General features: G+C 62.5%; 108 protein-coding genes, 5 tRNA genes and 3 pseudogenes (2 of these 116 only partly in view). 63 read left to right on the top strand and 53 right to left on the bottom strand.

Annotation, left to right across the window (positions count from 1 at the left end):
• On the bottom strand, positions 1-80 hold the 5' portion of the coding sequence (gene ubaA / locus LT971_RS10370; protein ID WP_237006853.1) for an SAMP-activating enzyme E1. 820 nt of this gene lie to the left of the window's left edge; 80 of the gene's 900 nt are visible here — the first part of the coding sequence; the start codon lies at positions 78-80; its stop codon lies beyond the left edge, outside the window.
• Positions 81-206: 126 nt separating this feature from the next.
• On the opposite strand from ubaA, the gene LT971_RS10365 reads away from it, so the two are divergent.
• On the top strand, positions 207-485 hold the full coding sequence (locus LT971_RS10365; protein WP_237006852.1) for a ubiquitin-like small modifier protein 1: 279 nt from the start codon (positions 207-209) through the stop codon (positions 483-485).
• Between the two features lie 18 nt (positions 486-503).
• On the opposite strand, the gene LT971_RS16540 is transcribed toward LT971_RS10365, so the two are convergent.
• Positions 504-812 (bottom strand): MoaD/ThiS family protein, encoded by a 309-nt coding sequence (locus tag LT971_RS16540; RefSeq protein WP_336885802.1) that lies wholly within the window; start codon positions 810-812, stop codon positions 504-506.
• Between the two features lie 346 nt (positions 813-1158).
• Here LT971_RS16540 and LT971_RS10355 point away from each other — a divergent pair, with 346 nt between their 5' ends.
• From LT971_RS10355 to LT971_RS10345, 3 genes are all read left to right on the top strand, one after another.
• Entirely contained in the window at positions 1159-1536 is a 378-nt protein-coding gene (locus tag LT971_RS10355; RefSeq protein ID WP_237006850.1) for a DUF7971 family protein, read from the top strand.
• 67 nt (positions 1537-1603) lie between these two features.
• Positions 1604-1864, top strand: coding sequence for a MoaD-like domain-containing protein (locus LT971_RS10350; protein WP_237006849.1), 261 nt, complete (start codon positions 1604-1606; stop codon positions 1862-1864).
• Positions 1865-1876: 12 nt separating this feature from the next.
• Entirely contained in the window at positions 1877-2233 is a 357-nt protein-coding gene (locus tag LT971_RS10345; RefSeq protein WP_237006848.1) for a DUF8048 family protein, read from the top strand.
• Between the two features lie 84 nt (positions 2234-2317).
• Here the strand turns inward: LT971_RS10345 and LT971_RS10340 are convergent, their stop codons facing one another.
• Positions 2318-2716, bottom strand: a complete 399-nt coding sequence (locus tag LT971_RS10340; protein ID WP_237006847.1) for a DUF8159 domain-containing protein — start codon at positions 2714-2716, stop codon at positions 2318-2320.
• A 49-nt stretch (positions 2717-2765) separates the two neighbouring features.
• Entirely contained in the window at positions 2766-4700 is a 1935-nt protein-coding gene (locus LT971_RS10335) for an aldehyde ferredoxin oxidoreductase family protein (protein ID WP_237006846.1), read from the bottom strand.
• A 178-nt stretch (positions 4701-4878) separates the two neighbouring features.
• Between LT971_RS10335 and moaA the strand changes: the two genes are divergently transcribed.
• A complete protein-coding gene (gene moaA, locus LT971_RS10330) occupies positions 4879-6036 on the top strand; it encodes a GTP 3',8-cyclase MoaA (RefSeq protein WP_237006845.1) in 1158 nt (385 codons plus the stop codon).
• A 10-nt stretch (positions 6037-6046) separates the two neighbouring features.
• Here moaA and LT971_RS10325 read toward each other — a convergent pair whose 3' ends face one another.
• The 6 genes from LT971_RS10325 to LT971_RS10300 all read right to left on the bottom strand — a co-directional run bounded on the left by LT971_RS10325 (position 6047) and on the right by LT971_RS10300 (position 12521).
• The gene (locus LT971_RS10325) at positions 6047-7948 is read right to left on the bottom strand and encodes a molybdopterin biosynthesis protein (RefSeq protein WP_425293273.1); all 1902 of its coding nucleotides are present in this window, start codon (positions 7946-7948) and stop codon (positions 6047-6049) included.
• Positions 7945-9213 (bottom strand): molybdopterin molybdotransferase MoeA, encoded by a 1269-nt coding sequence (locus LT971_RS10320; RefSeq protein WP_237006843.1) that lies wholly within the window; start codon positions 9211-9213, stop codon positions 7945-7947. The genes LT971_RS10325 and LT971_RS10320 overlap by 4 nt, the downstream gene beginning before the upstream one ends.
• Positions 9214-9287: 74 nt before the next feature.
• The gene (locus LT971_RS10315; RefSeq protein ID WP_237006842.1) at positions 9288-9983 is read right to left on the bottom strand and encodes a TOBE domain-containing protein; all 696 of its coding nucleotides are present in this window, start codon (positions 9981-9983) and stop codon (positions 9288-9290) included.
• Positions 9983-10684 carry an amino acid ABC transporter ATP-binding protein gene (locus LT971_RS10310; protein WP_272904810.1) on the bottom strand — a complete coding sequence of 234 codons (702 nt, stop codon included), beginning with the start codon at positions 10682-10684 and terminating at the stop codon, positions 9983-9985. Before LT971_RS10310 ends, LT971_RS10315 begins: the two co-directional genes overlap by 1 nt.
• Positions 10685-10824: 140 nt before the next feature.
• Complete coding sequence (locus LT971_RS10305; protein ID WP_336885801.1) at positions 10825-11526, bottom strand: ABC transporter permease; 702 nt, start codon at positions 11524-11526, stop codon at positions 10825-10827.
• Between the two features lie 68 nt (positions 11527-11594).
• Positions 11595-12521: an ABC transporter substrate-binding protein gene (locus LT971_RS10300; protein WP_237006839.1), complete on the bottom strand. Its 927-nt coding sequence runs from the start codon at positions 12519-12521 to the stop codon at positions 11595-11597.
• Between the two features lie 137 nt (positions 12522-12658).
• On the opposite strand from LT971_RS10300, the gene yqeC reads away from it, so the two are divergent.
• On the top strand, positions 12659-13393 hold the full coding sequence (gene yqeC, locus LT971_RS10295; protein ID WP_237006838.1) for a selenium cofactor biosynthesis protein YqeC: 735 nt from the start codon (positions 12659-12661) through the stop codon (positions 13391-13393).
• An 18-nt stretch (positions 13394-13411) separates the two neighbouring features.
• Here the strand turns inward: yqeC and mobA are convergent, their stop codons facing one another.
• Positions 13412-14023: a molybdenum cofactor guanylyltransferase gene (mobA, locus tag LT971_RS10290; RefSeq protein ID WP_237006837.1), complete on the bottom strand. Its 612-nt coding sequence runs from the start codon at positions 14021-14023 to the stop codon at positions 13412-13414.
• Positions 14024-14133: 110 nt separating this feature from the next.
• Between mobA and LT971_RS10285 the strand changes: the two genes are divergently transcribed.
• On the top strand, positions 14134-14709 hold the full coding sequence (locus tag LT971_RS10285; protein WP_237006836.1) for a hypothetical protein: 576 nt from the start codon (positions 14134-14136) through the stop codon (positions 14707-14709).
• 27 nt (positions 14710-14736) lie between these two features.
• Here the strand turns inward: LT971_RS10285 and fdhF are convergent, their stop codons facing one another.
• The 3 genes from fdhF to LT971_RS10270 all read right to left on the bottom strand — a co-directional run bounded on the left by fdhF (position 14737) and on the right by LT971_RS10270 (position 19856).
• Positions 14737-16881 carry a formate dehydrogenase subunit alpha gene (gene fdhF / locus LT971_RS10280; RefSeq protein ID WP_237006835.1) on the bottom strand — a complete coding sequence of 715 codons (2145 nt, stop codon included), beginning with the start codon at positions 16879-16881 and terminating at the stop codon, positions 14737-14739.
• Positions 16882-16962: 81 nt separating this feature from the next.
• On the bottom strand, positions 16963-18741 hold the full coding sequence (locus LT971_RS10275) for an aldehyde ferredoxin oxidoreductase family protein (RefSeq protein WP_237006834.1): 1779 nt from the start codon (positions 18739-18741) through the stop codon (positions 16963-16965).
• A 71-nt stretch (positions 18742-18812) separates the two neighbouring features.
• Positions 18813-19856, bottom strand: a complete 1044-nt coding sequence (locus tag LT971_RS10270) for an ATP-binding protein (RefSeq protein ID WP_237007040.1) — start codon at positions 19854-19856, stop codon at positions 18813-18815.
• Positions 19857-19932: 76 nt separating this feature from the next.
• Here LT971_RS10270 and LT971_RS10265 point away from each other — a divergent pair, with 76 nt between their 5' ends.
• The gene (locus tag LT971_RS10265; RefSeq protein ID WP_237006833.1) at positions 19933-20415 is read left to right on the top strand and encodes a DUF7382 domain-containing protein; all 483 of its coding nucleotides are present in this window, start codon (positions 19933-19935) and stop codon (positions 20413-20415) included.
• Here the strand turns inward: LT971_RS10265 and LT971_RS10260 are convergent.
• The 5 genes from LT971_RS10260 to LT971_RS10240 form a co-directional block, all read right to left on the bottom strand.
• Positions 20409-21152, bottom strand: coding sequence for a protein-L-isoaspartate O-methyltransferase family protein (locus tag LT971_RS10260; RefSeq protein WP_237006832.1), 744 nt, complete (start codon positions 21150-21152; stop codon positions 20409-20411). The genes LT971_RS10265 and LT971_RS10260 overlap by 7 nt on opposite strands.
• 21 nt (positions 21153-21173) lie before the next feature.
• Positions 21174-22091, bottom strand: a complete 918-nt coding sequence (locus tag LT971_RS10255; RefSeq protein WP_237006831.1) for a hypothetical protein — start codon at positions 22089-22091, stop codon at positions 21174-21176.
• Between the two features lie 128 nt (positions 22092-22219).
• Positions 22220-22867, bottom strand: coding sequence for a protein-L-isoaspartate(D-aspartate) O-methyltransferase (locus LT971_RS10250; RefSeq protein ID WP_237006830.1), 648 nt, complete (start codon positions 22865-22867; stop codon positions 22220-22222).
• 19 nt (positions 22868-22886) lie between these two features.
• Positions 22887-23552: an HVO_0476 family zinc finger protein gene (locus LT971_RS10245; protein ID WP_237006829.1), complete on the bottom strand. Its 666-nt coding sequence runs from the start codon at positions 23550-23552 to the stop codon at positions 22887-22889.
• Positions 23553-23960: 408 nt separating this feature from the next.
• On the bottom strand, positions 23961-24914 hold the full coding sequence (locus LT971_RS10240) for an aminopeptidase (RefSeq protein WP_237006828.1): 954 nt from the start codon (positions 24912-24914) through the stop codon (positions 23961-23963).
• A gap of 301 nt (positions 24915-25215) precedes the next feature.
• On the opposite strand from LT971_RS10240, the gene LT971_RS10235 reads away from it, so the two are divergent.
• Positions 25216-26223, top strand: coding sequence for a type II glyceraldehyde-3-phosphate dehydrogenase (locus LT971_RS10235; RefSeq protein WP_237006827.1), 1008 nt, complete (start codon positions 25216-25218; stop codon positions 26221-26223).
• Between the two features lie 75 nt (positions 26224-26298).
• The gene (locus tag LT971_RS10230) at positions 26299-26685 is read left to right on the top strand and encodes an Hsp20/alpha crystallin family protein (RefSeq protein ID WP_237006826.1); all 387 of its coding nucleotides are present in this window, start codon (positions 26299-26301) and stop codon (positions 26683-26685) included.
• A gap of 15 nt (positions 26686-26700) precedes the next feature.
• Here the strand turns inward: LT971_RS10230 and LT971_RS10225 are convergent, their stop codons facing one another.
• Positions 26701-27561: an ATP-grasp domain-containing protein gene (locus LT971_RS10225; protein ID WP_237006825.1), complete on the bottom strand. Its 861-nt coding sequence runs from the start codon at positions 27559-27561 to the stop codon at positions 26701-26703.
• A gap of 111 nt (positions 27562-27672) precedes the next feature.
• Positions 27673-28203 carry a 50S ribosomal protein L16 gene (locus LT971_RS10220; protein ID WP_237006824.1) on the bottom strand — a complete coding sequence of 177 codons (531 nt, stop codon included), beginning with the start codon at positions 28201-28203 and terminating at the stop codon, positions 27673-27675.
• Positions 28204-28360: 157 nt separating this feature from the next.
• Between LT971_RS10220 and LT971_RS16535 the strand changes: the two genes are divergently transcribed.
• From LT971_RS16535 to LT971_RS10200, 4 genes are all read left to right on the top strand, one after another.
• Positions 28361-29584, top strand: a complete 1224-nt coding sequence (locus tag LT971_RS16535; protein ID WP_237006823.1) for a carboxylate--amine ligase — start codon at positions 28361-28363, stop codon at positions 29582-29584.
• Between the two features lie 234 nt (positions 29585-29818).
• The gene (locus LT971_RS10210; protein WP_237006822.1) at positions 29819-31183 is read left to right on the top strand and encodes an LLM class flavin-dependent oxidoreductase; all 1365 of its coding nucleotides are present in this window, start codon (positions 29819-29821) and stop codon (positions 31181-31183) included.
• A 75-nt stretch (positions 31184-31258) separates the two neighbouring features.
• A complete protein-coding gene (locus tag LT971_RS10205; protein WP_237006821.1) occupies positions 31259-33058 on the top strand; it encodes a helicase HerA domain-containing protein in 1800 nt (599 codons plus the stop codon).
• Between the two features lie 49 nt (positions 33059-33107).
• Complete coding sequence (locus LT971_RS10200) at positions 33108-33959, top strand: aldo/keto reductase (protein ID WP_237006820.1); 852 nt, start codon at positions 33108-33110, stop codon at positions 33957-33959.
• A gap of 140 nt (positions 33960-34099) precedes the next feature.
• Here LT971_RS10200 and LT971_RS10195 read toward each other — a convergent pair whose 3' ends face one another.
• The 7 genes from LT971_RS10195 to LT971_RS10165 form a co-directional block, all read right to left on the bottom strand.
• Positions 34100-34294: a cold-shock protein gene (locus LT971_RS10195; protein ID WP_049981782.1), complete on the bottom strand. Its 195-nt coding sequence runs from the start codon at positions 34292-34294 to the stop codon at positions 34100-34102.
• A gap of 114 nt (positions 34295-34408) precedes the next feature.
• Positions 34409-35065, bottom strand: a complete 657-nt coding sequence (locus tag LT971_RS10190) for an HAD family hydrolase (protein ID WP_237006819.1) — start codon at positions 35063-35065, stop codon at positions 34409-34411.
• An 85-nt stretch (positions 35066-35150) separates the two neighbouring features.
• The gene (locus LT971_RS10185; protein ID WP_237006818.1) at positions 35151-35399 is read right to left on the bottom strand and encodes a DUF6199 family natural product biosynthesis protein; all 249 of its coding nucleotides are present in this window, start codon (positions 35397-35399) and stop codon (positions 35151-35153) included.
• 79 nt (positions 35400-35478) lie between these two features.
• Positions 35479-36192, bottom strand: a complete 714-nt coding sequence (locus LT971_RS10180; protein ID WP_237006817.1) for a carbonic anhydrase — start codon at positions 36190-36192, stop codon at positions 35479-35481.
• A 25-nt stretch (positions 36193-36217) separates the two neighbouring features.
• Positions 36218-37189 (bottom strand): NAD(P)-dependent oxidoreductase, encoded by a 972-nt coding sequence (locus LT971_RS10175; RefSeq protein WP_237006816.1) that lies wholly within the window; start codon positions 37187-37189, stop codon positions 36218-36220.
• Positions 37190-37435: 246 nt separating this feature from the next.
• On the bottom strand, positions 37436-37888 hold the full coding sequence (locus LT971_RS10170; RefSeq protein ID WP_237006815.1) for a hypothetical protein: 453 nt from the start codon (positions 37886-37888) through the stop codon (positions 37436-37438).
• A gap of 321 nt (positions 37889-38209) precedes the next feature.
• Positions 38210-38283 (bottom strand) — tRNA-Phe (locus LT971_RS10165).
• 381 nt (positions 38284-38664) lie between these two features.
• Here LT971_RS10165 and LT971_RS10160 point away from each other — a divergent pair.
• Both LT971_RS10160 and LT971_RS10155 read left to right on the top strand, forming a co-directional pair.
• Positions 38665-39030, top strand: a complete 366-nt coding sequence (locus LT971_RS10160; protein WP_237006814.1) for a type IV pilin domain-containing protein — start codon at positions 38665-38667, stop codon at positions 39028-39030.
• Between the two features lie 172 nt (positions 39031-39202).
• Positions 39203-40306, top strand: coding sequence for a DNA-methyltransferase (locus LT971_RS10155; protein WP_237006813.1), 1104 nt, complete (start codon positions 39203-39205; stop codon positions 40304-40306).
• 161 nt (positions 40307-40467) lie between these two features.
• On the opposite strand, the gene LT971_RS10150 is transcribed toward LT971_RS10155, so the two are convergent.
• Positions 40468-40541, bottom strand: a tRNA-Val gene (locus LT971_RS10150).
• 81 nt (positions 40542-40622) lie between these two features.
• Here LT971_RS10150 and LT971_RS10145 point away from each other — a divergent pair.
• The 3 genes from LT971_RS10145 to LT971_RS10135 all read left to right on the top strand — a co-directional run bounded on the left by LT971_RS10145 (position 40623) and on the right by LT971_RS10135 (position 43991).
• Entirely contained in the window at positions 40623-41156 is a 534-nt protein-coding gene (locus tag LT971_RS10145) for a DUF192 domain-containing protein (RefSeq protein ID WP_237006812.1), read from the top strand.
• 67 nt (positions 41157-41223) lie between these two features.
• Complete coding sequence (locus LT971_RS10140; RefSeq protein ID WP_237006811.1) at positions 41224-43152, top strand: ABC transporter ATP-binding protein; 1929 nt, start codon at positions 41224-41226, stop codon at positions 43150-43152.
• Between the two features lie 98 nt (positions 43153-43250).
• Positions 43251-43991 carry a creatininase family protein gene (locus LT971_RS10135; RefSeq protein WP_237006810.1) on the top strand — a complete coding sequence of 247 codons (741 nt, stop codon included), beginning with the start codon at positions 43251-43253 and terminating at the stop codon, positions 43989-43991.
• A gap of 41 nt (positions 43992-44032) precedes the next feature.
• Here LT971_RS10135 and LT971_RS10130 read toward each other — a convergent pair whose 3' ends face one another.
• Genes LT971_RS10130 through LT971_RS10120 form a run of 3 tightly spaced genes read right to left on the bottom strand, consistent with a single transcriptional unit; the run spans position 44033 to position 45222 of the window.
• The gene (locus LT971_RS10130; protein ID WP_237006809.1) at positions 44033-44443 is read right to left on the bottom strand and encodes a DUF5790 family protein; all 411 of its coding nucleotides are present in this window, start codon (positions 44441-44443) and stop codon (positions 44033-44035) included.
• 60 nt (positions 44444-44503) lie between these two features.
• Entirely contained in the window at positions 44504-44830 is a 327-nt protein-coding gene (locus tag LT971_RS10125) for a dihydroneopterin aldolase family protein (protein WP_237006808.1), read from the bottom strand.
• Positions 44831-44853: 23 nt separating this feature from the next.
• Complete coding sequence (locus LT971_RS10120) at positions 44854-45222, bottom strand: hypothetical protein (protein WP_237006807.1); 369 nt, start codon at positions 45220-45222, stop codon at positions 44854-44856.
• An 80-nt stretch (positions 45223-45302) separates the two neighbouring features.
• On the opposite strand from LT971_RS10120, the gene azf reads away from it, so the two are divergent.
• From azf to LT971_RS10100, 4 genes are all read left to right on the top strand, one after another.
• Positions 45303-46070: an NAD-dependent glucose-6-phosphate dehydrogenase Azf gene (azf, locus tag LT971_RS10115; RefSeq protein WP_237006806.1), complete on the top strand. Its 768-nt coding sequence runs from the start codon at positions 45303-45305 to the stop codon at positions 46068-46070.
• A 47-nt stretch (positions 46071-46117) separates the two neighbouring features.
• Positions 46118-46279 (top strand): hypothetical protein, encoded by a 162-nt coding sequence (locus LT971_RS10110; RefSeq protein ID WP_442908538.1) that lies wholly within the window; start codon positions 46118-46120, stop codon positions 46277-46279.
• Positions 46280-46399: 120 nt separating this feature from the next.
• The gene (locus LT971_RS10105; protein ID WP_425293280.1) at positions 46400-47209 is read left to right on the top strand and encodes a M48 family metallopeptidase; all 810 of its coding nucleotides are present in this window, start codon (positions 46400-46402) and stop codon (positions 47207-47209) included.
• Positions 47210-47470 carry a hypothetical protein gene (locus tag LT971_RS10100; RefSeq protein WP_237006804.1) on the top strand — a complete coding sequence of 87 codons (261 nt, stop codon included), beginning with the start codon at positions 47210-47212 and terminating at the stop codon, positions 47468-47470. It begins immediately after the preceding gene.
• Positions 47471-47503: 33 nt separating this feature from the next.
• On the opposite strand, the gene LT971_RS10095 is transcribed toward LT971_RS10100, so the two are convergent.
• A complete protein-coding gene (locus tag LT971_RS10095; RefSeq protein ID WP_237006803.1) occupies positions 47504-48118 on the bottom strand; it encodes a DUF309 domain-containing protein in 615 nt (204 codons plus the stop codon).
• A gap of 690 nt (positions 48119-48808) precedes the next feature.
• A tRNA-Arg gene (locus LT971_RS10090) sits at positions 48809-48881 on the bottom strand.
• Positions 48882-48972: 91 nt separating this feature from the next.
• Here LT971_RS10090 and LT971_RS10085 point away from each other — a divergent pair.
• The 5 genes from LT971_RS10085 to LT971_RS10065 all read left to right on the top strand — a co-directional run bounded on the left by LT971_RS10085 (position 48973) and on the right by LT971_RS10065 (position 53290).
• Positions 48973-49416: a hypothetical protein gene (locus LT971_RS10085; protein WP_237006802.1), complete on the top strand. Its 444-nt coding sequence runs from the start codon at positions 48973-48975 to the stop codon at positions 49414-49416.
• A gap of 74 nt (positions 49417-49490) precedes the next feature.
• The gene (locus LT971_RS10080; RefSeq protein ID WP_237006801.1) at positions 49491-50162 is read left to right on the top strand and encodes a hypothetical protein; all 672 of its coding nucleotides are present in this window, start codon (positions 49491-49493) and stop codon (positions 50160-50162) included.
• 138 nt (positions 50163-50300) lie between these two features.
• Positions 50301-51764: a single-stranded DNA binding protein gene (locus tag LT971_RS10075; RefSeq protein WP_237006800.1), complete on the top strand. Its 1464-nt coding sequence runs from the start codon at positions 50301-50303 to the stop codon at positions 51762-51764.
• 72 nt (positions 51765-51836) lie between these two features.
• Positions 51837-52268 carry a histone gene (locus tag LT971_RS10070; protein WP_237006799.1) on the top strand — a complete coding sequence of 144 codons (432 nt, stop codon included), beginning with the start codon at positions 51837-51839 and terminating at the stop codon, positions 52266-52268.
• The gene (locus tag LT971_RS10065) at positions 52265-53290 is read left to right on the top strand and encodes a histone deacetylase family protein (RefSeq protein WP_237006798.1); all 1026 of its coding nucleotides are present in this window, start codon (positions 52265-52267) and stop codon (positions 53288-53290) included. The genes LT971_RS10070 and LT971_RS10065 overlap by 4 nt, the downstream gene beginning before the upstream one ends.
• Here the strand turns inward: LT971_RS10065 and cca are convergent.
• On the bottom strand, positions 53269-54621 hold the full coding sequence (gene cca / locus LT971_RS10060; protein WP_237006797.1) for a CCA tRNA nucleotidyltransferase: 1353 nt from the start codon (positions 54619-54621) through the stop codon (positions 53269-53271). The genes LT971_RS10065 and cca overlap by 22 nt on opposite strands.
• Positions 54622-54724: 103 nt before the next feature.
• On the opposite strand from cca, the gene LT971_RS10055 reads away from it, so the two are divergent.
• From LT971_RS10055 to LT971_RS10045, 3 genes are all read left to right on the top strand, one after another.
• Positions 54725-54797, top strand: a tRNA-Asn gene (locus LT971_RS10055).
• Between the two features lie 148 nt (positions 54798-54945).
• Positions 54946-56328, top strand: a complete 1383-nt coding sequence (locus tag LT971_RS10050) for a hemolysin family protein (RefSeq protein ID WP_237006796.1) — start codon at positions 54946-54948, stop codon at positions 56326-56328.
• Between the two features lie 108 nt (positions 56329-56436).
• Positions 56437-56546: transfer RNA gene (locus LT971_RS10045), tRNA-Ile, on the top strand.
• A gap of 288 nt (positions 56547-56834) precedes the next feature.
• Here the strand turns inward: LT971_RS10045 and LT971_RS10040 are convergent.
• Positions 56835-57392, bottom strand: coding sequence for a hypothetical protein (locus tag LT971_RS10040; RefSeq protein WP_237006795.1), 558 nt, complete (start codon positions 57390-57392; stop codon positions 56835-56837).
• 212 nt (positions 57393-57604) lie between these two features.
• Between LT971_RS10040 and LT971_RS10035 the strand changes: the two genes are divergently transcribed.
• The 3 genes from LT971_RS10035 to LT971_RS10025 all read left to right on the top strand — a co-directional run bounded on the left by LT971_RS10035 (position 57605) and on the right by LT971_RS10025 (position 60149).
• Positions 57605-58375: a hypothetical protein gene (locus tag LT971_RS10035; RefSeq protein WP_237006794.1), complete on the top strand. Its 771-nt coding sequence runs from the start codon at positions 57605-57607 to the stop codon at positions 58373-58375.
• A 128-nt stretch (positions 58376-58503) separates the two neighbouring features.
• On the top strand, positions 58504-59427 hold the full coding sequence (locus LT971_RS10030) for a hypothetical protein (RefSeq protein ID WP_237006793.1): 924 nt from the start codon (positions 58504-58506) through the stop codon (positions 59425-59427).
• Positions 59427-60149, top strand: a complete 723-nt coding sequence (locus tag LT971_RS10025; RefSeq protein ID WP_237006792.1) for a hypothetical protein — start codon at positions 59427-59429, stop codon at positions 60147-60149. The genes LT971_RS10030 and LT971_RS10025 overlap by 1 nt, the downstream gene beginning before the upstream one ends.
• 200 nt (positions 60150-60349) lie before the next feature.
• Here LT971_RS10025 and LT971_RS10020 read toward each other — a convergent pair whose 3' ends face one another.
• Both LT971_RS10020 and LT971_RS10015 read right to left on the bottom strand, forming a co-directional pair.
• Positions 60350-62431 carry a minichromosome maintenance protein MCM gene (locus LT971_RS10020; protein ID WP_237006791.1) on the bottom strand — a complete coding sequence of 694 codons (2082 nt, stop codon included), beginning with the start codon at positions 62429-62431 and terminating at the stop codon, positions 60350-60352.
• An 88-nt stretch (positions 62432-62519) separates the two neighbouring features.
• Positions 62520-63530: a DUF7961 domain-containing protein gene (locus LT971_RS10015; protein ID WP_237006790.1), complete on the bottom strand. Its 1011-nt coding sequence runs from the start codon at positions 63528-63530 to the stop codon at positions 62520-62522.
• Positions 63531-63728: 198 nt separating this feature from the next.
• Between LT971_RS10015 and LT971_RS10010 the strand changes: the two genes are divergently transcribed.
• Positions 63729-64103, top strand: a complete 375-nt coding sequence (locus tag LT971_RS10010) for a homing endonuclease associated repeat-containing protein (protein WP_237006789.1) — start codon at positions 63729-63731, stop codon at positions 64101-64103.
• On the opposite strand, the gene LT971_RS10005 is transcribed toward LT971_RS10010, so the two are convergent.
• Entirely contained in the window at positions 64104-64700 is a 597-nt protein-coding gene (locus tag LT971_RS10005) for an HD domain-containing protein (RefSeq protein ID WP_237006788.1), read from the bottom strand. It lies immediately after the preceding gene.
• Between the two features lie 139 nt (positions 64701-64839).
• On the opposite strand from LT971_RS10005, the gene LT971_RS10000 reads away from it, so the two are divergent.
• Positions 64840-66174: a hypothetical protein gene (locus LT971_RS10000; RefSeq protein WP_237006787.1), complete on the top strand. Its 1335-nt coding sequence runs from the start codon at positions 64840-64842 to the stop codon at positions 66172-66174.
• Positions 66175-66305: 131 nt separating this feature from the next.
• Here LT971_RS10000 and LT971_RS09995 read toward each other — a convergent pair whose 3' ends face one another.
• Both LT971_RS09995 and LT971_RS09990 read right to left on the bottom strand, forming a co-directional pair.
• Entirely contained in the window at positions 66306-66557 is a 252-nt protein-coding gene (locus LT971_RS09995; protein WP_237006786.1) for a hypothetical protein, read from the bottom strand.
• 347 nt (positions 66558-66904) lie between these two features.
• Positions 66905-67171, bottom strand: a complete 267-nt coding sequence (locus tag LT971_RS09990; protein WP_237006785.1) for a winged helix-turn-helix domain-containing protein — start codon at positions 67169-67171, stop codon at positions 66905-66907.
• A gap of 171 nt (positions 67172-67342) precedes the next feature.
• Here LT971_RS09990 and LT971_RS16570 point away from each other — a divergent pair, with 171 nt between their 5' ends.
• On the top strand, positions 67343-67738 hold the full coding sequence (locus tag LT971_RS16570) for a DUF7344 domain-containing protein (protein ID WP_425293272.1): 396 nt from the start codon (positions 67343-67345) through the stop codon (positions 67736-67738).
• Positions 67739-67820: 82 nt separating this feature from the next.
• On the opposite strand, the gene LT971_RS09985 is transcribed toward LT971_RS16570, so the two are convergent.
• Positions 67821-68996: a Fic family protein gene (locus LT971_RS09985; RefSeq protein WP_237006784.1), complete on the bottom strand. Its 1176-nt coding sequence runs from the start codon at positions 68994-68996 to the stop codon at positions 67821-67823.
• Between the two features lie 356 nt (positions 68997-69352).
• Between LT971_RS09985 and LT971_RS09980 the strand changes: the two genes are divergently transcribed.
• The 3 genes and pseudogenes from LT971_RS09980 to LT971_RS09970 all read left to right on the top strand — a co-directional run.
• Complete coding sequence (locus LT971_RS09980; RefSeq protein WP_237006783.1) at positions 69353-69982, top strand: hypothetical protein; 630 nt, start codon at positions 69353-69355, stop codon at positions 69980-69982.
• A 183-nt stretch (positions 69983-70165) separates the two neighbouring features.
• The gene (locus LT971_RS09975; RefSeq protein WP_237006782.1) at positions 70166-70399 is read left to right on the top strand and encodes a hypothetical protein; all 234 of its coding nucleotides are present in this window, start codon (positions 70166-70168) and stop codon (positions 70397-70399) included.
• Positions 70400-70563: 164 nt separating this feature from the next.
• Positions 70564-70833: pseudogene (locus tag LT971_RS09970) on the top strand (DNA-binding protein); the annotation flags it as partial.
• A 110-nt stretch (positions 70834-70943) separates the two neighbouring features.
• Here the strand turns inward: LT971_RS09970 and LT971_RS09965 are convergent.
• Positions 70944-71738, bottom strand: coding sequence for a hypothetical protein (locus tag LT971_RS09965; RefSeq protein ID WP_237006780.1), 795 nt, complete (start codon positions 71736-71738; stop codon positions 70944-70946).
• 166 nt (positions 71739-71904) lie between these two features.
• On the opposite strand from LT971_RS09965, the pseudogene LT971_RS09960 reads away from it, so the two are divergent.
• A pseudogene (locus LT971_RS09960) lies at positions 71905-72285 on the top strand (TFIIB-type zinc ribbon-containing protein); the annotation flags it as partial.
• A 13-nt stretch (positions 72286-72298) separates the two neighbouring features.
• Here the strand turns inward: LT971_RS09960 and LT971_RS09955 are convergent.
• The gene (locus LT971_RS09955; protein ID WP_237006778.1) at positions 72299-73546 is read right to left on the bottom strand and encodes a hypothetical protein; all 1248 of its coding nucleotides are present in this window, start codon (positions 73544-73546) and stop codon (positions 72299-72301) included.
• 450 nt (positions 73547-73996) lie between these two features.
• On the opposite strand from LT971_RS09955, the gene LT971_RS09945 reads away from it, so the two are divergent.
• The 11 genes from LT971_RS09945 (at position 73997) to LT971_RS09900 (ending at position 85609) form a co-directional block, all read left to right on the top strand.
• On the top strand, positions 73997-74455 hold the full coding sequence (locus tag LT971_RS09945) for a DUF7344 domain-containing protein (protein WP_237006776.1): 459 nt from the start codon (positions 73997-73999) through the stop codon (positions 74453-74455).
• 30 nt (positions 74456-74485) lie between these two features.
• Positions 74486-75631: a CRISPR-associated protein Cas4 gene (locus tag LT971_RS09940; RefSeq protein ID WP_237006775.1), complete on the top strand. Its 1146-nt coding sequence runs from the start codon at positions 74486-74488 to the stop codon at positions 75629-75631.
• Positions 75591-76184, top strand: a complete 594-nt coding sequence (locus LT971_RS09935) for a hypothetical protein (RefSeq protein ID WP_237007045.1) — start codon at positions 75591-75593, stop codon at positions 76182-76184. Before LT971_RS09940 ends, LT971_RS09935 begins: the two co-directional genes overlap by 41 nt.
• 66 nt (positions 76185-76250) lie before the next feature.
• Positions 76251-76775 carry a hypothetical protein gene (locus LT971_RS09930; RefSeq protein ID WP_237006774.1) on the top strand — a complete coding sequence of 175 codons (525 nt, stop codon included), beginning with the start codon at positions 76251-76253 and terminating at the stop codon, positions 76773-76775.
• A 32-nt stretch (positions 76776-76807) separates the two neighbouring features.
• Positions 76808-77782 carry a tyrosine-type recombinase/integrase gene (locus LT971_RS16565; protein WP_425293279.1) on the top strand — a complete coding sequence of 325 codons (975 nt, stop codon included), beginning with the start codon at positions 76808-76810 and terminating at the stop codon, positions 77780-77782.
• 469 nt (positions 77783-78251) lie between these two features.
• On the top strand, positions 78252-78797 hold the full coding sequence (locus LT971_RS09925; RefSeq protein WP_237006773.1) for a helix-turn-helix domain-containing protein: 546 nt from the start codon (positions 78252-78254) through the stop codon (positions 78795-78797).
• 286 nt (positions 78798-79083) lie between these two features.
• On the top strand, positions 79084-79983 hold the full coding sequence (locus LT971_RS09920) for a tyrosine-type recombinase/integrase (protein ID WP_237006772.1): 900 nt from the start codon (positions 79084-79086) through the stop codon (positions 79981-79983).
• 178 nt (positions 79984-80161) lie between these two features.
• On the top strand, positions 80162-81073 hold the full coding sequence (locus tag LT971_RS09915; protein WP_237006771.1) for a site-specific integrase: 912 nt from the start codon (positions 80162-80164) through the stop codon (positions 81071-81073).
• Complete coding sequence (locus LT971_RS09910) at positions 81070-82185, top strand: tyrosine-type recombinase/integrase (RefSeq protein WP_237006770.1); 1116 nt, start codon at positions 81070-81072, stop codon at positions 82183-82185. Before LT971_RS09915 ends, LT971_RS09910 begins: the two co-directional genes overlap by 4 nt.
• A 425-nt stretch (positions 82186-82610) precedes the next feature.
• Positions 82611-83855 (top strand): AAA family ATPase, encoded by a 1245-nt coding sequence (locus LT971_RS09905; RefSeq protein ID WP_237006769.1) that lies wholly within the window; start codon positions 82611-82613, stop codon positions 83853-83855.
• A 2-nt stretch (positions 83856-83857) separates the two neighbouring features.
• Positions 83858-85609, top strand: coding sequence for an McrC family protein (locus LT971_RS09900; protein WP_425293278.1), 1752 nt, complete (start codon positions 83858-83860; stop codon positions 85607-85609).
• A 19-nt stretch (positions 85610-85628) separates the two neighbouring features.
• On the opposite strand, the gene LT971_RS09895 is transcribed toward LT971_RS09900, so the two are convergent.
• Positions 85629-86072 (bottom strand): hypothetical protein, encoded by a 444-nt coding sequence (locus LT971_RS09895; protein WP_237006767.1) that lies wholly within the window; start codon positions 86070-86072, stop codon positions 85629-85631.
• 112 nt (positions 86073-86184) lie between these two features.
• Positions 86185-86568: a DUF8076 family protein gene (locus LT971_RS09890; protein ID WP_237006766.1), complete on the bottom strand. Its 384-nt coding sequence runs from the start codon at positions 86566-86568 to the stop codon at positions 86185-86187.
• 202 nt (positions 86569-86770) lie between these two features.
• On the opposite strand from LT971_RS09890, the gene LT971_RS09885 reads away from it, so the two are divergent.
• On the top strand, positions 86771-88585 hold the full coding sequence (locus LT971_RS09885; RefSeq protein ID WP_237006765.1) for a DUF262 domain-containing protein: 1815 nt from the start codon (positions 86771-86773) through the stop codon (positions 88583-88585).
• 9 nt (positions 88586-88594) lie between these two features.
• Here the strand turns inward: LT971_RS09885 and LT971_RS09880 are convergent, their stop codons facing one another.
• Entirely contained in the window at positions 88595-89314 is a 720-nt protein-coding gene (locus tag LT971_RS09880; protein WP_237006764.1) for a DUF429 domain-containing protein, read from the bottom strand.
• Between the two features lie 93 nt (positions 89315-89407).
• Positions 89408-92134 (bottom strand): DUF1156 domain-containing protein, encoded by a 2727-nt coding sequence (locus LT971_RS09875; protein WP_237006763.1) that lies wholly within the window; start codon positions 92132-92134, stop codon positions 89408-89410.
• 251 nt (positions 92135-92385) lie between these two features.
• Here LT971_RS09875 and LT971_RS09870 point away from each other — a divergent pair, with 251 nt between their 5' ends.
• The 5 genes from LT971_RS09870 to LT971_RS09850 all read left to right on the top strand — a co-directional run bounded on the left by LT971_RS09870 (position 92386) and on the right by LT971_RS09850 (position 97333).
• The gene (locus LT971_RS09870; RefSeq protein ID WP_237006762.1) at positions 92386-93192 is read left to right on the top strand and encodes a hypothetical protein; all 807 of its coding nucleotides are present in this window, start codon (positions 92386-92388) and stop codon (positions 93190-93192) included.
• The gene (locus LT971_RS09865; RefSeq protein ID WP_237006761.1) at positions 93189-94031 is read left to right on the top strand and encodes a hypothetical protein; all 843 of its coding nucleotides are present in this window, start codon (positions 93189-93191) and stop codon (positions 94029-94031) included. Before LT971_RS09870 ends, LT971_RS09865 begins: the two co-directional genes overlap by 4 nt.
• A complete protein-coding gene (locus LT971_RS09860; protein WP_237006760.1) occupies positions 94024-94854 on the top strand; it encodes a hypothetical protein in 831 nt (276 codons plus the stop codon). The genes LT971_RS09865 and LT971_RS09860 overlap by 8 nt, the downstream gene beginning before the upstream one ends.
• On the top strand, positions 94841-95704 hold the full coding sequence (locus LT971_RS09855; RefSeq protein ID WP_237006759.1) for a V-type ATP synthase subunit I: 864 nt from the start codon (positions 94841-94843) through the stop codon (positions 95702-95704). The genes LT971_RS09860 and LT971_RS09855 overlap by 14 nt, the downstream gene beginning before the upstream one ends.
• 468 nt (positions 95705-96172) lie before the next feature.
• The gene (locus LT971_RS09850) at positions 96173-97333 is read left to right on the top strand and encodes a Fic family protein (RefSeq protein WP_237006758.1); all 1161 of its coding nucleotides are present in this window, start codon (positions 96173-96175) and stop codon (positions 97331-97333) included.
• Between the two features lie 3 nt (positions 97334-97336).
• Here LT971_RS09850 and LT971_RS09845 read toward each other — a convergent pair whose 3' ends face one another.
• Both LT971_RS09845 and LT971_RS09840 read right to left on the bottom strand, forming a co-directional pair.
• Complete coding sequence (locus tag LT971_RS09845) at positions 97337-100543, bottom strand: DUF499 family protein (protein WP_237006757.1); 3207 nt, start codon at positions 100541-100543, stop codon at positions 97337-97339.
• 128 nt (positions 100544-100671) lie between these two features.
• Positions 100672-101361 carry a hypothetical protein gene (locus LT971_RS09840; RefSeq protein ID WP_237006756.1) on the bottom strand — a complete coding sequence of 230 codons (690 nt, stop codon included), beginning with the start codon at positions 101359-101361 and terminating at the stop codon, positions 100672-100674.
• Between the two features lie 295 nt (positions 101362-101656).
• Between LT971_RS09840 and LT971_RS09835 the strand changes: the two genes are divergently transcribed.
• Positions 101657-103411, top strand: a complete 1755-nt coding sequence (locus LT971_RS09835) for a DEAD/DEAH box helicase (protein WP_237006755.1) — start codon at positions 101657-101659, stop codon at positions 103409-103411.
• Complete coding sequence (locus tag LT971_RS09830) at positions 103404-104573, top strand: hypothetical protein (RefSeq protein ID WP_237006754.1); 1170 nt, start codon at positions 103404-103406, stop codon at positions 104571-104573. Before LT971_RS09835 ends, LT971_RS09830 begins: the two co-directional genes overlap by 8 nt.
• Before the next feature lie 48 nt (positions 104574-104621).
• Here LT971_RS09830 and LT971_RS09825 read toward each other — a convergent pair whose 3' ends face one another.
• The 3 genes and pseudogenes from LT971_RS09825 to LT971_RS09815 all read right to left on the bottom strand — a co-directional run.
• A complete protein-coding gene (locus LT971_RS09825) occupies positions 104622-107489 on the bottom strand; it encodes a UvrD-helicase domain-containing protein (protein WP_237006753.1) in 2868 nt (955 codons plus the stop codon).
• Entirely contained in the window at positions 107482-110070 is a 2589-nt protein-coding gene (locus LT971_RS09820; RefSeq protein ID WP_237006752.1) for a PD-(D/E)XK nuclease family protein, read from the bottom strand. Before LT971_RS09820 ends, LT971_RS09825 begins: the two co-directional genes overlap by 8 nt.
• Before the next feature lie 163 nt (positions 110071-110233).
• A pseudogene (locus tag LT971_RS09815) lies at positions 110234-110602 on the bottom strand (integrase core domain-containing protein); the annotation flags it as partial.
• Between the two features lie 130 nt (positions 110603-110732).
• Here LT971_RS09815 and LT971_RS09810 point away from each other — a divergent pair.
• The 3 genes from LT971_RS09810 to LT971_RS09800 all read left to right on the top strand — a co-directional run.
• On the top strand, positions 110733-111497 hold the full coding sequence (locus tag LT971_RS09810; RefSeq protein WP_237006751.1) for a CBS domain-containing protein: 765 nt from the start codon (positions 110733-110735) through the stop codon (positions 111495-111497).
• Between the two features lie 65 nt (positions 111498-111562).
• Complete coding sequence (locus LT971_RS09805; RefSeq protein ID WP_237006750.1) at positions 111563-112618, top strand: metallophosphoesterase family protein; 1056 nt, start codon at positions 111563-111565, stop codon at positions 112616-112618.
• 1 nt (position 112619) lies between these two features.
• Positions 112620-113731, top strand: partial view of an ATP-binding protein gene (locus tag LT971_RS09800; protein ID WP_237006749.1) — the 5' portion only. 1246 nt of this gene lie beyond the right edge of the window; 1112 of the gene's 2358 nt are visible here — the first part of the coding sequence; its start codon is at positions 112620-112622; the stop codon falls past the right edge of the window.

Genomic DNA, 113731 nt, shown 5'->3' with positions numbered 1-113731 from the left:
CCCGCCGGACCCACGTCGTCCATGATGATGTGCCGGGAGTACCGGTCGAGCTGCGTGGGGTCGAGGTCCAGACCGCTCATGGCTCCCTGTTGGACGGAGCCCGGCAAAAGCCCACCGGGGCCGGCAGCCGCCGGCCGCCGCGTCCGACGGCTGGGGACCCCCGGCTGCCCTGTGCATTTTATGTCACCGAGCCCGTGGGTGCGGGCATGCAGGAGTTCACGATGCGCTTTTTCGCGAACTACCGGGACGCCGTCGGCCAGAAGACGGTCGTCCGGGAGTACGAGGGCGTCACCACCGTCGGCGACGTCCTCGACCGCCTCGACGACGAGTACGAGGACCTCGAGCTGTTCGACGAGGACGGGTCGCTGCGGGACTACGTCACCATCATGCGGGACGGCCGAGCCGTCACGCACGTCGACGGCCTGGAGACGACCCTCGAGGGCGGCGAGGTGCTCAGCGTCTTCCCGCCGGTCGCGGGCGGGTAGCCGGGAGCGCCGCCGGCCTCACAGGCAGAACATGAACGGGTAGATGAGCGCGACCCGGTCGCCGTCCGTCAGGGGCGTGTCGAGGCCCTCGAGGTGTTCGTTGAACTGGCCGTTGACCGTCACGCGGGCGAACGCCCGGGTCTGTTCGCCCTCGGGGTTCTTCGCCCAGTTCTCGCCGGGGAGGTCGACGTCGTCGGGCGCCCACCCCTTCGTCGTCGCTTCGGCCTCGGTCTCCGCGATGAGCATGTCCTCGACGTCGTGCTCGTCGAAGAACGCCTCGAGGAACGCCCGCAGCGTGTCGCCCTCGAAGGTGTACTCGAAGGACATCTCGCCGACCTCCTCCTGGACGTGGCCCGTGCACTTCACGTCGACCGTGGTCGTCGCGTCGGGGCCGGCCTCGGTCGCCGGCTCGGCGTCCGAACCGCCCGCTGGGGACCGGCCGGAGGCGAGCTCGCCGCCACCGCCGTCGCCCCTCGGCTCGCCGCCGTCTCCCCGCACGCTGCGGTTCCCTCCCTCGGGGCACTCTCCGCTGTTCATGCCCGGAACTAGGGGCTCGGCGGCGAAAGCCGTTCCTCGGAACATGTTCGGACCGTAACTGTCGGCCGTCCTCCCGCGTCGCCGGCCCGTCGACGGCCCACGCATCTTTAACACCGATGGCGCGCCGAACGTAGGTATGGACGAACTCGACCTGGCGATTCCGAAAGGCATCGTCGACTCCCTCCCCGAGGACAGCGACGAGACGAAGATGGACATGCAGAAGGCCGTCGAGGGCTGGGAGCGAGACCTCAACGCCGCGCTCGCCGCCGACGACGAGGACGACGCCATCGAGGGCGTCGTCGACGCCGTCGAGCACTTCGAGGACCGCTGGGAAGAGTACGACGACTACGTCGTCGAGCTCCGCGCGTGGGGCCAGTCCCCCATCTACGCGATGGCGTGGCGGGACCTCGTCGCCTCGGTCGTCCGCCAGATCTACGACCACGAGGACCTCGCCGACCGCATCAACCGAACCCGCCACGAGCGCATCTTCGACGACGGCATCCGACCCGGCTAGCCGGCGGTCCCGGCCGCGGCTACCGCCCCCGACAGCTTTAGCCCCCGTTCGCCCCTATCGGACAACGATGGTCGAACGCGTTCGGAGCTACCGGGGCATCTCCACCCGGGCGGCACTCGGGTACCTCGAGAGCGTCGGCGGCGAACAGACCGGCGAGGACACCGTCGCCGGCGACGGCTGGCGGGCCTCGGTCTCGGCGGAGAAAGTCTCCATCGGGCCCTCCATCCAGCTCACCGAGGTGACCGTGGCGTTCGAGGCCGACAGCGACGACGTCCTCGACCCAGTCGTGGAGGCGTTCTCCCAGAAGGCGATCCGCGCGGGGGGCTGACCCCGGGCGAGGATGTCCGACCAGTCCCACCCCATCGAGGGGCAGGTCGTCCTGCTCGCCGGCGCTCGCGCGAGCGTCCCGCTCCAGCGGCTGTCACCGCTGCTCGACCGCGTCCAGCGGCACCTCGCCGACCAGCAACGGGTCTACGAGCGCCAGTACGAGCGCGTGGACGCCGACGGCACCGTCTACTACCTCGCCGACAGCGACCACTGGCCGGCGGTCGGTGACGCGCTGGACCTCGCGGAGAACGAAGTGGATGCCGTCAGGCGCGCACACGAGAAGCAGTTCCTCCGGGACGGCCGTCGGCTCGACCGCGAGGCCGAGTTCGAGACCGCCCTCGACATCCGCCAGCCGGTCGTCCTCGCGTGACGACGCCTCGGCCAGCCGGCCGCCAGCCCGCCGTGCAGTCCGTACCCTCGTCTTGCGTCTCGCCGCCCGGCCGCCGACTCGGTCCTACGTCTCGTCGCTGTCGCCGCCGTCGTGTTCGATGGTGTCGACGACCCGCCGCGAGAACTCCACCTCCGTCAGGTCGCCGTTGTGTAGCTCGTCCAGCCACGCCGCCTCGACGTGCCAGCGCCCCTGGTAGTTGCCGTCGAGGTCGAAGACGTCGGCTTCGATGGGGGCGCCCGCCCAGTCGTCGGCGTGGAGGTCCCGGAAGACGTTGATGACCCGGCCGACCTCCCGGTGGGGAATCGCGCCCTCCTTGCCGGTCGAGACCGACTCGTAGGACAGCTCGTAGCCGTCGTCGGTCTCTGTCACGTTCTCGACGTAGACGCCGTGGCTGGTCAGTCGCGCCTCTACCCGGAACTCGAAATCGTCGTCGTCGTCTGCTGCGTCGTGGTCGTCGTCCATTGAAGAATTGAGAAGTCGTGTGTCCGGCGGGCGGTCCTCGTCGTCGTCGTCAGTCGTCGGCGGGCGCGGCCGAGTCGCCGCTGGAGACGCCCGTGCCGGGGCCGACCTCGATGTCGAGTTCTTCGAGGCGGTCGTCCGGCACGACGCCGTCGACCCAGCCGCGGACCTCGTAGTACTCGTCTTTCATCTGGTCGAGCTCGGCGAGCTGCCCCTCGGAGCCGCCCTGCGCGGGCACGGCGTCCTCGTGGCCCTCGACGAACCGCCCGGGCAGGCTGTCGTCCTCGCCGTCGAACCCGGCGAGGTTGTTGTAGTACCGCTCCAGCGTGTAGATGCGCTGGCCGGCCTCGATGAGCTCGTCCTCGGTGACGTCGCGGCCGGTCATCCCGTTGTACTGGAGGACGTACTCCTCGATGCCCTCCGCGAACGCGTTGAACTTGCAGATGTCGAAGGAGTCGCTGATGGCGTGGAGGTCCTGGAAGGTCGCGCACAGCTCGCCTTTCCCCTCCGGCTCGTGGGGGTCGACCTCCTCCGGGATGCCCAGAATCTCCGCGGCGGGCGTGTACCCGCGGAGGTGGCAGGCCCCCCGGTTCGAGGTCGCGTACCCGATGGCCATCCCCTTCATGCAGCGCGGGTCGTAGGCCGCCATCGTCTGGCCCTTCACCGCGAGGGAGTTCTCCTCGCCGTCGAACTCGTCCTCGAGGTGGCTCGGGCCGCCCGCGAGGGCGTCGCCGAGGTCGTCCTCGCGGCGCGCGATGCGCGTCAGGAGGTCGATCATCTCCTCGGAGTCGCCCCACTCCAGGCCGTCGCCGAGCCCGTCGAACTTGCCCTCTTCGGTCATCTCCATCGCCATCGCCATCGTGTTGCCGGCGTCGATGGTGTCGATGCCGAGGTCGTTACACCGGTCGATCATCACGGTGACGTCCTCGAGGTTCGTGTGCGCGGAGTTCGGCCCGAGCGCCCACGCCGACTCGTACTCAAGGGACTCCATGCGGACGTTGAGGTCCTCGCCTTTGTGCATCGTCTGGACCTCGACCTCCTTCTTGCAGGCGACCGGGCAGGAGTGACACGTCGGCTCGTCGACGAGGATGTTCTCCCGGACGGTCTCGCCGGACACCTGCTCGGAGTCGATGTCGCTGTCCTCGGACTCGCGCATCGAGCGCGTCGACGAGTAGTGGCCGTTCTTCGTCGGGAGGCCGTCCATCTCCTCGGTGGGGTTCATCAGGACGTTCGTCCCGAACCGCGAGAGGCCGCCCTCGTTGGGCGCCGTCACGTCGGACTCCTGGATGAGCTGCATCGCCTGCTTGTGGCCCTCCCGGAACGTCTCCGGGTCCGCGGGCTTCTGCATCTCCGTCGTGGACTTGACGACGACCGCCTTGAGGTTCTTCGACCCCATGACGGCGCCCGTGCCGCCGCGGCCGGACGCGCGGTCGTCCTCGTTGATGATGCAGCCGTACCGGACCTCGTTCTCGCCGCCCGGCCCGATGGCCATCGTGGAGAGGTTCTTGCCGTACTCGCCGTCGACCTCGTCCTCGATGTCGCCCATCGTGTCGTGGACGCCCTGCCCCCAGAGGTGGCTGGCGTCACGCAGTTCCACCTCGCCGTCCTCGACGACGGCGTAGACGGGGTCGTCGGCCTGCCCCTCGAACAGGAGGCCGTCGAAGCCCGCCCACTTGAGGCGGGCGCCGCTCCAGCCGCCGTGGTGGGAGTCGGTCACCTGCCCCCGGATGGGGGACTTCGTGACGATGGCGATGCGGCCACTCATCGTCGTCTGCGTGCCCGTCAGCGGGCCGTTCATGAACGCCAGCAGGTTGTCCGGGCCGAGCGGGTCGACGTCGACGCCGTTGTCGAAGACGTACTTGACGCCGAGGCCCCGGGCGCCGATGTACTTCTTCGCGTCCTCGTCGGGGACGCTCTCGTAGTTCACCTGTCCGTCGCCGAGGTCGACTCGCGCGACGTGGTCGTGAAAGCCACCCAGATCAGTCATATCTTCTATGAACTTTCGGTGGAGTCTACTTAATCTTCAGGGTGGTTGCTGGCCGTTGCCGGCGCTGCCTCCGGCGGTCGACGGTGCTGCGTCTGGCCACCGCTGTGGCGTCCCGGGGTCCCGATGTCGCCGCGTGGCAACGCTTTAAATAGGTCGAGTGTGAAAGATTGGCACTAGGATGCTCGAGGACGACTTCGGACGGGACGTGTCCGGCGTCCGCGTCTCTCTCACAGACCGCTGTAACTTCGACTGCGTCTACTGCCACAACGAGGGCCTCGGGGACACCCGCGGCCCGATGGACCCCCGCGAGGACGAGCTCTCCACCGACCGCGTCGTCGCCTTCCTCGAGGTCGCACACGAGTTCGGCGTCGACGCCGTGAAGTTCACGGGCGGCGAGCCGATGCTGCGCTCGGACCTGGAGGAGATCGTGCGGCGCACCCCGGACGGCATGGAGGTCTCGATGACGACCAACGGCACCTTCCTCCCGGGGCGCGCAGAGGCCCTCGTCGACGCCGGCCTCGAACGCGTCAACATCTCCCAGGACGCGATGGACGAGGAGGCGTTCGCCGAGCTCACGCAGAGCGGCGCCTACGAGAAGGTCCTCGAGGGCGTGGAGGCAGCGCTCGACGCCGGGCTGGCGCCCGTGAAGCTGAACATGGTCGTCTTCGAGCCGACCGCCGGCTACGTCCCGGAGATGGTCGACCACGTCGCCGAGCGGGACGGCCTCCAGCTCCAGCTCATCGAGTACATGCCGGAGCTCGCCGGCCACCCCGAGTGGGCCATCGACATCGACCGCGTCCACGGCTGGCTGGAAGACCGGGCCGACCACGTCGAGACCCGAGAGATGCACGACCGGCGCCGGTACTGGGTGGAGAGCAGTGAGGCCGCCGACGGCGCCGAGGCGGCGGCCGCCGAAGGCGCCGCTGCCGCCGCCGACGGTGGCGCGAGTATCGCGGACGACGACGCCGCCGACGGCGCGATGGCCGGCCGGGGGATGGTCGAGATCGTCGACCCCGTCGAGAACCCCCAGTTCTGCGCGAACTGCCACCGCGTCCGGCTCACCCACGACGGCTACCTCAAGGGCTGTCTGAACCGCAACGACGACCTCCGGGGCATCGGCGAGACGAAGGAGTCGATGCGGGCGGCGTTCCGCGAGACCGTCGACAACAGAGTCCCGTACTACGGCGAGTACATGGTCAAAACCGACGACGGCGAGTGGGAGGTCAACGACGACTACCTCGACGTCGAGGGCGACCGCGACCCCTACGAGTACGCCGACGACGACGGCGACAGCGACAGCGGCGACGACGGGACCGCCGACGAACCCGCCGCGTAGCGCGCACTTCTCACTGCGGTTCGATACCGTCCAGCGACGCGGCCAGCCGGCCGCAGTCCGCGAGCGCGTCCGCGAGGTCCCGGACGCCGGGCTTCTCGGCTCGCTCGGGCGCCGCCACGACGTCCACCGGCTGTGTGCCGAGCGGGACGAACCCGAGCCCGAGGCTCGCCGCCGTCGCTCGCAGCCCGAGCCCGGCGTCCGCCTCGCCCGCCGCGACTTTGCGAGCCGGGCTCTCGTGGGCTTTCGTCGTCAGCCCGTAGCCGTCGATGGCGTCGGTGAGTTCCCGGCGACTCGTCGCGCGCTCGTCGGCCAGCGCCTCGACGGCGTCGTCGAAGCTCCGGCGGAGCCCCGAGCCCGCGTCCCGGTTCACCAGTCGGAGGTCGCGGTCCACGAGGTCGCCGAGGCCGTCGACGCCGTCCGGGTTCCCGTCGGGGACGACCAGCCCCCAGTCCCGGGTCCAGCCGCCGAGGTCGACGGTGTCGCCGTCGGGCGTCTCGGGGCCGGCGACGACGGCGACGTCCGGCACGCCCTCGCGGAGCCGCCGCAGCCCCTCGCGGGTGCCGACCGGGAGGAACCGCGGCCGGGCGACGTCGTCCAGCACCCGCGAGAACAGCGGGTCGTCCTCGCCGACGGCCAGCACCCGCGGCGGCCGGACGTCCGGCGAGAACAGCGTCACGTCCACGGACTCGCCCGCGGCGAGGTAGGCGGTGTCGGCGGGCACCGTGACGGTGCCGTCGGCGTCCACGAGACTCGTGGTCGCGCCGCTGCCCTTGTCGACGGGGTAGACGAGCAGGTCGCCGTCGCCGTCGGCGACGAGGCCGGCGGGCAGCAGGCGCTGGCGCCCCTCGCCGTAGCGTTCCTGGACGGCCATCTCGCCGCTCACGACGGCCGTCCGGGGTTCGTCCAGTCCGGCCGCCTCGCGGACGAGCGGCGCGACGAACGCCCGGAAGATGGTCAGCGCCGACACTGGGTAGCCCGGCAGGCCGACGTACGCCGCCCCGCCGATCTCGCCGACGAGCATCGGCTTCCCGGGCTTGACGGCGACGCCGTGCAACAGCAGGTCGCCGCGCTCCTCGACCACCCGGTAGATGACGTCGACGGCGCTCGCGGACGTCGACCCCGAGGACAGCACGAGGTCGCACTCCTCGGCGCCCTCGACGAGCAGTCGCTCCATCTCGTCGTAGTCGTCGCCGGCGTGCGGGTACAGCACCGGGTCGCCGCCGGCCTCCTCGACGGCCGCCGCGATGGCGTAGCTGTTCACGTCGTGAATCTGGCCGGCGGCGCTGTCGAGGGATTCACCCGGCCGCACGAGCTCGTCGCCGGTCGACACGATGCCGACCGTCGGCGTGCCGCGGACCGGCACCTCGTCGACGCCGAGCGCCGACAGCAACCCGATCTCCCGCGCGGTCAGCTCCGTCCCGGGGCCGAGCGCCCGCGACCCGGCGGCGATGTCGGCACCCGCCAGCATCACGGCGTCGCCGGGTGCGACGCTCGTCCGCACCTCGACCGCGTCGCCGCCGTCGGCCTCCGTCGTCTCCTCGACTTTCACGACCGCGTCGGCACCGGGCGGCACGACGGCGCCCGTCGACACCTCGACGGCGGACCCCGGTTCGACGGCGACACTGGGCTCCTCCCCGGCGTGGACCGCCCCGACGACGTCGAGCCTGACGGGGTCGACCTCGTCGGCGTCGAACGTGTCCTCGGCGACGACGGCGTACCCGTCCATGCTCGCGCGGTCGAACCCCGGCACGTCGAGCGCGGCGTCGACGCGCTCGGCCAGCACCCGCCCACGGGCGTCGGCCAGCGGGACGTTCTCCGGCTCCGGGTCGAGGTCAAGCGAGGCGAGCACCTCGCGGGCGCGCTCCGGCGACGCGAGGTCCCGGAACTCGCGGCGGTCGCCGTCCTCGCTCACGCCGACCACTCCCAGTTCTGGACTGCGACCGTCGTCCCCGCGTCGTACCCCTCGCGGCCCTCCGGCACGACCACCCAGCCGTCCGCCAGCGCGACGCTGGACAGCACTCCGGACCCGCTCGCGCGCGTCGGCGTCGCAGTCGGGCGGCCACCGTCGCCGTCGGCACCGTCCTCGCTGCCACTGTCGCCGCCCCCCTCGGTCTCGTCCAGCTCGACGCGGACGAACGACCGCGTTCCGGGCTCGCTGGCGATTTTCCGTGCGAGCTCGGCCTCGGTCGCCGGGTGGTCCTGGATGGGGAGGCGACCCACCGTCTTGAGCGCCGGGCGGAGGAACTGGACGGCGTTCACGATGGCGGCGACGGGGTACCCCGGAAGTGCAACCACGGGCGTGTCCTCGACGACGCCGAACGCGACCGGGTGGCCGGGCTTCAGTGCGACGCCGTGCACCAGTATCTCGCCCAGCTCCGAGAGCACCTCCGGCAGCAGGTCGCGCTCGCCCACGGAGGAGCCGCCCGTGGTCACCACGACGTCGTGGTCCGAGACGTCGCCGCGAACCGCCGCCCGGAGCGCGGCCTCGTCGTCGGTGACGACGTCCCGGTAGGTCGGGTCACCGCCCCACCGCGAGACGTACTGGGCGACGGTCTGGCCGTTCGTCTCGACGACCTCACCGGGGCCGGGGTCGGCCTGCACGAGTTCCTCGCCGGTCGGAATCACGCTCACGGACGGGCGCTCGTACACCTCGACGGCGTCCTCGCCGACCGACTTCAGGAGCCCGAGGTCCGACGGCCGTAGCCGGTGGCCGGCGTCGTAGAGGTGTTGGCCCTCCCCGACGTCCTCGCCGACCGGCGCGACGTTCTCGCCGCCCGCGGCCGCGTCGAACACCTCGATGCGGTCGCCGCGCCGCTCGACGTCCTCGATCATCACCACGGCATCCGCGCCCTCGGGCAGGTCGCTGCCAGTGTGCACGCGGACTGCCCGGTTCGGCCCGACCGCCTCGTCGTCGGCCACGTCGAGGACGGCCGGCGACCGGTCGCCGGCGCCGAACGTGTCCTCGGCCCTGACTGCGAAGCCGTCCATCGCCGCCCGCGCGTAGTGCGGGACGGGCCGCGGCGCCACCGCGTCCGCGGCGAGCACGCGCCCGTCGGCCTCCCCGAGGGACACCGTCTCGGTGCGCGAGAGCCCCTCGACGGCCGAGAGCAGCCGCTCGCGCGCCGCGTCGACCCGGGTTCGCTCCTTGAACCCGGCGGTCTTGCGGTCGTGTGTCATACCGGACCGGAGGGCTGCGACGGCCAAAAACCCACGACTCTCCGGAGGGCCGAACCGATACCCGCCCCGCTCTCCTACTGCCGACTCGGGTCTACGGGAACCGCCCGGGTCGCGGTGGCCTTGAAGCGCGCGACCACCCGGCGGCCCGCGGCGAGGTCGAGCCGGTCGCGGCTCGCCTCGGTGACGAGCGCGTGCAGCGCCGGGCCGCCGTCGAGTTCGACGGTCACCGCCACGACGGCGTCGCCGGCGTCGACCTCGCTGACGGTGCCCGCGAGTTCGTTGCGCAGGCTCGTGTCGTCCGGGTCGACGCCGCCCGGCCGACCGAGCGCCACGGCGTCCGACCGCACGGTCACGTCGACTGTCGAGGCGTCTGGCGGCGTCACGGCGGCGACGGTGCCGGCGTCTGTCTCCACGGACGCGATCTCGCCGTCCCGGTCCACGACCGTCCCCGGGAACACGGACTCGGTGACGGACGCCGCCCCGGACAGCTCCGCTCGCAGTCGCGAGAACCGCCGGACGACGGCCCGTCCGTCGTCCGTGAGCGTGGTGCCGCCGCCGCCCGCGCCGCCGCGCGCCCGCTCCGTCAGGTCGCCGGCCGCAGCCTCCAGCTCGTCGAGGCGCCGCTGCATGTGGGGGTACGACCGGCCGAGGTGCTGGGCGGCGGCGTGCATCGACCCCTCGCGGTCGATGGCCGCCAGCATCTCCACGTCGCGCTCGTCGACGGTGACGTCGTCGCCGACGGCCAGCCGCGCGGCGAAGTCGTCGTCCATCAGTACACCAGCTCCCCCGCGATGAACTGCCGCGTTCGGTCGTCCCGCGGGTCCTCGAACACGCGCTCGGTCGGCCCGGCCTCGACGACGCCGTCGCCGAGCAGGACCGCGGCCCGGTCGGCGACCCGGCGCGCCTGATTCATGTCGTGGGTGGCGACGACCGTACCGATGCCCCGGTCGCTGGCGTCCGCGACGGCGTCCTCGATGACCGCCGTGTTCCGCGGGTCGAGGTCGGACGTCGGTTCGTCCAGCAGCAGGTAGTTCGGGTCGTAGGCGAGCGCGCGAGCGAACGCCACCCGCTGGGCCTCGCCGCCGGACAGCGAGCCGGCGTCGTGGTCGACGTAGTCCGCGAGTCCGACCACTTCGAGCGCGTCCCGGACGGCGTCGGGGGGCTCGTGGTCGCCGACCAACCCCCGGAGTTCGTCCCGGAGGCGCTCGCGCCACGACCGCCGCACCCGGAGGCCGTACTCGACGTTGCGCGCGACGGTGGCGTCGAACAGGCTAGCCTCCTGGAAGACCACGCCGATGTCGCGCCGCAGCGCCAGCCGGTCGCGCTCGCCGGCCGCCCACGCCTCGGTCCCGTCGACCGCTATCGCGCCCTCGTCGGGCCGCGCGAACAGCCCGAGCAGCCGCAGCAGCGTGGTCTTCCCGACGCCCGACGGCCCGATGACGGCGACCACCTCGCCCGGGTCGACGGACAGCGAGACGTCGCGGACGACCGGCGAGCCGTCCGTCCCGCTGCCGGCGACGCTCGTCCCGCCGTCACTGCGCCGTGCGTCGCCCGTTCCGCCGCCGCCGTCTTCGTCGTCGTAGGCGTGGGTGACGCCGCGGGCGTCGAGGCTCACCGCAGCCCACCTCCCGTCCAGGTCTTGCTGTCGCCGAGCCGGACGACCACGGCGTTGACGGCGAGCACGACGGCGACCAGCACCGCGCCGAGCACGAGCGCGAGCTCGTAGCGGCCCTGCCGCGCTTCGAGTCGGATTGCGGTCGTCAGCGTCCGCGTCTTGGAGACGCCGCCCGCGCCGGCGATGTTCCCGCCGACGATGAGCACGGACCCGACCTCGCTGATGGCGCGCCCGAACCCGGCGAGCACGGCCGTCGCGATGCCGTAGCGGGCCTGTTTGACGACGGTCAGAGCCACGTCGGTCCGCGTCCCGCCGAGCGCGAACGCGGCGTCCCGGACGTCCTCCCGGACGCCGGTCACGGCCGCGAGCGTGATGCCAGTGATGGGGGGCGTCGCCAGCACGAACTGCGAGATGATCATCGCCTTCTTCGTGAACACCAACTCGAGGTGCCCGAGCGGTCCCGAGTTCGACAGCGTCACGAGCACGAGCAGGCCGACGACGACGCTCGGGAACCCCATTCCCGTGTTGATTATCGACGTCACCAGCCGCTTCCCCCGGAAGTCGGCGAAGCCGACCGCGATGGCCAGTGGCACGCTCGCGAGCGTGCTGAGCACGACCGCGGTGACGCTGACGTACAGCGAGACGAAGACGATGCTGAGGACGTACCGGGGCTCGAAGGGGAACGCCACGAACGGCACGGCGGCCGCGTCCGCGAACACGCCCAGTACGCCAGTCGGTAACACGGCTCAGGTCACCTCGGGGGACGTCATGAGTCGTCCGCCTCGCTGCGCCAGCCCTCGGGGACGTACTGCTGGAAGTCCGGGTCCTCCGAGAGGGCGCGCGGGAAGAACAGCTGCTGGCCGTTCGCGGTGTAGTCGTCGATGACTTCCTGGCCCTCGGGGCTGGTGACGTAGCCGATGTACGCCATCGCGAGGTCGTAGTTGACGTTCTCGTGGACGGCGGGGTTGACGGCGATGATGCCGTATGGGTTCGAGAGCAACTCGGGGCCGCCCTCGATGGGGCCCTGCACGAGAATCGAGAGGTCGATTCTCGTCTGCATCGAGAGGAACGTCCCGCGGTCTGCGAGGGTGTACGCGCGGCTCTCGCTGGCCTGATTGAGCACGTCGCCCATCCCCGCGCCGGCCTCCCGGTACCAGTTCCCGCCGGGCTCGACGCCGGCCTCCTCCCAGACCACCTTCTCTTTCGTGTGCGTCCCGGAGTTGTCGCCCCGGGAGACGAACGTCGACCCGGACTCGGCGATGGCCGCGAACGCCCCCGTCGCCGAGTCGCTGCCCGCGACGCCGGCGGGATCGCTCTCGGGGCCGACGACGACGAAGTCGTTGAACATCAGGTCCCGGCGGTTCACGCCGTACCCCTGCCGCATGAACTCGTCTTCGAGCGACCGGGCGTGCACCATGACGACGTCCGAGTCGCCGTTCCGCGCCGTCTCCAGAGCTGCCCCGGTGCCCTGCGCGACGGCGTCGACCGTGACGCCGTAGCGCTTCTGGAACGGCCGATTCAGGGCGTCCAGCAGGCCGGTGTCGTACGTGCTCGTGGTCGTGGTGAGCGTCAGCGTCTCGCCGGCGACGCCGGTGTCGCCGCTGTCGCTCCCGAGCACGCTCGAACAGCCCGCCAGCCCGGCGGCCGCCGCAGTGCCGGCAGTGGCGAGGAACTTCCGTCGTTGTATCGGCATAGATACAACGACCGAACGGCGGGCCCAAATAGGTTTGGCAGCCAGCCCTGCCCCGCCACCGACGCTGCTGGCGTCGTCGCAGCCCTAGCCGCCACTGCACGGATAACCGTTAACCGGGCGCCGTCCCTTCCATCGACATGGACATCGTCGACGCGCTCGAGGCGCGCGACGGCACGACATGCGTGGTCGGCGCGGGCGGGAAGAAGACGGCGATGGCGACGCTGGCCGCCCGCCTCGACGAGCCCGTGGTCACGGCCACCGTCCGCATCCCCATCTTCGACGACTGGGTCGCGCGCGTCGCCGTCACCGACGACCCAGTGGCCGCCGTCGCGGCCGCCGACTCCGGCGACTTCCCACTGGGCGTCGTTCCGGAGCGCGAGCGCGAGGACCGCTACCGGGGCTACGACACGGCAGTCGTCGCCGACCTCGCGGCCACCGACCACCCCGTGGTCGTGAAGGCCGACGGCGCCCGGATGCGAGAGTTCAAGGCCCCCGACGACAGCGAGCCACAACTCCCCCGGACTGCCGACACGGTCGTCCCCGTGGTCAGCGCGCACGCCGTCGGGCGGCCGCTGGACGGCGAGACGGTCCACCGCGTCGACCGCGTCGCCGCGCTCACCGGCCGCGACCCCGGCGAAACCATCGGTCCCGGCGACGTCGCGAAGGTGCTGGCGAGTCCGGACGGCGGCCTGAGAGGCGTCCCCGTCGGCGCGACCGCCGTCCCGCTCGTGAACAAGGTCGACGACGACCACCTCGAGGGAACGGCCCGCGAGATCGCCGAAGCCCTCCTCGCGCTCGCCGAGGACGTCCCGCGGGTCGTGCTCGCCGAACTGCGGGCCGACGACCCGCTCGTGGGCGTCGTCGAGCGCTGACTGCCGACGGCCCGCCGTTCAGAACTGTTCGCTCGCAGCCTGGAGGTCCTCGTGCGTGTTGACGTTCTCGAAGGTCTCCATCGAGCCGTGCGCCTCGACGGCCTCCCGGTCGACGGCGGCCACGTCGAGGTCCGACAGCGCCGTCAGGATGCGGCTGTCGGCGTCGTCGTCCGCGAGCACGCGCTCGCAGGCGGCCGCGACCGACCCGGTCCGGTAGACCGCCTGCGTCGTCTGGTACCAGTCGTCCGGCCGCGGCACGGCGGCGTCGTGGTCGTCGGCTCGCTCGAACAGCCACGCGAGGAACGCGGGGTCGACGAACGGCATGTCGCAGGCGACGACGGCGGCGTACTCGGCGTCGGCCGCGCCGAGCCCGGCCGCCAGCCCCGCCGTCGGCCCCCGGTCGGGCTCCGGGTCGACCGCCACCGACACCGGCACGCCCACGCCCTCGACCGCTTCCCTGAGCGCCGGCTCCTGGTCAGTCCGGCAGTTCAGGACGAGTTTGTCGACGACCGCCGCGACCCGGTCGGCGACCCGGCGGACCATCGGCTCGCCGGCGAGGTCGGCGACCGCCTTGTCGCCGCCCTCGAACCGCGTCGACCGGCCGCCCGCGATGATGACGCCACTTCGCACGACCGGTGGTTGGCCGCGCACCGCCAAGAGTCTTGGTCGCCGCCCGCCACAGTGTGCCGACTCGCTTTCGCCGGCCAACCGTTATGCGTCCGGCCGCCGGACTGGCGGCTGTGGACGACGAAACCGTGGAACGCTACCGGTCAACGTACCGGGACGAGGAGCCGCTGTACGCGGTCGAGCGGGAGGCCGTCGAGACGCTGCCCGACGCCTTCCGCGAGGGCGACTACGGCCCCCGGGACGCCGAGTGGGTCGTCCAGTGGTACTTCCGGCGGTTCCTCGGCGCCTACCCGGGCGCACAACGCCGCCGCATCGAGGGCGAGTTCGAAGCCGCCGACCCCGCCGACGTCCGGGCCGCCATCGCTGCGGCCTGCGACGCCCCCGACTACGAGGCGGCGCTGTCGGCCCTGCTGGACCTCTCCGGCGTGGACGTCGGTGTCGGGTCGGCGTTCCTGCTGTTCGTCGACCCCGACCGCTATCAGGTCGTCGGCGAGCGCGAGTGGCGGGTCGTCGCCGACCTCACCGACCTCGACTCGGAGTCCCCCGACTCCCTCGACGTCGACGACTACGGCCGGTTCCTCGACGCCGCCCGCGACCTCGCCGCACGCCACGACGGCCTCACGCAGTGGGACCTCTACACGGTGCTCTGGCGGCGCTGGAAAGACAAGTACGGCCCAGAAGTCGAGTGATGGCCCGGCAGCGCCGCGGTGTCTCGGTCAGTCGTCGCCGGCCGCCCCGGTGCTGTCGTCGTCGGTGGCCTCGATCGCCACCGACACGTCGGCGGCGGCGGCCTTGTACTCGGGAATCTTCGCGCGCTCGTCGAGCACGTCGTTCGTCAGCCGGTTCGCGGACGCCGCCGCGAAGTGCGGCGTGGTCCACACCACGCCCTCCTTGATGTCCTCGGTGACGTGGGCTTCGACCTCGATCTCGCCGCGGCGCGAGCGCAGCGCCACCGTGTCGCCGTCCTCGATGCCGAAGCGCTCGGCGTCCGCCGGGTGGACGTCCACGAAGTTCTCGGGCGTCTGGCGGTTCAGCGTCGGCGACCGCCGGCTCATCGTGCCCGTGTTGTAGTGCTCCTCGAGGCGGGCGGTCGTGAGCACGAGCGGGTACTCGTCGTCGGGCGTCTCCGCCGGCGGCTGGTGGGTGACGCCCACGATGCGGCCGAGGCCGTCCTCGGTGTCGAAGCTGTCCTCGTAGAGGAACTGGTCGCCCTCGTCGCCGGGCTCCTCGCAGGGCCACTGGATGCCCTCCGTCCCGAGTCGGTCGTAGGTCATCCCGTGGTAGCTCGGACACACCTGCCGGAGCTCCTCGAAGACCGCCTCGGCGTCGTCGAACCGGAAGTCCTCGGGGCCGAACAGCCGGCTGCCGACCTCCATCAGCATCTCGAGGTCGTGCTCGGTCGACTCGTGGACCTTCTCGACGGCGCGCATGCGCTGGACGCGCCGGTCGGTGTTCGTGACGGTGCCGCCGCGCTCCGCCCACGACGTCGCCGGCAGCACCACGTCGGCGTGCTCGGCCGTCTCCGTCATGAAGATGTCCTGCACGACCATGAACTCGAGTTGCTCGAGGCGCTCCTCGACGCGGTTGCCGTCCGGCTCGCTCATCACGGGGTTCTCGCCCATCACGTAGAGGCCGTGAACCGACTCGCCGGCCTCGTGGGAGATCTCGACGTTCGTCAGCCCGGGCTCGTCGGGCACCTCGAAGCCCCAGACGTCCTCGACGGACTGCCGGGCCTCGTCGTCGTCGACGAGCTGGTAGCCGGGGAGGACGTTCGGCATCGCGCCCACGTCGCAGGTCCCCTGGACGTTGTTCTGGCCGCGGAGGGGGTTCACGCCCGACCCCGGCTTCCCGAGGTTCCCCGTGACGAGCGCGAGGTTGATCTCGTTCTGGACGTTGTCGACGCCGCAGGCGTGCTGGCTCATCCCCATCCCGGTGAAGATGGCGGCATTGTCGGCCATCGCGTACTTCTCGGCCGCCGCCTCGATGGCCTCCAGCGGGACGCCACACTCCTCGGCGGCCGCCTCCTTGTCGAAGTCCGCCAGCGTCTCCTGCAGGTCCTCGAAGCCCTTCGTACGCTCCTCGACGAACGCTTCGTCTATCCAGCCGGCGTCGGGGTCGGCCTCGTGGCGCTCCAGAATCGTCTTCAGCACGACGTTCAGCAGCGGGATGTCGGTGCCGGGCTCGAGCTGGAGGTGCTGGTGGCGGTCGGTGTCCTCGATCTCGAACGACCGCGTCGTCTTGTTCGCGTGTGGGTCCACCTGAATCACGGTCGCGCCGTCCAGCACCGCCTGCCGGAAGTACTGGCTGTTGGCGATGGGGTGTTGCTCGCCGGGGTTCGCGCCCTGGATCCAGAACACGTCGGTCTCCGCCCGGAGGTCCGCCATGCTGTTGGTCATCGCGCCGGCGCCCAGCGACGTGCGCAGCGCCCACACCGTCGACGCGTGGCACATCCGCGTGCAGTTGTCGACGTTGTTCGTGCCGTAGCGCCGCGCGAGCTTCTGGAGGAGGTAGTTCTCCTCGTTGGTCGTCTTCGAGGACGCGAAAAACCCCATCGCGTCCGGCCCGTGCTCGTCGCGGATGCGCCGGAGCTCGGACTCCACGCGGTCGTACGCTTCCGCCCACGACGCCTCGCGGAACTCGCCGTCCTCCCTGACGAGCGGCTCGGTCAGGCGGTCCTCGTGGTCGACGACCTCTGTCGCCGCGCCGCCCTTGATGCAGACCCGCCCCTCGTTGACCGGGGCGTCGCCCCACGGCAGGAACCGCATGTCGCCGGGCTCGTCGCCCGACTGGACGGAGATGCCGCAGCCGACGCCGCAGTACGGACAGATGGTCTTCACCGGTTCGTCGGGCTCACCGGACATCCACACCACCCACGGTACGTGGCACCATGCGTCGAACTGTCGGCGCGTCTGGCAATAAAGCCACCGCGCGGTTCCCAGCGGTTAGTCCCCGGGCGCTCCCAGCGGCGTCGCGTCGTCCACCACACCACCGAGTCCGAGCCGTTCGACGGTCTCCCGGGTCGGTCGGCCGTCGGCCCGGCTCCACCCCCGGCGCTCGTAGTAGGCGTCAAGCATCGCCTCGAAGCGCTCGGGGTCCACGCCGCCGGCGTCACCACTGTCGGCATCACCGCCGGCCTCCGGCGGCCCCCGGAGCACCGCCGGGAGGCTGTCGTCCGCCCGGGAGACGCCCTCCCTGACGTTGAACAGCCGGGTGAGCGTCCAGACGCGCTCGCCCAGCGTCTCCAGGTCGCCCGCGTAGTCGACGCCGGCGGCGTCCAGCCACTCCGCCCCGAGGTCGTCGAAGACGTCGCCGACGAAGTCGTCGACCACGAGGCTCCACAGCACCGACCGGCGGTCCTGCTCGGCGACGACGCCGCGAGCCGCGCGCTCCGGCGACCACTCGCCGTCGAACACCTCGCGCTCCACGGGGAGCGCGCGCCGGTGGCAGGCGCCCCGGTCGCTGGTCGCGTACGCGAGCGCCATGCTCGCCGCACCCCGGGGGTCGTACGCCGGCAGCTCCATCGCCTTGACCGTCGGCGCGAACGCCTCGCCGCCATACCGCTGCGCCGCGGCGTCGACGCCGTCGGCCAGCGCGGCTCCGAGGTCGGTCTCCCGGCGCGCAATCTCCCCGAGCACCTCGCGGGCGTCGTCGGCGTCCCCGAAGGCCAGCGGCCGGCCGACGTACCCCTCGACGCTGGCGCGGACCGCCCACGCGATTGCACTCCCGGCGCTCACGAGGTCGACGCCCAGCCGGTTGCAGGTCTCGCCGAGCGCGGCGACCGCGTCGAAGTCGTCGATGCCGAGTCCCGCGCCTAGCGACATCGCCGTCGCACCCCGGGGGACCGACTCGCCGGCGTCGGTGTCGACGTGGAACCCCCGTTGCCCGGTGTCCTCGTCGCGTTCCCGGCCGACCGCGCGCTCCCGGACCGCCGCCACGCCCACGTCCTCGCTGCCCTCGAACTCGGAGTCCCGCCAGCCCCGGGTAGCGAGCGCGCCGACCTCGTCGGCGAAGTCCACCGTCTCGACGGTGCCGCTGGCGTCGAGCCACCGCCCGGTCGCGTCCTCGCGGAACCGCTCGGCGTACGACTCCCGGAGCGCCGCCAGCCCCGACGGCGGGTCGCCGTGCGCCACGACGGCCTTCAGGCGCTTGCTGCCCATCACCGCGCCCGCGCCGCCGCGGCCGGCGTGGTGCTCGCCGCCGTCCGACGCGATGGTGGCGTACGCCACCCGGTTCTCGCCGGCGGGACCGATGCACGCCACCTCGGCGTCCGGGAACGCGGCCGCCGTCTCGGCGGTGTCCGAGCCCCACGTTCCGGCCGGCTCGAGAGTCGCGTCGTCGTCGCGGACGACGAGCCGGACCGGCTCCTCGGCGACGCCGGTCACGAGGACGCCGACGTGCTCGGGGAGTGCGCCCGCCAGCGCCCCCGGGAACTGCCCGCCCGCGTACGAGTCGAGGAACCCACCGGTGAGCGGGGACTTCGTGACGGCGGCGTACCGCGACTCCCCGGGGAGCAGCCCGGAAAGCGGCCCCAGCAGGAACAGCAGGGCGTTCTCCGGGCCGAGCGGGTCGACGCCGGCGTCGAGTTCGTCGTAGAGGTACCGGGCGCCCAGCCCCTTCCCGCCGAGGTAGCGCCGCAGCCACGCCTCCGGCACCGGCTCGCTCTCGACCGTCTCTTCGCCGAGGTCGACCCGGAGGAGGCGTCGGGGGCTGCGCTCCGTCATCGCGTCGCACTAGAGCCGGGGGCGGCCAAAAGGGTTCACCCCAGTGCCGCCGCCGTCGCCGACTGCCCGGGCTACTCGGCACGACCGCCTGCCTCCAGCCCGGTTGCGACGCTCGTCGCCCGCGCGCTCTCACCGCCGTGCTCGGTGCGGCGCTCGCGCACCCGGACGGTGCAGACCGTCTCCGTGGCGTCGTCGACGACGAGCGCGTCGCCGGTCCCCCGAGGGAGGCGGTCGGCGAGCGACCCGGCGAGGTAGGTCGGCTGCACGGACGCGAGCGCGTCCACGTCGCGCTCGCTGGTCAGTCTGTGAGCGACCACGAGGTCGGACTGCGAGACGGCGGTCTCGGGGAGCGCGCTCGGGCGCTGGGTCGCCAGCACGACGCTCGCACCCGGCGCCCGGCCTCGCGTGTACAGCGTGTCGACCGCCTCGCGCGCGGCGCCGGCTGCCGCGGCGTGCGCCTCGTCCACGAGCAGCCACGGGAGCGGGGTCCGCCGGTCGCCGGTCGCCGCGAGGTCGTACAGCCCCGACGCGACCGCCGCCACGACCGCCTGCAGCGCCGCCCCCCGATACTGCGTGCAGTCGAGTACCGCGCCGCCGCCGTCGACCAGCGCGCCAGCGCTCGGCGCGTCCGGTCGGAAACATCCCCAGGACGCAGCGAGCGCGAGGTGGTTGCCGGCGCCGCGCTTCGCCGCCGCCGACGCGCTCGACTCGGCGACCCACGACCGCATCCCGTCGAGCGTCGACTCGGCGGCCGCCGCCCGCCAGACGAGCGTCCCCGCGTGGCTGGCGGGGTCGAGGTCGAGCAGCACGCACCACGCCCGCGGGTCGAGCGCGTCCGCCCGCACCCTGGGCGTCACCGCGTCCAGCCCACCCGCTCGCAGTCCTCCGAACGCTCCCATCGGGTCGACGACGACCGGCGCGACGCCGGGTGCCTCCGCCAGCCCCTCGGCCAGCACGCCGAGCGTGTGGGACTTCCCGCTGCCGCGCTTCCCCACGACCACGCCCGCGTGCGGCCGGTCGAAGTCCAGCGCCACCCGCGCTCCCGTGCTGCCGTCCCGGGCGAGGTAGCGCCCGAGCCGTCCACAGACCGCGCCGTCGCCACCGAGCACGTCCATGTCCCGGAGTGGTCCCGTCTCCACGGAAGAACCCTCGCACGAGCCTTTATCAGCGAGAGCGGGACCACTCCGGGCCGTGTTCGACTCGTTCCCAGACCGGCTCCGGCGCCGGCTCGCGCTCGGCCAGTTCGCCGACGACGACCGCGGCATCGAGGGGCTGCCAGTCCGGCTCGTCGTCGCGTTCGTCGTCGGCGTCGCCGCGCTCAGCGTGATGCTCAGCATGGTCAACGGCGTGAACACGCTCGCCGTCAGCGAACTCGACGCGAAACCCAGCCCGGACGTCGTCGAACCCGGCGAGCAGACCGTCAACGTGACGGCCGTAGACGCAGACGGCGACCCCGTCTCCGGCGCGACCGTCGTCGTGAAGAGCGGGACCGCCGACCTCGACGGCGTCGCCACCGCGACGACGGGGGACGACGGCACCGCCAGCCTCGACATCGCGCCCGAACTCGGCCCGAACCAGGCCGACGGCACGCTACGCATCTCGCTGAAGCCGCCGGCCGGCGACCAGTACGTCGACCGCCGCGAGAACACGAACCTCCTGGTGGTCCGTCAGTAGTCGTCCCAGTCGATCCAGTCGCGCTCCCAGCCTCGCCGCGACTCGGCGGCCTTCGCCGCGCGCTCGCGGTCCTCCCGGACGGTGCGGTTGCGCTCAACGGCGCTGGCCTGTTCGCCGTCCACCAGCAGCGGCGCGAACGCCACCGGGCCGTGGACGCCGACAGTCTCCCCGCTCGCGTCGACGGACACCAGCCGCTGGTCGCCCGTCCCCTCGGGGAACACCAGCCGGCCGTCGTCGTCGGCGAGCTGTTCGAGCAGCGCTGGCGGCGCGCCGACCGCCGCCGCCTCCACCAGCACACGGTCGAACGGCGCGTACTCCGGGAGGCCTTCGGCGCCGTCCCGGCAGTCCACGAGCACGTCGCCGTAGCCGGCGTCCGCGAGGTTCCCGCGGGCGTCGTAGACGAGCTGGCGGTCGATGTCGACGGCGTGGACGTGCTCGGGGCCGACAATCTCGGCGAGCACCGCGACCGTGTACCCGACACCGGCGCCGACGACGAGCACGTCGTCGCCCTCGCGTGGTTCGAGTGCGGCGACCAGCCGGGCGACCGTCGACGGCGGGAGCACCCGCGTTCCCTGATGTTCGAACGACTGGTCGGTGTACGCGCGGTGGTCGGCGTCGACGAACTCGTGGCGGGGCACCGCGCGCATCGCCGCGTCCGCCGGCCGTGCGTCCGGCAAGGCCGTCCCCTCGTGGAGGAGGCTGTCGACCATCTCCTCGCGCAGCGCCGCGAACTCCATGGCGGAAGTTCCGCCCGCAGCCTATTGAACTGCGCGCCTGCGACCGGCCACCACGCCGTAGCCCGTTCCCGGCACGTCCGCGGTGCCCGTGTCTGCGAGCTCGGCGTCCTCGAACCACGCCGCGACCGTCTCCGGCTCGCGGACGGCGCCGCCAGTCGTCGTCGCGAGCAGCTCGGCGGTCAGTCCGGGGTCGCTGCCAAACGTATCGATGGCGACCACGACGCCGCCGTCCTCGCTCGCGGACTCCCGGGCGGCAGCGAGCACCTCGCTTGCCTCCTCGTCGCTTCGCTCCGCGAGGGCGTGTGGTAGCACGACGAGGTCGGCATCCGCGTCGACGGGCTCCGGGACGGGACCCGCGACGAGTTCGACCGGTTCGGGCGCCAGCAGCGGACGGAGCGCGTCGACGACGTCGGTCTCGTGGCGCAGCGCCGCGTCGAAGCCGCGGCGCGCGAACTCGACGGCGTGCTGGCCGGCGTCGTCGCCGACGACGAGCACCGAGTCGGCCTCGGGGTGCTCGCGGACCGCCGCCGTCACCGCCGCTCGCACGTCGGCGGTGTCCCGGGCAGCAGCAGCGCCGAGCCGATTCCGGCGCGCCGTCTCGTCGTCGACGCCGAACGCCGCCGGGTCACCCGACTGCATCGCGTCGGGGAGGTCCACGAGCGCGCCCGCCACGTCCAGCGCTCGGGGGAGCGAGCCGACGGAGCGCACGTCGGTCTTCGTGACGAACCCGAGCATGCGGTTGGTCGGCTGGACGGCGCCGCCGACCCACTCCAGAAAGCCGAGGTCGACGAGCGCGCCGACGGTCTGCTCGGCGGCGCGCTCGGTCACGCCCGCCTGCTCGGCGACCTCACCGGGCGTGTCGGCAGTGGAAACCAGCGCGTCCAGCACCCCGGTCTCGCGGGCCGCCCGCAGCAACAGCAGTTCGCGGTAGTCGTCCATACCGGGCGCACGGCGTCCGCGCGGAAAAAGTGGGGCGGCCCCGGCAGGTAGCCCGGCGGCCGACCCGGCAGGTAGCACGGCGGCTGACCCGATAGCCAGCGGCGGCTGCCGCGAGTGGCACGCTCCGCTCAGTCGTCCTCGCCGTCGCCGCCCTGCATCTGCACGAACCGCACCGCGCCCTCGTCGGTCGTGTCGAGGCCGCCGTCTGCGCGCTTCTCGCCGACGACGAGCCGCTGGCGGCCCGTCCCGATGGGTGCGACCACTCGCCCGTCCGTCTCTACTTGGTCGACGACCGCGCCGGGGAACTCGGCCGCCGCGCACGTCAGGTAGGCAGCGTCGTACGGCGCGTGCTCGGGCCAGCCGTCGTGGCCGTCCCCCACCCGAACCGAGACGTCGCCGTAGCCGGTGTCGGCGAGCGTCTGCCTCGCGCGCTCGGCGAGCTCGTCGACGTACTCCACCGAGTAGACGTTCTCGGCGCCGGCCAGCTCGGCCGTCACCGCGGCGTGGTAACCACAGCCCGTCCCGATTTCGAGGACCGTATCGCCTTCGCGGAGGTCGAGGTGGGTCGCGACGATGGCGACCATGTGCGGCGCGCTGATGGTCGCGCCCTCGCCGATGGGCAGCGGCCGGTCGTCGTACGCCGACGACCGCTTGCCCGCTGGCACGAACTCGTGGCGGGGCACGGTTCGGATGGCATCTGCGGCCCGGTCGCTGACGTTCGGCCGGCGGGCGAGCGCGTCGGCGAGCGCCGCCCGCTCGCTGGCTCTGTCCGACATCTCTGGATACCTCTCCTCGTTACCAGGCGGACCAGGCGGCGCTGGACTCGTCCGCGCCGTAGACGCGTTTCACGTCCTTCGCGAACACCGTGTCACCGGCCTCCCCGAGCTTCGGGAACTTGTAGTCGCCCTCGGCGGACTCTCGGACGTGGATGCCCTCCACCTCGAACTCCTCGTCGCCGAACTCGGCGGTCTCCCCGACGACGAACTCGAAGTCGCCTGGCACGTGGACTTCCAGACTCCGACTGCCCTCGTCGCTGCCCTCCTTCGGGTGGACGGTCACGTCCACGGAGACGTTGTCCACGGCGCGCGTCCAGACGGTCTCGACGTCCTCGACGTCCGCGCGCGTCGTCCGGTCCTCGGGGCCGACCTCGATGCTCGTGACACGGACCTGCGCGATGGTCTCCTCGGTCTCCACGATGAACTCGTCGCCCTCGTACACCGTCTCCTCCGGGTCGAACTCGGTCCGGCCCGTGAACGACTCGCCGTCCTGCGACACCACCACGTCGACGGCCTCGGTGTCCTCGCTCTCCAGGCTCTCCTTGTGGACGTGCCCGCACTCCCCGCACTCGACTGTCGCGTGGCCCCCGCCGGTCGTCAAGACCTCGTGGACCGTCTCCAGGTCCGGAGAACAGGACGGACACGACAGTCCGACCTGCTCCCCAGCGTCAACTACGTCGTTCATACAGACGAATTGTCCGTCCGGACGTAAAAACGCGCGGAGTCTAGCAGGGGAATCCTGTAATTCTGGTTTTCGGAGTCCTCACTCTGATGATCTGGTGTAGAAAGCCCCGACGGGCTCGCCGCCTGCGTCTCGCTGTCGCCGAAAGAGCGTGAAGCGCTCTTTCGAGAGCGGGCGAACGCGTAGCGTTCGCAGCCCTCGCGAATCTTCGATTCGCTCAGTGACGAGAGACGCTGTGCGTCCCTCGAACCACGCGCGCTCGCTGTGCTCGCGTGCTTACTTCGTCTCGGCTGGCGAGCCCGCCGCCCCTTTCAGTCCTCCCGATACCGGATGGCCGGTAGGCCGATTCTGTCGGCTGCCCAGTCCGTTATTACGGGCTCGGCAGTTCGACTTCTTCCCCGTCTCGCGGCGTTACCGCTCGACTGCTGGGAGGTCTACGACCTCCCCGTCGGCGAAAACCGTGGGCTCCCGGATGATGCCGTCGAGGTGGAGGGGCGCGTCGGTGTCGCCGCCGATGCCGGCGTCGTCGCCGATGGCGATGTGGACGGTGCCGGCGGCCTTCTCGTCGAGCAGGACGCTCCCCACCAGGTCGGTGACGGCGACGTTCGTGCCGATGCCGAGCTCCGCGAGGTTGTAGGCGTCCTCGCCGACTTCGTTGCTGGCGGCCTCGACCTGCTCGCGGACCTGGTCGTCCGAGATGTCGGTGACGAAGCCGTCAGCGACCTCGAAGCGCAGCGCCTCGTCGTCGTCGAGCTTGCCGTGGGGCATCATCGTACCGTCGACGACGTACGTGCCGTTGGCGTCCTCGGGCGACACGAACACCTCGCCGGCGGGGAGGTTCGAGAAGTCGCCGTCGTCGTGGACGATGCCGGTGTCGTCGCGCCACTCGCGGTCGCCGGCCTCGAACGTGATGTCGGTGCCGGCGGGCGTCGTGACCCGGACCTCGTCGGCGTCCGCGACCTGCGCGAGCACGTCCTCGCAGTGGGCTTCGATGGTCTCGTAGTCGGCGTCCAGCCCCGTCGTGAACACGTCCTCGGTGATGCCGGGGAGGGTGGCGCCCCGGGCGCCGGCGTCGTTGGCGGCGCCTCGGGCGCGCGTGTGACTCAGGCTCTTCGTGGTCGGCGCGAGGAACACGTCGGCGTCCTTCATCGCTGCGGCGACCGGCGCCGGCGGCTCCTCGCCGTGCTGGTCGCCGGTCGGATACTGGAGGACGGCGGTGTCGTCGCTGACCTCGCTGGCGACCTCGTACAGCGCGTCGCCGATGCGCTCGCGGTCGTCGTCGGTGACGACCACGCAGGTCTCGTCGGCCGCGAGGCCGAGGCACTGTTCGACTGCCGTCTCCGCGGCCGCACGCAAGTCACTCATGTCCAGACGTGCGTCCGCGGCCCGGATAGCGTTTTCGAGAAATGTGGGGTGGGTGGGCGTCACACGTCCGACGGCTCCTCGACGTCCTCGAACAGGTCTAGCTGCACCTCCGCGTTCTCCGGGAGCTGCCAGTCCTCGCGCTCGGTCTCGCGCTCGGACATACTGCAGCCGCAACTACGTGCTCGCGGGTCGAAAGTGCTTCGCCACCACACCACACGGACTCAGTTTACTCGAACCTCGGTAAATCGACGCACAGCGACCTCGAAACGGTTATCCGGCGTCCCGTGGCAGACTCCAGTACATGATTCGCGTCGGCATCAACGGCTACGGCACCATCGGGAAGCGCGTCGCGGACGCCGTCGACGCCCAGCCCGACATGACGGTGGCGGGCGTCGCCAAGACCCGCCCGAACTACGAGGCCAGACAGGCCCGCGAGCGCGGGTTCGACCTCTACGCCGCCGTCGAGGACCGCGCGGAGCAGTTCCCCGAGGCCGGCATCGAGACCGCCGGGCTCGTCGACGAACTCGTCGCCGACAGCGACGTCGTCGTCGACGCCACGCCCTCGGGCATCGGCGCGCAGAACCGCAGCCTCTACGAGAAACACGACACGCCCGCCATCTACCAGGGCGGCGAGGACGCCGACGTCGCGGACGTCTCGTTCAACGCCCGCTCGAACTTCGCCGCGGCCGAGGGCGCCGACCACGTCCGCGTCGTCTCCTGCAACACGACGGGGCTTTCCCGCCTGCTCGCCCCGCTCCGCGAGGAGTACGGCGTCGAGAAGGTGCGGACGACGCTCGTGCGCCGCGGTGGCGACCCCGCCCAGACCGACCGCGGCCCCATCAACGACATCCTCCCGGACCCCATCACGATTCCGAGCCACCACGGCCCCGACGTCGAGACCATCTTCCCCGACCTCGACATCGACACGCTCGGCATGAAGGTGCCAGCGACGCTGATGCACATGCACAGCGTCAACGTCACCCTCGAGAGCGAACCCGACGCCGACGAGGTCCGCGACGTGCTCGCCGGCCAGTCCCGCATCATGGTCCTCGACGCGGACCTCGGCATCGAGGGCACCGGCCCCCTCAAGGAGTACGCCAACGACATGGGCCGGCCCCGCGGCGACCTCTGGGAGAACTGCCTCTGGGGCGAGTCCGTCACGATGGAGGGCCCGGACTTCTACTGCTTCCAGGCCATCCACCAGGAGTCTGACGTCGTCCCCGAGAACGTCGACGCCGTCCGCGCTATCACCGGCGAGCTTGACGCCGAGGAGTCCGTCGCTACGACGAACGACGCCCTCGGCATCTGACGCTCGTCATCGTCGCGCCAGACGGAGGCTCACACAGCCCGAACCCTTTTCCACAGTCCACTCCTAGCCCGGGCCATGAGACGCGACGACCGGGACGACCCGTTCGACGACATCTTCCGGGAGATCGAGCGGATGATGGAAGAGATGATGGGCGAAGGGCAGGGCCTCGAGCGCGGCGACCAGAGCGGCTTCGCGTCCAGCACGCACGTCGACGTCCACGAGACCGACGACGACGTCCGCGTCATCGCGGACCTGCCGGGCGTCGAGAAGGAGGACATCTCCATCCAGTGCGACGGCGACTCCGTCACCGTCAGCGCGCACTCCGGCCACCGCGAGTACGACGAACGCATCGAGTTGCCGGGCCGCGTCGACGCGCGCTCCGGGGAAGCCACGTACAACAACGGCGTCCTCGAGGTCGCGTTCGACCGCACGGACACGTCGACGAACATCGACGTCAAGTAAGCCCGCGGCCCGCCGCTACGCCGCGTCTTCCTGTTCTGCCGTCCGCCGAATCAGCGCCGCCAGCCTGTCGTAGAAGCCGTCCTCGTACTTCGCCTCGTCGTCGATGGTCGGGCGCGCGTTCGTCTCGGAGACGACCGCGTACTCGTCGGTCGCGAGGATATCCACGCCGAGGAAGTCGATGTCGAGCGCGTCGGCGGCGTCGACGGCGAGCGCGCGCAGCCGCTCCGGGAGGTCGACGCCCGTCGCGGTCGCGCCGCCGTGGACGTTGTGCTTCCAGCCCGGGGAGTCCCGCCGGACCGCGCCGACGACCTCGCCGTCCAGCACCATCACGCGGTAGTCGACGGCGTCCGCCAGGAACTCTTGGACGAGGTAGGACTTGTCGCCGGTCGCCCGGTAGTCGTGGACCAGCTCGAGGTAGTCCGTGACGCCGTCCAGCGAGTCCGGGTCGTGGACTTTCGTCACGCCCACCCCCCGGGTCGTCGAGTTCGGCTTCACGACCACGGGCGGCTCCAGTTTTGCGAACACGTCCCTGATCTCGCCGGCGTCAGCCGGGTTCGAGACGTAGACGGTCTCCGGCACCGGCACCCCGGCCGCGTCCAGCGCCGCCAGCGCCCCCGCCTTGTTCCGCGACCGCAGCACTGCCGCGCGGTCGTTCACCCACGGCACGTCGAGGAACGCGTCGACTACTCCGCCCTCCATCAGGCGGCCCGGGTAGACGAACCCGGCGTCGAACCGCGACGCGTCCACGGGCGGGTCCCCGAGGTGCGTCACCTCGCTCTCCACGGAGACGTGCTCGGCGCGAATCCCGCGGTCGGCCAGCGGCCCGCGCATCCGCTCGAACGTCTCCGCGTCGTTGGCGACCGCCAGCCCCAGCATACCACTTACTCGGGACGCCCGGAGGAAAAAGCCGCCGCTACTGGCGAACACGGAAACCGGTGAAAAGGACCGAGGAACCGGGAGAAGCCGGCGTCTCGGACTGCCGCTCCGTTACCGGACGAGCAGCTCTTCGCCGCGCTCGACGTTGATCTTGCACGGCGGCGTGATCTTGTTGTACGCGCGGCGGAACGCCTCCTTGACGGCTTCCGCCTGCTCGACGTCGCAGTACGCCGTGAACAGCTGCTCGCCAGGGTAGATGCGGGCGGCGGTCCCGACCGGGACGCCGAACGCCTGCCGCATCCCGTCGGAGACACGGTCCGCACCCGCGCCGGTCGCCTGCTTGTTCTCCCGGATGATCTGGTGGGGGAACTTGCGCAGCTGCATCTTGTAGTTGCCCTCACCGAGCTCCTTGATGAGGTGGCGGTTCGCGGACAGCCGCGCAGCCTCCAGCGAGCCGTGGCGGAGCTGGCACTGCTCCTCGGGCACGAGGCTGATCTGGACGGGGTACTCGTCGGCGTCGGCCTGCAGGTCGCCCATCTGGTGCTGGGCGATCTTCGAACCGGGGATGCCGGTGACGTAGTCCCGCCGCGTGTACGACGGCTTGTCGATCTTCCGGTACATGGAAGCCGGCTTCTCGGACATAGTTACTACCCGTTGCTCAGGGTCAGCGCGCGAATAAAGGCTTCGAACCGTCGCCGCGAATCCGCCGTCGCTGGCCCGCAGCCCCGACCGGCGCCCGACTACCGGCGACCGTTCGGGGTACCGGGTCGCTTTAGCCGCCCCGCCTGGAAAACCGCCCGTGACCTTCCGAGAGCTCCCAGACCTCCGCGACGCGCTCGCCGACGCGGACTTCGACCGACCGCCGGCGTTCGTCGCGAACGCCCACGTCACCGGCCTCTCCGTCGCTCGCGCGCTCGACGCCCACGGCGTCCCCGTGGTCGCGCTGGACCGGTCCGGCGACGGCGCCGCACCCCCCTCCGACGCCGTCGACTACGCCGGCCGCGTCACGTACCCGCTGGACGACGAGGCGGGCTTCCGCGAGGACGTCGAGGCGCTGGCTGCCGCACTCGACCACGAGCCGGTGGCGTTCGGCTGCATGGACGAGTGGGCGCTCGCGTTCGCCGAGACCGAACCCGAGGGCGTCCGCCTGCCGTTCGCGGACAGCGAGACGCTGGACGCCGTCCTCGACAAGACCAGTCTCTACGACCGCTGCGAGGAACTTGGCGTCCCGTACCCGGAGACCCACCACCTGTCCCGGACCGACCCCGAAGACGCCGCCGACGCACTCGGCTTCCCGCTCGTGCTCAAACCCGCGCGCAAGCGCGAGTTCGAGGAGGCCGTCGGCACGAACGTCATCGAGGTGGCGGACCGCGAGGAGTACCGCGATGTCGTCGAGATGGCCCGGGAGACCGGCATCGAGGTCATGGCCCAGGAGAAGGTCCCCGTCGCGCGCGGCGAGGACCAGTCGCTGGCCTCCTACGTCCCCGAAGACGGCGACCCACTCGCCGTCGTTGGGAACGCTCGCGTCCGCGCACCGCTGGGCTACGGCACGTCCTGCGTCGTCGAGACTGTCGAGAACCCCGAACTCCGCGAGCGCGCCCTGTCGGTCATCGAGGACGCCGGCTACCACGGCATCAGCGAGGCGGAGTTCGTCTTCGACCGCGACCGCGGCGAGTACGTCCTCCTCGACGTCAACACCCGGCCCTGGAAGTGGATCAGCATGCCCGTGCAGGCCGGCGCGAACCTCCCGATGGCCGCCTACAGCGACGCCACCGGCGTCGACTACGAGGCCGACCCCCTGCAGGACGCGCGCTGGATCTCCCTCGAGGACTACCTCCCGCTCGTCGCCGGCGGCGAGACCGGCGACGTGCTCGCCAGCGAGGACTGGCAGGCGCTCGTCTCGGGGGCCTTCGAGGACGCCGGCGACCTCACAACCGCCGTCTACCGGCCCAGCGACCCCGCGCCCATCGCCCACCGGCTCGACGTCGAGTTCGACGACCGCGACTACTACTGCTCCTGCTGAACTTCAAGTGCGAGGCCGGGACCACTCCGGCTCGTGACCACTTGACCGCCGCCCGGTGCGCGCGGACTCGAAACGGCGGCACCGCGCACCGGCCCGCCCCGCCGCCTGCACGCCCCTGACGACTCGGCCAGCACAGCCACGGCCACAGCCAGCGGTTCTTGCCGGTGTCCGTGACAACGCCACGCGGTCGCCGGTGCCGGCTCCGGTAAACCCCGTCGCCGCGAACCCCGGGTAATGACCGACGACGCCGAAGCCGGCAGCAACCGGCTGCGCCTCAACCTCTTCACGATGAACGCCGTGGAGCACGTCTCCGTCGGCTCCTGGCGGCTCCCCGGCGACCAGAGCCACCGCTACAGCGACCGCGAGTACTGGACGGACGTCGCGCGCACGGCCGAGCGCGGCGGCTTCGACGCCGTGTTCTTCGCGGACGTCCGCGGCATCTACGACGTCTACGGCGGCGACCGCGAGACGGCCGTCGAGAAGGCCGTCCAGACGCCGTCGAACGACCCGGCGTACCTGATTCCCGCGATGGCCGAGGTCACCGACGACCTCGGGTTCGCAGTGACGAAGTCCACGTCCTACAACCACCCCTACCAGCTCGCCCGCGAGTTCTCCACGCTCGACCACCTCACGGACGGCCGCGTCGCGTTCAACGTCGTCACCTCCTACCTCGAGTCCGCCGCCGAGAACCTCGGCTACGACGACCGCATGGACCACGACGAGCGCTACGACCGCGCCGACGAGTTCATGGACGTCCTCTACTCGCTGTGGGAGGACTCCTGGGAGGACGACGCCGTCGTCCAGGACAAGGCGGCTGCGACGTTCAGCGACCCCGAGAAGGTCCACGCCATCGACCACGAGGGCGACCACTTCGACGTGCCCGGCCCGCACGGCGCCGAACCGTCGCCCCAGCGCACGCCCGTGCTCTACCAGGCGGGCTCCTCGGACCGCGGGCGCGAGTTCGCCGCCGAGCACGCCGAAGCCGTCTTCGTCAGCCAGCCCTCCGAGGGCGCCGTCGTCGACTACATCGAGGACCTCCGGGAGCGCGCGGCGGCCCACGGCCGCGACCCCGACAGCCTCGCGTTCTTCCCCGGCATCGTCCCCATCGTCGGCGAGACCGAGGACATCGCCGAGGCGAAACACGACGCCTACCGGGACGCCATCGACACCGAGGGCGTGCTCGCGCTCATGTCCGGGTTCGTGGATATGGACCTCTCCGAACTCGACCCCGACCAGGAGCTCGAACACATCGAGACGGAGGCCATCCAGGGCGTCGTGAACGCGTTCACGTCGAACGACGACCGCGACTGGACGGTCCGGGAGGTCGCCGAGTTCGCCGGCCTCGGAACCACCTCGCCGGTCGTCGTCGGGACGCCCGAGCAGGTCGCAGACGTCTTCGAGCACTGGTTCCACGACGTCGGCGTCGACGGCTTCAACGTCAAGGAGGTCGCGCGCCCCGACAGCCTCCGGGACTTCGTCGACCTCGTCGTACCGGAGCTCCGCGAGCGCGGCCTGCTCGCGGACCCCGACGGCGAGACGCTCCGCGAGTCGACGTTCGGGCGTCGCGGCCTCCCCGACGGCCACCCCGGCAGCCAGTAGGACGGTCCTGTCCAGCGCGGCCGGACCGGGCCGGTGGGGCAACGGTTTTCCCACCGGATTGCGTGGCTCCGCTCGATGACCGAAGCCGCGGACGAGGCCGACGAGCAGCGGATTCGCGTCGGGGAGCTCGCGGACGGCAGCCCACTGGAGTTCCCCATCGTCGAAGTGCTGACCGGCCGCGCGTTCGTCACCGGGAAGTCCGGGTCGGGGAAATCCAACACCACGAGCGTCGTCGTCGAGGAGCTGCTGGAGGCCGGCTACCCCGTCCTCATCGTCGACACGGACGGCGAGTACTACGGCCTCAAAGAGGAGTACGAGCTCCTGCACGCGGGCGCCGACGAGGAGTGCGACATCCAGGTGGGGACCGAGCACGCCGAGAAGCTCGCGCACCTCGCCTTGGAGGAGAACGTCCCCATCATCCTCGACGTCTCGGGCTACCTCGACGGCGACGAGGCCGACGAGCTGCTGCGGGAGACGGTCCGCCAGATCTTCGCGAAAGAGAAGAAACTGAAGAAGCCGTTCCTGCTGGTGGTCGAGGAGTGCCACGAGTACATCCCCGAGGGCGGTGGGATGGACGAGACCGGGAACCTCCTCATCAAGGTCGGGAAGCGCGGCCGCAAGCACGGGCTGGGCATCGTCGGCATCAGCCAGCGGCCGGCGGACGTGAAGAAGGACTTCATCACGCAGGCGAACTGGCTGGTCTGGCACCGGCTCACGTGGGACAACGACACGAACGTGGTGAGCCGCATCGTCGGCAGCGAGTACGCCGACGAGGTCGTCGACCTGAACGACGGGGAGGCGTTCGTGCAGATGGACTGGAGCGACCAGAACGTCGAGCGCGTCCAGTTCAAGCGAAAGCGCACGTTCGACGCCGGCGCGACGCCGGGTCTGGACGACTTCGAGCGCCCCGACCTGAAGTCCGTCTCGGGCTCCCTGATGGAGGACCTGGACGACATCACGAGCCGCAAAGAGCAGGAACAGGACCGCATCGCGGAGCTGGAGTCGAAGGTGGAGACCCGCGAGGAGCGCATCGCGGAGCTGGAGTCCGAACTGGAGACCGCCCGCGACGTGTCGGCGGCCGCGCGGAAGATGGCGAACGCGCTCGTGCACGGCGACGGCGGGCCGCCGGACTCCTACCAGGCGACCCTGCAGACGAAAAACGAGCAGATCGAGCGCCTCGAGGAGCGCATCGACGAACTCGAGGCACACGTTTCGGGCGAGGCGTCAGCCCCGCCGTCGGATGCGAGCGACCCGGCAGACGGTGCCGGGGAGGAGGAGGAGCAGACAGAGGCGCCCGGGCAGCCGGCGCCAGAGTCGGAGCCGGACGACGACTCGGGCGACGGGACAGACGACGGCGGCAGTGACGACGTGGCGCCGGACGCGTCGACGTTCTCGTTCGGTGAGGGCGACGCCGGCGGCCGGGACGCGCTCGTGGACGTCGTCCAGGACCGGCTGCGGCGGCGCGGCGAGCGCCTCCAGGTGCAGGAGGGCGGCGACAGCGAGGGCGCGTTGGCCGACGGAACTGGCGACGACGACGCGCCGGAGCCGGAGACGGTCGTGGACCTCCTGCAGGCGCCGCCGGTCGTGACGCGCGTGAACGCTGCTCGCCGGCAGTCGAACTGCAACGACGACGTGGCGTGGTCGGTGGTGACCGAACTCGCGACGAACCCGGGCGCGACCGCCCACGACCTCGCCGAGGCGACGGACGTCGACGTCGAGTCGGTCCACACGCTACTGAGCGAACTGAAGGGCCGGGACCTCGTGTTGCGGCAGGACCGCGAGTACGCGTTCCACGTCCGCCACCTCCGGAAGCTCGTCGCGGAGGACGACCCGTCGAGGCCCCGGACGGAGCTCCGGGACCAGTGGCAGCCGTAGGCGGTTCCGCCACCCCCACGCCTATTCTGTCGGCCCTCGTCGAGTCGGTATGGCACCAGCCAACGACAGCGACACGTTCGACGTCGGCGGCGAGGCGACCGTCCACCGGATGGGCTTCGGCGCGATGCGCATCACCGGCCCGGACATCATCGGGAGGCCCGACGACGAGGACGCCGCCCGGGCCGTGGTCCGGCGCGCCGTCGAGTTGGGCGTGGACTTCGTGGACACCGCGGACTCCTACGGGCCGGGCGTCAGCGAGCGCCTCATCCGGGAGGCCCTCGACGAGGACGACGCCGACGACGAGACGTTCGTCGCGACGAAGGCTGGGCTGCTGCGGACACACGACGGCGACTGGCTGCCCCACGGCGACCCCGACTTCCTCGAGAACCAGGCGCTGTGCTCGCTGGACCGCCTCGGCGTCGACTCCATCGACCTCCTCCAGTTGCACTCCCCGGACCCCGACACGCCCTTCGAGGAATCCGTCCACCGGCTCGCCGAGCTGCAAGACGACGGGCTCGTCGACCACGTCGGCCTCAGCAACGTCTCCGTCGACCAGCTCGAGACCGCCCGCGACATCGTCGACGTGGCCACCGTCCAGAACGAGTACAACGTCGCGAACCGCGAGCACGAGGCCGTCCTGTCCGCCTGCGAGGACTACGACGTCGGCTTCATCCCCTACTTCCCCATCGGCGGCGGCGACCTCGGCGAGAAACGCGCGCCGCTGGAGACGGTCGCCGACGACCACGGTGCGACCGTCCGGCAGGTCGCGCTCGCGTGGCTGCTCGACCACTCACCGGTCACGCTACCCATCCCGGGCACCTCGAGCGTCGACCACCTCGAGGAGAACGTCGCCGCGACCCAGCTGTCGCTGACGAGCGACGACCGCGCGCGACTCGACTGAAGAACGCGCGAGGACGCGTCGCTGCCCAGTTGTTCGTCTCGATAGAAACCGCAGAGTGGGCCTCGCGGCCGCACCCGTTCGCTACACTCCCGGCTGGGAGCGTAACTGTCTGAAAACGATACCTCTGAACGGATTACCGATTACAGACGGGTGAGGTTCGTCGCGCGCGGGCCCTTGTCGGCCTGCTCGATGTCGAACTCGACCTCCTGCCCCTCTTCGAGGTCCGGACCGCCGACGTCCTCCATGTGGAAGAAAACGTCCTCGTCCGCGTCCTCAGTCTCGATGAAACCGTAACCGCCAGTGTCGTTGAAGAAGTCAACGGTGCCTGTCGCCATTGCAACTACGTAGAGACGCTTGTCATTGATAATCCTTGTGGGCTCGCAGCGGCGGCCGGAGGCACGCCGAGAGCGTCCCTCGGAGCCACACGGCCGCTGAGACCGGCCGAGAGATTACTCGCAGATATCGTGCAGGTCGCTGAGGTCGTCGATGTCCCAGGTGGGCCAGACGTTCAGCTCCCAGCTCTCGCGGTGGGGGCGCCGGATGAACGCCGAGTCGATGCCGGCGTTCTCCGCCGCGCGGATGTCGCTCTCGTTGTCGCCGACGAACAGCGCGGTGTCGGCGTCGAGGTCCGCGAGCGCGCGGTCGATGTAGTGGCTGTTCGGCTTCCGGCGTTCGAGGCTCTGGATCGTCGGCTCGCGGCCGTACGCCGTGCCGAACAGGTCGCGGACGCCGAAGTGGTCGAGGACGAAGTCCACGGTCGCCTGCTGGTTCGAGGACACGATGCCCATGTTCACGTCGAGGTCGTGGAGGGTGTCGAGGTCGTCGTACAGTGTCTTCCGGCCCTCCCGGACCTCGTCGCGCTGGGCTTCCGTGAGCGCCTTGTCGCGCTCCGGCCAGAAGTCCTTCGGGGAGATGCCGTACCGGCTGCAGACGTCCCCCACCGTCTTGGGGGTCGCGCCGATGGTCATCGCCTCAACGTCTTCCGGGTCGGGGTCGTCCACGTCGAATCGCTTGAACGTCTCCTCGGTGGCCCGCTCCAGTACGTCGTACCGGGTGCGGCCAACGAGGACCCCGTCGTTGTCGAACACGACGGTGTCGTAGGTCATAGCGGCTATAGAGCGGGCGCACTGATAAGCGTTTCATCGAACTGCTCCGGCGGCTCGCGCCCGCGCGACCGCACAGCCGGCCGCGTCAGTCTTCGCCCGCGTCGGCCGCGTCTCGGTCCTCGACGAGCGCGTCGAACGCGACGGCGAGGACGCCGGCGACGGCGAGGATAGCGCCCTGCAGTCGGGTGGCGTCCACGTACCACTCCTTCGGCTGGAGGTCGCCCGGGTTCTCGTAGCACGCGCCGAGCGCGGCGTCTCGCGCGCTCTCGACGACGCGCTCGGGGAACACGGCGGTGAACGTTCCGGCGACGACTGCGAGTGCTCGGAGCAACATACTCCGACCTACGTATTCTGTCGGCTTAAAACGGACGGGAACTTGGTTCGGTGGTCCGGCTACCCGCTGCGACCGCTGGTCACAGGAGCCGCTGTACCGACTCGCCGAACTCGTCGGGCGCCTGCTCCCGGAGCGCGCCGACGTCCGTCTCGCCGTTCGCGTTCACGAGGTACGCGCGACCGTGGTCGTCGCCGTACACGCCATGGAAGTCGTAGACGAACCCGTAGACGTCGACGTCCGCCGGGACGTCCTCGCTCTCCCGGAGGAACGCCACCTGCCGGTCGACGTTGAACTCCACGAGCTGGTCCACGAGGCTCGCGTCGCGGGCCTCGCGCACCCGGTCGTCGGCCAGTCCGGCCTCGACGACCGGCACCAGTTCGGCGACCCACTTCGCGACGCCCGCGGGGTGAGCGTCCCCGCTCTCGGCTTCGCCGTCGCTGTCTCGCTGCTGGACGGCCTCCAGCGCGGCCGTCACCGCGCCGCAGCCGGTGTGGCCGACGACGACGGCGGTATCCGTTCCCGCGTACTCGACCGGATACAGGACGCTCCCGTCGACGACGCGCTCGCCGTCCACGCGGTCCCAGACCTGGTTGCCGATGGTGCTCGGTGAGAACAGCCACCCTGGCTCCTCGACGTCGAACATGTCCGCCTGCGGCACGCGGGAGTCAGAGCAACACACCGACACGGCGGACGGCGACTGGCCGTCCTGCACGGCCGCGAAGTGGTCGTCGGCGAGCGACGCGACGTGGCGGTCGTTCCGTTCCAGGAGCTCTCGCAGCGACGCAGCTGGCATACGAACGCGTCGGCCCGCGACCGGCTTATACCACTCGGGTCCAGCCCGGGACCGCCTCGCCGTCGACGACGGCTGCGACCGACGCCGCCACGGAATCGACGAGCTCCCGGCGCGCCTCTGCCGAGTACCAGCCGGCGTGTGGCGTCACCAGCACGTCTTCACGCCCCACGAGAGGCGAGTCCTCGGGCGGCTCGGTCGGCAGCACGTCCAGTGCTGCGGCCGATACCGAGCCGTCGTCGAGGGCCGCTGCCAGCGCGCCGTCGTCCACCACGGCCCCCCGGCCGACGTTCACGACGACGGCACCATCGGGCAGCCGGTCCAGCGCCGCCTCGTCCACGAGTCCTCTGGTCTCCGCTGTCAGGGGCGCGAACACGACGAGGAGGTCCGAGCGCTCGCAGACCGCCTCGAAGTCCGCCAGCGCGACGCCGTAGTCGGCAGCGGTCGCCTCGTCGACGTACGGGTCGTAGGCGACGGCGTCCCCGGCGAGCGCGACGGCCGCGTCCGCCACCGACTGCGCGATACTTCCGAAGCCGACGAAGCCCAGCGTCGCTGCCCCGAGCCGCCCCGGTGCCGGCGGCTCGTCCCACGCCCAGTTGCCCCGCCGTGTCTGTCGGTCGTACACGTGGAGCCGTCGGGCGGCCGCCAGCAGCAACGCCACCGCGTGCTCGCCGACCTCCCGCGTGCAGTAGTCGGGCGCGTTCGCCACCGCGACCCCGTACTCCTTCGCGGCGTCGAGGTCGACGTTGTCCACGCCGACGCCAGCGCGCACGACCACCTCGACGTCCGTGTCGCGCAACACTGCCCGCGTCACCGGCGTCCCCGCGCCGGTGACGACGGCGTCCGCGCCGGCCGCCGCCACGGCTGCCACGAGTTCGTCCTCGGTCTGGGCGACCTGCCAGTCTACGGCGACGTCTCCGCCCGCTTCCTCCTCGATGGCGGCCGCGAGCCCGTCCAGCATCCCCATCCCGTCGCTCACGAGCACTCGGAACACACCCACGCTTCGCGCTGTGCGACCGAGTGCTTTCAGCCGCTGCCCGCACCCTGAGAATTTGGTACCACCACTACGGGGCAAGCCCCCCTTGCGAAGCATAGCTTTGCCACCGGCGTTCACTCCACTCGCGATGCAGTCGGCGCTGCTGGCGTCGTCGTCCGTCGTCCACGTCGCCTCGGCCGCGCTCTGGACCGGGTCGATGCTCTACGTCGCCTACGCCGTCCTGCCGCCGGCGTCCCCGGGTAACGCCACTCACGAGGACGGCGTTCCCGCACCAGACGGCGACTGCGACCCCCGCGGCACTGCCGGCGGCAGGTCGTCCTCGTCGAGGACACTCCAGTCGAACGCCGGCACGAGCACGTCGAACGTCGGCGTCACGACGACCTCGCCCAGAGACTCTCCCTCGCCAGTCTCAGGGTCGTACCGCCGCGCCTCCGGTACCACCAGCGCTGGCTCACCACTCACGCCGAACAGCCGTGGTGGCCGGTACGACAGCCGCCGGCCCGCCGCCAGATAGAGCGCGTCCCGCCCGTAATCCACGACCACACAGCCGTCCTCACCGTCGTCGGCCGCCTCCACCGCAGTGTACAGCTCCCCTCGTGACCACCCCGCCACGTCCTGCAGGTCTGCCGGACTCGTCACGTAGTAGTTGTGTCTGGACGCCGGCGCGAACACGTCCCGGTCCACCACCGGCCCCACGCGCATGCGAACGAATTCGCAGACGACGAATAAGCGCTCTGGCGCCTCGGGACAGCGCAATCGCTCGGCGTCTTAGAACGTGCCGCCTCCCCGATTTGAACGCCGTGAGACGTGCTCGCTAGGCTGCGCGCGACTCGCGAGCTCAACTCGCGTCGGCGTCCTTGCTGTGGCTGCGAACAACGTGAACAGCCACAGAATATGCCGCCTCCCCGATTTGAACGTTGGAAGACATTCCTGCTCGCTCCGCTGCGCGGGCTGTGACTTCCAGGCTCAAATCGGCTCGGCGTCGTTTCTTCACTCGCTCGCTCCGCTCACGAGTTCAGAATATGCCGCCTCCCCGATTTGAACGGGGGACAGCTCGATCTTCAGTCGAGTGCTCTCCCAATCTGAGCTAAGGCGGCTCGCACTCGTGAGGACGACGGTTGCAGAAAAAAGGGTTTCGAATCCAGACAGCCGAGGTGCCACGAGGGGACATCCTCTTTGTCCTCCGGTCGATTCTGCGCTGCTTTCTACAGCTGGCGGCCACGAGTCACTCCGAACGAGGACCGTCACGACCGCATCACGACGGCACCACGACCACCTTCAATAACTGCCTGTACGTGAAGAAATTAACTAGTAGAGCGTTGCTCAGGGTGTTCTTGTCGTTTGTTAAGCAGGTGCTAAGCCGGGGGAGGGCTTAAGTATGCTCGGCATATAGACCGGTCCAGCCACGAACGTGGACCGGCGCGGAAGGGCGAACCCGGGTAGGGTTGCTGTACGGTCGGCGTGGCTGGGTAACAACAATGACGAAAATCAGCCTCTTCGACGACATGGAAATGGAGGACCGCGGGGTGTCGCCGGTCATCGGCGTCATCCTGATGGTCGCAATCACAGTCATCCTCGCCGCGGTCATCGCCAGTGCCGTGCTCGGCTTCGGCAGCAACGTACAGAACAACGCGCAGGCCGGCGTGACGGTAGACAGCGGAAACGTGACTGTCACGTCGCTCGGTAGTAGTACTGCCGGTGCCTACTGTACTAACACTACGGACGAGTACAACAGCTCTAGTAACCTTGCTACCGTTGGTGTCACCATCGACAACTGCGATGGTGGGAACGTCGTTGCGGTGACCGAGGATAACTCTTCCACGGTCGTCCGCACTGACATCTAAGTAGCAGCGCTCGCTGGCCGGTCCCCTCGGACCGCCATTCCAATTTCTCGATTATCGTAGACACTGAGACGAGCGGTCACCAGGCAGTCTACGTTACAGCTATACGACACTAATTATCGCGGTGTATCGGCTCCACCAGTACCTTCTAGGTTCTCCGCCGTTAGCGTCCCGTATGGAGACCGAGCACCGGGTGTTCGTCGGGAACTCCAACGACCTCTCCCGGATCGAGGACGACGCCGTCGAGCTGGTGGTGACGTCGCCGCCGTACCCGATGATCGAGATGTGGGACGACGTGTTCGCGTCGCTGAACCCCGACATCGAGGCCGCGCTGGACGCTGGCGACGGCGAGGCGGCGTTCTCGTTGATGCACGAGGTGCTCCAGGAGACGTGGGACGAGGTGCGCCGGGTCCTCGTCGACGGCGGCATCGCCTGTATCAACGTCGGGGACGCGACCCGGACGGTCGACGACAGCTTCCGGGTCTACCAGAACCACGCCCGGGTCACGGAGTACTTCGACGAGCTCGGGTTCGAGCCGCTGCCCGACATCCTCTGGCGGAAGCCCGCGAACTCGGCGGCGAAGTTCATGGGCAGTGGGATGTTGCCGCCGAACGCGTACGCGACGCTCGAACACGAGTACCTGCTGGTGTTCCGGAACGGGAGCGACAGCCGGGACTTCGATTCGACGGACGTCCGCTACGAGTCGGCGTACTTCTGGGAGGAGCGCAACGAGTGGTTCTCCGACGTCTGGGAGGACGTGACGGGGACGTTCCAGGAGCTGGCGGACGATGCCGCAACCGCCGAGGGCGACGACGGACTCCGGGACCGCTCGGCGGCGTACCCGCTGGAGATTCCCTACCGTCTCGTCAACATGTACAGCACGTACGGCGACACGGTGCTGGACCCGTTCTGGGGGACGGGAACGACGAGTCTGGCGGCGATGGTCGCGGGCCGGAACTCGGTGGGGTACGAGCTGAACGAGGCGTTCGTGGACGTGTTCGACGACGACGTCGAGAGCGTCCCGGAGCTCGCACAGGCGACCGTCGAGAAGCGACTCGCTCGCCACGAGGCGTTCGTCGGTCGGCGCCACGGTGACGGCGAGACGTTCAAGTACGACGCCGAGCACTACGACTTCCCCGTGACGACGAAACAGGAGGTACCCATGCGGTTCTACACCGTCGACGACGTCGTGCACGTCGACAACGGCTACGTGGTCTCACACTCGCCGTACCAGCGGCCCGAGTCGGCCGACGCTCCGACGAGCCAAACAGAGGACTGACGACGCTCTTTGGGAGCGCCACGAGAAGTGGGGGGTTCGAGCGGTTTCTCACCGAAGGAAGACTCGCTGACGCTCGTCTTCCAGGGTTCGAATCCGCGACCCAACTACCGGTCGTCGCTCGCAGCGACACACGCGTTGCTGCTCGGCGCAGTCTCAGTAAGTGGGTTCGGGCGGATTCGAACCACCGACCTCGGCCTTGTAAAGGCCGCGTCATGACCAACTAGACCACGAACCCGTAATCGAGTGGAGCCGTCGGGCGGCAAAAACGGTTTCCCTTCGCCGGAACGGCCAAACCCCGGGATGCCGTACCACGAGTATGGACAGGCGTTCGCTGGCTGTCGTAGTCGCTACCGTCGCACTGCTCGCTACGGCTGGGTGTGCTGGGCTTCCAGGTAGCGGGTCGGCGCCGGCTGGCGGGGAGTCGTCGCCACCGGCGACGACGACGACGACGACGACGACGGACCTGCCGACGGTCTCCGTGGTGGACGCGGACACCGACGAGACGCTCGGGACGGTCGCCGTCGAGATCGCGGACACGCAGAGCGAGCGGTACACGGGCCTCAGCGAGCACGAGTCGCTGGGTGAGGACGAGGGGATGCTGTTCGTGTACGGGAGCGAGGGCGAGTACGACTACGTGATGCGGTCGATGGACTTCCCCATCGACATCGTGTTCGTGGGCGCGGACGGCACCATCACGAGGATTCACCACGCGCAGACTGAGTCGGACAACGAGAACCTGACGCGGTACAGCGGCCGCGGGAAGTGGGTGCTCGAGGTGCCGTACGAGTGGACCGACGAGCACGGCGTCGAGGAGGGCGACCGGCTGGAGGTCCCCGACGAGTACGCGTGACCACTTCGCGGCAGTGTTTCGATTCGTAGGAAACGCTTTTGCCGGGTGGCCACTTTGAGTCAGGGACATGAGTACGGCATCGGACGAGGACGACGACCCCTTCGAGGAACAGCGGGAGGAGGTCGACAACGCGATGGTACAGCTGTTCGACGAGTACGGCCGGAACTACGACTTTCAGGCCGTCGTCGCCATCGTGGCGTCGGTGTTCGCTCGCGTGCTCGACCTCGCGCCGCCGGTCCTCCTGGGGCTCGCCATCGACTCTGTCATCCAGCAGAACAAGCCGTTCCTGCCCTGGCTCCCCCGATCGTGGGTGCCGCCGGACGACGAGGGGAAACTCCTCCTGATGGGCGGCCTCATCGCGGGATCGTTCCTGCTGGGGGCGGGGTTCCACTGGATCCGCAACTGGGGCTGGAACTCGTTCAGCCAGAACATCCAGCACCAGGTCCGCACCGACACGTACGACAAGATGCAGCGGCTGAACATGGACTTCTTCGCCACGAAGCAGACCGGTGAGATGATGTCCATCCTCAGCAACGACGTCAACCGCCTCGAGCGGTTCCTGAACGACGGCCTGAACTCGGCGTTCCGGCTGTCGGTAATGGTGGTCGCCATCGGCGTCTACCTGTTCTACGTGAACTGGCAACTCGCCATCCTCACGATGCTGCCGGTGCCCATCATCGCGCTGTTCACCTACCGGTTCGTGAAGGCCATCCAGCCGAAGTACGCCGACGTCCGGTCGTCGGTCGGTCACCTGAACTCGCGGCTGGAGAACAACCTCGGCGGCATCCAGGTCATCAAGACGTCGAACACCGAGAGCTACGAGTCCGAGCGCGTCGACGACGTCTCACAGGGCTACTTCGACGCGAACTGGGGCGCGATTACCATCCGCATCAAGTTCTTCCCCGCGCTGCGTATCATCTCCGGGGTCGGCTTCGTGCTGACGTTCGTGTTCGGTGGGCTCTGGGTCATCGGCGGCGCGCCGGCGTTCTTCTCCGGGACGCTCCGCGAGGGCGAGTTCGTGACGTTCATCCTGCTGAGCCAGCAGTTCATCTGGCCGATGGCGCAGTTCGGCCAGATCATCAACATGTACCAGCGGGCGCGTGCGTCCAGCGAGCGCATCTTCGGGTTGATGAACGAGCCGTCGCGCATCGAGGAGAACCCCGAGGCCGACGAGCTCGTCGTCGACGACGGCGAGGTCGTCTACGACGACGTCTCCTTCGGGTACGGCGACGAGGAGACCATCGTCGAGGACATCGACTTCCGGGTCGACGGCGGCGACACGCTCGCGCTCGTCGGGCCGACCGGCGCCGGGAAGTCGACGGTGCTGAAGCTCCTGCTCCGGATGTACGACGTCGACGAGGGCGAGGTCCGCATCGACGGCCAGGACATCTCTCAGACGACGCTGCCGAGTCTGCGCCAGCACATCGGCTACGTCAGCCAGGACACGTTCCTGTTCTACGGCACCGTCGAGGAGAACATCACGTACGGCACCTTCGACGCAGACCGCGACGAAGTCGTGGACGCCGCCAAGGCGGCGGAGGCCCACGAGTTCATCCAGAACCTCCCGGACGGCTACGACACCGAGGTCGGGGAACGCGGCGTCAAACTCTCGGGCGGCCAGCGCCAGCGCATCGACATCGCGCGAGCCATCCTCAAGGACCCCGAGATTCTCGTGCTCGACGAGGCGACCAGCGACGTCGACACGGAGACGGAGATGCTCATCCAGCGCAGCCTCGACCGGCTGACGGAGGACCGCACGACGTTCTCCATCGCACACCGGCTGTCGACCATCAAGGACGCCGACCAGATCGTCGTCCTCGAGGACGGCGAGATCGTCGAGCGCGGCACCCACGACGACCTCATCGGCGAGGAGGGCCTGTACGCGAACCTCTGGGGCGTGCAGGCGGGCGAAATCGACGAGCTCCCCGACGAGTTCGTCGAGCGCGCCGCGAGACGGCAGGCGACCGTCGACGCCGACAGCGAAGACGACGACTAAGCGCCTCCTTCTCCTCCCCTTCCTCCCTCCTCCTGCTCTCTCTGTGCTGTCGTTGTCGGATGACAGCCTACAAGCCCCGGGCCTGCGTCGCCACGGACATGCGGCTCGCTGACGCGACGTGGACGGACGCGGACGCCGCCGACACGGACCTCGCGGTGGTGCCGGTCGGCAGCACGGAACAGCACGGGCCACACGCCCCGCTCGGCACGGACCACTTCACGGCACAGGCCGTCGCCGAGGCGGGCGCCGACGCCTACGACGACGGCGAGGTCGTGGTCGCGCCGCCCGTGACGGTCGGCGTCTCCGAGGAGCACCGCCAGTTCACGGGGACGCTGTGGGTGTCCCCGGAGACGTTCAGAGCGACCGTGCGGGACGTCGTCGGGAGCCTCGCGAGCCACGGCTGGGACCGGGTCGTCGTCGTGAACGGCCACGGCGGGAACGTCCCGGCGCTCGGCGAGGTGTGTGCCACGATTTCGCGCCACGACGACGCCTACGCCGTGCCGTTCACGTGGTTCGACGCCGTCGGGGACCACAGCGCCGACATGGGCCACGCCGGCCCGCTGGAGACGGCGTTCCTCCGCCACACGGACCCCGAGTTGATTCGCGAGGACCGGGTCGACGCGGCGGCCGACGGCGCCAGCGATGGCTGGGGGGAGTGGACCTCCCACGCGAACCTCGCCGTGGACGTCGCCGAGTTCACCGAGAACGGCGTGGTCGGCGACCCGCGGGAGGGCGACGGCGAGCGCGGCGCGGAGCTCCTCGACCTCGCCACGGAGTCGCTGTGCGACCTCCTCGCGGCTGTCGCCGACCGCGACACCGACCGCCCGCCGCACCGATAGCGGCGACCGTCGAAGCGGTCACCGCTCGCCGGGATGGCCGTCTACTCGTCGTCTGCCTCGCCGGCCGCGTCGTCGAGCGCCGACCGGAGTTCGGGCACTGTCGACGCCAGTTCGCCGACCTGCTCGCGGGCGGTCTCGAGGTCGCCGAGCACGTCCTCGACGGCCTCGAGGTCGGCTTCGAGGTCGTCGGCGTCGTCGAAGGCGTCGGCGCGCTCCCCGACCACGAACGCTTTCTTCGCGTCCCGCAGGTGGGACTGGACGTCGTCGACGTCCAGCGCGGACCGCAGCGCGTTCAGGACGCCGAGCGTGTTCTCCGCGTCCTCCACGTCCCAGACGGCGTCCGCTTCCGGGAGCTCCGCTCGGGCGGCGTCGAGGTGCTCCTCGACGTCGGCGCGCATCTCCTCGGCGGCCTCCCCGAACAGTTCGTCGTCGTCGAGCGATGACTGACTCATGTCCCCCGATTCGACCGGAGTCGATTTAAAAGCACGCCCCGGAGTGGACGTGAACACACCTCACTCGACGCTCGCCAGCTCCATCAGCGGGTAGCCGTCCTGCATCGCCATCTCCGCGACGACTTCGGTGCCCTCGTAGTCGACGTGCAGCTCGACCTCCATGTACTCGCCCGTCAGCTCGGTGTAGTCGTGCTCCACGTCCAGTTCGTCGGTGAGGATGTCGACAGTCACGGCCTCGCAGAACGGCTGGTTCTCGATGGACTCCTCGATTGCCGTCTCCAGACTCGGCGCGCTCGCCGGGCTCACGGGCGTTCCTGCGAACTGGTGGTAGAGCGCGCCGAACTTGATGCCCGCCTCGAAACACGCCTGCTGGGCGTCACTCGCCATACGTCGGCTGGGGTCGGCCCGAACTAAGCCCTGTCGCCGTCGCCGGCCGTCGCCGCCACGAGCACGAACCCGAGGACGGCACACGCCAGGGCCGTGCCCATGACCACCGCTATCCAGCGGGCGACGGCACTCCCCTCGACGACGCCGACGGTCGCCCCACCGAGGCCAGCCGGCGCCACCGCTGCCGCCACCACTGTCCGGGCCGGCAGCCGGTCAGTCGCCGCCAGCAGGCCGCCGCCCGCCACGACGACGCCCGCGAGCACCGTCAGGGACAGCACCGCCGCGACGACCGGCGAACCCACCGGCTGCCCGAACAGTGCGTACCCCGAAACACCAGTCAGCCCCACGCCGGCGACCACCGAGCCGCCGGTCCCGTACCTCACTGCGTCCATCACCTGCGTGCTGGCACGCTGCCTAATTAAACGCGACGAACCGCACCATTGATAGCCCAGTCGGGCACAGAACTACTCGAATGGACGAGCCGGTCCTCCTCACGGGCGCCTCGGGGCGCGTCGGACAGGCCATCCTCGGCGGCATCGGCGACGCCTACGACTGGCGGCTGCTGGACCGCGAGCCGCCGACGGGTGACCCCGACCACGAGTTCGTCGTCGCCGACGTCACCGACGAGGCTGCCGTCCGCGAGGCCGTCGAGGGCGTCGGCGCCGTGATCCACCTCGCCGGCGACCCCCGTCCGCAGGCGCCCTGGGACAGCGTCCTCCGGAACAACATCGACGGCACCCAGACCATCCTCGACGCCGCCGTCGACGCTGGCGTCGACCGGTTCGTGTTCGCGTCCTCGAACCACGCCGTCGGCCACTACGAGACCGACCGCAAGCCCGACCTCTACCGCAGCGAGGACGACTTCCGGCTGGACGGCACCGAACTGCCCCGGCCCGGGAACCTCTACGGCGTCTCGAAGGCCGCCGGCGAGACCCTCGGCCGCTACTACCACGACGAACACGACCTCACGTTCGCCGCCGTCCGCATCGGCAACCTCACCGAGGGCCACCCGCCCATCGACTACGAGCGCGGGCAGGCGATGTGGCTGTCCCACCGGGACTGCGCGCACCTCTTCGACTGCTGTCTCGCGGCCGACTACGGCTACGAGGTCGTCTACGGCATCTCCGACAACGACCGGAAGTACTACTCCATCGAGCGCGCGAAGGAGGCCCTCGGCTACGACCCCCAGGACAACTCCGCCGAGTGGGACGGCGACGAGAAGGTCGTCGACGCGGAGTAAACCGTCCGCGCCTCTAGACCGGCTACGAGGTCGTCTACGGCATCCCCGTGAGCGGAGCGAACGAGGGCTCGACAGGCGAGCGAAGCGAGCCTGTCGGCGTCTCCGACAACGACCGGAAGTACTACTCCATCGACCGCGCGAGGGAAGCGCTCGGGTACGACCCCGTGGACAACTCCGCCGAGTGGGACGGCGACGACCACGTCGCCTGACGGGTCGATACAGCGACTCCCCTCGTCGCCGTGCGAATTCCTCCCGCGACTGCGGACGGATTTATAAGCGAGGACGCGTAACTATCTCTCGGTATGAGACACACCGGCCTCAAGATACGGATGGCCATCGTCGGGACCATCCTCTTCGCGTTCTACTCGGTAGCGGTAGCTGCCGCGTGGTTCTTCTTCGGGCAGAGCCAGACAATCCTCGCCATCGCCATCGTCGGCAGCGTCCTGCTCGTCGGCGTCCAGTACAAGATCGGCAAGTGGGCCGCGCTCCGGAGCGTCGGCGCCGAAGACATGGACGAACAGCGCTACTCGCGCATCCACCAGCGCGTCGAAGCGCTCTCGCGGGACATGGGCATCGAGAAGCCCACGCTCAAGGTCGCCCGCATGGGCGTCCCGAACGCGTTCGCCGTCGGCCGCAAGGGCAACGGCACCGTCGTCGTCTCCGAGGAGCTCATCCAGATTCTGGACAACCAGGAGCTCGACGGCGTGCTCGCCCACGAGCTCTCGCATATCGCCAACCGCGACGTCGTGACGATGGTGATCGGGCAGGGCATCGCGTCCGTCGTGGGCATCGTCGCCCAGTACATCGTGTTGTTCACGGGCGACAACGACATCGCGGACTTCTTCCTCGCCATCGTGGTCGGCAACCTCGTCCAGATGTTCGTGATGCTGTTCGTGCTCGCCATCAGCCGCTACCGGGAGTACGTCGCCGACGCCGACGCCCGGGAAGCCATCGGCACCGGCGAACCGCTCGCCCGCGCCCTCGAGAAGATCTCGAAGGGCAACGAGCGCAGCCAGGAGTCCCGGGTCGACGAGAACGTCTCCGCGCTCTGCATCTTCGGGGAGAGCACGAGCCTCCTGTCGAAGCTCGTCTCCACGCACCCGCCGATGGAGAAGCGCATCCAGCGACTCCGCTCGTAGATGGTCGGCGTCCGCGAGCTGCTCGCGGTCGGACTCGGCGCCCTGCTGGGCGTCGCGTTGCTCGCGAAGCCGAGAGCGATGCTGTTGCTGTCGGTGTTCGTCGGGCCGACCCGCCGGCGCCGCCAGGGCGGCGAGTACGGCAGCGACGGCGACGACCCGTTCGGCGCGTGGGCGCCGTGGTTCGTCCGCGCGGCCGGCCTCGCCTGCCTCGTCGTCGCGGGCTACATCGCGTACACGGAACTGTTCGCGGCAGCGGCGTAGCCCGCCGGCACAGCGAGTCAGACAGCCGGTCGATCAGTCGAACAGGCCGGCCACGTCGTCCTCCCGGCGCTGTTTGCGCCGGACGTGCTGACCGAGCCGGGTCGCGACCAGCGCCCGCTGCTCGCGCTCGGTCACGAAGTCACAGAGCAGCCCCGCGAACTCGCCGTACCCGCCGTCGGAGAGCGTGTCGCGGGCGTACTCGGCAGCGGCCGAGAACTCTGCCTCGTCGTAGCCCAGCGCCTCGGCCAGCACCACGGCCGCCTCGACGGCAGCCGGTGGTTCGAGGTCGTCGAGCTCGAGCGCGCCCCCGTCGACGGTCAGCGCCAGCGGCGGCTCGCGCTCGACGCGCTCGGGGTCATCGCCGAGCGCGCCGAGGTAGTCTCCGGCGTCGGCGACGTTCACGCCGCGATAGTCGCCCGGTACTGCCGCGAGGTACTCGCGCGCGCTCTCGCAGAGCCCGACCGCGCCCGCCCAGTTCCGCCCGCGGGCGTGGTGCACGGCGGCCGTGAACTGCACGAGTCCGTGGAGCAACCGCTCGTCGGCGGTTCCGTCCTCGAGCGCCAGCCACTCGTCCTCCCAGGCGTCGTGGGCGGCGTGGTAGTAGCCGGCGTTGTACACTGCGACTCCCGCACGCAGCGCCGCGTCCATGGGCGTCTTCGGGTCGCCGAGGGCAAAAACCAGTCGGCCCGCGTCGCTGCCCGGCCAGCCGGAGTCCCCTCGCTCACTCGCCGGTGGGCGGGTACGAGAGCGTGACGACTCCCTGCACGAGGCGAGAGTCACAGAGGGCTCTCGCGGTCGTGGCAGCAGGATAAGTACCGTCCGGACGGCGTCCGTACGAACCGCGTGAGCACGGGCTCGTCCGGTCGTGACGAACGCAGTGAGGAACGTCCGGACGGCGGCGCCGACCCGTGGTCGGCGCCTCGTCGGACCGCCGGTCCGACGGCGATTTGAACGTCCCGAGACGGTCGGCTCACTCCGCTCGTCTGTCAACCTCAAATCGCCTCGACGCTAACACACCAGTACGCCGAGAGCGACATAGACGTCGCTCTCGGGTGTAGTCTACAGAGGAACGTCCGGACGGCGATTTGAACGCCGACAGACTCGCTGCGCTTGTCTGTCAAGCTCAAATCGCCTGACGAAACCACTCGCTGTACGAGACGAGCGACACGGCGGTCGCTCGTCGTCGTAGCAGCGCGAGAAATTACGTCCGGACGGCGATTTGAACGCCGACAGACTCGCTGCGCTTGTCTGTCAAGCTCAAATCGCCTGACGAAACCACTCGCTGTACGAGACGAGCGACACGGCGGTCGCTCGTCGTCGTAGCAGCGCGAGAAATTACGTCCGGACGGCGATTTGAACGCCGGTCCCTGGCTCCGCAAGCCAAGAGGATAGTCCACTACCCTATCCGGACTCACTCTTTCGTAGCCCGGGTTTACGTAAAGCGGTTACGATTGGCGGTCCCGGTGGCAAGTCATTTCACGCCGTCCGGCGAACACTGTGGTATGCGTCGTCGTACCGTGCTCGCTGCGGCGGTGTCGGCAGCGGCCACAGCGGGCTGTGTGGGGCTGCCGGCGGGCAGCGGCGACGGGACGACGGCACGGCCCGGTGTCTCGGACACCGCCTTCTCGGTGGCCGACGCCGGCTGTGGGGCGGTCCGGGAGGCGGCGTCGGTGAGCGTGAGCGGACAGACGGTGTCGGTTTCCGGGACGACGACCGTGCGGGACGGCTGCCGGACCGCGCGCCTGGAGCGTGCGAGCGTGGAGGACGGTGAGCTCCGGGTGGTGGTGGCGAGCGTCGCACGCGAGGGCGTCGACTCCTGCGTGCAGTGCCTCACCGAGGTCACCTACGAGGCGTCAGTCACGGTCGTGGGCGGACCGCCAGACGGCGCCGTCGTCGTCCACGACTCCCGTGGCGAGCGCCGCGACGTGGCGGGTGTGGCGCTCTGAGCCTCGCCGGTGGTGAGTTTCTTCTGACACGACCACCAACCGTTATGACCCGGGGTGCTCTCGGTCGAACCGACATGAGGGCAGGCGTACTCGGCGTCGTCGATGGGTCGTTCGAGATGGTGGACTCGTACGCGGAGACGGTCACCGAGGGCGGCCGCGAGCTCGACCGCCGTCTGGAGATCGACCGCGTGTTCTCGCTGCCGTCCGGGGGGATGGCGTTCCAGGGGCGGGCGGCCGCGGAGCGACTGACCAGTTCGCGGGACGCGGCCATCGAGGACGACGGCATCACGGTCACGGAGGGCACGGACGTCACGACGGAGTTCACGGAGTTCGTCGGCGTCCCCGGCGAGTTCGTCGCGGTCGGCAGCGGCGCGGGGGCGTTCGCGTTCGACCTCGTCGGCGCCGAGACGAACACCAGCATCGAGCGCGCCACAATCGACCTCGAGGGCGTGCTCGGCGACCACGACGCCGCGACGCCGTGGCGCGTCGGCGTCTCCGGCGACGGCGACGGCGGCGTGAACGGGACGTTCCACGGCGCGGACTTGCGCGCGAGCCGCGACCTGCCGGCGCTGCTGGACGGCGCGACGCTCACGCAACTCGGGCTCGCGTACGGCTACGACGACGACGAGGAGGTGAAGATGACGGCCTCGCGCAGCGGCTACGTCGAGGTCTACCAGCCGGCGAGCTACGACGCCGAGGCCTTCCTGGAGTACGTCCGCGACGAGGTGCTCGACCACGTCCAGTGACTGAGGCGAACGTTCAAACGGGAGGGCGAAGCACGCCCGGTATGGACGGCAGCGACAGCGACCGACCGGGCGGACAGCGCGGGGGCGTGCCGACACCGAAAACGCTTATGCCGGCCGTCTCTTTGACCTGAACCGACAATGGGCGACATCGAGGACATCTACGAGGACCTCGACACCGACGACGTCTCCATCGAGGAGTTCCGGGAGGCCGTCGAGTCGAAGGTCGAACAGATGGGCGGGCTCGCCGACGAGGAGACGGCAGCCATGCTCATCGCCCACGAGGTCGACGACGGGGAGGTCAACGGGGTCGCGGACATCGAGCCGGAGATGGACGAGGTGAAGTTCCTCGCGAAGGTCACGAGCGTCGGCGAGGTCCGGACCTTCGAGCGCGACGACGACGACCAGCCCGAGGGCCGCGTGGTGAACGTCGAGGTGGCGGACGAGACGGACAGCGTCCGCATCTCGCTGTGGGACGAGCAGGCCGAGGCCGCCACCGACGAGCTCTCCGTGGGTGACGTCCTCCGAATCAAGGGCCGGCCGAAAGACGGCTACAACGGCGTGGAGGTCAGCGTCGACGAGGTCGAAATCGACAACGACGAGGACATCGACGTGCAGGTCCAGGACGAGTACGACGTCGGCGACCTCTCGCTGGGCATTTCGGACGTGAACCTCGTCGGGGAGGTGCTCTCGACGGAGGACGTCCGAACCTTCGACCGGGACGACGGCAGCGAGGGGCAGGTCTCGAACCTGGTGCTGGGCGACGAGACCGGCCGGGTGCGGGTGACGCTCTGGGACGACCAGGCGGAGACCGCTCTCGACCTCGACCCCGGCGAGGTCGTGGAGGTCGTGGACGGCTACGTCCGGGAGCGCGACGGCAGCCTCGAGCTCCACGTCGGCGACCGGGGCGCGGTCGACCCCGTGGACGCCGACGTGGCGTTCGAGCCGGACGCGTCGCCCATCGACAGCCTCGAACTGGACGACGTCGCGGACATCGCCGGCGTAATCCGGTCCGCGGACCCGAAACGCACCTTCGACCGGGACGACGGCAGCGAGGGGCAGGTCCGGAACGTCCGCGTGCAGGACGACACGGGCGACATCCGGGTGGCGATGTGGGGCGACAAGGCGGACATGGACGTCGGCCCCGGCGACGAGGTGGCGTTCGTCGACGTGGAGATTCAGGACGGCTGGCAGGACGACCTCGAGGCGTCGGCGGGCTGGCAGGCCTCGGTCATCCAGCTCTCCGAGGGCACCACCGGACAGGGCGGCGCGGGCGACGACGCCGGGAACAGCGGGCAGGGCCTCGGCGCGTTCGCCGGCGACGGCGACGACACCGACGACAACGAAGCGGACGCGAGCGCCGACGGCGACGACCCGACGGCGAGCGCTACCGGTGGGTCGAACGGGGCGTCCCCGAGCGCCGCCGAGACGGCCGAGGACGTCGAGTTCACGGGCGTGGTCGTACAGGCTCGGGACCCAGTAATCCTCGACGACGGCGAGGAGACGATGAGCGTCGAGACGGACGCCGACGTGACGCTCGGCCAGGAAGTCACCGTCCGGGGGTCGCTGCACGACGGCCGCCTGCAGGCCGAAGAACTCCACTGACCGCGCCGTCCGCCCCGCCAGTTTCTCGGAGTAACGGAAACAGTTAAGCGTGCGAGCGCCACGCATTGACGCATGAGCGTCGAACTCCCGTTCGCGCCGGTGGACGGCATCATCCGGCGGCACGCGGGTGACCTGCGGGTGAGCGCTGGCGCGGCAGAGGAACTCGCGCGCCGCATCCAGCGCCACGGGGCGAGTCTGGCCGTGGACGCGGCGGCCGTCGCCAGCGAGGACGGCCGAAAGACCCTGATGGCCGAGGACTTCGAGGTGGAGTCGGTGCCGGACGACACGGACCTCCAGTTGCCGGTGGCGCCCGTCGACCGCATCGCTCGCATGGACGTCGACGACCGGTTCCGGGTGTCGAAGGACGCCCGCGTCGCACTCGCGGACGTCCTCGAGGCGTACGCCTCGGAGGCCGCGGCGGGCGCGGCGCTGCTCGCCGAGCACGCCGGCCGTCGCACCGTGCAGGCCGAGGACGTCCAGACGTACTTCGAGCTCGTGGAATGAGATTCGGGTTCAGCGAGACGTGTCTCGACCACGATCCCGGCTCGCGCCACCCGGAGAGCCCCGACCGGCTTCGCGCGGTCAAACGCGGCCTCCAGAAGCGCCACGGCGTCACCTACGAGGGCGCGGCGCCCGCCGAGGAGGCGGACGTGACGGCCGTCCACGACGACGGCTACGTCGAGGAGATTCGGGAGTTCTGTGAGCGCGGCGGCGGGAACTGGGACCCGGACACGGCCGCCTCCGAAGCGACGTGGCCGGCCGCGCTCGCGAGCGCCGGGCTCGCGATGGACGCCGTGCGAGCCGCGCTGAACGGTGCGGACGGCCGGGACACGCCGTTCTCGCTGGGCCGGCCGCCCGGCCACCACGCCGTCGCGGACGACGCGATGGGGTTCTGTTTCGTGAACAACGCCGCCGTCGCCGCCCAGCACGCCCTTGACGAGCACGGCCTCGACCGGGTCGCCATCTTCGACTGGGACGTCCACCACGGCAACGGCACGCAGGACATCTTCTACGACCGCGGCGACGTGTTCTACGCGTCAATCCACGAGGAGAGCCTCTATCCGGGGACGGGCGCCGTCGAGGAGACCGGCGAGGGCGACGGCGAGGGGACGACGCTGAACCTCCCGCTCCCGGCGGGCGCGGGCGACGCCGACTACACCGCGGCCGTCGACGAACTAGTCGCGCCGGCCATCGAGGCCTTCGACCCCGAGCTGTTCCTGGTGAGCGCGGGGTTCGACGCGCACCGCCACGACCCCATCTCGCGGTTCCACGTCTCGACGGAGGGGTACGCGATGCTCGCCGACCGCGTCCGCGCCGTCAGTGACGCGACCGACGCGCCGCTGGCGTTCGTCCTCGAGGGCGGCTACAGCCTCGACACGCTCGCCGAGGGCGTCGGCGTCGTCCACGAGACGTTCGACGGCCGGGAGCCCGTCGAGCTCGACGACGACGAGGACGATGTCAGTACGAGCGTCCGGTCAGTCCTCGACGAGCTCCGCGACACGCATCAGGCGTTCGGCTCGAAGTAGGCCGCGAACCCCTTGCCGAACTCCGAGACCAGCGACGCGACCTCCCCGCCGACCAGCACTTCGTAGTCCGCCTCGGCGACCAGCGACGCGACGTGCGCGCCCAGCGCCACCTCGTCGAGGCGGTCGCGGGCGAACTCGTGGGCCGTCCGCACCTCGCGGTCGCGCTCGACGACGTACCGACCGTCGTCGACGAACGGCCCGTAGGCGTCGTCGTCCGCGGCGTACTTCTCGTAGAAGCCGCGGGCGTGGTCCTCGACGTGCACGGGGGGGCCGACGTGGCGTTCGACCGCGGGGAGTTCGGCGACCGACAGCTCAACGAACAGGACGGCGCGGCCGTCGGCCCACGTCGCCGACCGCAACACCTGGAAGCCGTACTCCCGCAGCCCCCGGACGAGGCCATCACGGGACCGGTACAGCTGGGGGTAGAGCTGGTCCTCGACGAGGTCGGGCGCGTCGAAGACGACCGCCAGCGGCGTCGTCGCGCGCCGCTCGAGGTGGGCGCGCAGCGCTTCCTCGTCCAGTGGCTCGCGGTCGGCCGGCTCGAAGGCGTCCTCGTCGGGGTCTTCGAGGAACGTGCGGGCGTGGTGCTGGAGTGTCGCGACGTTCGTCTCGGAGACCACGGCGGCGACGTTGCGCTCCGGGTCAGTGGGGTCGACGACGACGAGGGGGTCGTCGAACTCCGCCGCCTGGTGGTCCTCGGGGTCGAGAACGACCGGCGGCCGCCAGTCCTGGGCGGCCGCCAGTGTCGCCCGGAACCCCCCGTACTCGACGACGAGCAGCTCCGCGAGGTAGCCCGAGAACCCCTGCGTGCGGAGGTCGCTGCCGTAGACGCCGACGCCCTTGAGGAACTGCTTGAACAGCCGGACGTCGCCGGCGAGGTCGTCGTCCAGTCGCTCGAGGAGGTACTCGTTGTGGAACGGCGTCCGGTCGACGGCCGACTGGATGGCCGTGGCGTTCTCCACGCCGTAGCACGGCACGAGGTCGACGTCGTACCCCTCGAACTCGCCTTTCACGTAGGGGTGTTCGGCGTACTCCTCGTGGCCGTCCGGAAGCACGGCTTTGCCGACCTCCAGCCCATACGCCTCCAGGTCCTCCCGCGGGAGGTCGCTGGGGAACTGCACGAACAGGTCGATGTCCCGGTCGCCAGCCACCCACGTCCCGCGAGCGGTGCTCCCGACCTGCACCACCTCGGCGTCGACGGGGAGGTTGGCGATGGCGTCCCGCGCCCGGTCGGCCAGCCGGCCGGCTGCGGCCGCGAGGGCCCGCCGCTCCTCGGCCGTCGGGTCCACGCGCTCGCTGACGCGCCCGACGACCGCCTCGAAGTCGCTCATGCCTCCGCGTTCACGACTCCGCGCCTAAGCCGTGTCGATGCCCGCCCCGCCTGCTTGCGAAACGAAAGCCATTTCAAAACGCCCCGGTTACCGGAGAGTGCGAGCCGCCATAGCTCAGATGGTAGAGCACGTGGTTGTTACCCACGTTGTCCCAGGTTCGAGCCCTGGTGGCGGCGTGAATTTCTCCGAAATTCACGGCCCGGGAGACGGTAGTCTCCCGACGGCGCTTCTCGCACACTCACTCGCGGAGCGTCGGCTCCGGGACTTCCCCAGTGGCAGTTCGCCGACCCTCTCATACAAGGACCTCACCCGTCAAGGACGGGCATGGTAGACCTCGTCGACGTCGGCGGCGTGCTGCTCGCGCTGTTCCTCGTGGTGATGAACGGCGTGTTCGTCGCCGCGGAGTTCGCGTTCGTGAAAGTGCGGCCGACGCAAGTGAACGGCCTCGTCGAGCGCGGGAAACCCGGGGCGAAAGCCGTCAAGGAGGCCGTCGAGAACCTCGACAGCTACCTCGCGGTGAGCCAGCTCGGTATCACGCTGTCCTCGCTCGGCCTCGGGTGGGTCGGCGAGCCCGCGCTCGCCGCGCTCATCGACCCCGTGCTCGGCCAGCTGCTGCCGGCGAGCCTGGTCCACATCGTCGCGTTCGCCATCGGGTTCGGGACCATCACGTTCCTCCACGTCGTCTTCGGCGAGCTCGCCCCGAAGACGTTCGCCATTCAGGACGCCGTGAAGATCGCGCTCGTCGTCGCGCCACTGATGAAGGTCTTCCACTTCGTGTTCCGGCCCGGACTGGTCGTGTTCAACGGCACGGCGAACTACTTCACGCAGCTCGCCGGCGTCTCCCCCGCGTCGGAGAGCGAGGAGACACACACCGAGGAGGAGATCCGGATGATTCTCACTCGCTCGGAGGAGACCGGCGAAATCGACGTCGACGAGGTGGAGATGATCGAGAGCGTCTTCGAACTCGGGGATACCGTCGCTCGCGAGGTCATGATTCCGCGGCCCGACGTCGCTACCGTCCCCGCCTCGATGCCGCTCTCGGATCTCCGGGCCGTCGCCGCCGACGGCACCTACACTCGCTACCTCGTCCTCGACGACGACGGCGAGCAGCCCGTTGGCTTCGTGCACGCCAAGGACATCCTCCGCGCGACCGAGACCGAACCCGACCGCGGCGACGCCCTCACCGCCCGCGACCTCGCGCGCGAGGCGATCGTCGTCCCCGAGACCCGCCGCATCGACGCCATCCTCGCGGACTTTCAGGCCCGCGAGGGCAGCCAGCTCGCGGTCGTCATCGACGAGTGGGGCGTCTTCGAGGGCATCCTCACCATCGAGGACATCCTCGAGGAGATCGTCGGCGACATCCAGGACGAGTTCGACACCGACAGCCAGCAGCCGGCCATCGAGACTCGCGGCGACGGCACCTACCTCGTCGACGGCGGCGTCCCCGTCCAGACCGTCAACGACCGCCTCGACACCGGATTCGAGACCAACGACGTCGAGACTGTCGGCGGCCTCGTGTTCAGCCGCCTCGGCCGCGCCCCCGAAGTCGGCGACGAACTCGAACACGACGGCTTCGTCCTCCGCGTCGACGCCGTCACCGACGCCCGCATCGACCGCCTCGTCGTCCAGCCACCAAGCCCCGCCGCCCCCGACGGCAGCGGCGAAGCGCCTAGCGACGACGACGACGACGCAGGCGCCGACACCTGACCCCTCGGCTTCCCACCTGTCTGCCTGCCTCTGCTGCGAGCATCGACCGGCGGCGTCGGGTCCCGAACCCGACACGCTAAAGGCCGTTCCAGAGAAACTCCTGCCACAGGGCCCTTAGCTTAGTCTGGTTCAAAGCCCCCGGCTCATACCAGTGCCGTCGCACCCCGGCGGCGCTGTGGGACACCGGGTGAGCGGTGGTTCAAATCCGCCAGGGCCCATCCATACGGTGGCCGATTCTGAGCCAACGGGTTCGGTCGCGTTACTGCCTGAAACGCATAGTTACACTTTGACCGAGGCGAACGTAAATTTCGGGCAGTCTGGGGTTCAATCATACTCTGGTTGCGGGTCGCCGCTGTCGTGCCTTCGCTGATGACTGACGGGCGACGGTGAGGTAATCTATCGCCGATTGTGGAGTCAAGCCAGCAAAACCATCAATAGTTGAATTGCTTTAGAAGTCGAACTGAATACACCGGAAAAAACCTCCATCAATCGGACCTCGGCCGGAATTAGCTATTCTTCAGCACTTGGTAAATCTTGAGAATTGCCCTGTTTGCGATAGCCATAGTCGGAGACAATAGCGTCACAGCCACCCCTGTTATGAATAGCACGAGTCCAACACCGAAATAGCCCGTAATCGGTATGACTGACTCTTGGAAGAGTCCTACTGAGAATCCGAAATAGAGGAACCACATCATTCCTGCAGTGATAAAGAGTACTAACCCAGCAATAGCTGGCGTGCCAGTTGTCGCCCGAGAGTGTCGTTTTAAGACCTCCCACAAATCCGTATAGAGTCCAAACACGGCGTCAGTCGTCTCAATCTCGATGGGATTGTACTTCTCGGTGTTCCAGACGTAGGTGGTGTCCCCGGAGTTTTTACTCACCCAGTCCCCTTCCTGTGGCTCCTCGAGATGGGTACTCACTCGGCTCTTCGATAGTCCCACCTCATCAGCTAAATCTGAGAGTGTAAATTGGTCGCCGTGGTTCTCATAGAGAGTTTCGGCGATTTGGAAGAAGGTTTCTCCCTTTGAATCGAACTCCTCTCGAAATTCTTCGGGGAGGCTCATCGTTCTACTGTCACTAAACGCAGTCTCAAATAACCCCTGAACGGGGGTTCATGCCGATGATGCACCCCCGAAACACTTGTGAATGGGTGTTAGAAGCTCTAAAACGTCTATTCCCTTCTTATGTATCCCGTCCGTCCTGACTGATGTAGATGTCCAACCAATTCAGAGAGTTGGCTCGTTCAAGTACGAGAGGACCTGGCGGAATCAACATCATGAACAGCATTTTCATCGCCGTTCCGATTCTTTTGGCACTTGCCTTGCACTTTGACGGTGTCGTATTCGCCCAACTGGCTCTCAACTATCAAAACCCAACGGTCTATCAGTTCTATACGGCCGCGTTTGTTCACGCGAATACCAGTCACCTACTCGGGAACGTTGTCGGCTACCTGCTCTCTGTCCCAACACTGTACGCGCTCTACGTCTACCAGAACCGCCGCCGAGAATTCTTCCAGGCGTTCGCGTTCATCGTGCTCGCGGTACCAATGATAGCGAACGCCGCCAGCTACCTCACGTGGGGAATTGTTGTTGACGCCTCGATCGGCTACGGCCGCGGGCTCTCCGGCATCGTCGCCGCTTTCGCCGGCCTTCTCCTCATGCGGATCCTCGACGCCTATGACAACGAGCTACCCGAGGAGAACGCGATGTACGCCGCCAGCATGTTCGGCATCGTCCTGTTCGCGACGTGGGCCATCACGTTCGCCGGGCCGATTCGCTACCTGATGCTGGCGCTGCTCGCCGTGCTGCTCGCGGTCGTCGCCTACGCCAGCTGGAACGGCACCGTCGCGGTGACCGGCCTCGGCGAGTGGGCTCGAGCCAACGACCGCCTCGCAGTGATTCTCGCGTTCGGGACGCTCGCCGCGCTGTACCTCGTCGTCGGCAGCTTCCCCGCTAGCGTCCAGAACCAGGGCGGATTCACGAACCTCGTCGGGCACGGCGCCGGGTTCTTCACCGGGATGGCAATTCATTACTACCAATCCTCGTAAAGGCCGGCCAGATATGGGACGAAAAGGGATTAGAGGAAGTATGGGCCATATTCTGGCTGTGTGAGCGTGTCCCGCTTAGTTGGGAAATACTTATCCAGATACGCACAGACACGCTAGTAAGACTAGAGATGAGCCGTCCACATACAGATACTGATAAGCTAGTCGGCTTGCTCTCTCACGCTCTAGACGAGTTGGATGAGGAGACCTATCTATACTACTTGGACGTCCAGAAGGTATTCTACTATCTCAAGAAGCGTCTTGACGATGATAACGACATAGCTCAACAGCTTCCCTATTACTGGTATCTTGATGGACCAGTATCAGATGAAGTCCAGAGCACTGTGAACCGAGCACGAGATCTTGGTGCTGTGGAAACCGAGAAAAGTGTCGATGGGGGGCTGAAATTCAAGCAAGCACCAGAAGGTCCAGATTTGGAGTTTACGGGTGATAGCTATACCGCTGCTGCTGCCGCTCTTGAGCGAGTGTTGGAAGAGGACTACGATATCTATGCGGACCTAGAGCAAAAGCTGGGGGAAGTCTACGAAGACGCTCCGTACGAATTCCAGCGCTTTTTCAAATTCGAAGTGATGGATGCAGTCGAAGAATACGATCAGGGTGTTCCTTGGCACTACAGTACCGAAGAAATCTCGAACCTAATCGGGACTGCGGAGGCATACCTTCCTGTGGGCGACCAATTCAACGAAGTCAACAAGCTTTACTCGCGCTTCTATACGGTCGCCAAACGGTACCTGGAGGTCGTCGATGACGACCGCCACGGGTCTGGAACGTTTAACGAATTAGCCAAATCGTTCTGGCAACTCTTCTGCTATCGGCTCAGGATGGTTGAACATGACCCGGAGTACGAAGACGATCTGGAAGGGTGGGAGTCAGACTACATGATGAAAAAGGAATCCTTCGAAGCAGAAATCAAGCAGTTCCGTGAATTCGTCGCACAAGAACTTGAAGGAAATTCGGACGGACCAACGGATTTCCAGTCTCCACAAGAGTCGGGATGGGGCAAAGTGGTTGAAGGCCTTCAGCAGGACAACTGATGTCCGGCAGATATCCGGAAGACCACTTCATAGACACGAATATTCTAATTGGCTACACTGTTGAATGGGATAACCAGAGGGACCCTGTTAGCGAATACACCTCTGCCAATCCATACGCTGAAGCTGCAATTCACACAAGCGAAGCTGTCCTTGATGAAGCGGAGGACGTAGTCAATAAACAGCGCCGACTTGCGAAACAAGCCGCTCGCAAAGTGTTTGAGGACTGTGACACAGATGGTGGTGTGAATGCAGAGCAGGATATTATTGACTTCATCCGGAGCGAGTTTGATGATGACTCTATTCGCGGAGTGTTGAGATTAGTAAGCCACATCCCTAATCTCTACATCGGCCTCTCGCAATCAGACAATACACGTGCTCTATCCGCGAATGTTGGCGATATCGACGAATGTTTTGAGGATCCAACGGACTTCGTCAGAGCGCTCCGAGACGAGTCCCAACGGCCGATTGACCTGAATGTATTTCGTGATCGGCCATCTTCGTATAGTCAGCAATATGAGCCCGAGTACCGGGATTTGGATAATCTAATAGAAAACAAGGCAGATCGAGACATTCTATTAGACTCCTATCGTCTCGCAGATACAGATGGTATCGAGGAGATCGCATTCATCAGTACCGATGAAGGGGACATTCTGTCAAATGACACTGGCATTGAATCCTCCTTAACTGTGGTGTCTGTATTCCATCCACAAGCCCTCACGTAGGAGAATTATCTGAACCAGTCACGAAACTCGTCGGGAACGGCACCGGGTATTCCTTTCGCAAGTCAAGTCGAGCTTGCTGGTTTCAATTACTGCTTCATCCTGAGATACTATTTCCCTTTTCTCGATTATCTCAAGATGACCGAGAGCCGATTTTGAATCCTACTGGAAACGTCTCCAACAAAGTTGATTACTTATACGGGTCAGATTGACCGGAACACGTCCTCTCTCGGTTCGTAGAGTTCTCCTTTGTTTCTCAACTTCTCAATATCCGCTCTCGCTGTCTCCTCAGAGATACCATTTGCCTTCGCTCGCCGGACGACTTCGTCAATTGGCGCTCCGTCTGAGTTCTCGTCTTCAATCCGTTTGATCAGGTCTTTCAAATTCAGGACCTCCTCACGCTTCTCCGTCGAGACTCCTCTCTCAATCGTATCGGCATTGAAATCACCCGTCTCAGGGTCTACCCCAATGTCTTGAAGCGCACTCCGAACGAGTCCGATGACGCGGTCGGCGTCTTCTTGATCGACAGTGTTCGAGAGACGCATACGCGCAGAGGCTTCCGCCAGACGGACTACCGCCTCGACCTTCCGTGCCGAGACCGGAACTGGAGCGTCTTCGTCGGCACCATTTGACCGTAGGTCGACGTAGAACGCTTCGATGGCCTCCTTCGCGTCTGGTGTCAACTCGGGGAAGCAGTTCCGACGAGCATGCGCGATGTACTTCCTAAGGAGGGGAATTTCAATCTCAGGCTCGGCGGTTTCCAGAAGCTCGTCTGACTCCTCGCTGGCCTCGGTCGTATTCCGTGACCTGAGTTCGCCGACGTGGTTCACGTCGAGGATGTGCGATGCGACCTTCGAATCAGACTCTGCATCGACCTCGTCGGTGTGGGTGAAGATGAGATCGAACCTGGACATCAGCGCGGGCGCCAGCTCGATCTGCTCTCCAATCGGTTCGTACTGGTCGAACCGACCGTACTTGGGATTGGCAGCTGCCGTGATGGACGTCCGTGCCGAGAGGACTTCGTTCGCGTCGCCCTTCGAGACAGAGACCGTCTGTTCCTCCATCGGCTCGTGGAGGTTCGCCTGTACATCTTCGGGCATGTGGTCGAGGTCGTCGACAGCGAGGTGTCCCTCGTCCGCGAGAACAGCTGGTCCGGCTTCGAGTTCCCACGCGCTCGTGCCGCTACTGGTCCGAGTCGCCGCTGCGGTTAGGCCCGCGCTCGTAGTCCGGGTTCCATTCGTTCGGAGGGCCTTAGGCGCGATTTTCGTCGTGGCTTGGAGCAGTCGAGTTTTCGCCGACCCCGGGTCTCCAATGAGGAAGACGTGGATGTCACCCCGGATTGTTGCACCGTCAGGTAGCTCCTTGTCGACGCCACCGAAAAGCTGCAGGAGCAGGGCGAGTTTCTGCTCTCTGTACCCCTGTACCGACGGGGCGAGGGAAGAGACCAGCTTTTCATAGATGTCCTTACTGTCAGCCAGCCCCGTAATCTGCTGTTCCTCCTCCGAGGAAATCTCGATTTCTTCGAGGGGGTCAGCGGGCTCGATGCTGCTCACCTCGATGTACTTGTCCGAAATCGACGCCGAAGTGTGCTCACCGGGCTCCTTCTTCCGGACTACTCCGACTATCGTGACCTGGTTCCCGGGGTCGACAGTTCCTGCTATGTCGTCCTCAGCGAATGCGACGATACTCTCGATATCCTTTCCGTCCTTGTCTCCGGTAGGAGATTCACGAATCTTGAACTTCTGCTCGTCTACCCATTCCGATCGGTCCTTATCGAGTTTGAAGGGGCCTTGCCGTTCGCAGGACTCGCACTGGTACGGCTTCTGTATGTCCGAATCTTTATCGTTAGCCTGTGGAATCTCGGTTGCAGCGCCACACCGCTGACAGACGAAGACCGCTCGTTCCACGCTGCTCTCGGTCGGGTACGCGACGTCAACCGTCCCTGTTATCGAAACTAGCTTGTTGATCTTCTCAGAGTCTATCTCACCTATCTTCGCCGTTCTAGACATGTTGCACACTCGTACGTGGGCCTGTCCGAGGCTGACGTCGACGGGGAGGTCGTACAGCCGGAGGGCCTCCTCGGCGGCCTCCTGAATCTGGTCGGGATGATTGATGTAATCGTCAGCCAGATCAGGATCCATCTGGTAGAGATCTCTCCAATCAATTAGGAGGGACTTCGACTCGCGAGGATACTCGCGTGCGAGTTTCGATACCTCCTGGCTGTAATATCGTCGATAGAAGTCCTCGAAGAGGTCGACGAGTTCCTGATTAGCGGCCTGAGCCATATCCCTTACAGAGATGTCAGTGGGGTAAATTTATTGGTGGGAAACGTTTTCAGCCGATTCCCGGCTCTCAGAGAAGAGTAGTGCCGATTCAGTACTGGGGTTCGAACGCCATCTCCTCGCTTTTGAACGAGTATTGGCTGATGTCGTGTTTCTCGCAGACGTCTTCGAGGCGCTGCGGGTGGAGGTAGTCCTTCTGGATGAGGTGCTCAAACACGACCGTCATCTCATCGCCGTCGACGCTAGTGACGATGGCGAGGTCGGGGTCGTCGTAATCGGGCTTGATGACGTAGTCACCCATCGTGAACGGCTGGTCGGCGAACTCGAGGCTGGTGTGCTTGTAGTCGTAGAGCTGGATGTCCTGATCGACGCAGTACGACGCCAGCTTCGCCGGATGGATCTCCCGCCAATCACCGGGCCCCTCGTCGAGCGTTTCGGGAAATGCGACGCGAACGACCTCACCCTCGACTTCTTGACCGAACAGCGTCGCGTTCTCCTCGGGTGGCAGTACCTCGACAACCACTCCGACCGAGCCATCCTCGTCTCCAGATTTGACGACGCGGTCGCCGGGTTGGAAGGGGTTCTCGGGTTTCTGGTTGAGGTGGGCGGTGTTCGGCCCGAGATCGTGTAACTCGTTCATCGGGCGCGTCGCGAGATGCGCGAGCTTCTCCGGCTCCTCGCCGGAATACTCGTCCTGTGTTCGGACCTTCGATTTTAGCGTCTCGGTACGCTCCCAACCGAGCATGATGAGCGCATCCTCGTTATCACGGTGCCACACCATCACGAGGATGTCGTCGTCGGGGTCGTTGTCCAGAAGCGTCTCGGGTTGGAAGGCGGAGACGTCACGGGACGTTTTGACGTCGACGGTGTAATCGAAGACCTCGAAATCGTGGCCTGAGAAGCTCTCGGGGTTGCATCGACGGATGGCTTCTTCGTTCTTCCAGTTCCACATCTCGACGGGGAGATACTCGCGACAGAACTGCTCGAACGCCAGCTCGCCGAGGTTCCCGATGCGTTTCACGTCGACGTCGTCGGCGCCTTGGATAACGGCCTGATGGTGGGCTCGCTCCCGGTCAATCTCATCAGGGCTATAGAGATACATTGTCTTCGGCTTCCCCCGTGGCGTAATATAGGTTGTCTTTCAACCATGTTCTGAGGCGGATCTACTCAAGGAATGTCGGTTATCAGTTTCAAAACGCGACTAGAAGAAGCGAACTCGGAGTGACCAAAGGTACTGCCTGATAGAAATCAAACCACCGAGCAATACTATTATTGTCTCCGCAACCACCTTGGAATTTGAATGTCGATTTCGAGAGAGACGTGTCTCGAAGCTCTCCAGGAGGCCGCCGACGAACTCGGCCACAAGCCGACCGTCGAGGAGTACAAAGCCCTCGACATCTCGCCGTCGTACAACACCATCATCGCCCGCTACGGGAAGTGGTCGACCGCCCTGGACCACGTCGACGCCGACGAGAAGCCAGGTATCCAGTACACGAAAGAGGACTGTATCGAGGCGCTGCAGGCCGCTGCCGAAGAGTTCGGTGAGGAGCCGTCGATGTACCAGTACAAGCGTAGCGGTCGTAGTCCATCCGCGAACACAATCGCCAGACGACTGGGCAGCTGGAAAGAAGCGAAAGCTGAGGCAGGAGACGGGGATTCCACGAGTAGAAACTAACTACGTGTCGCTTGAATTCTGACGTTTGGCCTCTTGGTATTCTGTGCGGATCGACTCGTAGATTTCGCGACCGATTTCGGTCCGGATTTTCTTATCGGCCGTGGCGAAGAACCCATCCAAGTGGTCGTAATCATCAGTGTTCTTCGAGGAGTCGTACCGTTGTTGCCGTTCGTATTTGAGGGCAGTCAGACACATATCGAGAAGGTCCATATCGGCGACGAACTCAGCTTCTGTTGAGGTTTCATTCTCAAACTCCTCCCAGAGTTCACGCCAATTACCGATGTCGCCAATCTCTTCGAAGTTGTCCCAAGCCTCCACTTCCTCTGTAACCTTCTGTTCCTGCGAGACTTCCTGATATACCTCACCGATTGCCCTGTCACCCGCTTCGGCCTCGGCAAGGTCGTGGATGACGGCCATCTTCATCGCGCGGAGCTCGTCCAACTCTGTCTCCGCTACGAAACGCATCGTCAGCAGTGTCACTCCCCACGAATGGCTAGCTACTTTCTCTGGGGCTTCGACTCCGCGAAGTTCCCACCCCTTCCGAGCCAAGTCCTTCAGATCAATCGCCTGTAGGAGGAACTCTAATTGACCCATCATCGTATCATGTGAGTTAGAAAGAAAACAACTCTTGCGGTTAGCGAGTGGGAAGAGGACACTTGGTGGAGTGAGACGAGAAGGTGGGAGTCCGAGAAGGATTTTTGTTCGCGCCCCCGAAAGTGTCTGATGAACTGGAAAAATGAGTTACCGGATTCGACCGGCGACCGACAGTCGATTCGGCCCGGCCAGGGTTCAGTTCGTCGAGTGCGATCCGGATATCCAGAGTCAAGCCGGCCTCGATATCGGCCCGGCTGACATTGAGCGGAAGCTGAAGGCGTTGTGTCTCCTCAATGATGTCGTTGCGATCGGAGCAACCCACGTACTCAAGTCTCCCGAAACGTATACCGCCCTGAAACGGAATCCATTACTGATCACCGACGGGCCGATAGTATTCACCATGGGGCGTTCACACAATTCGTTCGAGGAGGCGCTCCACAACAAACTCTCTAAACCGGAACGACACAACCCGCTGTGGACATCGAAGAACCCCGAAATCCAACGTCAGAGCCATCGACTTGAGCAACGAGCACGCTTCCTTGAAGAACACGCGGACCTCGTAATGACGCGAGATATTTCTGACATGCGGACCGGGTTCAGTAATGGTTTGACCACCGAATTGGCTGACGAGGATTCTCCGCTGTATCAACGGTTGCGTACGCGAGGTGAAGATCCGACTTCATTAAAAGAGCGTATAGAAGAGATCAGTCACTCCTCTCGTCGGTTCATCCACAAACAAGGGAGTAACCTCCCGAATGAAGTGTACCGAACTCTAAAAAAACACGCCGACGTCAATTACCACCTCACCGGGTCAACCTATCACCACGCCGCGACTACGTTGCATCCACTAGAAATCGCCAGCCTCGAGGGAATCTTCGATGAGTTGGTAACAGTCCACGCTGACGACGAATTGGTAGCATCGATGTCGAGATCTATGCAGGGCGACGTTGGCAACTCATCTACACCCCTCGTGGGTCCGAAGGTACCGCACGTCAACGATGCGCTTGCCGTGCGGATGTTCTCGGACATTACTGGGGGAATCCGCCAGGATATCGGCGAGCTTGACGCTTCTATCATTCTTGATCTTCGCGAGGAATCCGCCACACAGAACCTGCGAGAGGAACTCATGCTCATAGCAGATAATATCCATCGAGATAACGTTGAGCTGACTGATCTCGATAGCCTTCAAAAGGCCCAACGAGAGTTTGAAACGGCTCTTGAAGCAGAATATCTTGAGGAGCGAAGGCGGGAGGCTTGGGCAGACCGGGCTCTCGATAATCCGTTTTCAATGGCTCCGAGCATTGGAATGAATATCCTCGGTTCCTACCTCTTGAGTAGTGACACGGCATTCGTCACGGGGACAGCTGTCACTGCTGCCCAGTGGACACTGGGCCGGTATCTACCCGAGATGGTCGAAACCGATTTATTGGATTTCGAACGCCGCTACATGGAACTCGTCGAGCAAGGCGATAGTTGATTGTGGTCACGGTGAGGAAGTTCGTATACTGACTTGGGCTGCGAGATACACCCTCTAAACTCCCGACCGACGGTTCTACCAGTACCTGATAGTTTCAATAGTGCCAAAATGTGGAAAACCGTGACCGGAAGTCAACTGCCGAGATACCGTTTCCCCTTCCCGTTCCCCGTGGTGTCGATGAGGTCGTAGTCGCCAAGTCGGCCGAGATACTTCCGCCGAGCCGACCGTGCGACTGGGTCCTGCGCTTGGTTTTCGTACCGAGAGTGCAGCGTCCCGGCGTCGATCTCACCAGCCTCCTGAATAATCTCGTAGAGCAGTCGCTTGTCCGTATCCAGCTCCTGAACGCGATGCGCGTGCATGTCGGCGTACGCCTTGTTCTCCACCTCGTCGACGATGTCGGTCGTGACAGTCGCTTCGTCGTTTTCGCTAGCTCGCTCAATCGCGTTTCGAAGTAACGCGATGCCTGCTTGTCTATGCAGAGGAATCCATGCACGTTGGGAGTCTCGTAATAGTCCGGGCCGCTGGCTAGATACGGGTCGTCGATGTTGTCGGCGTCGAGGTCGCCGGCGAGGTAGTCCTCGCCGCGTTGGATGATGACGTAGACGCCGTTGCCGAGATGCTGAAGCATCCCGTACTCCGCGAGAAGGCGAAGACGGCGGGAAATTTGGGACTTCGAGGCTCGGATGTAACCATAGCGTGTGAGCCCCACAGGCGGACATGATGTTCTCTCCTACTCCTCGTCATCAAGCTTGATCGAATCGGCGTCGACGTCCCCGCTTAGGAACGCTGACCCGAGGTCAGTGATGGTGTAATTCGACGCGTCGACCCGCTGGAGAAGCTTCGCGTCTGCCAGCTTTCTACACCGCCGGGATACGTACTCCCCCGTGTAATCGATGTTGGCAGCGATGACGGACGGAGACGCAACGATATCTTTCGCATCCAGGAACTCGAGGATTCGCTCGTCTCCCTGGGTCATCCACTCTATACGGGGACGCATCTACCCATTAATACGGACAATTCGACCCTAACAGGCGTCGCAAACCTACCTATAAGCATAGAAAAATACTCTATAACCACAAAATTCTATGTCTACAGAGTTGTGGTCCTCTGTCCCATCTATCCATCTCCGGAGATCAAGCGCCTCAACTGACCTACCGCGACCAATTCGATGATTCGAGACGAACAACTCTCGGTACTCTACCACGCACTCCGGGCAGCGAGACGGCGACGAGTCATCCAAATCTTGAACGAAGGGCCAGCACCTCGGTTGTCTACTCGAGCCCTCGCGAAAGAGATTGCAACAGAGGAGCAAGGACTGGCAAACGGTGTCGCTACCGGGGAGCCCTATCGAAACGCGTACAACGCACTCTCCCAGACTCATCTGCCCACTCTAGCGGACGCAGGAATTCTCATCTACGACCCACAGCGCCAAACCGTTGCTCGGGGGCTGAATTTCGACATCGCTGCGCTCCTCCTAGATATCAATACACCCACCGTCGAGCTCTTCTCAGCTACAGACTCAGACACGTTCGCAGATACTCCTGAGAGCACCGACAACGGCTGATTGAGTATTTGCCAACGCAGATGCATGGCCAGACGAATCAAATACCCAGTGCAATCGAAATTCTCCGCTCTCCTCTGGTCGGTCAGTACGTCTGTGGCGGTTGCTCAAGGATCTCGAAGATTTCCCGGGCACGATACTCCTTGTTCCGGCCGTGTCGGGGTACTTCCTCGAGGACACCCTCGTCGACGAGCTCATTGATTGCCCGCGAGGCAGTCGGTTGCTTGACCTCGAATAGCCGTTGGACGGTCTTGCTCGTTACGTAGGGCTGCTCGAAGAGTGTCACTGCGAGCTGGTTCTTGGTGTACGATTTTCCACCATACTCGTCCTCGTATTCGCGGCGAAGGTCGACGAGCGCAAGTGTTCTCTCCACGGATTCGCGGGCTTGGCGCGCAACCCCTTCGATGAAGAACGAGAGCCAGGCTTCCCACTCACCGTGGAACCGGATGGCCTCCATGCGCTCGACGTACGTGTCCTTGTTGCGGTTGAAGTACTCACTGAGGTAGAGGTTCGGACGTTCGAGGAGGTCTGCATCGTACAACTGGAGTGTGATCAGGAGGCGTCCGAGCCGACCATTGCCGTCGCCATACGGGTGGATGGTTTCGAATTGGTAGTGGAACAGCGCGATGTCCACGAGTGGGTGGTAGCTGCCGCCAGTCAGATAGTAGGTGAACAAACCGTCCATCAGGTCCTCGACAGCGTCTGGCGCAGGCGGGAGGAAGTCACCCAGGTAGTTAGGTTTCGTCTTGTACGCACCGATCGTGTCTGTGTCGACGCGGTCGTCTGGAACGCCAGTGAGCAGGGTATCGTGAAGGTCGTGGAGCAACTTGACGTTCAACTCTTTGCCGTGATCGAGAGCGTCGATGCCATCTTGGACCGCAGCTTCGTAGTTGAGGACCTCAAGGGTGTCCTTGGTTTCGCCAGCTTCAGTGGTCTCGCTTGGTTCGTCCCGGCCTTCGTCGAACGTGCGTATTTCGACACTGTACAGCGCATCGTAGTCGACGTCGGCGCCCTCGATCTCCACAGATTCGATTGCTTCCTTGCGGAGTAGCGAGGTTTCGAGGACTGCTGGGAAGTCGAGTTCGTGGCTGACGCCGCTGAGCTTCCCAAGCCAGAACGTCGCGGCGGCTAGCGTTTCGTAGAAGTCCTCGTTGAGAGCGAGGTCTTGGGAGGGCGGGAGGGGATCTGGCTTGTAGTACGACTCACGGCCGTACGGGACGAGGTCGCCAGGGGCCTTAGCATCCAATTCGGCCTGCTGCATCTATAGACAACAGCTGGACGGAGAGAAGCATGAATCTACGGGAACTGTATGCATGGAAAGTTGAGGAGAACTAGTAGCAGATGCAGAATAGAATCTAGAATGTATACTCTGAGATTATATCATCTAGCGTATTAGAATTGCTGCGTTTAGTAGTATGGCTGCCTAAATCGGTTCTGCTGAAATTCTCAACGGTTATCAGAATTAACCGTAGCTTCCGGGAATCGGCCAATTCCGGAGCCATTTCTTGAAGCTACTTGAATTGGGATATCGCAGAGGGCAGAAATCAAAATATACGGGCCACCTTAGCTTCGAACTGGCATGTTTGATGAACATGGAGATGTAGGATACATTCAATTATGTCGATAACAGAAGAAGAATACGAACGGTTAGAGCCGACTATTCGGAGAGGTTCGAGAACTGAGGGGTCTGAGCGGTATAGTGTCTACTCGGAAGTTGCTAAAGAGGAGCAAATTTTCAATACTACATCTAATCTCATCGGCCGACTCATCGTTGAATATCACTCTGAGGAGTATATCCACGCGACAGTAATCCTATCTGGTGATTGGAAGCCAGAAGCCGTTGAAAGCCTAATTCAAGAGTTTGAGTATCAGCATATTCCTGATATCGGTCCGGATTCCAAGCCTCGACACGGACAGTTTGGAATAACTGTTCATGATAACTCAAGTTGGCTTCCCTTCGACCTACACAATCTTGACCGATTGACTCCCGAACCCGATAGAGTTGATGAAGTGCGCAAACAATTAGGAGAAACACAAGAGATGGTGGACAGCTTGCCGGAAGAACTCGAAAAATCGGTAGACGATCTCATTGCAGACCATTACAGTGAAATTGAGGATATTATTGAATCAGAACGTGGGACAGAGGAGAAGAAGCAAGAACTCCAGAAGCGTCTACAAATCGGATTGGAGCGGGGTCTGCCGACTGCGATCTATGAGCGGTCCTCCGGACAACAATCAGGAGATTAGACCACAGCATCGGTGAAGGGAGAATCCAGTTTGGATTTTCTCAGCGAGCAGAGCGCATTGTTTGATTAAACTCATTTTCCGGGGATTAGCCATTCTTGGGGGCCTCAACTTTGGACCGCCATGACCTAAGAGCGATTTACCTGTCGCGATGGTTTCATATTCCCTGCATGAATTGCTCTGCTTATGTCGTCAGACGGTAGTAAATCGAAGATTGGGGGTATACTCGTAGCGGCATTGATAGGGGCAATTTTCGTAATCGCTATGGTCTATAACGTAAATCTTGGCTGGGACACAATCGCTGATCTCATCAGCGAAATCCCCCAAAATCCGCAGAGCAAAGGCGGGGCTTTTGCTGGCTTATTTGCAGTATTCAGCAGTCTCGGATACATCGCTGACGTGAAACTTAGGGGCAAGTAGCCTCCCGGGTTATCAGGGAGAGCTTGCTATCGTAATTCTCTTTCCGAGATTCGCACTTCTATCTCTACTAGTAGTTTCTCGGTTTGGAACGCCAACTGACAGACCGTCTCGTGTAAGCCCCTGACCGAACCCATCGATGCATTCAAGCAAGCGGCCGAGCAGGCGTGCGGATCAGCGACGAAGTGCAGGGCGGCTGGTGGAGAGCGGTCGTCGCGAAGCAGTTGGCCGAGAAGGTACAGCGCGGGCGGGACATCACGAAGGCGGTGCTGGAAACCCTCGAGGAACTGAAGGCGGTTCCGGGGGCGATCATGTCCACCGCGGACGTGCCGGACGTCCCGGTTGGTAAGGTGACGGTCGAAGGAACTGTCCAGGCCCTCTGGGAGCCTTCCTTCCCAAGCATCCAGCAATTCGGGCTGATAGGGGGTGACAGCGGGACCGCCTGAATTATGAAGTCCGTGCCACCGGGTCGAGGACGGAACGCTCGTGGACACGGTGCTGAATGATGCGGCAGCGGAGACAAAAGCCGAATTAGAGTGACTGCGCGTCAGGGTAATCTACTGAAATTCCAGCGGGTGAGCGTGATTCCACGATCGTTCGCTTCCTCACCCGTTTTGAGCACGAAGTGGATCGCCTGTTCGACCTGTACGAGTCCCGTCATTGCCTGCAATGCACTGGCCGATCCGACGTTTTGGGGATGGGCACCGATCGTTGAACAATAGTTGTATGGTGCAGCCAGCAGTTCGTAATCGTACGTCCGCCCGTCATTGTGATGCTGCTCGCGGTCAATCAAGCCGATGTTTTGCTTTGCTAATTCGGCCAGTCCCTCTTTGTAATGCCAGTTTCCAGTCGTCATCTTTTCCAGTGCGTTCCGCCCGTGCCACAACGCATTCGCATTGCGGCCCTGCGCCTGCTCCTTACGAGCGCGCTCCAGGAATGCGACCGCCCGAAAAGGAGCATACTCCTCGATATACGATCGCTGTTGGGTTTTGACTTGCTGTGCAGGGCCAGAGACGGCCTTGATCAGTTCATATCCGTCAACACCGTCTGTAAGTTCTAGATCTGAACCCTGTAGGGCATCCTCAAGTGGTTCCAAGACGTCGACTCGAAGCGGCGCTTCCTCGTTGATGAGATATTGGATGATTTCACGTCGCCGCTCGACATCAACGGTCTTCAAGATCTCGTAGACCTTGTCCGATGTACTCCCATCTAGCTCCATCTCCGTCTCAGCCATCTCCTCAAGTTCGAACCACTCGATCAGCTGCTTCACTTCCGTGTGACGATACGGTGCAACTGCCCCAGAGATTCTCTGGAGCTGTGCTTTCGATAACTCGCTTGCCATGGATGCCGCTGAATTGCTAGTCAAAGATGAAATAATAGGGGGACCAGCGAATCCAGCTTCCTAGAACCCCCGTAAACGGGAATCTGACAGTGTCTAGTGTTTATTTCCCCCTTCAATGGGTCAGGGGCGAGCCGAACTGGCGGGTTCCCGAAACACGGTGACAACGATGGCAACCAGAGACATCTACGAAACTGGATTCGACGAAGACGTCCGAGCTGAGTCAAGCGCAAACCGATGCCCCGAGTGCGACGGCCGGATCACGACGAACGCAGTCGAAACGGTCTGCGAGGAGTGTGGCCTGGTCATCGACGAACAGCGCATCGATCACGGGCCGGAGTGGCGGGCGCACGACGGCGAGGAGCGCGAGAGAACGGGTGCCCCACTCACTGCGGCTCGCCACGACCGAGGCCTGTTGACGGAGATCGGTCGCGGCACCGACGCGAAGGGGAACGAACTCTTCGGGCAGAAGCGACGGCGACTTGTGCGGATGCGCCGTGAGCAGATCCGGGGCCACTGGCGGTCGAAAGCAGTACGACTTTTGAAATATTAACTCGAGCCGCTCAGACGTATTCTCGCAGCATCCACGTATCAGCGGCCGGCTCCAGATTATTCGGCTCTGCACCACGTTCAGTTAGAATCCCAGTGTGGTACAGCATCGCCTTCAACTGGAAGACGGTCGGCGAGTGATAGACGTTCCCGTCGTGTAACGCCTGCTCTCGTAGTTCACCATCCGACGTCAGAACGCGGCTACGAACGTCTGAGTCGCCTCGGATGAACAACTCGACGGTGAACGATGGGTGGTGGGCGTGGAGCCACTCGACGAGGTCGACCAACGACGGGTCTCGTATCCAGTCATCGTGCATCGCCTGTAACTCCTCGACGAGTAACTGGGTCGCCGGATACGCGAAGACGATTCGCCGAGCGAGCTGACCCCATTCGGGCGCGAGGTCGTAGAACCGTTGAGACGACCGATACCAGTTCTCGAACTCTGCGAGTCCAGCCTCAACCGAACCATGACGGGTTCTCGCGAACCGAACTACTTCTCGTCCGAGCGGCGTCAACTCTACTCGGTTTGGTTGCTCTTCGATGAGGTCGAGGAAGGCAGCCCCGCGGCGTGCGTCCTCGACAGCGCCGACGACTTTGTACTCCCGTAGCAGCTGGTCCGTATCTCCATCTGCGTAGTGCGCGAGCGGATACCCGAGGTAGTTCTTCGGGTGGTTCAGACCGAAGGACTTGTCCGCCACTCCCTGAGCGCTCGCCTGGAATCGAATCGCCGTAACCTCGTCCGTGGTTCGGTTGCCGACGACTCGCGGGACCTCCAGGGGCGTGACATCACCGTCATCCTGGACGCCCAGCACCCCGACGTTCAGCTCCCGGGCCAAGGACCGATCAGTCTGTGTAACGGCCGCCTCCGGGGCTGCGAGATAGGCTGCGTTCGCTTCGTGAAGGCGGTCGTACGCCTGGAGGATACCGCGTTCCGTGTCGACGACTCCACCTTCGGTATGTCCCTTTGCTTCGACCGCAATCAGTGGCGGGCCGTCGCCGAATCGTTCAACAGCCAGTAATTCGGACTCGAGGCTTCGGACGCCGACGAGGTCGGGATAGCCACTGCCGACGTTGACGTGGTTGAATGGAGCGAGCTGCTCGTGGATTGCTGGTTCGATGCGTTCGCCCGGTAGCCACTCTTCAGTCGAGAACTGCGTATCTACGACGGCGTACGTCTCTGCCTCGTCCGCCACTGGGAAGAGCCGCTGCTTGGCGTGCGCGAGGACCTGCGGTTCTGCGAGCCCGCCGGCCGCTGATGCCATACTGGCGATAGAGACAACGTCATCATCAACCTGTGGGTCACCAACTCTGTGCGGAGATTAGTGGTTACCACTCGCTTGCTCGCCTGTTGTCCGATTATATGCTGGTGTTCGTATGAACTAACCCAGCCGCTACCACGCTCATTGGTCTGGTTCGACCGGTTTGGTGGCGGTGTTACCTGGATACCACCAGACCGTGCTCCTCCCACCGACTTTCTTCGATTTCAGGAACCCCTCCGTTTCGAGTTGCTCCAATCTACTCAGTAGGCCCCGGCGACCGATATCGAGTTCCCCCGCAATCTCGGACGCTGTCAGGACCGGATCTCCTGCCTGCTGGAACACGTGGAGAATCTCTTTGTCTGAGACTTCGGGCGGCCGCCCTGGGCCATTTTCCATCAGGTTGAACTGCCCCTGTCACATCTGTTATGTATTTGCTCCCACGAAGGAACTAATGTGCCTGATATCGATACTCCACACACCGGAACCTCTGGAATTCCAACAAACCGAATGCCCTACGACACCAACGGCAGGCTCTCTGAACTCTACCACTGCCTCCGGACCGAGCGCCGCCGCCAGGTGATCAAACTCCTCGAGGAGACTACCGACTCTATCGTATCGGTTCGAAACCTCGCCCGTTCTATTGCTGCCGACGAAGAGGAAATTCCGAGAAAGCATGCTACTGGAGAACCCTACAGGAATGTGTACAACGCACTCTCCCAGACTCATCTTCCTACGCTAGCGGCTGCGGGAATCATCATCTACGACCCACAGCGCCAAACCGTTACTCGGGGTCCGAATTTCGACATCGCTGCCCTCCTCATCGACATCAATACACCAACTGTCGAACTGTTCTCAGCCTCCATCCGAGACGATTCAGCGCGGGATTCTGAAACCACTGACAACGACTCATAGAGCATCGTCTCTCCCGTCCTCTGTCTGGGCATGGATAACCCGAACCCTCCAAGAATTGGGGGCGAAATCCCTGACAGTCCAGACTCGGAAGTTCCTCTCGCAGATTGTCTGCTGAATCGGACCACGCCAGATCGGTTCGACGAATGGCACGACGAGCGAGAGTACGCTAAGAACATCGAGAACGGAACCCCGTACTTCAACGAAGCCGGCTATCAACCGGATTCAGAGCGACATAGCCCCAGCAAGCTCCTCCGCTGCCACCGACGACAGCTCTACAGTGATCACAACGCACCCGAGGAAGAACCGGACCCCAGCGGCATCTTCTGGACTGGCTCCAAACTCGAGGAAGAACTTCTCCTTCCGTTCCTGAAAGACACTGCAGCGGATCTGGGCGCCTACGTCCAGAACTCGATCTGGGTCGACTACTCTATCGACACTCACGCGGGCCCGCTACAGTTCAAGGGAAGTACCGACCCGGTCATCGTCGATGCAGAGGCAACCCCGATTCTCCCAACGGAAATCAAGACTAGAGCAACACTCGACAACCTCACGTCTCCGAACCGCACCCATCGAGCACAGCTCCATGCCTACCTCGTAGGGCTCTCTGAGGAATACGGAATCGAACTCCGGACTGGCTTGATTGTCTACGTCAGCCGCGAGTCACTCGACATTCAGACGTTCCGTGTCGACTTCGACGAAGCGTTCTGGGAGGACGTCCTCCTGGAGTGGGCCGCCACCCATACCCAGCATCGTCTTGAGGAAGAGCTTCCACCGGCAACTCCGGAAGACGAGTGGGAGTGTGAGTACTGCTCGTATCGCGAACGCTGTGGCGAGGGCGACCGGAACTACTCTGATGCCACCACCACGGGATTGCTGCCGGGGTACACTGGGTATCCTCGGGAGAAACTGGTTGCGTACTTCCGAGCGTACCCCGATGCTCGATTGACGCCTTCCCTCGCTTTCGCACACCCGGACCTCGTCGACGACCACGGCGTCTACGACTGGGAGTGCTCAGAGTGCGATGCCTCTCGCTCTTGGAACAGCGTTGAATGGGACGGGAATGTCACCCAGCCACCACGGTGTCCGGACTGCCCCAAAGAGGGTGCTATCGCAGTGCTTCGAGGGCCAGCAGCTGGTGATCAGCTTCAGGGAGGTGATGAATGTGAGACGGCATAGCTGGCTCCAACTCGACGACCAGCGCACGACCTGGCTGTTTCTGGTGCTCGGAGAGCACCCTGAAGAGACCAGTGAGGCATCTACGACGGTTTCCAGGGAGGGCCTCGAGTACTGGGAGCTCGGCGTTGGGAATCCAAATACGCTCGTCAGAGCTGAAGCTGAGAAGGTGGGGGTCGGGGGTATTAGCTCCGAGTCCGACCTTCTGGAGTCTTTGCTTGTCGAACTCCGACCACACCGATACCAGGGGACAGTCCTCATCATTCCAGACCGAGCCACACTTCAGACCCTTCGCCGTTCCTTCGGTGATACTCCGCTGCAAGGGGCGACACTACGCGGACTCAGCTACATCGAACTGGAGGCCTCTCTCCGCTCAGCCTTCGGACAGAGTCTCGCTGAGCATCGATTGGATGCAGGTTCTTACGTCTCGCCTCGAGTGACTGAAGGAGATACGGAGGCAGTGGTGAGTGCAGGAACTGTCGAACGATTCTGGGACCTGTGGACTCGTGTCTTTCCACTGGTCCCCGCAGCCGATCTTCAGGGGGAGGCGCTATGACGAATGAAAGGCGATTCAGATGGAGGCCCGGTCTCACTCTCAGTAGCTTCTCGTGGAGGGGTCGAAATGGCTGGTGAGCCGCCAGAGTTCGTTTGGCGCAAATTCACCATCACGGAGACACTCGATGCTGTGCTCCAGGAGATGGCGGCGAGCCACTACCAGGGCAACGTCAGCCTATGTCTTCGCGCGGCAATCGAGAGCCATCAGGCGATGTTGCGTGGTGAAGGACAGTTAGCTGCCCAGCAGGTAGTTCGACGCCTCGACGCAATCGACGACCGCCAAGCCCGCCTCACGTCGCAACTCGAGGATTTCGCTACCGATGATTCCGGTGTCGACTATGGAGGCACGATATCTGCAGCAGGCGTCGAACTGTCTGGAGAGATAGCAGAGATATACACTGTGCTTGCGGCCCAATCGGGAGCGCTGCGAATTGATGATCTCGTCGAGAAACTCGATGTGGAGCTGGAAGAATTGCATGCGGGTCTGACGAGACTGGTAGACCTTGGCATCGTCACGGCTACTGGCGATACGCCGAGCAGATACTGTCTAGCCGGTTCCCAGCGTCGCTCTGGTGGAGGGGGTCTGCGTTGACCTCCTCTGCTGGTGATTCGGAGTTCCGAGTCATGGATCCTTATGCGAGGAAGTATCTGAGTTGGTGTGAGGACGTTCGGTTAGCCAATAACAGTGTTACTACCTACGATTCTCATCTGACCGCCTACGTCGTGTTTCTCCACGACAATGAGTTGGCAGTCTTAAGCGCGGAATTCACTGACGTACTCGACTTTCTGGAATCCTGCCTTCGACGCCGAAACCGGCAGTCAACGATTGAAGGGAAGCTATCCACCCTGCGGGAGATGTACCGGTACATCCATCTTCGCACCGACGCTCAGGACAAACTGCAACTCGACCCACTTCGGCTTCGAGATATTGACGTCTCGCGGTACAAGACGCCAGAGCCAATCGAGAGAGACGCCCTCGCACGCGGAGAAATCCGGCTCTTATTTGACGCGTTCGATAGCTATCGCAACCGCTTGATGGCGGTCGTGGTAGTCGAAACGGGGCTGCGAAATTCAGACCTCCGGAATCTACGGATTCCCGATCTTGACCTGGACGAGTTGGAGATTCATGTCGCAGATCCCAAGGGAGCAGTACCGTACGACGTTCCGATAAGTGCCGATCTTGCGTTCGAGTTGGATCTATGGCTTCGCCAACATCGTGGTGCCTTCAAGGGAGCTGGGCTGGGTGAGTACGTCTTCCCAAGTCAGCACGGAGCGAAACTCGAATCCAACGGGAGCTTCGGTCGAATCATCAAGCGGGCTGCCGAGCGTGCTGGGATTCAAGAGACCATTGAAAGGTCGCGACTTCCGCCTGAGCAGCAATCCGAGGCTGGAACAGGAGAAGAGTACCGTGAGTGGTCTCGGGTCACTCCGCACACCCTACGACATTCGTACATCACGCTGTTGAGTGAGTCTGGAGTGGGATTGCCGTATAGGCAATTAGTGGCGAATCACCGGAGCCCCGAAACAACTCAGGGTTATACCCACGGTCGAGAGGGGGCATTCGAGACGATTCGGTCCCGATTCGATCCGCCTCGGTAAATATCGGTGAGTCCCGACCCGCAAAACATATCGATCTTTACTCTTCTCAGTATGCGGAATAACCGGAGGTATATGTGGATAAATATAATATCCTCAATCAAAATAGAATAATACCCTTAGCGAACTAAGGAGGCGGACACCGGGTTTTGTCGCCGTTACTGAGTGGTCATCTCCTCCTGAGAAGTTATTGGTGTACCTGCCATTCACCAATATTGAAACTTCTATCGAGACAATCCAAGTGGTCGGTACACTGAAGAAGTTTGCGTCCGTGAATAACTGCGGACCAAAACGGGAATTACGACCATGAGAATTCGTATCGGATATCACACAGTATCCGGTGTGTTGGTATGGGTGCCCAATGGTCGCGTGGTTAACCCCCGCGACTTAGAAACGAACACTCGACAGAAGACGATGGATGCCATGGTAGCTAGGTCGGGTTTCCTGATTTTGGTCCAGAGGTGAATTGTAGATGGAGACCTCAGACTCGTCAGAGGACGTGGGATTTGATAGGTACACCTTCACCATCACAGAATACCACAACGAATTACTAGATGAGATAGTCTCGTATCGATACCCGAATCGTAGTCACGCGGTTCGAGTAGCCATTGGGGACCTCCATCAGTCGGTAACGACTGATGACGAACAGAAACTGCAGGATCTCGAGGATGAGGTTGAGGACATGGGGTCCTCAGTTGATGAACTGGAACAGAAAGTTTCGCAGATTCACTCCGTAGTTTGTCCTCCTACCCATCAGGGAAAAGGTTGGGACGGCGAGACAGCTTCTGGTAAAAACGGGGACTATTCCCCCGCAGATTCTGAGATTAATAAGCGCGTCTACGACGCTATCTCAGATGACCCTCCACTTTCTCTGGGTGAGATCGTGGAGAACTCCGGTATTCAGATGTCGCGTGTCCAAGAGAGCGTTGAGGAACTGATCGAGCAAGGATTGGTGTCCATTGAGGCAGGGGAATACGGTGCATTGTACCGCCCATCTCCCCCCGCTGATACTCAATAAACTAATGACCAAAGAGCACAACCGCATACCGGATTGGTACAGAGTGGAACCCTACTTCGGGTGTGAATCACTTCGAGGTCAGGAGAATGAAGAAACTACTGTCGAGGTTGAATTAACTAACTCAAATTGTAATACATTTGCTGACGAGCGATCTCGATCTGATTGGAAACGGATTCGCGATTCGTATCTCAACCATGAGCCGCGTTGTGGTCATGCTATTGATTATCTAGTTCGGAACGCAGACTCCAAGATATCGATTGAAACTGCGAAAGATCAATCCGGATACATGGCAAGATTCGTAGAATTTCTCTATAATCGCGATAAATGCGTTTCCAGTGCGGAATTGGCTGACGTTGATAGGTTCTTTGTCGAACTCTGCTGGATTGACATTACTGACAGTACCTTTTTAACTTATAGAAAAAATATCTGCAACTTATTTCACCACATCGAATTATACCGCGAGGAAGAGGCAGAAACGAGCAGGGCCCTCATCATTGATGCGATTGACCCTTCAGACTATGAGACTGAAGAAGGATTTGAGCGCAGAGCACTCACAGCTAAACAACTTAAGAAGTTTCTTAACGCCGTTACATCTCGCAGAAATTTGCTTATAATTCGTATCGCGGTGGAGGTTGGCCCTCGGAACCGGGATATAGCCAAATTGAAAATTGACGATGTAGATCTGGAAAATCAAAGAGTAAATATCACCAACACTAAATCTGGTGGAAATTATAGCGGCTATATTCCCTCTGAGCTGACGATGCTTCTGCGTCGCTGGATTGAGATTGAACGACCTTCGTTAGGGGTTGAAGATAGCAACGAGTATCTCTTTCCCAGTCAGAAGGGAGGGCGCCTTGGAGTGAACCAAATAGGCAGAATCGTTCACAAGGCTGCGGACCGGGCTGGGATACAGCGGGAGATCGATAAAATCCCGCTTTCTGAACGACAGAAAGAGATCTGGGGTACTGACAAGGACTATCGGAGTGTCTACAGGGTTGACGTTCACACACTTCGACATACGTTCAACGAACTCTTAGCAAAGTCAGGTGTGAGTAGAGAGGCTAGAAGTTTCGCACTTGACCATTCCACAACTGAGGTTACAAAGGAGCATTATGATGAGGCACGAGAGCGACATTGGAATGAGATAGAGGAAAAATTCTCAGGCCTTCCTGACTTCATAGACTGATTCCGTTTTCTAGATTTCTCCGGGCTTCCAATGACCGTATTCCTTCACCAGTGGTCACTGAGTACCCACTACGCTTCCAATAACTCCGCATATTCGACGCGGGATGGGCATTCAGTGGGTACTGGGTCGCGTATTTCCCTCCTCAGCGCTGCTCCACCCAAAATAAGGGTGGTCAGCGTTGACTCGCTCCCGCAATTCGGCAGGGGAGCAGTCCCCCTCATCTCTTATTACTGATTCGGTCGATACATACCTCGGGACTCTCCGGCAGGAGGTCGCAGAACCGACATTCTACTCTCACCAGAATACGCTGCAGAAGTTCGTCTCATGGCACTGCGACGAAGGGAACAACATCCCTCTCGCGAACCTCGTAGGAGGTTTCACTGAACATCTCTTCTACGAGGCAAATCTAACTCTAGACTCGGTCGTCGGCCATATTTATACGATTCTAAACTACGGCGCGTATCACACCGGTGAATGCCCCGACATCCTCCGAATGTCTCTCGTTCCAATCCTCCAAAATGTCTCCTGCGGCGAGGCAACGCGACGGACGCTCGTCGACGAGTTCAGTGTAAACCCTAGTCCGGCAGTTCGTCGCTCAGTGCAAGACCTAGTCCTCTATCTCCAGGAGCGCGAATACGGCACTCGAACCCACGTCTACGTCGAACTCATTCTCGCGGCGACGGCTAGACCAGAGCAAGTCAGACAACTCGACAAATCAGACCTCACTCAATCAAGGGCAGCTCACCTCAATATCTCGGACACGTACATCGTCGCTAGAACAGGACTTCAGCAGACACGCACCACTCAACTTCCACCAGACGTCGTCGAGGTGCTCGAGACCTACCTCCAGCACGAACACAAGAATCCTCGAACCAGCGACTGCCAGCCACTACTCACGACCAGTCACGGACGGGCCAGTACATCCACCCTCCGCCGGTCAGTCAAACAGGCGAGTGAGGCCGCCCACGGCTATGCAGCCATTCGAGACGACTCGCAAAGACAGGATCTCGATTCTCCAGACAAACCCCCTACGGTCGTCCCGAGTGACGTCTGGCGAGTCGCCCTCAACGAGGTCGTGGAAAACCAATGACGGAGCACCTAGCCGAGCTCCTTGCCGAAACCGACGACCCCCAGGCCATCAAGGAACTACTCGAACTCGCCACCAATACAGAGCATGAGGACCCATCCTCGAGTCCCACTCGTTCGCTATCGGAGTTCTACGAGCAGTTCTTGTCTCGTCGCCAGGACCGAAGCCCGGCAACGCGTGCTCAGTACAAACGCACCATCCCACCCTTCATTGACTTCGCTACAGGCCACGACGTCACCACTCCAGCAAGAATCTCACCCGACCTCCTCGACCAGTACGTCGACGCCCTCCAGGCGACCCACGACTCTGACGCGACGATTCTCACGCACACGAAGAACGTCCGGGGGTGGCTGCGTTGGCTCAACAAACGCGGCCACTGTCCAGAGCGAGTCTACCGCATCCTCGACAAGGACGAACTCGGGCTCGAACCGAGCGCTCGCGACGAGGCCCTCCCCACCACCGTGGCCGACATGATTCTCGAACGACTCCGCCAGCAACGCCGCGGCTCTCTCAAACACGCCGTGCTCGAATTGCTCTGGAATTCTGCTCTCCGAATCGGTGGGCTTCACTCACTCGACCTCCAGGACTTCGACCCCGCAAACAACGAGCTCCGTGTGCGTCATCGCCCCGAGAAGGGGACGCGTCTGAAGAATGGCAGCCAGAATCACGGACGTGGCGGCGACGGCGAACGCAACATCCTCCTCGACGATGCTGCCACCCAAGCGCTCGTCCTCTACACTCAGTACGAGCGCGAAGACGTCACAGATATCTATGGCCGCGACCCACTGTTCACGACCAGTCAGGGGCGAGCATCTCAGTCGACGCTCCGGAGAACCATCTACGAGGCAACGAGCTGCCGATGGCACCCTAGTGACTCGGATTCGACAGACTGTGAGGGGGATTGTGACCCGGACGTAGCCGTGTGTCCGTACTCGTACTATCCCCACGCGATTCGACGAGGAGCCATTGTCCATCACCTGAGTGGTGGCCTCCGTCCCGATCTCGCCAGCCAGCGATTCGACGTCTCGATTCAAACTCTCGAAAAGCACTACGACCCACGCTCGAAACGTCGTCGTCGGGAAGACCGTGCCGAGTCAGTTCGCGACGCCTGGTGATTCCTCGGTGTGGGAGTAACAGCTAACTCACTGGCAAAGCTAGGTTCGGATACGAGCGTCACCGGTGCTGGCGTTGGAAGCCCGCCGCACCGCCCCTGCCAGCAACGGTAAGCCGTGGACTGAACGCTGACCACGATTCCGTCGACGGATAGGTTCCATGGGGAAACGGGGGCGGAGACGGGAATCCGCACCATTTCTACACTGAGAGAATCTACCAAGTGCCACTCCTAGGCTAAATAGGAACACGATTTCGGCATGCCGTACTCTATTAGGGACGTTTCTACCTCTAACTAGATGCGGAACAGTCCCTTGGTATTGTTGATGATCTCTGTGAGATTTATGCTTGACCCCGCGTTGTTGCAGATGTCAAACCAATCTAACCTCACCACGCACACTTTTAAATCACGCAACAGTACCTGGGGGTAATGAACACGTCTTCGGGCGATGGTTACTCCCTCGATGATGCAAAGGAGAACCTCAACGTCCTCCGGACTGTTGACGACCAAGTAGTCGAGGCGATTGAGTCTGCTGACAGTGAGGATGTCCTAGAGTATCTCATCCTGGAGCAACAACTGGACATCCACCACGAAGGAGGGCAGGGTGTAGGTCCTATCCGACGGGCAGTTTTGAAGTCTCCTAAGGCGTCTCGGGATCTCAAGAGAACGGTGATAACTCGGGGAGACGATACACCGGAGTCAATTCTCGTTCCAGAGGATGTCGAGCGGAACGCACGGACTGCGTTAAAAACGGGTAAACCGGTCGTTCTCTACGGGCCGACTGGGACGGGCAAGACGACGTTTGCAAAGCAGCTTGCCCTCCGTCACTGTGTGGGCTATTCGCTTCACACTGCGACACCATCCTGGACGGCAAAGGACATCGTCGGCGGCATCGGGCCGAATCTCTCTGGTTCCCGGATGAGCTCAATTACTTACCACACCGAATTGGGCGCAGTGACATCGGGCGTCAAGCGAACTCGTGATTTCGAAATCCCCTACGCCGTCATTCTGGACGAAATTACCCGCGCGGATATCTCCCAGATTTTCGGACCTCTCTACACAGCTATTGAAAATCGTAATCAGACGCTGATTGAGACTGACGACGGTGAGGCGATAGAGCTCGACGAGGACCTGAGCATCATCTGCACGATGAATATGTCTGACCGGACCGTCAACGAACTAGATAACGCGATCACTCGCCGCTTTGCGATGGTGGAACTCGACGAGTACGAGGATGAAGACCGGAAGACACTGTTCACGGACTGGATCGAGTCGAACCTTGGCGAGATTCCACTCATCGACAACGACGAGTTGCTGGAACTCTTCGAAGCAGATTACGACGGCATCAATAACGGTTCTGAACAGGCGTCACGTGGCCCAATCATGCGATTCGGCCCGATGCACTATCGCGACGTGACCGTTTTCCTGCGTGAAGCACTCCAAGACGAAGAGCTGTACATGGATGCCCCCGAGGAAGCTGTCGGACAGGCGTTCCGCACATTCATCGTCCCAAGGCTACTGAACTCTGCAGCCTTCCCACAAATCGAGCAGATCGAAGAGCACTATCGGGCCCTAGACAAGGCCTTCGAGAAGTTTGACCTCGGGCCTGCGGCAGAACTCGCGAGTCGAGAGCTCGAAGCTGAGCGCCGTCAGATGGGTTCGTACGAGCAATGAGCATCTCGGAAATCGACGCATCGTACACCTACGAACCTGGGACGTTCAGCGTTCCAGAACGGGGTGAGATTCGCATCGAGGGCTGTCCTCCTTCTATCGACGACCAGCTTCGCCGTGCATCGTTCGATCAGGAAGCCGACAACATCTTCGTAAAGACCCAGGCCTCTCTTGACGATAGTGACAAGGAATACCGGGTAGTTCGCGTGCGCCTTGACGGCCCAGTGATGCATGTAACTGCGCGGGACAACGTTGGCATCGTTAGCCTGACCCCGCGAGCGAACCTTCGTATCGAGCCAAAAATCGATTGGGACAACATCTTCGACATGCTGCTGGCGGTTCACGGACGAAAACGGTCTGTCGAGTACCACGGCATTCCTCTCGACGAATTCCGTACCGATGACGTCGATCTTGAGGACGTCTTCCTGATTCTCGCGATCAACTATCTCAATGGTCTCGAAGATATCCATCGCAATGGTTTCGTACGCCGCCTCGAGACGCGACGGGCTGATCTGGAGCAGCCGCGTGGCGTCATCGACATCGGTCAATCACTCGTCAATCAGGCAGAGGGTCGACCTACGCAGCATTGCCTACTGAAAGAGGTCAATTACGACAATCCGGCGAACTCTCTCCTCCACTACGCGGGTACGCACCTCCTTCGGCTCTTTCAGCAGTATGAGGAGAAGTACGACCACCAGGCGTACTACCACATCTTCTCACAAATCCACCAAGAAGTGCGTCACCTCGAGCAACTCGAGGTAAGTAGTGGTCGACGCCGGATCCCCGATTATCGGCGTTTCTCACTACAAGACCTTCCGAAGCAGCGCCATTACTACCAGCAAGCTATCGAAGTCTCAAAGGCCCTAGTGGCCTCATCACTCGGCACTCCCACGACAGAGGGGGACCGCGACCTCGTCGTGGATTACGTGCTCAACATGGAGTCACTGTTTGAGCAGTACTCCCAGGTGGTGATAGAGAACCAGCTCGAGAACGTGAAATCCTACGACCATCTGGAAACGCTGGACGACGTCACTCCTGTCAGGTCGCCGTCTGTCAACCCGTTCGAAGGAGAAAATGAGGTCTATCATCAACCCGATCACGCAGTAGAGGAAGGCGATGAAACGCTGGCCGTGCTCGACTCGAAGTATTATGCAGAAGGCCACGATCCAGTGAAGGAGTCGCCATCACGTTCACGGCTGTTCAGCTATGCGTACCTTCTCCACTCTGATCGGCTTGCGTTTCTCTGTCCATTGCTTGAGCCGAAGCGCCGGCAGGTCACACAGACCGGAGCTGAACTGGAAATCGTCTCACCCAAAGGGGAATTCTCCCTCTCAGCCTACGACGATGTTCTCCACACGTACCTGCATGACATTTTCGCCGAGAAGAATCCAGAATTAGATGCTTTCCGTGCCGTTGCAGAGAATCAGCTTTGCCTTGATGGCGTCGAGGAGACGGATCTCAGCGAGGCGAAGGAAATGAGCGGGCCGTTCACCTTCAAGGACACTCAAGATTTCTCCCTTCGTGTCCTCAAGGCTGCGGCCGACGAGCACTCCTGGAATGTCCGGAACCGGTATGATCTGGAGCAGGACGGTGGTTGGACTCGAGAGCAAATTGAAACTCGCTGCGACCGTCGATACGAGCATACAACGACTTGCATTCCCGTATTCTGCCGAGATCGTGGAAAGGAATGGATCGACCTCTACTTCATAGACGGGTCAGGTGAGGTAGAGAAAGAAGGGCCGTTAAAGCTGTTATAAGTGCGTGTTTTGAGGCGTGCTACTGTTGTTCTTCTAACTCTGTAAGCCGCGCTTCAAGGTCTCTAACTCGATCCCCAATATCCCGGAGATCATCTAGATCAACACGAAGCCCTGCTACTTTCTCTGCTAACTCCGTAAGATCGGCGGGCAACGAGAGCGATGCCTTATGATTATACACAAACGATTCTCCATCATCCGTTAGTCGATAGTGGAAGACGTCTTGTTCACCAGTTAATGTATTTCTGACGAACTCATGTTCTTCAACCAGCCCAGCCGCCTCAGAACCGAGATTCTCGTTCACACGCGTGTGTATCTCCGACTTTTGCGAGACTCCGACAGGGTTCATCGCTTCGTCAGGGGGTGAACCGCCATGAAGATGCAGGTATACGAGAAAACGCTGTGATATCTCATCGATGAGGTACACTCCGCCGCTGTCAATAGTTTCGTAGTGAATGTCTGCCATTTGCGTGTAAAGAGCGTATTGCGCATCATTAAATAAACCTATACGCGGCTGGGAGTCTCCGAACCGGTATAAGGAAATATCTGTAGAAAACCGAACCAGGCCTCTTCTAAACTCAGAACGGCGCGACGAGCCAGTCACCGTCCTCTTTCCGCTCGAGCTGTGGACCGAATACATCTTGCAAGGGGTATAGATTATTGTCGTGTCTCAGATCGTACGTTTTCCCGCTCCGATGGAACGACCCCTCGACGACGAACTGGACGGTCGGCGTTTGGTATTCCAAATCGTTTGCTCGGCGATCCATCTCGTGGGCGAGCTCGTCTATCAGGTCCCCATCAGTGAACGCCTGCCCCAGTCCGACCACGCTAACCTTGTTTGGCACATTGTCTTCCTTCAGGCGTTGAATGAACTCTTCTACAGGCATTTGATGATCAAATCCTTCATACTTCCCTTCGAGAATAATATTGTACCGTCCGGGGATTTGGCCTGGTCCTGCCATCTCTTAGCAAATCTTTCCCACTGCTGCATTAAGTAACATGTGCTGCTAGGTGTCTCTCCTGCGTAACGCCATTCTCTAGAAGCCACCTCTCTGAATTAGTTTCAAACTCAGTTTACCACTTCGCCAATGAAGCGCTTGTAGCGGCATTCTCTCTATAGGTTGCTAAGAAGCTATTAGTGAGTCCCCGGAGACATTATCAGCCATGTATGATCAGCGCGTGACGATCTCGGAGGCAGTTCACCATATTCAGAACGAAGATTATCTTCTACCGGCTATCCAACGAGAAATCGTCTGGGAACGCGATCAAATTACTGATCTCTTTGATTCGGTCCTTCAGGGCTACCCAATTGGTACGTTTCTCTACTGGGATATTCGCGACGAGAACCGGGACGAGTACAAGATGTACGGCTTCATCAAGGACTACATCACCACGACGAAGTACATCAACACGAACGCTCAGTCCCGGAACTCCGAGGTGGTTCCCGATGGTGCTGGAGACCTCAAGCTGATTCTCGACGGTCAACAACGGCTCTCCTCGTTCTACATTGGATTGAAGGGGACGTACACCTACAAACAGGATTACAAGTGGTACCGGAACGAGGACGCCTGGAACAAATCCCGGCTGTATCTCAACATCACCTCGAATCCGGAAGAGGAGCTCTCTGAAGATGGAGACCGACAATCTCGATACGATTTCGCGTTCTTGCCGATGGACCAGTACGACGAACGAGTAGTTACACGGGGGGACGATTTGTGGTTCCGAGCAGGAGCGATTCTGAACTACCCGAAGAACGAGGACCAGGAGGACCTCGTGTTCGAGGTGAAAGACCAGTACGCCGACCACCTGGACCGAGAGCGTGAACGAAACGTCGGTCGAAATCTCCGGGCACTCTGGCGGGCGATTCACGACAAAGCCTACATCACGTATTTCGAGGAAAAGGAACAGAACATCGACAGGGTCCTCGATATCTTCATCCGGACAAATGATGGCGGAACCCAGCTCCAGAAGTCCGATTTACTCCTGTCGATTGCAACAGCGAACTGGGAGAAATACGATGCGAGGGAGGAGCTGACGTCCTTCGTCGACTATCTGAACACGCAGCTACCCTCGACTAACAACTATGACAAGGATTTCCTCCTCAAGTCCTGTCTCGTGCTCAGCGACCTCCCAGTTCGGTACCGGGTTGGACAATTCAACCGAGAAAACGTCTCCAAAATAGAGAACGAGTGGGAGTCAATTCGGACGGCAATCAAGGCTGCTGCAACACTAGTCAACCAGTTCGGGATTGACGAGAATACGCTCACAAGTCGCAACGCTGTCATCCCACTTGCGTATTACTTCAAGAATTCCGGGCTGACAGTAGACCACCTGCAGCAGAACGCGGAAGAGTATCATCAGACCAAACAGGCGATGAAGAAGTGGCTGCTCACAACGCTTCTGAACGGAACACTCAGTGGGAATTCTGACACGGTTCTTAGGACTATTCGGGACGAACTGAGCAAGGCAGACGGAGAACAGTTCCCGCTTCAGGAAATCAACGAAGCGGTTGAGGGGCTCAACAAGGTCGTCGGCTTTAACGAGGAAATCGCCGAAAACGTCTTGGAAAATGAGAAGGGAGGTAAGCGTACTTTCCTCGCTCTCACCCTGCTCTACCCGGAGAACGATTGGGGGAGTGTCCAGTACCACCAGGACCACATCTTCCCTACATCGAAACTGGAAGAAGAGAACCTTCGAGATCGGGGTCTCCCTGAAAGCAAGATTGCCGAGTTCACGGAGGAGCGCGATAAACTGGCGAACCTCCAGCTACTCACAGAGAACGAGAACGAAACGAAGCAGGACGAGTCATTCCAAGACTGGGTTCGGAACCAGAACGAAGGATTCTATCAGCGCCACTTCATCCCTGAGGATCCGGAGTACCACAAATTAGAAAACTTCGGCCAGTTCGTGACAGAGCGGCGAAAACGGATCAAACGGCACCTGCTGTCGATGCTGTCCAGCGCAGGATCGGAAGCGTAGTTCTGGGCTTCAATTGCCGTCCAGTACCGGGACGTCGAAGTCCGGGTAATAGATTCGGGGTTCATCCTGCGAGGGACTCTCTGGGACCGTGGTCAGGTCTTCCTCTTTTGCGGCGATTGCCAGTACCATGGCGTCGAGGATGTCGTCTCTGCGGACCTCCTTGCGCAGGTAGTCATCGCACGCATCCCGATAGAGGGCTTTGGCGTCGTCGAGTTCGTTATCGAGTAACTCCATCCGAAGGCCACGGCCGGGGGCTGACGACTTCGAGTAGGCTATCGGCTGTCCGTTCAGTGCGGCGAAGCAGAGTTCGGGATGACTCTCGCGTACTACCCCGTCGTATCGCTTTCCGACGACGTCAGCGACCTGCAGGATCTTCTCTCCGATGTTGTGTGCTTGCTGCGAGAGTCCGTGGCCGATTTGGTCGCGGTGTTCGTCGCTCGCCTCCTGGTAGTCCGTGATTTCGGCTGCAGTTTGACATGGTGGGTAGAAGACTGAGATCCCTCGACTACCAAGCAGATCACTGGCTTCTTCGTCGCAGCGACGGCGGCTGGTCTCCGGAAGCCCGATTGGGATGTCAACGAGAATTCGGTCCGCATCGGAGTACTTCTCGGAGAGGTCGGTGAACTCCTCGTGGGTCTCTGTTCTAATTTCACTGCCGTCGATCACCGTCGCGAACCATCCGACGGGGCACGCGTCGGCACCGACAACGGTCGTCTCAGAACGCGACATAGACTGCTCAACGACGGAGGAGAACGTAAAATGTGGTTGCCAGAGACGGTCGAATCGGGATCGGTGGCCCGACGCCGATGGTGGAGTTCTCCGTCAGTAGCTCGTGATGTCGCGGTCTCCGAGCACTCGCGTGTACGTTTCGTCGCCGGTCACGTCGGCGAGTCGGCCGGCGAGCTCACGCAGGTCATCGTTGACGTCCCACTTCTCGACGTAGTTCTGAACGGATTGGCCCTTCTCGTAGCGGTAGCGTAGGAACTGGAGCTTGTCGAGGTTCGAGAGGTGTTCGCCGTCGTCGCCGTTGACGCGCTCCTGGATGTACGCCTGGCGCTTCTCGTTGTCCCAGGTGCCGAGTTCGAAGCCGTCGTCCTGATTGTATAGACGCATCTCCTTCAGCTCCTCGGGCGTGGCGTTAGTTCCGCGACAAAGCTTATTGACGTCGTCGTACGAAGGATTGTCCGTATCCAACAGATCAACATACACATCTTCAACACCAATGTCACTAGCATCCTGGATGATGCCGTAGATTTCTTGGACGACATCCTTCGCACTCATTATTTCACCATCCCGCTGAACTTTCCCGTGGTGCTTGGAATATTCTCGGAAACAGTCACCCATTTCCATCACGCCAATATCGCCTTGTGAGAGATTTCGATCTTCTTCAAGTCTCCTACGAGTCCGTCTGGCAGTCCGATATATTTCGCGGCGGAGGGAGTCCCAGCTCATCGCAGTCGTCTCCTCCGTAGGGCGAGCAACGACTAAGATATCAAACGAAACCGCTTTTCCAATTACGTTGTTCCCAAATTTCACTTGATCTGCGCTAATGGGATACGTAGCAGTCACCTCAAATCCAACATCGCACAATGCTTCCAGCAATTCACCCCATGACTCGGAGTCACTATGGTGATATGTGAAGGATAGCACACCATCATCTTTCAACAATCTTTTGATATTGGCGAATCCTTGCTTGATCTCCGACTCAAATTCTTCAGCCCCCTTCCCCTCAGCAGGGTTTGCTACAATACTGGACTCGCTATTGGTCAGCTCCGATTCGAATTCACCATACTCGTCTTGAAGTATGAGGCGTTGCCAGACATAAAAATAGTTAGATAGTTCTGAATATATGACATTATCATAATAGGGTGGGTCAGTTATCACTGCATCAAACAGCTCTTCAGTTTCTAAATCACGCATATCCCCGCAATGGAGCGTGAAATCGCGACCAATTGACGTCTTGAATTCGCCTGTCTCCACGGTATCTGGTTCAGACAAGGACGGGTCTGTAATGAACTCAGGCTTTCCATCCTCTTTAGGATATTTCATATAGCGCTCTGTTGGGGACCGACCATATTCACACCCCCGAATAATCATCTTCCAAGTGGATTGGAATGTTCCGATACCGTACTCAGTACCCCATACGTTACCTTCCGCAGGCTTGTGAGGCGGATCAAACGAATTAGTATTAAACATATTAACAGAATGGTTTCGACCTGCGTTATATCCAATCATCATACTGTTATAATTGAGGGACTCGGTGAATGCCAGAAGGAGGTACTCACGCGCCGACTTGTCTTCAACTTGATCTATTTCCTTCAGGAGGGAGCTTAAGCAGAGTAGCTGACGGCTGTTAAACATATCCTCCCACTTCTCATAACCCTTCTTCAGGACGTTAAATCCGCCACCAATTCCTCCATCAAAAGCAGAACTGTCGGTTTTAATCCCCACCGGAATCTGTCCATCTGGGACGTATCTGGTAAGGTCTTCGCTGTTTTCCCACTCTGTTTTAGCAGCTTGGTATAGCTCCCGGTCATCATCGGTCGCTGGTTTGTAGGACTTTATTTCCTCTTTGTCTCTTCCTTCATTGTCGCAGGTGGGGCAGTAATATTCGATGGCATACAGACGTTTGTCAAACCCACCTCTTTCGCCAATTCTGTCAATAATTCCATATCGCTGACCACAGGACCGGCAAGAATATTTTCCATCAGATACCGTCCCTTCTTCCGGTACAAAAGTATATCCACAGTCACAAGTGCATTCCTCTCGCCAGTCATCAACCAAAATCACAGATTCACATTCGGGACAGTAGACGTGGTATTTGTCCTTATTATCGTATCGGCCCTTCCCTACCCTGAAGTCGTTAAACAGAGGGACCATCTCCCCACAGGACGTACAATCCAACTCTTTTGCCCATAAGTAGTACATAACATCCGCACGGTGACCGCCATTCGGGCAGGTAGTCTCGTAATATTGTGTTATCTTACTAGCTACTCGGTCCTGGATTTTCCCAAACTCTTGCTCTAGCTTTTCAACATTAGCTTGACCTGCCTCCAACTCCTTTTTAGTAATAAACCAAGCAACAGGATTGAGGTCATTCCCGACAACTTCGGCACCAAATCTAGAAGCCTCTACTAGGGAGGTCCCCCCTCCCATAAATGGATCTAAAACACGTTTTCCCTCTACATTCACGTCCTTCGGGTAGAGTTCCCACAGATCCACCGGGTCATCCAAAGAAACAGATTCAACAAGCGAATGGATCGTCTCGGCTGAAGAGGAGAAACTATCTAGCTTTTCATTTTCCTGTGAAGGATCGGAAACTTGGACTTCTGATTCATTATCCAAAAGCGAATATAGAGAAACCGCCCGGAACACACAACCAAGACGGCGAGCCCACCACTTGTGCATAGTATAAATGGGGCGATACCACTGCTTAGCTCGTCCTTCCTTTTCACCGATATCGTTCACCAATTCAATTGGGAACCCGCGTTCGATGGGGAGTTCTGTTCGCTCCTGCCGTCCCTGTGGAGGGTCAGATTGCTCAGACATTATTCAGTATGTAGCAGGGATTACGAGGGAGCCTCATAAGTGTGCGCTCTCATTGATGCGCATCAACCGATTCTTGGACTGATGCTACAACTGAAGATTCGTTGAGCGACGTGGCGTCAGTTTCGTAGAAAGTAACTGTCCATTACTCACTCCCACCGCCCCCCCGCATATTCTCTTCGTATAGAGCATGGAACAGCATGGGAATGGATGCAGAGCATAATTATTTGTACTTCCGCATGTGTAGTGTGGGTATGGAAGCTGAAATAATTGAGCGGGCAAAGAGACTGATCGATCTGCAGGAGGACGTTCATAAAAAACGGGAGCGCCTGCAGAATCTTCAGTCAGAGATGTTCGGCAACGGGTCTGAAGAAACGGAAAAGAAAGCGCGCGAATTCTTCTCTAGCGTCGCAGACGACCAGGATAACTCTGGTAAGACTCAGAAAATTGACGAGCTGCGGTCGAGTCTGTCTGAATCAGAGGACGAACTGGAAACGACGCGAGAGGAGCTACAGAAGTCGTTAGTTGACGTCAAATTCCCATTAAACGAGACGATTGACGCTACAGAGAATGGGGTTGAGTTCCCGTACTCCGACGAGATTCCTCAGGAGGTCATTGAGGCGATCGAAATGGCGTTGGAGGAAGATCTGAGTGGAGACCCTGTAAGTATCGACACCGACGCGGTTCGGGTCGAAACGGCAGATGTTGATGAGGCGATGGATCTGGCGATGGACCGGATCGAAGGACTGCGGTCAAAAGCCAACATGATGGTTGATGTCGAGCAGTACGTGGAAGACCTCCACGATCGGGACGAGAAGATTATCAGGACGCTATATGTGCTTCAACAGTCTGGTGAATCGCTCACCAAAGGCGAACTTGAGAATCAGATTGGCGTCGAGAGTGGCGAGCTTCGCGGCAGCCTCTACTACGTCCTTGATAACGATCCGTATCTTCAGAAGTCCGACTCCCAGTTCTCGTTGACCGACATGGGCGAACGAGTTATTGAGGCCTATTGCGAGCACTACGGGGCTCCTGACCTCCCTGAGGAGGTGGAAGCATGACGGAGGACGAACGGCCAATCGGACAGCTTGCCGAGGACTACCTCTCGGCGCTGGAGAGTGAGGTCAATGAGGAGGAACTAGAGGGGGCGAAAGAGCGCTTATCGGAGGTTCGAGAACGGTACGAGCGGTTTAAGTCCGACTACGGCGAGTCCGACCCCGCGACTCAGGAGTTGGGCGAGCGTCTACAGGAGGCCGAAGAGCGGGTCAAGCAGCTTGAGGAGGCACAGAGAGTCCCCGAAGAACTCAGAGAGCAGGTTCTGGAAGCAGCTACCGGATTCACGCTATCCGAGGAATGGCTCAAACCCGAAGTGATCGAGGCTCTGAATCAAGCGCTTATCGGAGAACGGGATTCAGTGCTAGTGGTGGAAGAGACCGAGATAACCGGCCCTGATGAAGCTGAGAATCTAGATGACCTCGTTCGCTTCGACATCATCGATGTCGTTCGCAAGTTAGCTATGGATAAGTTGGGGGGTTCTGAAGACGTGGCCGATGTCTGGGGCTCCATTGCCGGAACCACGAAGGAACATCCATTCAGGACCGTCGCCAAACTTGGGGAAGCAACACCAGATGATGTGCTAGGGCGTGTTGATGACGATGATCTCAAACGGGAGACTGTGCGTAACCGGTTAAAAAATGCGACTACGTTGGATATCAATCCGTACCACCGCGAAAGCGGAACCTACCGGCTATCTACCACGGGAAAATACCTCGCAAAAGAATACGCGGAGGTAGAAGCAGACGATGCGAAAGGACCAGTCGGAGCCTCTGAAGAAAGGACCGAGAGCCAGCGGACACTGAACCAGACGGCCGCAGGACAGGGGAGTGATACTGATGAGTGAGGAATTCCCGGAGGACGTCGTTGAGTTGGCGGAAGAGTATCTCGACGCATGTAACGGTGACGCGGCTTCCCGCACAGACGAGGTTCAGGAGGAGCTCGAATACTGGCAGGAACAAGCCGATGAGTTCGAGGAGGGAACCCCGATGCACGAGATGGCGGTTGAGGAGCGGGATGAATTCCAAGAACGGTTGGAGAAAATCTCGGAACAAGGGGAACGCCGATCAGAATTACGTACTGAGTTACTCACCCGCACCAGTAAGGAGTTCGCACCACAAGGTGACTGGATTGATGAAACAGTCATCTCGGCCTTGACACATGCACTCCTCAGTGAGCGACGGGACCGTATTCTCATCGGCGACCACGCAATTCCGGAGGATACGGACAGTCTGTCCAAGAAGGACATGGTGACAATCGCAAAGAACGTCCACGTGGTCGCCGAACACGCCGTAGATTCGAACGAAACGATTGACGAGGTCTGGGAGAAGATGAGCACGGACAAGGTTCTCCCGATCACCCGAACGATCGCCCGTTCCGATTCGCCGCTTAGTGCGGGGGGCATCAGCGAAAAACTTGGCGAGGATGGTCCAGATGATCCCGGAGCAAACCTGCGTTACGTGATTACGAGCTCCGAGTATCATCCCTATTATCGGGAGGACGGAGAGTGGACCTTCTCGCTTCTCGGTGAGTATACGTCGAGAGAATTTGGTCTAGAGACGGTCGAAGCGGAACCAGAAACTGAAGACCCTGAAGAAGAGGTCGAGGAAGACAAGCAATTCAGCTTTGATGACATAAGCGAAGAAAAAACGGGTGATGGCAGTGAATGAAACTAAATCTGGCCCCGAGCCACTCGCAAAGAAATACCTAGACGCATTGAACCACGAAATTGACGAAGAGCGTCGAGCCGTACTGGAGGACCGCTTGTCGGAACTACGGCAGCGCCGTGAGAAGTTCGTGGAACAACATGGGGAGGACAGCGGAATCGTTCAACGAGTGGACCGGAAAATCCTCGATGTGGAGGACGAGCTCGATGCACTCAAACAGTCAGCTCAACAGGTCGATGAACTTCGGGAAGACTTACTGAAAGCTGCTGCCGAAGACTTCGAATTCGATAGTACGTGGCTTTCACCGACGGTTCTGAATGGACTTACACACGCCTTGTACGGGAAGGAAGAGGACTCGTTGATTCTCGACCAGAACCGCATTGAAAATACAGACGACCTAAACGATATAGGTGATATAGAACAGTTGGATATGGAACATACACTGTTGACTCTCAGTGAGGATCGGCTTGACCGGACTGACAGGGTCAAGAAACGCTGGGAACGCCTGGTAGATTCGAAAAAGTACACCCCGTTTCTGGTGGTCGCTCGGGAAGGGAGCGCATCACCAGAAGATGTCCTTCCGGAACTGGACGACGACGCCAATCGGAAGAATGCGAAGAATTGGCTGGAGAGTCCAATCTACGATTGGGACGAACTTGTTCCCTATTACCGAGCTGGTAACGGTCAATTTGCGCTTTCTACCGTAGGAAAGTACTTAGCAGAACATTATGCAGGGGATTTCGACGATGATCATGAGGACGAGGTCGATGATGGGACAGACGGAGGTAATGGCGACGGACAGGCGAGTTTAGACGATATCGATGGCGGGGAGCCCGAAAAAAGCGACGAGTAGTTGTGGCTGCAATTTCTCTCGGAGACTACTTCTGGAAGCTTATCTCAACTTCAGACTCAATACCCTCTCAGACACCCGCTCGAACCAGTCCTAGACTTTCGTGTAATCCTGGCCAGACCGCAGCGTCACGCTCGCCAGGTTCGTTTGACGTCTGTGGTTCCCTGAAGAGCGCTACGGACTTCTCCTTGTCTGGCAGCGGAACGTGCGCCACCGTACTCAACATCCTTCTTTCCGGGGCGCGTATTGTACTAGTCCGCGATCTGATTCACTATGTCTTCCGAGAGATGGGTTTATTATACCAATAGACGATGCTCTCTCTGTCTAATAGGCGTGTGATATGGCTATGATATCGGGGTTTGATCCGGGGCCTCTTCCATACAGAAAGTACTATATGTGTCTCTGGAACCGGCCTATATTATACCGAAACCGGGGATAGATTCAATATGCGGCAACGGCTATCGCCCCCAAATGGACGTAGAACGGTTCGAGTCCGGGGGGATGGCCGGAGAACTGGTGAATTCGGACGGTGATCTCGCGTTCGATCCGGCTCCACTTCCGCCAGACGTTAGCTTGTCCGGGGAACTCCTTGACGTCTTTGCGGAAGCAACGACGAACGTCGGTCAGCTCAGCGGTGTCGGACGACGAGTCGAGAACCCCGGGATGCTCATCAGCCCGTTCATCTACAAGGAAGCGGTTGTATCCTCGGAGATCGAGGGAACCCGGGTTACGCTCTCGGACGTGTATGAGTACGAAGCCGGCCGGAAATCCGGAGCATCGGGGGCGTCCCGGAATGAACTGAAGGAAGTCCACAACTACGTGCGAGCGGTTTTCCAGGGTATCGATGAACTGGAGGGGGGAATCGATAACGACCTCGTCCGCCGACTACACGACACGCTGATGACCGGCGTTCGAGGCGGGGAAAAACGCCCAGGTGAATTCCGGGATACGCAAGTGTACATTGGTGGTCGCGGTGATGGTGCTCGCTTCGTTCCACCGCCGTCTTCGACAGTTCCGTACGCGATGCAGAACTTGGAGACGTACATCCGAACCGGGGGAAGTTACCAGCCGCTGATTGATATCGGACTGGTCCATTATCAGTTTGAGACGATTCACCCCTTCCGGGATGGAAACGGTCGGATGGGTCGCTTACTCATCATGTTGATGATGTGCGATGACGAGCTTCTGCCAGAGTCGTATCTCTATCCGAGCTCCTACTTTAACCGAAATCGCGACGAGTACACTGATCGGTTATTGGCCGTCAGCCGAGACAATGCCTGGGAAGAATGGTTGACGTTCTTCCTGAGGGGGATCTCTCAGCAGGCCAAAGAAGCGTTCGGAAGGGCGTCAGAGCTGCTCGACCTACGGGACGAATACCGGGACCGATACCAGGACGAAGCGAACTCGGTCTCACAACTTTCCATGGAAATCTTCACGAAACCGTATCTCACTGTCAATGAAGCACAGGAACTGCTCGGAATGACGTATAGAACAGCGAACAATGCGGTAAGTCGCCTCCAGGAGGATGATGTCTTAGAGGAGATCACCGGCCAGCGTCGGAACCGAGTGTTCCGTGCGAGAGAAGTCTTCGAGATTATCCAGAAGCCGGTCGAGGAACTCCAGTATCGGTGACTGTTACTTCTGGAAGCTGATCTCGACCTTCAGACTCGACGCTTCCTCGGGCATCCGCTCGAACAGGTCTTGCACTTTCGTGTAGTCCTGCTCGGAGCGCAACGTCACGCTGACCTGGGTACGTTCGACGTCGGCAGTTCCCTGTAGCGCGCCCGGGACGCCTTCCTTGTCGGGTAGCATGAACGTGACGTCGCCGTACTCGACGCTTCCTGTCTGGTGGTTCGACCGCCACTTCTTGCGCATCGCCGCAACGTCGTCGCCGTTGTACTCGAAGCGCCACGTCTCGGCGTCAGTGTCGGCCTTTCGGAACGGATACCCGGGGACCCAGTCGGAGGCCTTGTCCGACCCGGTCGTGTTGACGACGTACTCGGGTTCCTCGTCCTTCCCGATGTTCTCGAGGAGGAACGTCCGCACCATGTACTCGCCGACGCTGCTGTCGAACCGCTCGGAGACCTTGTTCACGGTGAACTGGTCGCCGGCCTCAAGGTCCTCGATGTACTCCAGAATCTGGTCACCGATCCGATCCGGCACCGTCGGCACGATCTTTACAGTCGTCGGCTCTCGGTCGCCGAGGGAACCCAGGTATCGACCGCCGGCTTCGAGCACGTAATCGTCCACGAGGAACTCGTTGACGGCTTCCCGGGCGACGGATTCGGTTTCATCCGGCGGCAGGAACACGGCTTCGTCTGCGCGTACGTCGCCGATGATGGTGTCGAGGTTCGCGTATCCTTCCTCGCCAATTTGCCCCTCGATGCGGTCTACCAGGTCGGATGCACCGATGACTGTCGCACCGCCCACGTCCCGCAATGCAGCGTCGGATTGCGGCTTCTCGAGAATCTCGTTGCCGCGGACGATGACGTACTGGTCCTCGCTACTCAACCGACCGATAGCGCGCATTACGACGTCGTGACTGTCACCGTCAATCCATACCTCACCGTCCTGAACTAGCCCCAGTTCGAAGTCCCCGATGTCGAGAGCCGTCGTGCCGCTACCGAAGCGCTTGCGAATCTCCTGTTCGACGTCGTCGACACCCCAGAGGTCCACGTCATCCTGCAGGACAAGTACTGTATCCAGGGAACTGCCGGCGAGGTCGTCACGGAACCCACCGGAGTCGCGAGCGAGCACTGGTTTGTCGCTCAGTGCCTTCACAGTCGCGTTCAGCACGTCGTTGGAGCTGCCGGGGATAGGCAGATCCGGATCCCGCAAGAACGCCTCATAGAGGTCTTCGACGGAGATTTCACCCCGACGGTCGAGCAGGTCCTCGGCAATATCCCAGACGTGCGACTGGAGGTCGAATGGGTCGGCCGCAGCGGAGCCAGCGATGTTTGATGCGTTCAGCTCCGCGTCGTCCACAACATAGACGTCCAGGTCCATCGGGGTCATGTCCTCCCACTCGTTGAGCAGGTCCTCGCCATCGAGCACCTCCCCGTAGAGGAGTTGGAGCTCCTCCTGGAGCTCGCTTTTCTCCTGATTTTTCATCCCCTGGATCGAGTCGCGGATCTCCTCGTCGAGAGACTCGTCGGCGAGCACCTGCCGTGCCCCCTCGATGTACCGCGCTTTGTCGATGTACCGCGTGCCGGACTCGATGGCCTTGTCACCGGACGGCTGGACGAAGACGAGGGTGTTACGCCACTCGCGTCCACGTCCATCGTTCGTGATGACCTTCTTGACTTCCTTCTGCGTCCACTGATCGTCTTTGACGATGACTTTGACTTCCCGGTCGTCGGGAATGTCCCGCATATCGTTCGTGCGGAACCCCACCGGGTACGCGTTCGAACCGAAGATGTCGGTGATGAAGTCCGCTATCTCGGCCTTCGCTGAGGTTTCGGAGACGTCGACTGCTGCGTTTCGGATAAGTGCGTTCGGGTTCTGCCGGTCGCGGATGGCGTACTTCCCGTTGAGCTTGTGCAGGTGCCACGCGACGCCGTGGAGCCGTTCGAGGTTGAGCACGACGTCGGAGACGAGCTCGCCCGTCTGGTAGGCCCCCATGATAATCTCGGAGACGTCTGCACCCTCGCCCTCACTGGGCTTCAGCGAGTAGAGGAGAATCGTATTCAGGATGCGTCGGCCGTGCGGGACCTCGTCTGTGTCGATACGGCTCTTGATGTCACCCGTCGCCGCGTTCAGCCGCTCGTAGTTGATCTTCGCAAGTTCGTCCTCGAACTCGATGGCGTCGATGTCCCCATGGGTGATGAGGTCCGTCTCGTCTTGCATCTGCAGCAGGACCTTCGAGAACAGGTAGATCATCCCGCGCGTGTTCTGGTTGTCCTCGTCGGCATAGTATCGGGTTTCGAGGGCGTCAAGCAGCACAGGATGGAACGGGTAGAGGTCGTGCATATCTGATAGCAGATTGTCGGGGAGAGAGACGTGGTCAGACTGATCGTAGGCGTCGAAGTACCCGTTGACAATCTCGCGGGCAGCATTCTCGTTCACTGAGTCAATCAGGCGGTGTCGGAGAACCTCGCGTTTGTCCACCTGATTGTTCATGTTGACCTCGATTGCCTGCTCCCGATTGAGAATGTCGTGAACCTCGGACCCTTCTCGGAGCACAGAAACGATAGTGTAGAGTTCGAGATCCGAGAGGGCCGTCGATTCGAGCAATGACTGGAGGAACGCCTTGTTCGCGCTCTTTCGGTCACCCTGGAGGGTGTCGAACCAGTCCTCGAGTTCGTCGACGAAGAATGCGACCGTTTCGTCGCCTACGGCGTCCTGAATCGTCTGCATGTCGGGATAACCTCCCGACTCGTACGTCCCCGGGTCGAAGTTCAGAGCTTCGAAGAATGGCTCCCAGAGATACTCGTACTGCTCGTTCTGCATCGCGACAGTGATTGGAGTCGCGTCGCTAGGCAGTGAACTCTCGAAGCCCTCAATAGAGTCACTTGCCCAGGTACCGGCCGCGGCCGGGTCGTCGAAGCAGTGGTACAGCGCCACCATCTGGTGGGACTTTCCACTGCCGTACGGTCCGTAGAGAATGTGTGTCCCACGTGGGTCGTCGCCGGTTAGCGAATCCCGCAGAATCGACAGTGCTTCCCGCAGCCCCTGGGTCATCAGCGTCCGGTCGAAGAAGAGGTCGGCGTCAGACTCGAACTCCTCGTCGTCGTCGACGTTGTAGAGTTTTACTTGCCCGTCTATCTGTCCCTCCTCTCGAAGTTCACGGCTCAGGGTGACCGTGTCTGTGAGCGTCTGGGACAAGGCATCAGTTTCTGCCATAATCTGTTACGTACCCAGAGATTCGCAGGAGCCATTAAACACTGTGGTGATTGCAGAGCACGATATCTAACTCGGGACCAGCCTTTGATTGCCTAAGGTCGAGCAAGACGAAACTACATAAACGGAATCTAATCAGGGTCTTCTCCTGTTTCCACAGAATGTCCTCTCTCATCGAGATGGCGGTCTAAGTCCTTAGAGTTGAAGTTCAGATAGATGGAATTCGGGCGGAACCGTCCAATTATCCCCAGTACTGTAGAGGGTAGGAACGCCAACAGACCAAGGATAAGTAAAGGCCATAGACCCTGCAGATATGCAATTGAGCCTGCCGTCACAGAATCGACAACGCTCAGCCCGAAGAACAAGACGGTCACTACTGCGAAAGCTGCTGAAATCGTCAACAGCCAAAAACACTCCCCACTCGTGCGCTTCGACTCGGTACTGATGGCTCCAAGATACTCTCGAAACTCTTCATCATCGAACTCCCCTCTGAGGTAGTTCTCGAAAACGGTCAGCTCAGGATTCAGCGACGCCCGAGAACTAATGAATGCGCTCGTCGCGGCTCCTACAGATAGTAGCCAGAAGACCGCGCCACCGAGCGTATAGAGGTTCACTACGAAAATCTCGAATTGATTGAGTCCTCGGAGTTGAAAGAGGATGGGGGCGGCGACCAAGATACTGGCTATGAGGAGGTCAATTTGTAGTAATTTGAGAGCGTGATTTGCCTGTTCGGTTTTCCGTGTCTGATTGTGGTTCAGGTAGAGATGCGCTTCGGCCCCGATTTCAGGAAAGAGTTGGTTATCGGATGAACCATCTGTCATACCCAAGGCTCTGCCACGTTCTCAGATTATTCTTTGGGAGTTGTGGATTTGAGCTTTCTCTCGCTACTCTACGCCCCGGAGAGACGATTCCCATCGCTGGCAACGGGAAACATCGAATCAGCTATAGCATTCCTGAGAATAGCGATGAAAGACTATAGGTGAACTCCTTCAATCCAGCGTCGAAAAAGTATGTCGCTTCCCTGGATTGAACTGGTTCTGACCCGCTATTCCTGTGACCTGATCAAAATCCATCCGGCACCCAACGTATATGACCACCTGCTAACTTTGCAGATACATGAGCGATTACGACCTCGTTGACGTCGAGGTCACTCACGAGGACAATGACGAGCTTCTCGACTCGTTAGGGGATTCCGATGGTGGGGAAGATCATATACAGACGGTACAAGCAGTTCGTCTTCAGGCCGGACAGCCAGACTCTGAACTCAGGTCGCTGAAGCAGCTTGACGAAGAGTCGGTGAAGATGCTCGAGCATCAGGTCGATACAGCGTATCGCGCGCTCTTCGAGATGGATGGGAAAGCCCTGCTTGCCGACGAGGTCGGCCTGGGGAAGACGATCGAGGTCGGTATGATTCTCAAGGAGATGCACTTCCGTGAGACTGACGACTCGGTTCTTATCCTCACACCTGCACAGCTTGCCAAGCAGTGGCAGGCTGAACTGCTGGAGAAGTTCGGCCTCAATTTCGTCTGCAACTACGATGACGAGTTCGAGGGCTTCGACTCCCACGACTACATCATCGCGAGCATCGACACAGCGAAAAGCGACCGGCATCGTGCGACGGTGCTCAATCGTGACTGGGATGTTCTTGTTCTGGACGAAGCTCACTACGTCAAAAACGAGGAAACAGACCGGTACGATTTGATTGACCGACTCTCCTACAACTACGCGTTCTTCCTCACCGCAACTCCGATTCAAAACGAGCTCACTGACCTCTACAACGTCGTCTCATTACTCCGTCCCGGTCTCTTCGGAACTCGTGACGTCTTCCATCAGTACTTCGTGAACAGCAATCAGGAGACGCTCGTTAACCGGGATGAGCTTCAGGACCGCCTGAACAAGGTGATGATCCGGAACCGGCGGGCCGACACAGATATTGATTTCACCGAGCGCATTATCGACACCCGGAAGTTCGATCCGTCACCGAAGGAACGTGAACTGTACGACGCAGTATCCGACTACGTTAAAGGCGCCTACAGCCAGGATCAGGGCCAGAAGCTGGTGTTGATGCTTCTCCAGAAGGAGGTCGTCAGCAGTCCTGCAGCCCTCGAAGTAACCATTGGGAAACGTCTCGACGAGCAATCGGAGCTCACCCACGCAGACGAGTTAGAATCGATCATGGACCTGATCGATGACATTGATACTATCACGAAACAAGAGCGCCTTCTCGATATCGTCGAGGAAGCACGAGAAAACGTCGAGAAAGGGAGGGTTATCGCATTCACGCAGTTCAGGGCGACTCAACGACAGGTGCTAGACAGGCTCGCGGCCGAAGGCTATACAGTACACTCCTTCCACGGTGGCCACAGCAGCCAGGAGAAAGAAGACATCGTCGAGAACTTCGAGGCGGAAGGTGGAGTGCTCGTCTCTACAGACGCTATGAGTGAAGGGCGGAATCTCCAGTTCTGCAATATCATGGTGAACTACGACCTCCCCTGGAACCCGATGCGTGTCGAACAACGCATCGGCCGCATACACCGGATTGGTCAGAAGCGAAGCGTGTACATCTTCAATATGGCGTTGAACGATACTGTGGAGGAATACGTTCTGGAGCGTCTCTACCACAAGATCGATCTGTTCCAACAAAGCGTGGGCGAACTGAGCTCCATTCTCAGCCGGCTTGAGGAATCTGGCACGAGCTTCGAAGACGAGATCTTCGAGCGACTTGTGAACGCGGGTTCCGAAGTCGACCTCGAGAACGACTTCGACGACATGGCTGTCGACCTTCAGGAGCAGCGCGACCTCGCGGATAAACTGGAAGAGTTCAACAGCGGTGTGTTCGAGGGCTTTGATTTGGGTGCAAGCGATGACTGACGCGGCACTTCCTGTGACGCAGTCGGCTGTGGAACGATTTACAGACCAGTATCTTCAGTCACTCGGATGTACAATCGAAAAGCAGGGGGACAGTTGGGACGTTACTATCCCTGATACGGCGGACACCGAGCTATCTGGGAGAAACCTCCGGATCATCTGTGGGAGCACCTCGGACGAGGAAACCACTGGCGAACCGCTTCATCCCGAGAGCCAACTCTGCCAACAGCTTCTGTCCGAGGCGAGCAGCCAGCACTCAACGGGTAAAATCTCGATAGCGACAGAGAATACGCCGATCGAGATTCCTGGTTGGCTTCGAGAAAGCGATGTAACGGTGCGGGATACGCAATTCACTCCGTACTACGACCGGACTGCGATTGTGGTGCTCTTTCGAGTAAGTATCGAGACAGTCAGCGAATACCAGACTGAACTTCTCCGCGCAATTGCGGTAGACGCCAGATCGGACGAACGGCTTCCAAACTTGGAAGAGACGTTTCTTCGGTTGACTTCTCTGGATGAGAAAGCGGCAGAGAGCGACCCCGCGAAGATGGGTGTTGCGGATGTTCGCTCGACCATCAAATCTGCTCGTAGTCACCTTGAGGCGGTCATTGAAGAGAGGATTGACGAGGTTCATCAAGAGGCGTCCAGAGCTGCTGATGCGGAGGTCGAAGAATTCCGCCAAATGCAGCAGCAACGCATTCAGGAACTGGAAGAGACGCGCTCAAACCTTTCCTCGAAGATTGATGATCTCAGTGAGAGGATTAATGATAGCGAACAGGCGGATCGGGTCCAAGTGCTTGAGGAACGGAACGAACTGAAGTCGGAGTTCGAAGAAATTGAAACTGACCTTGCTGAGTTACGCAAGCGCCGGGAGCAAGGATTTCCTGAAAGACAACGTGAAATTCGAGAACGTCACGCTCTGGATGTTCGGATTTCTCCTCTCACTCTCACACAAGTAGAATACGAACGGGGAGAGGTCACGTTGATGCTTCAGTACGAAGACGGCGACTGCTCTATCACGGTTGGATATGGCAGTGGTGTTGGAATAACTGAGGACGTCCGTTGCTCCTCTTGTAACGAAGAGCTCACTGAAGACAGATCACTCGGGTCGATTGATGGCGCCGTTCAATGTTCCAGCTGCGCGTCCGACATTGGGGCCCATTGACCGGTAGGAGGCATGTCGAATTGCCGGCAACGGAATCGCAGACTGTGATTACACCCCCTCTGTTTGAACTGCGTCCTCGAGTGTCTCTACCGACAGCGGTTCGATCTGCTGTCGTTTTCCCTTCTCCGTGTAGAGAATACTCGCTGAAACGTTGCGGTCCGGATACACCGCTTTGACGACGTGGTAGTAGACACTGAGTTGCTTGCGGTACTCGGGTTCTCCATGACGGCCGCGGTCGGTCTTGTAGTCGACAATCTCCACGGCATCCGGTGTGACGTGAATGAGATCCACGATGCCCGAGACCGTCACTTGCCCCCGGTCAACAGTTAGCGGGAGCGAGGCGTCCTCCTCGACCAATAGTTTCCCATCCAGACTATCCAGGAAGGTCGCGACATGTCGTTCGTCGTCGTTCGACGGCGTTACCTCCTGGCCGAGAGCGTACAATTCAGCGAAGTCGTGGACTTGATTGCCGAACTCGGTTCCACGGCCATTGTCGACGTCCTCGAAGACGTCGTCGCGCATTAGCGTGTGAGGCGTGTGACCTACTGGACCGTCGGGCGTCGGGACACTAATATCGAGAGTCGTCTGCTCTGTCTCCGTCGCCGTAATTTCGCCGAGGTCGGACGTGACTGGGTCGATATCGACCGGAAGTCCCTCCAGGAATGTGTTCGGGTCTTCGCCGGCGGTGAAGACGACGTGGCTCTCGGCGCGCGTGATGGCGACATACAGTAGGCGGCGCTCCTCGTCGTAGTTCCGGGGGAGACACGCCTGGAGAACGTCAGTGCGCCAATTATCGTAGATGTGGGGGTGACCGTGGGCGTCCTTAGAGTATACCTCGTGTTGTCGTAGTCCGACCGGGTCGTCGTACGTGATGGTATTCGAGCCACCGCTGGACGGCGGGAAGCGGCCACTGTTCATGTTCGCGAGAATCACGATGGGATACTCCAGTCCCTTCGTGGCGTGGATGGTCTGGACGGTCACCGAGTCCGTACCCGTCCCGGTGTGGACTTCGTGAGTGCTGCCGGCCTCGATGCTGCGTTCGATGAATCGAATGAGGTCGCCCCGTGTCAGCGTAGTCGTGTCGTGTATGGACTGGATGGTGTGGAGGACGACGTCGGCGGTCGCGCCGTCGTAACCGTACCGCTGGAAGACGCGGCGAGCGACGCCGCCGAGCGTCTCCATCTCTCGGAGGCGCTCGCGGAACGCACGCATGCTCTCGGGGTAGTCGCCGGTCTCGAGGATGTCCTCAACCTCGTCGAACGTGTAGCCCGCGTCTTCGAGGACGACCGCCCAGCCGCGGTCAGCGTCGTCTTCGAGGATGCGGAGCCACGCCAGGAGGAGCTTCGCCTGGTCGGTGCGGAACAACTCGATACCGCCCTCGTACGCCATCGGGAGGCCGTACTCCTCGGCGGTCTGGAGGAGGTCACGGCCGAAGTCACGCGTCCTGGTGACGACTGCGATGTCCTCGTACCGGGGTGTCCGGAGCTCTCCATTCTCGGCGTCGTCATCGTCCGCTCCCGCCTCGATCTGGTAGTCGTCGTTGCCGACGATGTTCTCTATTTTCGCGAGAACTGCCTCATGCTCGTCTTCGCTCTGGAGCGCCTCGATAGTCGTATTCTCGTAGGCCGCGTTCGAATCCAGAGAGACGATGCGGTCCTGGACTTCTGCTTCGTCAACAGTGTCACTGCTCGCTGCAGGCGTGAGGAGTGCGTGTTCGGAGAAGTCGAGGATCTCCTGCGTGGACCGGTAGTTCTCGGCCAACTCGATGGGGGTGACCGAGTCGGTCGAGAACCCGACGCGCTCCTGGTCCGTATTGAGCTCTTGGACGAAGCGTTCGAGGCGGTCCTCGAAGTGGACGATGTTGTCCACGTCGGCGTACTGGAAGCTGTAGATGCTCTGCTTCCAGTCACCGACGACGCAGATGTTGTCGGTGTCGGCGAGCAGGAGCGCGAGCTTGAACTGGATCTCGCTGGAGTCCTGGAACTCGTCGATCATCACGTACTCGAAGGCAACCTCGTTCCTGAGACGGTGGTTCTCACAGAGCAGGACGTACGCGAACAGCTGAAGGAAGCCGAAGTTCAGATAGTTACGCTGCAGCGCGAACTCGAGGTATTCGTGGTAGACGTCGTGAACGAATGCTTTGAGGTGTTCGCGGTTGGCGTGGAACACCTCGTCGGCGAGGTCCTCAGGTACCTGTTTGCCGCTTCCACGCACCTCGTGTTTGTCGGGTGCCTCGGGGAGATAGCACGCGTTTCGACCATACCGCCCGAGTTTCGACCGAAGTTTAGATTGCTTGCTGCCGCCGTTTCGTGGTTCGTTCACGTCCTCGAACAGCGTCTGGAACGCTTCGAAGTCGCCGTCCAGGTGGCACTCGCCGTCTCGGTACCACCCCTCAGAATCGGGGAAGACGCCCTTGGCCGCTAACTGCTTCACGAGGTCCAGTAGCTCGACCGAGTCTGAGACGGCCCGGAAGACGTTGTCGTACTCCGGATGGTCGTCGCTGAATCGGTTGATGAACTGCTGGAACAATGCTTCCTCGACGAGCTCGTCCTCGACCAACCGTGTCGACCCTGTGATGCGGTCGTCGATACCGAGGTGGGTCGGCGCAGCATGACCGTGCTCTTCGAGGAGGTCGTGGCACAGCGAGTGGAACGTCTGAATAGGGGCGTCACCGAGTTCGCGCATCCCGTAATGACAGTGCTCGACGATGCGCTCGCGCATCTCCGCGGCCGCGTTGTTGGTGAACGTCACAAGCAACACGTCCTCGGGCGTGACGTCGTCCTGCTCGACGATGTTGGCGTAGCGGCGTGTGACGGTGAACGTCTTCCCGGTGCCGGCGCCGGCGTCGACGCGGTAGATGCCATCGGTGCTGTCGATGAGCTCCTGCTGTCGCGGGTTCGGTTCGAGATCAGTCATGACGGCCCTCCAGGAGGAGGTCGCGGTTGTCCACGTAGCGATAGTTCGGCTCGCCAGCGAGGCCGTCGACGGGGAACCGCTCCTCGCCAGCGCGGCGCCGGTTCAGCTCCGAGATACGCTCGTCGACGAACTCCTCGAACGCGTCGACGTCGTCCTTGAAGAAGTTCCGTCCACCAGTCCGTGCGAGTTCCCGGAGTGCTTGCTCGCACCCCGACGTGACGTACTTGTACTCGCCAACGACCGACTGCATCTCGTCGACCAGGCGGTCGGCAAACTTCGAGTCAAGCAGTGCGCTCTTGTCTCGCGTCTCCGGGAATGGCACTGATTCGAAGACCGCGCGGTAGTCGTCGTAAGTGGCCTTCGAGAAGGTCTTCTGGCAGTTGTTCGCGCCGTCCTCGACCAGCCGGTCGTACGTGTCCCGGGACTGCGCGTATGCCGCGAAAGACGTGGGATAGTAGGTGACGGTCGTCAGGGCGTCCTCGATGGCGGCTTCACTGGTGACGGCGTCGTCCAATGGGTCGAGGAAGTGGAAGAAGGTGAAATCCAGTTGCTCGCCGGGGTTGGTGGAGCGCCAGTGTGCGAGGTACGCCAGCGCCTGGAAATTCGGACGGTCGCTCGGCGGATCGATAGCCGTCGCATTGACCACCTGAGACGCACGCTTGCGGCTGCCGCTCTTGTGGTCGACGAGTGAGGTAGGGCCAGCTACGAGGTCGATTTTGCCCTTCAGGCCGAGGTCGTAGTTCTCGAACCACCGCTCGGTGATGGGTGAGTCCACCGGACGGTCGAAATGCTCGGCAAAGGTGTTCGTTCCCCAGCCGCTGGTCGCCGTCAGGAACGAGTCGTCCTCGGGGAGCGTCTCGTCGAGATACTCGGTGATGGTTTCGAGGCCGAATCGGTACCTCGTCCGGCGTGTCGGCTCGTCGACGGACCGCGTGAACGGTCGCGTCTCCTCGACGATGAGGTCGACCGCCGCTTCGATTGTGTCGTCGTCGACGGCGTCGGGGTGGTTGACGTAGTACTCGGCGAAATCGTGGAAGAGATTCCCCTGCCGGAAGTACTCCTTGTCGGGCGAGTCCACGAGCCGGGAGAAGAAGTGGTCGCGCGGACTGTTGACGTACGTGCTCAGGGTGGACTGACTGACCGTCTGGACGGCCGTAGCCTCGACGTTCCGTGGTTCTCTCTCGAAACCTTGTACGTCCTCGTCCCGTCGTGTTGTGTGGTGGATGGCGTCGAGGTCGCTGAACTGGTCGAAGTCCTCCTCGAGGAGCTCTTCGAAGTATAGACACGGTGTGACCGGCGATCCGCCCTCGACGTCCTGGACGAGGTAGTACTGTGTGGCGCCGCTCTGCAGGAGTAGCTGGAATTGCTGGATGTTTCGTGTGTATTGGGCGTCTTCGTCGACCCAGGGGCGCTTTGGTGCGCTGTGGGTCCAGCTCTCGTCGAGACCCAGGTGGAAGACGAGTGGTCGGTCGACGTACGCGGCGGATTTCGCGTCCGCCAGGAGCACGCCCTCGTTTTCGCGGTCGACCGGCACCTCGTAGGTCTGCAGGTAGAACTCTAGGCGGTCGACGGCAGCCTCGGTGACTGGCTGGTCAGCGATACCTAGCTCGTCCAGTTCGTCTCTGAAGGAAGCTAGCTCACAGCTCGCTCGCGACTCGAAGGCAGCCAGCGCCTCTGCGAACGTGTAGTCGGCGATACTGGTACAGAATTCGACCACCCACGACACCGCGTCGTGGTCGAGTTCGTGGAGGCGTTTCTCGTCGTGCTCGATACCGGGTGCGGCATCGAGCCGGGTGAGGACTGGTCGAATCTCTTCAATGCAGGTGTCGGTTCCCGCGTGAGCAGTGCGGAGCAAGCGGAGGAAGGCGCGATGGTCTGGGTGGTCGGCAAATCCAGGACCACCGTAGAAGGGGAGGTCGGCGGCTTCGAGGCCAGATTCGACGAGGGAGGAGTACTCGCTGGAGCTGTCTAGGACGATTGCCACGTCTTCGGCGTTCTCTTCGGTAACGGCGTCGACGACGGTGTCCACAATCTCCGTCGCGGAGTCGAAGATGTGGAACGACGGGTAGTCGAACGATTCGTCGGTGAACGCGTCGTAGGCGTCGTACTCGTCCGGGAGGATGGACTCTTCGAGGGTAGTGAGCTGGGACCTTCCGACTACTGCGACGTCAGGGTCGCCGGAAATCTGGTACTCTGTGAGGCGGGACGACGTCGTGTCGAGGCCACTGATGTGCTCTAGGGCCTGTCTCGTGGCGTCGTCGGCGTAGGTGTCGTACTCGAGGACGGTGTTGAGTTGCCCCTGGTGTTCCCAGCACTGGAGGATATTCCCGATCGCGTAGGCGGCGCGCTTCCAGTCGAGGGACGTCTCTTGGACGAGTTCGAGGAAGGCGAGCCGGTCTTCAGCTTCTTCGCGGCGACCGGCAGCCAGCCGACGTGGCGTGGTGGCGAACGTTCCAAGGTGGGGGCGGTCGAGGCGGCGGTTCAGGGCGCTAGCGAGTGGCGCGTCAGGAACGACGACCAGCTCGTAGTCGGCGACATCTGCGTAGAGTTGGTCGATTGGTTTCGCGCGCTGAAATGGCACGCTGCGGCCAATGGTTGACAATTACAAAAGTACCTGGGTCGCTTCTCTCCCCCTCTCAGGATAGCTGTTAAACGAAAGAAGTGCAATAGCGACGCTTTAGGCGCATATGTCGGCACGTGGCACGAAACCACCGCCTCGACACATTTCGTGTGAAGGGCACTGTCTATTTCTGCACTTCCTCGGTCGGCGTTTTTCCATCGAGAGCTTGATTCGGTCGCTGGTGGTTGTAGTAGTGCATAAACTGTTCAAGCCATTCGCGTGCGATCGCCCGACTGCCCACCCACGAGTTGTAGAAGCAGTCGATCCGCATTTTGAGCGTGTGAAACCACTTCTCGATGAGGTTTTCGTCGGTATAGTTGACCCGGCCGCTCAACGCTAATCGAAATGGGGCAGTCCGATAGCCGAACTTATCGACGAGGAACGCAGTCACAGAGAGATCGTGTTTCTCGCGGAGTCCAGCGAGGAACGCAGCCGTCGGATTGGTGCCATGCTACCCAAACAACGCGACGTAGAGAATCAGATTTGTCTCGATGATCTTTGGACAAGAAACTCAACGGCCTACTCGCTTCTCAAATTACCTCAACTAGACAGTGCCGACACATCCAAAGTGGTGTTCTCTGGTAGTGAGAAGTTCTAACACAGATGCCTGACTATTGGCGTCCATGTCGCACACTGTTGGAGATGTCCCCTGTAATAAACTGGTAACAGTACCTGCTGAGGCAACTCTTATTTCGGCTATCGAGACGATGTTCGAGAACGATTACACACAACTGGGTATCGAACGAGGCGATGAAATCGTTGGAATGGTCTCCTATCGATCGATCTCCCGCGTCCTTTCGATCTTGAGGAAGATGGGTGCAGATAAGAACCTTCCTGGACGGCAAGTTGGAATCGCCATCGAAGAAATCAGTCCAGTCGTTGAACCGGATGAAGATCTAATCGTTCTTTTCGATTTACTGAGCGAGAGCCCCTATGTTATCGTTCAAAATGAAGAGTCTCAATTGGATATTTTAACCAACTATGATTTACTCCAGTACCTGCAGAATTCGATTGAACCTTTTCTTCTAATTGAGGATGTTGAGCGGTCCGTGCGTGACCTTATTCGGCATGCATTTCCTGAGAACTTAGATGAGACGCTACAGGAATTCTTCGACGAAAAGGACATCAGAACACCTGCCGATATCACCGATTGTAGCTTCGGCCATTATCCGCAGTTCATGTGTCAAAACTGGAGTCAGTTCGATGTATATTTTGAGGAGAATGGCGACTTCATCCGGCGACTCCTCTCGGAAGTCGGCGACATCCGAAACAAGATATTCCATTTCAGGTCAGATTCATACGACTCAGAGTTGGAAGAAGAACTTCTCATATTTGCTCACGGCTATTTCCAAAGGCGATTACCCGATGCAGATATGAAATCCAGCTGACTGAAAAGTGTGAACGTTATCTCTTACCACAGATTTATTGCGACCTGTTATGTATCTGGTTTGTAATGACGCGGGTTCTCCACACTGCTGACGTCCACCTTACTCCGGACGACCCGGAACGAGAAGTGGCGCTCAGAACCCTCCTCCGGAGGGCTGAAGAGGCGGACATTGACGTCGTTACCATCGGTGGAGACCTCTTCGATCAGCCGGAGAGTATGGAACAGCTCCGGACCGATTTGCGAAACGACCTATTCTCTGATCGGCCGTTCGATATCGTCCTCATTCCGGGCAATCACGACATTGATGCATATCGTGGTGACGTTTTCTTCGGCGATGCCTGTACTGTCATCACCGAGGATCCGTTTAGCCACTGGACTGCAGCGGACGAAGACCTTCGAATCACCGGACTCCCCTACAGAGAGCGTCCGAACGACGAACTCCTGCTGTCGCTCCAGGACAGGGAGCCGTTCGACGGCACAGAGGTTCTTCTCCTTCACTGTAGTCTAGACGCCCCGTTCGATGATTACGAGACGGGAGACGAAGACACAAGACGCTACTTCCCAGTCACGGAGGACCTGCTTTCGGAACTCGGATTCGACTACTATCTGGCGGGCCACTACCATAGCCCACACAAGGTCTCATTTTCAACCGGGGCCGAGTTCACCTACCCTGGAACGCCAGCATCGACGAGCACCTCGGAAACTGGGCAACGGCGTGTGAGCATCCTTGATCTCGCCCATGGAATCGACTTCGAGACGCTGGAGACCCATCACTACGCCGCACGAGAATTCACAGTTACACCTGGCAATGAAGAGCGGTTGCTTGGCGACGTCGCCGGGTGGGCGGACCAACACGCAAGCGACTCCGCGGAGGCTTCGATCCACGTGGATGGGTTCATTGAGGTGGATGAGGATGAGTTCCACGAGGAACTGACTGCGGCGGCGGCTCCGGCAGCAGTGACGAATGAGACCCGGAGCGTCGAACACGTGCTTTCACACCCGTTGTTCAGGTCGTTCCAAGAGGAACTCCAGGAGATGGACTGGGAGGAGAAAACGAACGAAAAGGTCACCGACCGGACGCTCGAAGTATTCAGTCAGCTATCAGCGCGAGGTAAGATCTAATATGCGTCTCATGACGGCCGAGATTGATCGGTACGGTCCGCTGTACGACTGTCGGCCACCCTGTGAAGATGGGGTGGCAGTCCTCTCAGGCCCGAATGAGGCGGGAAAGACACTGTATCTCGAAGCCCTGCTTCAACTCCTCGAACCCGAGGCCTCGAAGGTTATGGATCCCGCTCCCCGGGTAAGCGAAGCACCGACTGGACGGATTATCGTCGAGAACGGCGGCGACCAGTACGAATGTGACGGTGACACGTCGTTGTGCGATATCTCCGCTATCGAGCCGCGACACCTCCAGAGCGTATTTGTCGTTCAAGACAACGACTTGGCCCTACCCAGCGACCAGGAGTACTACACGTCCCTTATCGAGAAGCTTGGGGACATCCACACGACCGAGATTAACGCCATCCAGTCGGAGCTGAAGGATCGTGGACGGCTCACCGATGCACGTCTCAACATTTCTAGCGACCAGTCCTACAACCACGCTGGGAACGTCCACGATGATGCTGAAGCACTCGCTGAGGATATCCGTGAGTACACAGCCCGAATCGAGGAAGAATCGTTGGACGAACTGGAGGCACGTCGCCTCCGTCTCAAACGACAGCTACGGGAGAGTCGTGACCAACTCGAGACGCAAAAGCAAGCAAAAACAGCAGCCGAGTACGAACGTCTCTCGGGTCAACTCGAGACGTATCAGTCGACGAGTGACCGACTCACCGACCTCGAATCGTTCGACCGTGACACCTTGTCTGAACTCCGAGAACTCCGGAACGACCTGAACCGTGATCGCGCAGACCTCGAGGATCTCGAATCCCAAATTGAGTCGAAAGAGGATGAGGTCGAAGAAATTGAGGCGACGCTGGAAGATCTCGAAACCAACGAGACCGGACTCGAAAGACGGGAATCAGCGGTAGATGACGCACGCACCGCCTTAGAGACGTACCGCAACCATCAGAACGAGGCGACTGGTGCAGAACGGCGACTCACACTGACCAAGTATGTGACCGTTGCGGGCCTGCTCGCGACAGGTGGAACAGGAGTTGCGGGTGCGATCACTGGGTCGCTTCCAGCACTTGGATTTGGGGCTGTACTTCTGCTCACAGCGATTGCGAGTGG

Source organism: Halobacterium rubrum, assembly GCF_021729015.1.
Lineage (GTDB): Archaea > Halobacteriota > Halobacteria > Halobacteriales > Halobacteriaceae > Halobacterium > Halobacterium rubrum.
This window is presented reverse-complemented; position numbering and strand designations above follow the sequence as displayed.

Coding starts and splice junctions, on each gene's coding strand:
- LT971_RS10050 (WP_237006796.1), top strand. CDS start 54,946: ATGGTAGACCTCGTCGACGTCGGCGGCGTGCTGCTCGCGCTGTTCCTC.
- LT971_RS10010 (WP_237006789.1), top strand. CDS start 63,729: ATGTCGATTTCGAGAGAGACGTGTCTCGAAGCTCTCCAGGAGGCCGCC.
- LT971_RS10075 (WP_237006800.1), top strand. CDS start 50,301: ATGGGCGACATCGAGGACATCTACGAGGACCTCGACACCGACGACGTC.
- LT971_RS10210 (WP_237006822.1), top strand. CDS start 29,819: ATGACCGACGACGCCGAAGCCGGCAGCAACCGGCTGCGCCTCAACCTC.
- LT971_RS10180 (WP_237006817.1), bottom strand. CDS start 36,192: ATGCCAGCTGCGTCGCTGCGAGAGCTCCTGGAACGGAACGACCGCCAC.
- LT971_RS10270 (WP_237007040.1), bottom strand. CDS start 19,856: ATGGACGTGCTCGGTGGCGACGGCGCGGTCTGTGGACGGCTCGGGCGC.
- LT971_RS10005 (WP_237006788.1), bottom strand. CDS start 64,700: ATGATGGGTCAATTAGAGTTCCTCCTACAGGCGATTGATCTGAAGGAC.
- LT971_RS10300 (WP_237006839.1), bottom strand. CDS start 12,521: ATGCCGATACAACGACGGAAGTTCCTCGCCACTGCCGGCACTGCGGCG.
- LT971_RS10145 (WP_237006812.1), top strand. CDS start 40,623: ATGGACAGGCGTTCGCTGGCTGTCGTAGTCGCTACCGTCGCACTGCTC.
- LT971_RS10340 (WP_237006847.1), bottom strand. CDS start 2,716: ATGGACGACGACCACGACGCAGCAGACGACGACGACGATTTCGAGTTC.
- LT971_RS10365 (WP_237006852.1), top strand. CDS start 207: ATGCAGGAGTTCACGATGCGCTTTTTCGCGAACTACCGGGACGCCGTC.
- LT971_RS10000 (WP_237006787.1), top strand. CDS start 64,840: ATGAGTTACCGGATTCGACCGGCGACCGACAGTCGATTCGGCCCGGCC.
- LT971_RS10240 (WP_237006828.1), bottom strand. CDS start 24,914: ATGAGTGACTTGCGTGCGGCCGCGGAGACGGCAGTCGAACAGTGCCTC.
- LT971_RS10170 (WP_237006815.1), bottom strand. CDS start 37,888: ATGCGCGTGGGGCCGGTGGTGGACCGGGACGTGTTCGCGCCGGCGTCC.
- LT971_RS10185 (WP_237006818.1), bottom strand. CDS start 35,399: ATGTTGCTCCGAGCACTCGCAGTCGTCGCCGGAACGTTCACCGCCGTG.
- LT971_RS10220 (WP_237006824.1), bottom strand. CDS start 28,203: ATGTCCGAGAAGCCGGCTTCCATGTACCGGAAGATCGACAAGCCGTCG.
- LT971_RS10260 (WP_237006832.1), bottom strand. CDS start 21,152: ATGGAGTTCGCGGCGCTGCGCGAGGAGATGGTCGACAGCCTCCTCCAC.
- LT971_RS09845 (WP_237006757.1), bottom strand. CDS start 100,543: ATGGCAGAAACTGATGCCTTGTCCCAGACGCTCACAGACACGGTCACC.
- LT971_RS10080 (WP_237006801.1), top strand. CDS start 49,491: ATGAGGGCAGGCGTACTCGGCGTCGTCGATGGGTCGTTCGAGATGGTG.
- LT971_RS10275 (WP_237006834.1), bottom strand. CDS start 18,741: ATGACGGAGCGCAGCCCCCGACGCCTCCTCCGGGTCGACCTCGGCGAA.
- LT971_RS09870 (WP_237006762.1), top strand. CDS start 92,386: ATGGAAGCTGAAATAATTGAGCGGGCAAAGAGACTGATCGATCTGCAG.
- LT971_RS09895 (WP_237006767.1), bottom strand. CDS start 86,072: ATGGCAGACATTCACTACGAAACTATTGACAGCGGCGGAGTGTACCTC.
- moaA (WP_237006845.1), top strand. CDS start 4,879: ATGCTCGAGGACGACTTCGGACGGGACGTGTCCGGCGTCCGCGTCTCT.
- LT971_RS16565 (WP_425293279.1), top strand. CDS start 76,808: ATGGATCCTTATGCGAGGAAGTATCTGAGTTGGTGTGAGGACGTTCGG.
- LT971_RS10105 (WP_425293280.1), top strand. CDS start 46,400: ATGGCCATCGTCGGGACCATCCTCTTCGCGTTCTACTCGGTAGCGGTA.
- LT971_RS09940 (WP_237006775.1), top strand. CDS start 74,486: ATGGATAACCCGAACCCTCCAAGAATTGGGGGCGAAATCCCTGACAGT.
- LT971_RS10125 (WP_237006808.1), bottom strand. CDS start 44,830: ATGGCGAGTGACGCCCAGCAGGCGTGTTTCGAGGCGGGCATCAAGTTC.
- LT971_RS10085 (WP_237006802.1), top strand. CDS start 48,973: ATGCGTCGTCGTACCGTGCTCGCTGCGGCGGTGTCGGCAGCGGCCACA.
- LT971_RS09890 (WP_237006766.1), bottom strand. CDS start 86,568: ATGGCAGGACCAGGCCAAATCCCCGGACGGTACAATATTATTCTCGAA.
- LT971_RS10020 (WP_237006791.1), bottom strand. CDS start 62,431: ATGGCTCAGGCCGCTAATCAGGAACTCGTCGACCTCTTCGAGGACTTC.
- LT971_RS09825 (WP_237006753.1), bottom strand. CDS start 107,489: ATGACTGATCTCGAACCGAACCCGCGACAGCAGGAGCTCATCGACAGC.
- LT971_RS09980 (WP_237006783.1), top strand. CDS start 69,353: ATGTCGATAACAGAAGAAGAATACGAACGGTTAGAGCCGACTATTCGG.
- LT971_RS09925 (WP_237006773.1), top strand. CDS start 78,252: ATGGAGACCTCAGACTCGTCAGAGGACGTGGGATTTGATAGGTACACC.
- LT971_RS09810 (WP_237006751.1), top strand. CDS start 110,733: ATGTCGCACACTGTTGGAGATGTCCCCTGTAATAAACTGGTAACAGTA.
- LT971_RS10355 (WP_237006850.1), top strand. CDS start 1,159: ATGGACGAACTCGACCTGGCGATTCCGAAAGGCATCGTCGACTCCCTC.
- cca (WP_237006797.1), bottom strand. CDS start 54,621: ATGAGCGACTTCGAGGCGGTCGTCGGGCGCGTCAGCGAGCGCGTGGAC.
- LT971_RS09985 (WP_237006784.1), bottom strand. CDS start 68,996: ATGCAGCAGGCCGAATTGGATGCTAAGGCCCCTGGCGACCTCGTCCCG.
- LT971_RS10255 (WP_237006831.1), bottom strand. CDS start 22,091: ATGGACGACTACCGCGAACTGCTGTTGCTGCGGGCGGCCCGCGAGACC.
- LT971_RS10245 (WP_237006829.1), bottom strand. CDS start 23,552: ATGAACGACGTAGTTGACGCTGGGGAGCAGGTCGGACTGTCGTGTCCG.
- LT971_RS10235 (WP_237006827.1), top strand. CDS start 25,216: ATGATTCGCGTCGGCATCAACGGCTACGGCACCATCGGGAAGCGCGTC.
- azf (WP_237006806.1), top strand. CDS start 45,303: ATGGACGAGCCGGTCCTCCTCACGGGCGCCTCGGGGCGCGTCGGACAG.
- LT971_RS10200 (WP_237006820.1), top strand. CDS start 33,108: ATGGCACCAGCCAACGACAGCGACACGTTCGACGTCGGCGGCGAGGCG.
- LT971_RS10025 (WP_237006792.1), top strand. CDS start 59,427: ATGTCCGGCAGATATCCGGAAGACCACTTCATAGACACGAATATTCTA.
- LT971_RS09835 (WP_237006755.1), top strand. CDS start 101,657: ATGAGCGATTACGACCTCGTTGACGTCGAGGTCACTCACGAGGACAAT.
- LT971_RS10225 (WP_237006825.1), bottom strand. CDS start 27,561: ATGCTGGGGCTGGCGGTCGCCAACGACGCGGAGACGTTCGAGCGGATG.
- LT971_RS10135 (WP_237006810.1), top strand. CDS start 43,251: ATGCGGCTCGCTGACGCGACGTGGACGGACGCGGACGCCGCCGACACG.
- LT971_RS10350 (WP_237006849.1), top strand. CDS start 1,604: ATGGTCGAACGCGTTCGGAGCTACCGGGGCATCTCCACCCGGGCGGCA.
- LT971_RS09830 (WP_237006754.1), top strand. CDS start 103,404: ATGACTGACGCGGCACTTCCTGTGACGCAGTCGGCTGTGGAACGATTT.
- LT971_RS09975 (WP_237006782.1), top strand. CDS start 70,166: ATGTCGTCAGACGGTAGTAAATCGAAGATTGGGGGTATACTCGTAGCG.
- LT971_RS09930 (WP_237006774.1), top strand. CDS start 76,251: ATGGCTGGTGAGCCGCCAGAGTTCGTTTGGCGCAAATTCACCATCACG.
- LT971_RS09875 (WP_237006763.1), bottom strand. CDS start 92,134: ATGTCTGAGCAATCTGACCCTCCACAGGGACGGCAGGAGCGAACAGAA.
- LT971_RS10015 (WP_237006790.1), bottom strand. CDS start 63,530: ATGTATCTCTATAGCCCTGATGAGATTGACCGGGAGCGAGCCCACCAT.
- LT971_RS10250 (WP_237006830.1), bottom strand. CDS start 22,867: ATGTCGGACAGAGCCAGCGAGCGGGCGGCGCTCGCCGACGCGCTCGCC.
- LT971_RS10120 (WP_237006807.1), bottom strand. CDS start 45,222: ATGGACGCAGTGAGGTACGGGACCGGCGGCTCGGTGGTCGCCGGCGTG.
- LT971_RS09885 (WP_237006765.1), top strand. CDS start 86,771: ATGTATGATCAGCGCGTGACGATCTCGGAGGCAGTTCACCATATTCAG.
- LT971_RS09965 (WP_237006780.1), bottom strand. CDS start 71,738: ATGGCAAGCGAGTTATCGAAAGCACAGCTCCAGAGAATCTCTGGGGCA.
- LT971_RS09860 (WP_237006760.1), top strand. CDS start 94,024: ATGAGTGAGGAATTCCCGGAGGACGTCGTTGAGTTGGCGGAAGAGTAT.
- LT971_RS10160 (WP_237006814.1), top strand. CDS start 38,665: ATGACGAAAATCAGCCTCTTCGACGACATGGAAATGGAGGACCGCGGG.
- LT971_RS10195 (WP_049981782.1), bottom strand. CDS start 34,294: ATGGCGACAGGCACCGTTGACTTCTTCAACGACACTGGCGGTTACGGT.
- LT971_RS10100 (WP_237006804.1), top strand. CDS start 47,210: ATGGTCGGCGTCCGCGAGCTGCTCGCGGTCGGACTCGGCGCCCTGCTG.
- LT971_RS10205 (WP_237006821.1), top strand. CDS start 31,259: ATGACCGAAGCCGCGGACGAGGCCGACGAGCAGCGGATTCGCGTCGGG.
- LT971_RS10040 (WP_237006795.1), bottom strand. CDS start 57,392: ATGAGCCTCCCCGAAGAATTTCGAGAGGAGTTCGATTCAAAGGGAGAA.
- LT971_RS09920 (WP_237006772.1), top strand. CDS start 79,084: ATGGCAAGATTCGTAGAATTTCTCTATAATCGCGATAAATGCGTTTCC.
- LT971_RS09850 (WP_237006758.1), top strand. CDS start 96,173: ATGGACGTAGAACGGTTCGAGTCCGGGGGGATGGCCGGAGAACTGGTG.
- LT971_RS10345 (WP_237006848.1), top strand. CDS start 1,877: ATGTCCGACCAGTCCCACCCCATCGAGGGGCAGGTCGTCCTGCTCGCC.
- LT971_RS10315 (WP_237006842.1), bottom strand. CDS start 9,983: ATGGACGACGACTTCGCCGCGCGGCTGGCCGTCGGCGACGACGTCACC.
- LT971_RS09910 (WP_237006770.1), top strand. CDS start 81,070: ATGACGGAGCACCTAGCCGAGCTCCTTGCCGAAACCGACGACCCCCAG.
- LT971_RS10140 (WP_237006811.1), top strand. CDS start 41,224: ATGAGTACGGCATCGGACGAGGACGACGACCCCTTCGAGGAACAGCGG.
- LT971_RS10035 (WP_237006794.1), top strand. CDS start 57,605: ATGAACAGCATTTTCATCGCCGTTCCGATTCTTTTGGCACTTGCCTTG.
- LT971_RS10095 (WP_237006803.1), bottom strand. CDS start 48,118: ATGGACGCGGCGCTGCGTGCGGGAGTCGCAGTGTACAACGCCGGCTAC.
- LT971_RS09880 (WP_237006764.1), bottom strand. CDS start 89,314: ATGTCGCGTTCTGAGACGACCGTTGTCGGTGCCGACGCGTGCCCCGTC.
- LT971_RS10230 (WP_237006826.1), top strand. CDS start 26,299: ATGAGACGCGACGACCGGGACGACCCGTTCGACGACATCTTCCGGGAG.
- LT971_RS09990 (WP_237006785.1), bottom strand. CDS start 67,171: ATGCGTCCCCGTATAGAGTGGATGACCCAGGGAGACGAGCGAATCCTC.
- LT971_RS10070 (WP_237006799.1), top strand. CDS start 51,837: ATGAGCGTCGAACTCCCGTTCGCGCCGGTGGACGGCATCATCCGGCGG.
- LT971_RS10065 (WP_237006798.1), top strand. CDS start 52,265: ATGAGATTCGGGTTCAGCGAGACGTGTCTCGACCACGATCCCGGCTCG.
- LT971_RS09840 (WP_237006756.1), bottom strand. CDS start 101,361: ATGACAGATGGTTCATCCGATAACCAACTCTTTCCTGAAATCGGGGCC.
- LT971_RS10130 (WP_237006809.1), bottom strand. CDS start 44,443: ATGAGTCAGTCATCGCTCGACGACGACGAACTGTTCGGGGAGGCCGCC.
- LT971_RS10155 (WP_237006813.1), top strand. CDS start 39,203: ATGGAGACCGAGCACCGGGTGTTCGTCGGGAACTCCAACGACCTCTCC.
- LT971_RS16540 (WP_336885802.1), bottom strand. CDS start 812: ATGTCCTTCGAGTACACCTTCGAGGGCGACACGCTGCGGGCGTTCCTC.
- LT971_RS10335 (WP_237006846.1), bottom strand. CDS start 4,700: ATGACTGATCTGGGTGGCTTTCACGACCACGTCGCGCGAGTCGACCTC.
- LT971_RS09955 (WP_237006778.1), bottom strand. CDS start 73,546: ATGGCATCAGCGGCCGGCGGGCTCGCAGAACCGCAGGTCCTCGCGCAC.
- LT971_RS09865 (WP_237006761.1), top strand. CDS start 93,189: ATGACGGAGGACGAACGGCCAATCGGACAGCTTGCCGAGGACTACCTC.
- LT971_RS16570 (WP_425293272.1), top strand. CDS start 67,343: ATGATTCGAGACGAACAACTCTCGGTACTCTACCACGCACTCCGGGCA.
- fdhF (WP_237006835.1), bottom strand. CDS start 16,881: ATGTCCGGTGAGCCCGACGAACCGGTGAAGACCATCTGTCCGTACTGC.
- LT971_RS09905 (WP_237006769.1), top strand. CDS start 82,611: ATGAACACGTCTTCGGGCGATGGTTACTCCCTCGATGATGCAAAGGAG.
- yqeC (WP_237006838.1), top strand. CDS start 12,659: ATGGACATCGTCGACGCGCTCGAGGCGCGCGACGGCACGACATGCGTG.
- LT971_RS10030 (WP_237006793.1), top strand. CDS start 58,504: ATGAGCCGTCCACATACAGATACTGATAAGCTAGTCGGCTTGCTCTCT.
- LT971_RS09805 (WP_237006750.1), top strand. CDS start 111,563: ATGACGCGGGTTCTCCACACTGCTGACGTCCACCTTACTCCGGACGAC.
- LT971_RS09855 (WP_237006759.1), top strand. CDS start 94,841: ATGGCAGTGAATGAAACTAAATCTGGCCCCGAGCCACTCGCAAAGAAA.
- LT971_RS10320 (WP_237006843.1), bottom strand. CDS start 9,213: ATGACACACGACCGCAAGACCGCCGGGTTCAAGGAGCGAACCCGGGTC.
- LT971_RS10190 (WP_237006819.1), bottom strand. CDS start 35,065: ATGACCTACGACACCGTCGTGTTCGACAACGACGGGGTCCTCGTTGGC.